We start from the raw sequence: 113,704 nt of genomic DNA, 5'->3' as shown, positions 1-113,704 counted from the left end.
TTCGACGGCAAGCTCAGCCCGACCTCGGCGGATGCGGCGATTTATGAACTGTTTCTGCAGGAAAGCATGAAGCAGATCTTCCTCGATGAACTGGGTCCTGAGTCGAGCCCGGCGTGGAAGGCCTTTGTCGCCAATGGCGATCTGTCCTACGCGGCGCAGGCCGATCATCTCTTGGGGCGTGAGGACAGTCCATTCTGGGATGACCTGCGCACGCCGCAGAAGGAAGAAAAATCCGTGATTCTCGCCCGCAGCCTCGCTGCGGCGATTACAGCGGGCGACAGCCAGTTGGGCGGCGATCATCGCGCCTGGCAGTGGGGCAAACTGCACAGCTATGCGTGGAAAAACAGCAACGGTCAGACTGTACGCGGGCCGCTGGCGGCTGGCGGCGATCACACCACGCTGAACAGCTCGGCGTTTGCCTGGGGCCAGGACTTCGTCACCACGCGCGCGCCGTCGATGCGTTTTATCGTCGACTTCGGCCAGAGCGAGCCACTGATGGCGCAGAACGGTACGGGGCAGTCGGGCAATCCACTGAGTCCGAACTACCTGAACGGGATCGATGCATGGCTGAAAGGTCAGTACATCGGCTTGCCGATGCAGCCGCAGAACTTTGATCGGGTGTATGGCAAGACCCGCTTGACCCTCACCCCCGGGGAATAAAGCAAAGATCAACAGCCCCTCACCCTAGCCCTCTCCCGGAGGGAGAGGGGACTGATTGGGGGATGCTTGGGTCTTGCGCCGACCTGAAAGAGAGATGGTGAATCCAACATTGGATCAGGCTCAAGGCTGTGCCGGATCCATATTCAACTCGGTCCCCCAGGTCGATGTACCTAACCAGACACTTCGGTCGGCCCCCTCTCCCTCTGGGAGAGGGCTGGGGTGAGGGTAGCGCTTCAAAGCCGATCGAACTTCCAGCCTCACGCCCGCCTCATAGCTAACAAGCCCCCCATTCCGGTCACGACATGGATCTTGTTATTGCCCGACCTGAAGGTCTCTACTGCCCCGCCGGAGATTTCTATATCGATCCGTGGCGGCCGGTCGAGCGTTCGGTGATCACCCATGCCCATGGCGATCACGCGCGCACCGGTAATCAGCACTACCTGTCGAGCAGCGCCAGCGCCGGGATTCTGCGCGCGCGCCTGGGTCAGGACATCCAGTTGCAAACCCTTGATTACGGCCAACGCCTGACCCATCACGGCGTGACCCTGAGCTTTCACCCCGCCGGGCATGTCCTCGGTTCGGCGCAGGTGCGCCTGGAATACGGCGGCGAAGTCTGGGTCGCGTCGGGGGATTACAAGGTCGAGCCGGATGGCACGTGCGCCCCATTCGAACCGGTGCGCTGCCACACCTTCATCACCGAATCGACCTTCGGCCTGCCTATCTACCGCTGGCAGCCGCAGGCGCAGATCTTCGCCGAGATCAATCGGTGGTGGGCGGCCAATATCGCCGCCGGCAAGGCCAGCGTGCTGTTCTGCTATTCCTTCGGCAAGGCCCAACGCATCCTCCACGGCATCGACGAAACCCTCGGGCCGATCCTCAGCCACGGCGCGGTCGAACCGTTGAACCGTGTGTACCGCGATGCCGGTGTGTACCTGCCGCCGACGATCTATGCGGGCGACGTGAAAAAAAGCGATCCGATCATGCGCCAGGCTTTGGTCATTGCTCCGCCGTCGGCGGGCGGCAGCACGTGGATGCGCCGTTTTGGCGACTTCAGCGATGCCTTCGCCAGCGGCTGGATGCGCTTGCGCGGGACCCGGCGGCGGCGCGGCGTCGATCGCGGTTTCGTCCTCTCCGATCACGCCGACTGGCCCGGCCTGCTCTGGGCGATCAACCAGACCGGCGCGGAGCGGGTGATGGTCACTCATGGCTCGATCGGCGTGCTCGTACGTCATCTGCGCGAACAGGGTCTTGATGCACAAGGCTTCACCACTGAATACGGCGATGACGAAGACGACAACATCGCCACCGAACCCACCGTTGCCGAGACGTCCCCATGAAAGCGTTCGCCGAGTTATATGCCGAACTCGACGCCACCACGTCGAGCAACGCCAAGCTGGCGGCGATGCAGGTGTACTTCGCGCAGGCCGCGCCGGAAGATGCCGCATGGGCGGTGTATTTCCTCTCCGGTGGTCGGCCTCGTCAACTGGTGCCGGTGCGCATCCTCCGTGAGCTGGCGGTAGAAGTTTCAGGGTTGGAGCCGTGGCTGTTCGAAGAAAGCTATCAGGCCGTCGGCGATCTGGCCGAGACCATTTCTCTGGTGCTGCCGGAAAATTCCCACAGCTCCGAGGCCGGTCTAGCCGAATGGATCGAAGACAAGCTGCTGCCACTTCGCGGTGAAACCCCGGAATATCTGGCGCGCCAACTGCCGATGTTGTGGGCGCAACTGGATCGGCCGAGCCTGATGCTGTGCATCAAGCTGATCACCGGCAGTTTCCGCGTCGGCGTGTCGAAGTTGCTGGTCACCCGCGCCCTGGCGTCGATGGCCGGCCTCGACAGCAAACGCGTCGCTCAGCGTCTGGTCGGTTACACCGATCTGTCGAACCGGCCCAACGCCGCGAGTTACCTGAAACTCATCGCCCCGGAATCCGCCGACGAACATGCCCAGCGCGGCGGCCAGCCCTACCCGTTCTTTCTTGCCCACGCCTTGGCGCAACCGGTCGAGGAATTCGAAGCCCTGCTCGGCCCCGCCAGCGACTGGCAGGTGGAATGGAAGTGGGACGGTATCCGCGCGCAAGTAGTCAAGCGCGACGGCAAGCTGTGGGTGTGGTCGCGCGGCGAGGAATTGGTGACCGAGCGCTTCCCCGAGTTCGATGTGCTGGTCCACGGCTTGCCCGACGGGACGGTGATCGACGGCGAAATCGTCGTGTGGAAGAGCACCCATCCGACTACGGAAGATGCCTTCGATCCGCAATCCGATGAGCCGCCGGCCGTGCAACCGTTCGCCCTGCTGCAACAACGCATCGGTCGCAAGACGCTCGACAAGAAAATTCTCGAAGAAGTGCCGGTGGTAGTGCTGGCCTACGACCTGCTGGAATGGCAGGGCGAGGACTGGCGCAACCAGCCGCAGGTCAAGCGACGGGCGCAACTCGAGGAAGTCATCGCGCGCTGCAACAGCCCGGTACTGCTGCCCTCCCCGGTACTGACCGGCGAGGACTGGTTCGACCTTGGCCTCCAGCGCGAAGCGTCACGCAAACTCGGCGTCGAAGGCATGATGCTCAAGGCCCGCGATTCGCTGTATGGCGTCGGCCGGACCAAGGACATGGGCGTGTGGTGGAAGTGGAAGGTCGACCCGTTCAGCGTCGACGCGGTACTGATTTATGCCCAGCGCGGACACGGTCGTCGCGCCAGTCTGTACAGCGATTACACCTTCGCGGTGTGGGACGGCCCGCCGGAATCCAGTCAACGCTCGCTGGTGCCGTTCGCCAAGGCGTATTCGGGGCTGACCGATGAAGAGATGCGTCAGGTCGACAGCATCGTGCGCAAGACCACCGTGGAGAAATTCGGCCCGGTCAGCAGCGTCAAGCCGAGCCTGGTGTTCGAACTCGGCTTCGAAGGCATCGCCCTGTCGCGCCGGCACAAGAGCGGCATCGCCGTGCGTTTCCCGCGCATGCTGCGCTGGCGCAAGGACAAGACCGTCGAAGAAGCGGACAGCCTCGCTACCCTTCAGGATCTGTTGGCCTAACCCCTTTTCACTGATCGTTCCCACGCTCTGCGTGGGAACGCAGCCCGGGACGCTCTGCGTCCCCCCCAGAGCCGAACGCGGAGCGTCCGTTGATGCATTCCCACGCAGGAGCGTGGGAACGATCAGTCATCGGGGACAATTCCTTTCCACAGTTTTCCCTGCTCTCAGCTACGCGTTTGAACCGAAACAGTGCATGCAAACAGCAATGCCCGTTTCCGTGCATTCAACTACCCTTGCCTCTCTCCGCTCAACCTTTTAAAACACCTGTTCGGCACTCTGGTTCGGAAATTGCTACTTTCTATAGGTCGTAAGCGTTGCAGTAACAATAATTCTGCGCCACAAGCGCTCATATTGGTTCTTAGGGATTGAATAATGAAAAAAGCATTGCTGACCCTTTCTGCACTGGCGTTGTGCATGGCCGCCGGCTCCGCGCTGGCCAAGGAATACAAAGAGCTGCGCTTTGGCGTTGACCCTTCGTACGCACCGTTCGAGTCGAAAGCGGCCGATGGCAGCCTGGTCGGGTTCGATATCGATCTGGGCAACGCGATCTGCGCCGAACTGAAGGTCAAGTGCAAATGGGTCGAAAGCGATTTCGACGGCATGATTCCGGGCCTCAAGGCCAACAAGTTCGACGGTGTGATCTCGTCGATGACCGTGACCCCGGCTCGCGAGAAGGTCATCGACTTCTCCAGCGAACTGTTTTCCGGCCCGACCGCTTACGTGTTCAAGAAAGGCTCCGGCATCACCGCCGACGTCACTTCACTCAAGGGCAAAACCGTCGGTTACGAGCAAGGCACCATTCAGGAAGCCTACGCCAAAGCCGTGCTGGACAAGGCTGGCGTGAAAACCCAGGCCTATCAGAACCAGGATCAGGTGTATTCCGACCTGACCTCCGGTCGTCTCGACGCCGGTATCCAGGACATGCTGCAAGCCGAACTGGGCTTTCTGAAGTCGCCAAAAGGCGCTGATTATGAAATCAGCCAGCCGGTCGACAGCGAATTGCTGCCAGCCAAAACCGCTGTCGGTATCAAGAAAGGTAACACTGAGCTGAAAGCACTTTTGGATAAAGGTATCAAAGCGTTACACGACGACGGCAAATACGCCGAGATTCAAAAGAAACACTTTGGTGACCTGAATCTGTACAGCGGCAAATAATGCCCCGGCGCCCATCTTCGATGGGCGCCTTTTCCATCCGCTCAGGTTGCTGATTTATGTTTGAAACCCTCCTGCAAAATCTGGGGCTGGCCTCGTTCAGTCTGCAGGGCTTCGGCCCGTTGCTGCTGCAAGGCACCTGGATGACCATCAAATTATCGGCGATGTCGCTGCTGGTGGCCGTGTTGCTCGGCCTGCTCGGCGCCAGTGCCAAACTGTCGAAAGTCAAACTGGTGCGCCTGCCCGCGCAGCTCTACACCACGCTGATTCGCGGCGTGCCGGATCTCGTGCTGATGCTGTTGATCTTCTACAGCCTGCAAACCTGGCTGACGTCGCTGACCGACTATATGGAATGGGAATATATTGAAATCGACCCGTTCAGCGCCGGCGTGCTGACGCTGGGCTTCATTTATGGCGCGTATTTCACCGAGACCTTCCGTGGCGCCATCCTCGCGGTGCCGCGTGGTCAGGTCGAAGCCGCCACCGCGTATGGCCTCAAACGTGGCCAGCGTTTTCGCTTCGTGGTGTTTCCGCAAATGATGCGCTTCGCTTTGCCGGGCATCGGCAACAACTGGATGGTCATGCTCAAGGCCACCGCGCTGGTGTCGATCATTGGCCTCGCCGATCTGGTCAAGGCTGCCCAGGACGCCGGTAAAAGCACCTATCAACTGTTCTACTTTCTGGTCCTCGCCGCCTTGATTTATCTGCTGATCACCAGTGCTTCGAACTTCATCCTGCGCTGGCTCGAACGCCGCTACGCCGCCGGTGCCCGGGAGGCCGTACGATGATCGAACTCCTGCAGGAATATTGGCGCGCCTTCCTTTATACCGACGGCCAGAACATCACCGGGCTGGCGATGACGATGTGGCTGCTGACCGCGTCGATCTGCATCGGCTTCGTCGTCTCGATTCCGCTGTCGATTGCCCGCGTCTCGCCGCACTTCTACGTCCGTTGGCCGGTGCAGTTCTACACCTACCTGTTCCGGGGCACGCCGCTGTATATCCAGTTGCTGATCTGCTACACCGGCATCTACAGCCTCGCCGCCGTGCGCGAGCAGCCGATCCTCGACAGTTTCTTTCGCGACGCGATGAACTGCACGATCCTCGCCTTCGCCCTAAACACCTGCGCGTACACCACGGAAATTTTCGCCGGGGCGATTCGCAGCATGAACCATGGCGAAGTCGAAGCGGCCAAGGCTTATGGCCTGACCGGCTGGAAGCTGTATGCCTACGTGATCATACCGTCGGCACTGCGCCGTTCGTTGCCCTACTACAGCAACGAAGTGATCCTGATGCTGCACTCGACCACCGTGGCGTTCACCGCGACCATTCCCGATATCCTGAAAGTCGCGCGGGATGCCAACTCGGCGACCTTCCTGACCTTCCAGTCATTCGGCATCGCCGCGCTGATCTACCTGACCATTACTTTTGCGCTGGTCGGCCTGTTCCGCCTCGCCGAACGCCGCTGGCTGGCCTTCCTCGGGCCGACTCACTAGCACTGGTTTCAAAAATAAAGAGATAACAATGCGCCACCAGATCCATGACTTGCTGGCCCCGCTGCCGGGGACCGCACGGCAGATTCACAGCTTCCACTTCGGCCCACCGCAGGCCAAGGGCAAGGTTTACATCCAGGCGTCGCTGCACGCTGACGAACTGCCGGGCATGCTGGTCGCCTGGCACCTGAAACAGCGTCTGGCCGAGCTGGAAGCTGCCGGCCGCCTGCGCAGCGAAATCGTCCTGGTGCCGGTGGCCAACCCGGTCGGCCTCGAACAAGTGCTGATGGACGTGCCGCTGGGCCGTTACGACCTGGAGAGCGGGCAGAACTTCAATCGCTGGTTCGTCGACCTCAGCGAAGAAATCGGCAACGCCATCGAAGGCCAACTCAACGACGACGCGCAGCACAACCTCGAACTGATCCGCGCCAGCCTGCGCAACGCCCTCGACCGTCAGAAGCCGACCACACAACTGCAATCCCAGCGTCTGACCCTGCAACGCCTGGCCTGCGATGCCGACATGGTGCTGGACTTGCACTGCGACTTCGAATCGGTGGTGCACCTGTACACCACGCCCGAGGCGTGGCCACAGGTCGAGCCCTTGGCGCGCTACATGGAAGCGCAGGCCAGCCTGCTCGCTACCGATTCCGGCGGGCAATCGTTCGACGAGTGCTTCACCCTGCTCTGGTGGCAACTGCGCGAGCGCTTCGGTGAGCAGTTCGAGATTCCGCTGGGCAGCTTCTCGGTGACCGTCGAATTGCGCGGCCAGGGCGACGTCAATCACCCACTGGCCAGCCGCGATTGTCAGGCGCTGATCGACTATCTGATCCAGTTCGATGCCATCGTCGGCGAGACCAAGCCGCAACCGCCACTGCCGTACCCGGCCACGCCGCTGGCCGGGGTCGAACCGGTGACCACACCAGTCGGCGGCCTGCTGGTGTACTGCGCCACGCCCGGCCAATACCTGGAAGCCGGCCAGCAGATCGCCGAAATCATCGACCCGGTCCACGACAAGGTCACCCCCATTCATTGCACCGCCGCCGGCCTGCTGTATGCGCGCTCGCTGCGGCGCATGGCCACTGCCGGCATGGTCATCGCCCACGTCGCGGGCGCCCAGGCCTATCGCAGCGGCTACCTACTTTCGCCTTGAGGATGCTCGTCCATGTACAAACTGACCGTTGAAGGCCTGCACAAAAGCTATGGCGATCATCAGGTGCTCAAAGGCGTTTCGCTCAAGGCCAAAACCGGCGACGTGATCAGCCTGATCGGCGCCAGCGGCTCGGGCAAAAGCACCTTTTTGCGCTGCATCAATTTCCTTGAACAACCCAATGACGGCGCCATGAGCCTTGATGGCCAGGCGATCCGCATGGTCACCGACCGCCACGGCATGCACGTTGCCGACGCCGATGAACTGCAACGCCTGCGCACGCGGCTGGCGATGGTGTTCCAGCATTTCAACCTGTGGAGCCACATGACCGTGCTGGAAAACATCACCATGGCCCCGCGCCGGGTGCTGGGCTGCAGCAAACAGGAAGCCGAGGATCGCGCCCGACGTTATCTGGACAAAGTCGGCTTGCCGGCGCGGGTCGCCGATCAATACCCGGCGTTTCTGTCCGGCGGCCAGCAACAACGCGTGGCGATCGCCCGGGCACTGGCGATGGAGCCGGAAGTGATGCTGTTCGACGAACCGACCTCGGCACTCGACCCGGAACTGGTCGGCGAAGTGCTGAAAGTGATTCAGGGTCTGGCCGAGGAAGGCCGGACGATGATCATGGTCACCCACGAAATGAGTTTTGCGCGCAAGGTGTCGAATCAGGTGCTGTTTCTGCATCAGGGTCTGGTGGAGGAAGAAGGTGCACCTGAAGACGTGCTGGGCAATCCGAAAAGCGAACGGCTGAAGCAATTCCTCAGCGGCAATCTTAAATAAGGTTGGCAACCCACCCCTGTGTGGGAGCGAGCCTGCTCGCGAAAGCGGTTTATCAGTCAACATCAATGTTGAATGTGCAATCGCATTCGCGAGCAGGCGCGCTCCCACAGGGGGAATCCATCGACCGACAAAGTTAAACTTGTCGCCCCGCTTCGCTGTCTCTGAAACAACACCTCCAGAGCGCACGCAGCCGGCATGGCGAAATCCCCCGACTTTGCAAAAACCTGGTTCAGCGCCCGCGACTGGAAGCCGTTCGCCTTTCAGAAACAGGTGTGGGCGGCGGTGAAAAACGGCGAGTCCGGCTTGCTCCACGCCAGCACCGGCGCTGGTAAAACCTACGCGGTGTGGTTTGCCGCACTCAATCGCTTCGCTCGCTTGCAGCCGCCCGTGGCTACACCGCGCAAACGCAAACCGCCGGCCGAACCGCTGACGGTGCTGTGGATCACGCCGATGCGCGCCCTCGCCGCCGATACCGCCCGCGCGTTGCAGATTCCGGTGGATGACTTACAGATTCCGTGGAGTATCGGCCTGCGCACCGGCGATACCAGCAGCAGCGAACGCGCGCGTCAGGGCCGACGTCTGCCAACGACGCTGATCACCACACCGGAAAGCCTGACCCTGTTGCTCGCCCGCGCCGATGCGCGCACGGCGTTGTCGACCCTGCGCATGATCGTCGTGGATGAATGGCACGAATTGCTCGGCAACAAACGCGGCGTGCAACTGCAACTGGCCCTCGCCCGCCTGCGTCATTGGCAGCCGGAACTGATTGTCTGGGGGGTATCCGCCACCCTCGGTAATCAATCCCACGCCGAGCAAGTGCTGATCCCACAGGGCGGCGGCGTCAGTGTCCAAGGCAAAAGCGAAAAAACCCTGCAAGTCGACACCCTGCTGCCACCGGCCATCGAGCGTTTTCCCTGGGCCGGCCACATCGGTCTGAAGATGCTGCCGCAGGTGGTGGCCGAACTTGACGCCTGTGCCAGCAGCCTGGTGTTCACCAACACCCGTGCGCAATCGGAGATCTGGTATCAGGCGCTGCTGGAAGCGCGGCCGGACTGGGCCGGGTTGATCGCGCTGCACCACAGCTCACTGTCACGCGATACCCGCGACTGGGTCGAGCAGGCATTAAAGAATGGCCAGTTGAAAGCGGTGGTGTGCACCTCGAGCCTGGACTTGGGTGTGGATTTCCTCCCGGTCGAACGCGTACTGCAAATCGGCTCGGCGAAAGGCGTTGCGCGGTTGATGCAACGTGCCGGGCGCTCCGGCCACGCACCGGGGCGCACCTCGCGGGTGACGCTGGTGCCGACCCACAGCCTGGAACTGATCGAAGCGGTCGCCGCACGCGATGCCGTCGAGCAACGGCGCATCGAGCCGCGCCTGTCACCGCACAAGCCGCTGGATGTGCTGGTCCAGCATTTGGTCAGCATGGCCCTTGGCGGTGGCTTTATTCCTGAAGACTTGTACGAAGAAGTCCGTGGTGCCTGGGCCTATCGCGACCTGACAGCGGCAGACTGGGCCTGGGCGCTGGCGTTCGTACGCCATGGCGGGATGTCTCTTACAGCGTATCCGGATTACCGCCGGGTCGAGCCGGACGAACACGGCGTCTGGCGTGTGCCGGATGCGCGTCTGGCGCGGCGCCATCGCATGAGCATCGGCACCATCGTCAGCGACGCGAGCATCAACCTGAAATTCTGGAGCAAGGGCGGCGGCGGCAAACAGCTGGGCAGCGTCGAGGAAGGTTTTATCGCCCGGCTGAAACCGGGCGATGGTTTCCTCTTCGCCGGGCGCCTGCTGGAACTGGTGCGGGTGGAAAACATGACCGCCTACGTCAAACGCAGCACCGCGAAAAAGGCTGCCGTGCCGCGCTGGAATGGCGGACGCATGCCGTTATCCAACGAACTGGCCGAAGCGGTGGTCACGCGCTTCAGCGCCGCTGCTCAAGGTCAATTCAAAGGCCCGGAAATGCACGCGTTGCGGCCGCTGCTGGAGACGCAGATACGCTGGTCCGGCTTGCCCACCACGGAAAATCTGCTGGCCGAAGTGCTGAAATCCCGCGAAGGCTGGCATCTTTTTCTCTATCCGTTCGCCGGGCGACAAGTGCATCTGGGACTGGCGAGCCTGTTGGCGTGGCGCGTCAGTCAGCGCCAGCCGGTGACCTTCTCGATTGCCGTGAATGATTACGGCCTGGAACTGCTCAGCGCCACGCCGGTGGATTGGGCCACGCATCTGGACGCGCACCTGTTCAATGCCGATGACCTGTTGCTGGACGTGCTCGCCAGCCTCAATGCCGGTGAACTGGCGTTGCGCCGCTTCCGCGAAATCGCGCGGATCGCCGGGCTGGTGTTCGCCGGGTATCCGGGCGCACCAAAAAGCACCCGCCAGGTGCAGGCGTCGAGTGGCTTGTTCTTCCAGGTGTTCAAACAATATGACGCCGACAACCTGCTGCTGGCCCAGGCTGGGGAAGAAGTCCTACGCGAAGAGCTGGATATTCGCCGTCTGGAACAGACACTGGAGCGCATCAATCAGATGAAACTGGACGTGCATCAGGTTAAACGTCCTACACCGTTGGGCTTTCCGCTGCTGGTGGAGCGGATGCGCGAGAGCATGAGTTCGGAAAAACTGGCTGACAGGATCAGAAGAATGGTTGGTGACCTGGAAAAAACCGCTGATAACGGGAAATCGTCGTGAGTGCGTACCCGGTGCGTTTGGCCGGTGAGGAGTTGTGGCTGCTGCCGGAGAAAGCGCTGTACTGGCCAGCGCAGGAAGCATTGCTGATCGCCGATGTGCATTTCGGTAAGGCGGCGGCCTATCGCAGCCTCGGCCAGCCGGTGCCGCATGGCACGACGGCGAGCAACATCGAGGTAATCGACGCGTTGCTGGCGCGGTTGCCGTGTCGCCAGTTGATCTTCCTCGGGGATTTTCTGCATGGGCCTGGTTCACATGTCCCGACCACGCTGAATGCGCTGGCAGAGTGGCGCGCACGGCACGCTGACCTGCCGATGACACTGATTCGCGGCAACCACGATAAACGCGCGGGCGCCCCACCAGCCTCGCTGAATATCCGCGTGGTGCCAGAGCCGCTATTACTCGGACCGTTCGCCCTGCAGCATGAGCCCGATGCGCATCCGGAACGGCACGTGCTCGCCGGCCACGTGCACCCGGTCTATCGGCTGCATGGCAAAGGTCGGCAGAGCCTGCGCCTGGCTTGTTTCAGACTCGGTGAGCGCATCAGCCTGATGCCGGCATTCGGTGCGTTCACCGGCGGCTATCAGGTCGAGCGCGACGACAGCTGCAAAGTCTTCGTGATCGGCGACAACGAAATATGGCCCGTCAGCTAGATCGCAAATCGATCAGACTGACGGGCCATATTCATGACAGTGGATCAGGCGACAGGCGCCGGAGGCGGCTCGTCCGGCAGCGTTGGTTCGCCTGGTTCGGTCGGTTGTTCGTTGGGAGTATCGGGATCGGGCTGGCCGGGCACGCCGCCGGACAGACTCAAAGACGGATTCGCCAGTAACGACCAGGCCAGAACGCCTATCTGATTGGGCTCAAGCCTTGCCAGTTCAGCGCTGATTCGCGGGTCGATCTTCATAGGGCACTCCTCAGTGAAGGCCCGAATCTGTGTGTAACAAAAACGGGCAGTACACCCCATAGAGTGTCTGCCCGCCAAAGAATTCCCGACATCCGTCGGATGGTCGATCAGGTACGCGGCAAGGTCACGCCACGCTGGCCCTGATATTTGCCGCCACGATCCTTGTAGGAAACTTCACATTCTTCGTCGGATTCGAGGAAGAGCATCTGCGCCACACCTTCGTTGGCGTAGATTTTCGCCGGCAGGTTGGTGGTATTGGAAAATTCCAGGGTCACATGACCTTCCCACTCAGGCTCGAGTGGAGTGACGTTGACGATGATGCCGCAGCGCGCGTAGGTGCTTTTACCCAGGCAGATGGTCAGCACGTTGCGCGGAATGCGGAAGTACTCGACGGTGCTGGCCAGGGCGAAGGAGTTCGGCGGAATGATGCAGACGTCGCTGTGGATGTCGACGAAGCTGCCGGCGTCGAAGTTCTTCGGGTCGACAATGGCCGAGTTGATGTTGGTGAACACCTTGAAGTGGTTGGTGCAACGCACGTCGTAGCCGTAGCTCGACACGCCGTAGGAAATCACCCGGCTGTCGTCGCTGCCGCGCATCTGGCGCTCGACGAACGGTTCGATCATGCCGTGTTCCTGCGCCATGCGGCGAATCCACTTGTCCGATTTGATGCTCATGGCGGGTTTGTCCTGAATAGCGAGGTGGAAAAATTCTGTCCGGCATCTTACCGGGCGCGTCGTCTCGTTCAAAGTGCGCAACGCAATTCTCGGCGAACACCCCGTATTTACGCGATGTGGCGACGAACCGTCGCACCGCCGATCCCTAAAACACAGAATCCTTTGCAAGAAACATTGGCACGTTCCGGAAAAAGGGTTAAGGTGGCGTCACTGTGTTGCTTGTGTCACTGAGAATCTCTACACGATATGTTGAATTTCGATCCAACCATCTACAAGAATTTTTCCTGCTCTTTGCACTCAGTCTCGGCCAGGGTTCTTCCTGAGTCGCAGTTATCTTTGTTCAAGGAGTTACACCATGTCTAATCGCCAAACCGGTACCGTTAAGTGGTTCAACGATGAAAAAGGCTTCGGCTTCATCACTCCACAATCCGGTGACGACCTGTTCGTTCACTTCAAAGCTATCCAATCCGACGGCTTCAAAAGCCTGAAAGAAGGCCAACAGGTTTCTTTCATCGCTACCCGCGGTCAGAAAGGCATGCAAGCTGAAGAAGTACAAGTTATCTAACTTGTAGCTTCTTTAGAAAAGAGCCCCGCCCTTAAAAGCGGGGCTTTTTTGTGGGCGCCTGTTTTGCGCTGGCAAAAAAAATCGCGACCCTTGGGGCCGCGATTTTTTGTTTCTGCCCTTACCAGGCGACGCCAAACCCTGCGGTATAACGGGTCTTGTTCAGATCCGCATCGTTGGTGCCACTGATGATGTCGCGCTCGGCCTTGAGGTTGAGCGAGGCCCAGTCGGTGACCTTGTAGCGCAGGCCCAGCTCGGCATCCAGTGCGTAATCGGCAACACCCGACAGCGGCTTGCCGACTTCGCCATTGGTGAAGAACTCGACCTTCTTGCCGATCAGGTAGCGGTTGTAGTCCCACTTCATCGCGACGGAGTAGAAGTTGTCCTTGCTGCCATCGCGGTATTCATAGTCGGTGCGGTTGAGCAACGAGCCCAGCGAGAACGCACCCAGCTCATCGTCCCAGAACTGGTAACCCGGACCGGTACCGACCACACGCTGACGCGCCAGCTCTTCGATGTGATCACGCTTGTAGTTGATGCGCCCTTGCCAGAACCACTGATCGGTAAGGAAGCGGTCGAGGGAGTATTCGGCGCGCCAGTTGTTGGTGGTGGTTTCCGCATCCTGGACTTCGCGGTTGTACTCGCCCTCGCCGGTATGGCGCCAGCGACCATGGCGAGCCGAAGTCTTGAAGGCGACGTCGTAATCGTCGGTGTCCTTTTCGGCGCGCTGATAGTCCAGCGCCAGATCGACGTTACCCTTCCATACCAGGTCGGTGACGATCGGCTTGGGCTTGAGAATCTGCTGAATGCTCGCCAGCTCGACCGTCTTCGGCGCCTCGCCGTTGGCCAGGGTGACCTTGCCATCGTCGGCCGCGGTGAGCGACTTCGACACTTCGCCGGCATAGGCGTCCTGCTTCACCAACAGATGCTGATCGCTGTCGAGGGTCTTGACCTCTTTCCAGTCAATCGCCACTGCGCCGGCGTATTTGGTCTGGATCAGCAGCTTGCCGCCATCGAATACCGTGATAGTGCCACTCAGCTTGTCGCCGTTTTTCAACCAGACGGTGTCGGCAAGCAGGGGCGTGGACGCGCTGAAAACAGCAAGGCACAACAGGGTTCTGGGGAACATAAGCAGATCGGGGGCTCAGAGTTGGCGAAAAGGGTCGGCATTATCCGTAGGATTTTGCCCATGACAAGGACTGACCGGACTATTTCAATTGAGTTCATTTCTCAACCGCGCCACGAGCGATTACCCTTGTCGCCATCATCACGCCAATGCTCAGGAGCCGCGTACGTGAAAGACCCGCTCGACAGCGTCGAAAACGATGCGCAAATCCGACGCACGGCACTCTACTCGACGCTCGCGCAAGTGCCCGAAGGCAAAGTCGTCAGTTATGGCCAGTTGGCCGAACTTGCGGGGCTGGGCCGCGCCGCGCGCTGGGTCGGGCGGACTTTGAGCCAGTTGCCCGGCGACACCAGGCTGCCTTGGCACCGCGTGCTCGGCGCCGGCGGGCGCATCAGCCTGCCGGTCGGCAGCCCCTCCGGTGATGAACAACGTGCGCGATTGCGCATGGAAGGCATCACCATCCAGAACAATCGTGTGGATATTCGGCGCCATGGCTGGCGTCCGGTAGAGCACAGCGGTTAGAGTGCGCGCTTTGTTTTCGCAATTTTGAGGCAGACTTCAGCCCATGCCCCGTAAAACCTGGCGCGCCGCGCTCGCCGCCTATGCCAGTCCTTCGACGCTCGTGCTGTTGTTGCTCGGTTTTGCCGCCGGCCTGCCGTACATGCTGGTGTTCTCGACGCTCTCCGTATGGCTGCGTGAAGCAGGCGTGGCCCGTGAAACCATTGGCTATGCCAGCCTGATCGGCCTGGCGTACGCGTTCAAATGGGTCTGGTCGCCGCTGCTCGACCAATGGCGCCTGCCCTTGCTGGGCAAACTCGGCCGCCGCCGTTCCTGGCTGGTGCTCTCCCAGGCACTGGTGATTCTCGGGCTGATCGGCATGGGTTTCTGTGATCCGCAGAAGCATTTGTCCTGGCTGATCGCCATTGCTGTCGTGGTTGCCTTCGCCTCGGCCACGCAAGATATCGCGGTCGACGCCTATCGCCTGGAAATCGCCGATGACAGCCGCCAGGCCGCTCTCGCCGCCAGCTACATGTCCGGTTACCGCGTCGCCGCCCTGCTGGCCACCGCCGGCGCGCTGTTCTTCGCCGAAGGTTTCGGCTCCACCGGTTTCAACTATAAGCACGCAGCTTGGACCGGCACCTATGTCCTGTTCGGCGCATTGATGGTGCCCGCGCTGCTGACCACGCTGTTCATGCGTGAACCACCCGTACCGCTGCGCACGCAGTTGCAGGCCGGGCGCTACACGTTCATGCATCAATTGATGTCGGTGTTCGTGCTGATCGTTCTGCTGGTTTCCGTACCGGCGATGTTCACCCAGCTATACAACACCGATTTCGCCGGCGTGCTGTTCGGCGACATGAGCCCACTCGATTTGCTGCTCGAAGACCGCGCCTTCCTGCGTGCCATCCTCTATACGTTGCTGACGGGGATGTGTCTGTCGGCCATGGGCCGGCGCGGACTGGCGCCGGTACTGACGCCGATCAATGACTTCATCCTGCGTTATCGCTGGCAGGCGCTGCTGCTGCTGGGCCTGATCGCCACTTACCGGATGTCCGACACGGTAATGGGCGTCATGGCCAACGTGTTTTATATTGACCAGGGTTTCACCAAGGATCAGATCGCCAGTGTCAGCAAGATTTTCGGCCTGATCATGACCCTCGTCGGCGCCGGCATGGGTGGCCTGTTGATCGTGCGTTTCGGCATTCTGCCGATTCTGTTTATCGGTGGTGTGTCTTCGGCAGCGACCAACCTGCTGTTCGTCATGCTCGCGGACATGGGCCCGAACCTGCAGATGCTGGTGGTGACCATTTCCCTCGACAACTTCAGCTCGGGCCTGGCGACATCGGCGTTCGTTGCCTACCTGTCGAGCCTGACCAACCTGAAGTTTTCCGCTACGCAATATGCCCTGCTCAGCTCGATCATGTTGCTGCTGCCGCGCCTGATGGGCGGCTATTCCGGCGTGCTGGTCGAGAAGTTCGGCTATCACAGCTTCTTCCTCATTACCGCCCTGCTCGGCGTACCGACGCTGCTACTGATCGCGCTCCACTGGTTTCAGGAGCGCCGCCGCGAAGGACAAACACCGACGCCCGAGCCTGCACCGACGCCCGTCACCGAAGAATCGTAGGACGCTTCGCCAATGGCGGGAGGAATCCCGCCGCTGGCGCCTTCCGCCGGCCACACTTCTGTACGTCAGCAAAACTCGCCGGTACACTGCTCCGTCATTTCCAGTCATAGCAACCGACAACGGCCAACCATGCGCACCAGTCAATTTTTGCTCGCCACACAGAAAGAAACGCCTTCCGACGCGGTCGTGATCAGCCACCAGCTGATGCTGCGCGCCGGCATGATCCGCAAGCTTGCCTCGGGCCTGTACACCTGGCTGCCGATGGGCCTGCGGGTCATGCGCAAGGTCGAAGCCATCGTTCGCGAAGAGATGAACGCTGCCGGTTCTCTGGAAGTGTTGATGCCGAGCACCCAACCGGCCGAGCTGTGGCAGGAATCGGGGCGCTGGGAAGAATACGGCCCTGAGCTGCTGCGCATCAAAGACCGCCATGGTCGTGATTTCTGCGCGGGCCCGACTCACGAAGAAGTGATCACCGATCTGATGCGCAACGAGTTGAGCAGCTACAAACAGCTGCCAATCAACCTGTATCAGATCCAGACCAAATTCCGCGACGAAATCCGCCCACGCTTCGGTTTGATGCGCGGCCGCGAATTCATCATGAAGGACGCCTACTCCTTCCACGCTGATCAGGCGTCGCTGCAGGTCACCTACGACCGCATGCATGAAGCCTACTGCAACATCTTCACGCGTCTGGGCCTGAAATTCCGCCCGGTAGAAGCCGACAACGGTTCGATCGGTGGTGCAGGTTCCCACGAATTCCACGTGCTGGCCGAGTCCGGCGAAGACGATATCGTCTTCAGCAACGGCTCCGACTACGCGGCGAACATCGAAAAAGCCGAAGCGGTGCCACGGGAAACCTCGCGCCCTGCGCCAACCGAAGAACTGCGTCTGGTCGACACGCCGGACACCAAAACCATCGCCGCCCTGGTGGAAAAATTCAATCTGCCGATTGAAAAGACCATCAAGACCCTGATCGTCCATGCCGAAGAAGAAGGCAAGCTGATCGCGCTGGTGATTCGTGGCGACCACGAACTGAACGAAATCAAGGCTGCCAATCAGCCTGGCGTGGCCAGCCCGCTGGTCATGGCCTCCGATGCCGAACTGCGTGACGCGATTGGCGCCGGCGCCGGCTCGCTCGGCCCGCTGAACCTGCCGCTGCCGATCATCATCGACCGCTCGGTGGCGATGATGAGCGACTTCGGTATTGGCGCGAACATCGACGACAAGCACTATTTCGGCGTGAACTGGGAGCGTGATCTGCCGGTTCCGACCGTTGCCGACCTGCGCAACGTCGTCGCCGGCGATCCAAGCCCGGACGGCAAAGGCACGCTGGAAATCAAGCGCGGCATCGAAGTCGGGCACATCTTCCAGCTGGGCAACAAGTACAGCAAGGCGATGAAGTGCGAAGTGCTGGGCGAAAACGGCAAGCCGGTGACTCTGGAAATGGGTTGCTACGGCATTGGCGTTTCCCGCGTGGTCGCTGCAGCTATCGAGCAGAACAACGACGCCAACGGCATCATCTGGAGCGACACACTGGCGCCGTTCCAGATCGCGCTGGTACCGCTGCGCTATGAAACCGAGCAGGTGCGCGAAGCCACCGACAAGCTCTATGCCGAACTGACGGCGGCCGGCTTCGAAGTGCTGCTGGACGATCGCGACAAGAAAACCAGCCCGGGCATCAAGTTCGCGGACATGGAGCTGATCGGCATTCCACACCGGATCGTGGTCAGCGACCGCGGCCTCGCCGAAGGCAACCTGGAATACAAGAGTCGTTCCGAAGCAGAGGCGCAAGCACTGCCGGTGGCCGATGTTGTGTCCTTCCTTCAGGCCCGTATCCGCCGCTGAAACCAGATAGAGACGTCATGTTCAAGCGAAACACCTTAGGCCTCGGTGGCGCCGCCCTGTGCGGCGCCCTGCTGGTCAGCGGCTGCGCCAATCACATGTCGCAACGCAGCGAGCACGAAGAGCGGGTCGAGAGAAAGTTGCTCGATCACAGCCTGCAGATCGATGTCGGCGAGCCCAAGGTGCTCGAGCTGCCGCAGCGACGCGTGAAGATCAACGAGCAGAAGACTTTCGAAGTCACCGAGTTCGAGGTCACCCGTCGTTACGACCGCTACACGCCTTACCAACCCTGGCGCGAAGTCTACGAGATTCCGCTGGGCGCGGTGGCCGTGGTCGGTGGTGTCGGTGCCAACGTGGTCAACGTGTTTGCCCTCGGTAACCTGCCGGACAGCGTCACCCGGGATTGGCTGAGCTACGGTTTCGCCGGGCTCAACCCGTTCATGAACGTGCAGTCCAATGGTCGCGCGCAGCAAAACCTCGCGGGCATCGATGAAGTCCAGCGCGACAAGCGCACGGAGTATTCGAGCCTGCCGTGGAGCGAACGACCGGTGCAGGTCAAGGCCGGCAAGCAGACATTCGACATGACCACTGATCGCAACGGTGTGCTGCGCTTGAATCTGCTCGATAGCCCTTTCGCCGAACATGACCTCAACCATGTCGGCCGCTTGCAGATCAGTGTCGAAGACGCCAAGGACGATGTGCATTCCGACTCGACCCTGATGCTCAGCGGCCACCTGCGCGGCAAGTTGATTGAGGCGCACGGGCTGATTTATGACGATCTGGAAGATGACGAGGTGAGCCAGTGGGTACACCGGGTCAAACGCCTGTCGGAGCTGGGCCTGGAAGAAGAAGCCAGCGAACTGGAACAGAGCCTGATCGAACTGACGCGCAACGATCCGGAGTTGCAGGCTGAGTTTCTCAAGTCTTTGGCCAAGGATGCCGGGCGTTTAGTGGCTGATCCGGGACCGAATTAAAGCTTAGAAGCTTCGTCGGAACGCCGCCCGGAGCAGGCTCGCTCCCACAAGGGATTTGTGAACGACGCAGATCCAATGTGGGAGCGAGCCTGCTCGCGAAGAGGCCCTGCCAGGCACCGCGAATCTACCGCTCAAACAACTCCATCTGCTCAAACCCGCCGCGCAAATCCTCCAGCCTCACTCCCACCCCCAACAGCCGCACCGGCTTGCCGCCGCGATTGAACGCCTGCGTCAGCATCAACTGATAACTGCCAAGGTCGCGCCCTGCCCCAGCCTGCTCCAGCGTGGTCTGGGTGAAATCATGAAATTTGACTTTGACGAACGGCTTGCCCGGTCGATAACTGCTGTCGATCCGCGCCATGCGGGTTTTCAGGGTATCGAGCAGCTCGGGCAATTTGTCCAGGCAGCTGCGCAAGTCCGGCAGATCAACGTCGTAGGTGTTTTCCACGCTGATCGACTGACGGCGGCTGTCGTTGTGCACCAGCCGGTCATCGATTCCACGGGCCAGATTCCACAAGCGCTCGCCGAAACTGCCGAATTCGCGCACCAGCGCCAGCCTGCCCCACTCGCGCAGATGCTGGCAGTCAACGATGCCGAGCTTGCCGAGCTTGTCGGCGGTGACCTTGCCGACGCCGTGCAGCTTGCTCACCGGCAGACCACTGACGAACTCCTCGACCTGATCCGGGGTGATCACGAACAAACCGTTGGGTTTTTTCCAGTCGCTGGCGATCTTCGCCAGAAATTTGTTTGGCGCAACGCCTGCGGAAACGGTGATGTGCAATTGGTTGGAGACCCGGCGGCGAATGTCTTGGGCGATGCGCGTGGCGCTGCCGCCGAAATGCGCGCTGTCGGACACATCCAGATAGGCCTCGTCGAGCGACAGCGGCTCGATCAGGTCGGTGTAGTCGGCGAAGATCGTATGAATTTCCTTCGACGCTTCCCGATAAGCGTCCATGCGCGGCTTGACGATGGTCAGGTCCGGACACAGCTTTAATGCATGCCCGGAAGCCATGGCCGAGCGCACACCATAGGCGCGCGCTTCATAGTTGCAGGTGGCGATCACCCCGCGCCGATCCGCCGAACCACCCACCGCCAGTGGCTTGCCGGCCAGACGCGGGTCATCGCGCATCTCGATGGCAGCATAGAAACAGTCACAGTCGACGTGGATGATTTTTCGCTGGGTCATGTCGGAAAAAGACAACGTGGCAAGCCGGAGCGGCAGTATCTCATTGGCACCTGTATATAGCATCAGTGGTTGAATGTTCTTTTCCGACCGTAGGAGATTTCCGATGAATTTATTTTTTCAATCACAGATCAGCGCGCAATAGAGCTGAAAGCCTTGCGCCACTTGCCCTGCGCGCCGGCCGCCCGCCGTGAAAATACGCTAAGCGCTTGAACCTCAACAGATTTATCCGGATCGACGGTTGACACACTCGCGAACCTCTGTAGAATGCCGCCACACAGACGCGGGATGGAGCAGTCTGGTAGCTCGTCGGGCTCATAACCCGAAGGTCGTCGGTTCAAATCCGGCTCCCGCAACCAAACATCAGAAAAGGCTACTCGAAAGAGTGGCCTTTTTTGTGCGCGTCTGTTTTGCAAACGCGCGCCCTGCTCAATCGCCAGCGAAACGGCAATTTGTTGCATTTCCGAAACTTACGCATTACCTGCGACCGTTCGCCGCGATTTCGCAGTTATTTGGCCCATTCCGGGATTAGCGGTTGACACCTCGTCGTTCGCCTGTAGAATGCCGCCACACAGACGCGGGATGGAGCAGTCTGGTAGCTCGTCGGGCTCATAACCCGAAGGTCGTCGGTTCAAATCCGGCTCCCGCAACCAAACATCAAAAAAGGCTACTCGAAAGAGTGGCCTTTTTTGTATCTGTCGAAAAAGTCCTTTCGCAACAATGATCTGTCACTGTGCAGTGAACCGCTGGGGATCATCAGAACCACTGACTTGCGACTATGCTTGAGTCACAGACAGGGTTTCTGCAATCCAGGAACTGCCCTCGCCGATGCCCGACGAGAGGCGTAGTATTTTGTGATTATTTTTTTCTACAGGGATTGGTAACTTGGCTGGATACCTCCATCCTGTCGCGCACAATCCAAGAGGTGATTGATGCGCGCCAACTCGTCTGATCCACAAGACACCGTTACAGCAGAACAACCGATCAAACCCGAGCGTTTGCGCTGGCTGGATCGATTAAGCAAATACCGTCAGCCGATCGGTCTGGCCGTCACGTTGCTGCTGTTTGCCATTGCCCTGATTGCCTGCCGCCATCTGCTCGCCGAGCTCGATCTCGACGCGCTGCATGACTCGATTCTGGACGTGCCCAAACCTGCCCTGCTCGGCGCCATCGGTGCGACCGTGGTCGGGTTCATCATTCTGCTCGGCTATGAATGGTCGGCCAGCCGCTACGCTGGTGTGAAACTGCCGCCGCGCACCCTCGCGCTCGGCGGTTTCACCGCATTTGCGATTGGCAATGCGATCGGCCTGTCGCTGCTGTCCGGCGGCTCGGTTCGTTATCGTTTATATGCGCGATTGGGCGTCGGTGCGTCGGAAGTCGCGCACATGACCTTGTTCGCCAGTCTCTCGCTGGGCTGCGCCCTGCCGCCACTGGCAGCGCTGGCCACCCTGAGCAACCTGCCCGCCGCCTCGCAAGCGCTGGGGCTGTCCGAAGTCTTGCTGGGCTCGGTCGCCGCTGCCGTATTGATCCTCGGTGCAGTGCTGGCGATCGGCATCTATCGTCGTCGCCTGCCGGAACAACCCTACCCCGACAATCTGCTGGTCCGTGTCGGGCGGCGCACCCTGCGTCTGCCGGGTCGGCGCCTGACCTTTCTGCAACTGGTGATCACCGCCCTCGATGTCGCGGCTGCCGCCACCGTTCTCTACTTGTTGCTGCCGGAAGCGCCGCCGTTTGCGCCGTTCCTGCTTGTGTATCTGCTGGCGCTGGCCGCCGGTGTACTCAGTCATGTACCGGGCGGTGTTGGCGTGTTCGAGGCGATTCTGCTCGCCGCGTTTGCCGACAAGCTCGGCGCCGCGCCGCTGGCAGCCGCACTGCTGCTGTATCGCCTGATCTACGTGGTGCTGCCGCTGCTGGTCGCTTGCGTATTGCTGCTGATCAACGAAGGCCAGCGCCTGTTTCAATCCCAGACCATGCGCGCGGCGTCCGGTCTGGCCGCGCCGGTTCTGGCGGTGTTGGTGTTCCTGTCTGGCGTGGTGCTGCTGTTTTCCGGCGCGACCCCGGAAATCGACACGCGCCTGGAGCACATCGGTTTTCTGATCCCGCATCGCCTGGTCGACGCCTCGCACTTCGGCGCCAGCCTGATCGGCGTCCTTTGTCTGTTGCTCGCCCAAGGTCTGCGTCGACGCCTGTCGGCGGCGTGGATGCTGACCACCATTCTGCTGCTGGTTGGCGCCCTGCTCTCGCTGCTCAAAGGCTTCGACTGGGAAGAAGCCACGCTGATGACGTTGACGGCAGCGCTGCTCGGCGTGTTCCGCCGCTCTTTCTACCGTCCGAGCCGTTTGACCGAACTGCCGTTTTCGCCGCTGTATCTGGTCGCCAGCCTGTGCGTACTGGGCGCTTCGGCCTGGTTGCTGCTGTTCGCCTATCAGGACGTACCCTACAGCCATCAGCTGTGGTGGCAGTTCACCCTCGACGCTGACGCGCCGCGTGGCCTGCGCTCGCTGCTCGGTGCGGCGGTGTTGCTGGTGATCATCTCGCTGACCTGGCTGCTGCGCACGGCGCGCCCGGTGATTCATTTGCCGACGCCGGACGAACTGGATCGCGCGGCAAAGATTCTCATGGCCTCGTCGCAACCCGACGGCGGCCTCGCGCTGACCGGTGACAAGGCGTTGCTGTTTCACCCCAACGATGAGGCGTTCCTGATGTACGCCCGTCGTGGCCGCAGTCTGGTGGCGCTGTACGACCCGATCGGGCCGAGCCAGCAACGTGCGGAAATGATCTGGCAGTTCCGCGACCTCTGCGACATCCATCACACCCGCCCCGTGTTCTATCAGGTGCGCGCGGAGAATCTGCCGTACTACATGGACATCGGCCTGACAGCGATCAAGCTCGGCGAAGAAGCCAGGGTCGATCTGCAACGCTTCGACCTGGAAGCCAAGGGCAAGGAGATGAAGGATCTGCGCTACACCTGGAACCGTGGCACTCGCGATGGTCTGTCGCTGGAAATCCATGAGCCGGGCCAGGCGCCGATGGACGAGCTGAAAGTGATTTCCGATGCCTGGCTGACCGGCAAGAACGTGCGCGAGAAAGGCTTCTCCCTCGGCCGTTTCAGCGACGATTACCTGAAGCATTTCCGCATTGCGGTGATTCGCTTCGAAGGCCGCCCGGTGGCGTTCGCCAATCTGCTCGAGACCTACAGCCACGATCTGGCCAGTCTCGACCTGATGCGCGCGCACCCGGAAGCGCCGAAGCTGACCATGGAATTCATGATGGTCGGCCTGATTCAACACTATAAGAGTCACGGATACGCGCGCTTCAGCCTGGGCATGGTGCCGTTGTCGGGGCTGCAACCCCGGCGCGGCGCACCACTGACCCAGCGCCTGGGCTCGATGGTCTTCCGCCGTGGTGAGCAGCTGTACAACTTCCAAGGCTTGCGCCGTTTCAAAGACAAGTTCCAGCCTGACTGGGAACCCCGTTATATGGCCGTGCCCGCCGGACTCGATCCGCTCGTGGCACTGGCCGACACTGCTGCCCTGATCGCGGGCGGCTTGACCGGATTGGTGAAACGCTGATGATTCAACGCTCCCTGAAGTACATCCTGGCCGCCCTGCTGGTGCTGGCCGTGATTGCCGGCGGCGGTTACTGGTACCTCAAACGTCCGGCACCGGAACCGACCGTCGAACAACTGAAACCTGCCGATGGCACCGCCATGACCCGCGTGATCCCCGGCAACAAGCCGAAGGCTCAGGTGCTGGTGGCCGTCACCGACGACCAGAAGCTCTCCGAGAAACAACTGACCACCCTCAGCCGCAGCGCTTCGGCGCAGATCGTTCAGGTGATTCTGCCCAAGGACTGCCTGCTGCAAAGCCGCGCCCTGCAATCAGGCCTGCGCGAACTGAATGGCCCGGCTACCCTGGTCAGCGGCATCGGCCCAGGCGCTGTGCTGGCATGGCGCTGGCTGGCGGAACAGAAAGACGACAAGGCCCAGGCCATCTCCGTCGATCTGGCCCTGGAAAAACCCGGCTGCACTCACCTGCTGCCGAAATCCGCCGCCCACGGCCACTGGCTGGTGGCGTGGAATGACAACCCGGACGACGCCAGCGCAGGTTTCGTACGCGATCAGCCGAACGCAGAAACCAGCATCAGCGACTACGACATCAACCTGTCGCAAGTGCTGAACAACGAACTGCGCAAAATCCTCGTCGGTGGCGACAAGGCCAACGGCGGCCTGGCGATCCCGGTAGTTGAAGTGCCGGCCGGTCAGGCCAACGACACCGTCACCCTGTTCCTCTCCGGCGACGGCGGCTGGCGCGACCTCGACCGCGACGTGGCGGGCGAAATGGCCAAGATCGGCTACCCGGTGGTCGGCATCGACACCCTGCGCTACTACTGGCAGCACAAGAGCCCGGAGCAAAGCGCACTCGACCTCACCGAACTGATGCAGCACTACCGGCAGAAATGGGGCACCAAGCGCTTCATCCTCACCGGCTATTCGTTCGGCGCTGACGTCCTGCCGGCGATCTACAACCGCCTGCCAGAGAACGAACAGCAACGCGTCGACGCGATCATCCTGCTCGCCTTCGCCCGCACCGGCAGCTTCGAAATCGAAGTCGAAGGCTGGCTGGGCAACGCCGGCAAAGAAGCCGCGACCGGCCCGGAAATGGCCAAGCTGCCAGCGGCCAAGGTTGTGTGCATCTATGGCGAAGAAGAGACGGATGAAAGTGGCTGCACCGACAAGACTGCTGTCGGCGAAGCGGTGAAACTGCCCGGCGGGCATCACTTCGATGAGAACTATCCAGCGCTGGCCAAGCGTTTGGTGGACTTGATTCAGAAGCGCCAGAGCAAGGACTCGGTCGCCGAAGAGTGATCTGAAGCGCATCCACAAAAAGCCCCCGCAACTTCACGGTTGCGGGGGCTTTTTACATCCCAACAGCCACCAAAATCCCTGTGGGAGCGAGCCTGCTCGCGAAAGCGGTGGGTCAGTTTACAGATTCGGCGACTGACACTACGCCTTCGCGAGCAGGCTCGCTCCCACAGGGGAATTGCGCTGGATTCAGCGGTTTTGTGGCAAGGCTCGTAAATTTCTTGACTCTTCAGGAAACTAAAATTACCAAATGTCCACATTCCATAAAACGTGGACACCTGCTTAATTGGCATTATCGAATCGTCAACTCCACACTCATTCATCTACCGAACAAATACCCACAAAATCGCCAGCAACGTTTAGTTTCGTTTACTTCCGGTCTCGCAATATCAGATGACGCCCACAGACCTTGTAGGCAAACTCCGAAACTCTTGTTGGGGCGCTTTGCCGCTCTATTGCGCTGTTTTTTGACGGGATACTCTCCGGACGTCGCTGACCCATTCAGCGATCGGGCTTGGTAACCCGGTGGAATAAGGCGCAACAGCGCACCCGACACGACTCAGGCGAAATCCCGTCCGAGCCCCTGTGTTATGGCAGCTGTGTGTGGGACGCTTTCGAGCGTGCCGGTTTCCTTGGTTCCCCGGTTTACCAACCTGCGCACAGCTGCCACCCATTCGCTTGGTATCGGATGCGGCAGCTCTCGAAATCAAGGGAACTGACAATGAGCAATCCATCTGATCTTAAAACCATCGGCTTCACCCCTTTCCTCTACAACTCGGATCAAGCGTTCTTCAATGTCCGCTCCGGCGTCCCGATCATCAATGCCTTGTCCCAATCCTCCGACCTGCTGTCCCTCGCCAAATCCTTCGCAGAAGACGCTGCTTTCAATAGAGACACCGACCGCCATGCCTGGGCTGCGCATTACCTGACGGTGATGGGCAAAGCCTTGGTTGATGACGTGATCCAAGCGCTGATCCCACGACCCGCGCGGACGAAGACTGAATCTGAAGCTGATCTGTCTGAACGCACCTCTTGATTCAACCCAATACCCTGTGGGAGCGAGCCTGCTCGCGAATGCGGTGGTTCAGCCACCACATGCTTCGACTGACACTACGCCTTCGCGAGCAGGCTCGCTCCCACAGGGAATCAGCGGTGGTTTGAGGGATTGGGCACAGGCACAAAAAAGCCCCCGCCAACCACAAGGCTGACGGGGGCTTTTCAGTTGAGGTCAGGCTTACATCTCCACCTGCGTCCCCAACTCAATCACCCGGTTCAACGGCAAATTAAAGAACCGCAAATTGCCATTGGCATTCTTCAACATGAACGCAAACAACGCCTCACGCCAACGCGCCATGCCTTCCAGCTTCGAAGCAATCACCGTCTCGCGGCTGAGGAAGTAGGTGGTACGCATCGGACTGAAGTCCAGATCATCCAGATGACACAGCTTCAGCGCTTGCGGCACGTCTGGCTCGTCGGTGAAACCGAAGTGCAGGATCACCCGGAAGAAGCCTTCGCCGTGCGCTTCAACCTCGAAACGCCGTGATGGCGGTACGCGCGGGATGTCTTCGTAGACCACGGTCAGCAACACCACTTGCTCATGCAACACCTGGTTATGCAGCAGGTTGTGCAACAGGGCATGCGGCACGGCGTCGGAGCGTGCGGTGAGGAACACCGCGGTGCCTTGCACCCGATGCGGCGGTTGCACGCGGATGCTGCTGATGAAGATCGGCAGCGGCAGCGCGCCTTCGTCGAGGCGTTCGACAAGCAGCTGTTTGCCGCGCTTCCAGGTGGTCATCAGCACGAACAGCGCGATACCGGCGATCACCGGGAAAGCGCCGCCCTGGACGATCTTCGGTACGTTGGCAGCGAAATACAGACCATCCACCAACAGGAAGCCGATCAACACCGGCACCGCAAGGATCGGTGGCCATTTCCACAGCAGCAGCATGACCGCCGACACCAGAATGGTGGTCATCAGCATAGTGCCGGTCACTGCGACGCCGTAGGCCGAGGCCAGTGCACCGGAGGATTCGAAGCCCAGCACCAACAGCACCACGCCGACCATCAGCGCCCAGTTCACCGCGCCGATGTAGATCTGGCCTTGTTCGTCGCTGGAGGTGTGCTGGATGTACATGCGCGGGATGTAACCGAGCTGGATCGCCTGACGGGTCAGGGAGAACGCACCGGAAATCACGGCTTGCGAAGCGATCACCGTGGCCAGGGTCGACAGGCCGACCAGCGGAATCAGCGCCCAGCTCGGCGCCAGCAGATAGAACGGGTTGCGCGCGGCTTCCGGGTTTTCCAGCAGCAACGCGCCCTGGCCAAAGTAATTCAGCACCAGCGCCGGCAGCACCAGCAGAAACCAGGCGCGGGCGATCGGCTTGCGACCGAAGTGGCCCATGTCGGCGTACAGCGCTTCCGCGCCGGTCAGCGCCAGCACTACCGCGCCGAGGATCGCTACGCCCATGCCTGGGTGCACGACGAAAAAATTCACCGCCCACATCGGGTTAAGCGCATGCAGCACTTCCGGCGTGTGGCTGATGCCGTACACACCGAGCGCGCCGAGGACGAGGAACCAGGTAACCATGATCGGCCCGAACAGAATACCGATCCGCGCGGTACCGTGGCGCTGAATCAGAAACAAGGCGACCAGCACCACCAGCGACAGCGGCACCACCCAGTGATCAATGCCGTCAAACGCCAGGCCAAGGCCTTCGATCGCCGACAGCACCGAAATGGCCGGGGTGATCATGCTGTCGCCATAGAACAGCGCCGCGCCGATCAGCCCGCACACCACCAACAGCGTGCGCAGGCGCTTGCGCCCCGCCGCTGCGCGCCGTGCCAGTGCGGTCAGCGCCATGATGCCGCCCTCGCCCTGGTTGTCGGCGCGCAGGACGAACATCATGTACTTGATCGAGACCACCCAGATCAGCGACCAGAAGATCAACGACAGAATGCCCAGCACGCCGTCGTGATTGACCGGCACGCCGTAACCGCCGGAAAACACTTCCTTGAGGGTGTACAACGGGCTCGTACCGATGTCGCCATAAACCACCCCGACCGCCGCGACCAGCATGCTCAGCGGTCTGCTTGCCGAACCCTCGGCGCCCGCCGCATGACTACTTGCCTGACCCATCCAACACTCCTGATCTCGATACCGGCTTCTTTGAAGGAAGCACTATGCTTTGAGTTGCAGCATGCGCTGTTTTACCTGTTGTTACAGACCAATGATTGACTGCAAGAAATCGGTAAAGCTCAACGGCGCGAAGCATAGCGCAGCACTCGTCGTATTTCCCCGTATAAAGCTGGTCAAGTGCGTTGCCCGCCGCTAGAATTGCGCACTTTTTGATCAGAGGCGCGCCCTAAGCGCCCATCCGTCGGCTTGCGCATCAAGCAAGCGACGTCACAAAACACCGAGGTTAGACATGTCCACCACTCCTGCGCCGGCCAATCCAAAGGTTGGCTTTGTATCTCTGGGTTGCCCGAAAGCACTGGTCGACTCCGAGCGCATCCTGACCCAGCTGCGCATGGAAGGCTATGACGTGGTGTCCACCTATCAGGACGCCGACGTCGTGGTGGTCAACACCTGCGGTTTCATCGATTCGGCCAAGGCTGAGTCGCTGGAAGTGATCGGCGAAGCGATCAAGGAAAACGGCAAGGTCATCGTCACCGGTTGCATGGGCGTGGAAGAAGGCAACATCCGCGATGTACACCCGAGCGTGCTGGCCGTGACCGGTCCGCAGCAGTACGAGCAAGTGGTCAACGCCGTGCACGAAGTGGTGCCGCCGCGTCAGGATCACAACCCGCTGATCGACCTGGTGCCGCCGCAAGGCATCAAACTGACCCCGCGCCACTACGCGTACCTGAAGATTTCCGAAGGCTGCAACCACAGCTGCTCGTTCTGCATCATCCCGTCGATGCGCGGCAAACTGGTCAGCCGTCCGGTCGGTGATGTGCTCGACGAGGCGCAGCGCCTGGTCAAATCCGGCGTCAAAGAGCTGCTGGTGATCTCGCAAGACACCAGCGCCTACGGCGTCGACGTGAAATACCGCACCGGCTTCTGGAACGGCGCGCCGGTGAAAACCCGCATGACCGAGCTTTGCGAAGCGCTGAGCACGCTGGGCGTCTGGGTCCGCCTGCACTACGTTTACCCGTACCCGCACGTCGACGAGCTGATCCCGCTGATGGCCGCCGGCAAGATCCTGCCGTACCTGGATATCCCGTTCCAGCACGCCAGCCCGAAAGTCCTGAAGTCGATGAAACGCCCGGCGTTCGAAGACAAGACCCTGGCGCGCATCAAGAACTGGCGCGAAATCTGCCCGGACCTGATCATCCGTTCGACCTTCATCGTCGGCTTCCCCGGCGAAACCGAAGAAGACTTCCAGTACCTGCTCAACTGGCTGACCGAAGCCCAACTCGACCGCGTCGGCTGCTTCCAGTACTCGCCGGTGGATGGCGCACCGGCCAACGATCTGGATCTGGAAGTGGTCCCGGACGACGTCAAGCAGGATCGTTGGGAGCGCTTCATGGCGCACCAGCAGGCGATCAGCTCGGCACGTCTGCAGATGCGCATTGGTCGTGAGATTGAAGTGCTGGTGGATGAGGTGGACGAGCAAGGCGCGGTCGGCCGTTGCTTCTTCGACGCCCCGGAAATCGATGGCAACGTGTTTATTGATAACGGCAGCAACCTGAAGCCGGGCGACAAGGTCTGGTGCAAGGTGACTGACGCTGACGAATATGATCTGTGGGCTGAGCAGATCTGATCTGAAGATCAAAAGCCCCTCACCCCAGCCCTCTCCCAGAGGGAGAGGGAGCTGACCGTGTTGTTCTTTCTAGGTACATCGACCTGAGCTATCCGGTCGAACTCAGGTTTGAAAAGCACGAAGTTCAGCTCCCTTCCCCCTCGCCCTCTCTGGGGGAGAAGGGACTGATCGAGGTGCTCTTCAGAATGACGGCGACTTGAAATATCGAGTCGAACTCAGGCTTTGAACAGCACGAAGATCAGCTCCCTTCCCCCTCGCCCCCTCTGGGGGAGAGGGTTGGGGTGAGGGGGAGAGATCTTGCTGGCGACAGAAATAGCCAGCCAGACACCGCAACAAATCCAAAAAGCCCCGCTCTTTTCCGAGATACGGGGCTTTTTTGCGGCTATCGTTTAGCGGGGGACGGACTACCTTGAACCGCACAAGAGGCACACGCACATGCGTCAGCATTCGGTCATCCACACACCGAAAATCAGCGATTACGAAGAACTGACCCGGGTCTGGGAGGCCTCGGTCCGTGCAACTCATCGGTTCCTGCCGGACAGCTATATCGAGCTGCTGCGCAATCTGGTGCTCACCCGCTATCTCGACGCGGTAATGCTGATCTGCACCAAGGACCGCCAGCAGCGCATCACCGGGTTTGCCGGTGTCGCGGCGGGCAAGATTGAAATGCTGTTCATCGATCCTGATCATCGTGGTCAAGGCTTGGGCAAGCAGTTGCTGCGCTATGCGATCGAACGGCTCAACGCCGATGAACTCGACGTCAACGAACAAAATCCGCAAGCCTTGGGTTTTTACGAGAAACAGGGCTTCGAGGTGATCGGCCGCTCCGACGTCGATGGCATGGGCCAGCCGTATCCGCTGCTGCATATGCGCTTGCGGCAGTCCCAACAGCGCGCGAACCATGCCTGACACAACCTGGAACCCTGTGGGAGCTGGCTTGCCAGCGATGCAGACGCCGCGGTGTACGAGAAATACCGAGTTGATACCATCGCAGGCAAGCCAGCTCCCACAGGGAATACCAACACCCTGCAAATGGAACCGGGCTTAACCGCTTCCACACAGGTACAATGCCCACCCCTTTTTTGTTACGGCCCCGTCATGACTGACCCGATCCGCCTCTCCAAACGCCTCATCGAACTGGTCGGTTGCTCCCGCCGGGAGGCCGAGCTGTTCATCGAGGGCGGCTGGGTCACTGTGGACGGCGAAGTCATCGATGAGCCGCAATTCAAGGTCGGCGAGCAAAAGGTCGAGCTCGACAAGGACGCCAAGGCCACTGCGCCCGAGCCGGTGACCATCCTGCTCAACGCGCCCGCCGGCATGGATGTCGACAGCGCCATGCAATCGCTCAGCGCCGAAACCCTCAGCGAAGAGCATCGCTACGGCAAGCGTCCGTTGCGCGGGCATTTCCTGCGCCTGACCGCCAGCGCCGACCTGCAGCCCAAGGCCAGCGGCCTGCTGGTGTTCACCCAGGACTGGAAAATCCTGCGCAAACTCACCGCCGACGCGGCGAAGATCGAGCAGGAATACATCGTCGAAGTCGAAGGTGAGATGGCTGCCCACGGCCTCAACCGCCTGCAACATGGCCTGACGCACAAGGGCAAGGAGCTGCCGCCGGTCAAGGCCAGCTGGCAGAACGAAAACCGCCTGCGCTTCGCCATGAAAAACCCGCAGCCGGGAATCATCGCGCAGTTCTGCGAAGCGGTCGGCCTGAAGGTCATCGGCATCCGCCGTATCCGCATCGGCGGCGTGTCGATCGGCAAGGTCCCGGTTGGCCAATGGCGCTACCTGTCCGGCAAAGAGAAGTTCTAGAACTTCCACTGCCGCCACACATTCCGGCAGCGCCCGCGAGCGCTGCCCACAACGCATCAGGAATACCGACATGGTTCATAACGACGTACTGCGCAGCGTGCGCTACATGCTCGACATCAGCGACAAGAAAGTTGTCGAGATCATCAAACTGGGCGGCATGGACGTCACGCTCGCCGATGTCATCACCTGGCTCGACAAGAAAGAAGAAGACGAAGAAGGCTTCGTACGCTGCCCGGACGAAGTCATCGCGCACTTCCTCGACGGCCTGGTGATCTTCAAACGCGGCAAGGACGAAAGCCGTCCGCCGCAGCCGATCGAAGTGCCGGTGACCAACAACATCATCCTGAAAAAACTGCGTGTGGCCTTCGAACTGAAAGAAGACGACATGCACGCGATCCTCAAGGCCGCCGAGTTTCCGGTATCCAAGCCTGAACTGAGCGCGCTGTTCCGCAAGGTCGGCCACACCAACTATCGGCCGTGTGGCGATCAGTTGCTGCGTAACTTCCTCAAGGGTCTGACCCTGCGCGTTCGCCCGGCCTGATGCCCTTCTGCGGTGGCGACTGATGGTCGCCACCGCAGCGCATGACCGTTCATTCCCTTCGAAAATAGTGGCTCCGTTTTTTGCGGCTGGCGACTAGGGTGTATTGACCCCTAGCCCTCAGGATTCGCCATGCACCCGTACTTTTCCCTGCAAGGCCGCACCGCTCTGGTGACCGGCGGCACCCGTGGTATCGGCAAAATGATCGCCAAGGCCTTTGTCGAGGCTGGCGCCCGAGTGTTCGTCTGCTCCCGCGACGCCGAAGCCTGTCATCAAACGGCGCAAGAACTCAGTGCCTTCGGCACTTGCCACGGCGTGGCGGCGAATCTGGCCACTGAAGAAGGCGTGCAGGAACTGGCCGCGCGCCTGGATGAGCAGATCACTCATCTGGACATTCTGGTGAACAATGCCGGCACCACGTGGGGCGCGCCGCTGGAGAGTTATCCGGTCAAGGGCTGGGAAAAGGTCATGCAGCTCAACGTGACGTCGGTGTTCAGTTGCATCCAGCAGTTTCTGCCGTTGCTGCGCAAGGCTGGTTCGGCGGCGAATCCGGCGCGGATCATCAATATCGGTTCGGTGGCGGGGATTTCTTCGTTTGGCGAGCAGGCATATGCCTATGGGCCGAGCAAGGCCGCCCTGCATCAGTTATCGCGCATTCTGGCGCGAGAACTGGTGAGCCAGCACATCAACGTCAACGTGATTGCGCCGGGACGATTTCCGAGCAAGATGACCCAGCATATTGGTAATGATGAGCAGGCATTGGCTGAGGATACTGCGCTGATTCCGATGAAGCGCTGGGGGCGTGAGGAAGAGATGGCGGCGCTGGCGATCAGCCTGGCGAGTACGGCGGGGGCTTATATGACCGGGAATATCATTCCTCTTGATGGTGGGTTCAGCCTCTGACATCGGCGGTGTGACTATCGCTGGCAAGCCAGCTCCCACAGGGTTCTTGGGTGTTTGAACAATCCGGGTTCACTCAAAAACCTGTGGGAGCTGGCTTGCCAGCGATGGCGTCCGCCCTGTCACCACCAGACTTGAAGCGAGCCGGGTTATCATGCCCGCCCTACCCGCTTCGATCCCAGACCATGACTTACAGCGTCTCCCCCATCGGCTTCGTGCGCTCCTGCTTCAAGGAGAAGTTCGCCATCCCCCGCCAGCCACAACTGGCCCCGGCCGCCCGTGGCGTGCTGGAACTGGTCGCGCCGTTCGACCAGGGTGACGCCGTGCAGGGGCTGGAGCAGGTCAGCCATGTGTGGCTGTTGTTTCTGTTCCACCAAGCCCTGGAAGACAAACCGCGACTGAAAGTGCGCCCGCCACGCCTGGGCGGCAACAAGTCGATGGGCGTGTTCGCCACCCGCGCCACGCACCGGCCGAACGGCATTGGCCAGTCGGTGGTGAAGCTGGACAGGGTCGAAGGTAATCGGCTGTTTATCTCCGGGATCGATCTGCTCGACGGCACGCCGGTGCTGGATATCAAACCGTATGTGCCGTATGCCGACATCATCCCTGGGGCAACCAATGACATCGCCAGCGCGGCGCCGCAGTTGATCGACGTCCAGTGGGTGGAGTCAGCCTTGAAACAAGCGCACACCCACGCTCAGCGGCTTGAAGAGCCATTGGTTGAGTTGATCGAGCAGTGCCTGGCGCAGGATCCGCGTCCGGCGTATCAGACACCGGCGCCGGAACGTGAATATGGTGCGCAGTTCTGGGATCTGGACGTGCGCTGGCATTACCCGACGCCCGAACAGATCCGCGTGCTGGAAGTCATCCCGGCCACAGCCTGAAAACACGCCCAGTGTAGGAGCTGCCGAAGGCTGCGATCTTTTGATCTTGATTTTAAAAAGCAAGATCAAAAGATCGCAGCCTTCGGCAGCTCCTTGGATCGTGGCAGGCATGAAGGAAATGCTTCGGGCATAAAAAAGCCCCCATTGCCTGCCAAGGCAATGGGGGCTTTTTGTGGCGCTTACTTCTCGACGAATGCACGCTCGATCAGGTAATCACCCGGCTCGCGCATCCGCGCCGAGATCTTCAGGCCGAAGCTGTCGAGCACTTCGCTGGTCTCGTCGAGCATGCTCGGGCTGCCGCAGATCATCGCGCGGTCGTCCTGCGGGTTGATCGGTGGCAGGCCGATGTCGCTGAACAGCTTGCCGCTGCGCATCAGGTCGGTCAGGCGGCCCTGATTCTCGAACGGCTCGCGGGTCACGGTCGGGTAGTAGATCAGCTTGTCACGCAGCGCCTCGCCGAAGAACTCGTTCTGCGGCAAATGCTCGGTGATAAATTCGCGGTAGGCGACTTCGTTGACGTAACGCACACCGTGAACCAGGATCACTTTTTCAAAGCGCTCGTAGGTTTCCGGGTCCTGAATGACGCTCATGAACGGCGCCAGACCGGTGCCGGTGCTCAGCAGGTACAGGTGCTTGCCCGGGTTCAGGTCATCAAGAACCAGCGTGCCGGTAGGCTTCTTCGAGATGATGATCTCGTCGCCTTCCTTCAAGTGCTGCAGCTGGGAGGTCAGCGGACCGTCCTGCACTTTGATGCTGAAGAACTCGAGATGCTCTTCCCAGTTCGGGCTGGCGATCGAGTAAGCGCGCATAAGCGGGCGGCCGTTGGGCTGTTGCAGGCCGATCATCACGAACTGACCGTTCTCGAAGCGCAGGCCCGGATCGCGGGTGCACTTGAAGCTGAACAGAGTGTCGTTCCAGTGATGAACACTGAGGACACGCTCGTGGTTCATGTTGCTCATGTACGTTTGACTCCTGGAGATTGGTCTGCGCGGCTCAATGAGGCTCAACGTGCGCAATTGCATCGCATTCTAATAGCGACGACAATATCTGTTAACTGGATTATTAAGATAAGGGTTATCGGTTATATCGATATGCGATTTACTCTCCGTCAACTGCAAGTCTTCGTTGCCGTCGCCCAGCAGGAAAGCGTATCCCGTGCTGCGGGTCTGCTCAACCTCTCGCAATCGGCGGCCAGCACTTCGATCACCGAGCTCGAGCGCCAGTCCAGCTGCCAGCTGTTCGACCGCGCCGGCAAACGCCTGAGCCTCAACGCCCTCGGCAAACAGCTGTTGCCGCAAGCGGTGGCCCTGCTCGACCAGGCCAAGGAAATCGAAGACCTGCTTAATGGCAAATCCGGTTTCGGCTCGTTATCAGTGGGGGCGACGCTGACCATAGGCAACTATCTGGCCACCCTGCTGATCGGCAGCTTCATGCAGCGCCACCCGGAAAGTCAGGTCAAGCTGCACGTGCAGAACACTGCCAATATCGTGCAACAGGTCGCCCACTACGAAATTGATCTGGGTCTAATCGAAGGCGATTGCAGCCACCCGGACATCGAAGTGCAGAGTTGGGTCGAGGATGAGCTGGTGGTGTTTTGTGCGCCGCAACATCCGCTGGCCAAACGCGGCAGTGCGACAATGGAAGAGCTGACCCATGAGGCATGGATTCTGCGGGAACAGGGTTCCGGCACGCGGCTGACCTTCGACCAGGCCATGCGTCACCATCGCAGCGCGCTGAATATTCGTCTCGAGCTGGAACACACCGAAGCGATCAAACGTGCAGTGGAATCTGGCTTGGGGATTGGCTGCATTTCGCGGCTGGCGCTGCGCGATGCCTTCCGGCGCGGCAGTCTGGTGCCGGTGGAGACGCCGGATCTGGACCTGGCCCGGCAGTTCTATTTCATCTGGCACAAACAGAAGTACCAGACTTCAGCGATGCGCGAGTTTCTCGAGCTGTGCCGAGCATTCACCGCCGGGGTGCAGCGCAGCGACGAGATCGTCTTGCCGACCATCGCTTAAAGCAGAATCACCGCCCACACCAGTCCGATCATGCTCAGCGCCACGAACTGCGCGGCGCTGCCCATGTCCTTGGCGTTCTTCGACAGCGGATGCAATTCCAGCGAGATGCGGTCAATGGCCGCTTCCACCGCCGAATTGAGCAGCTCGACAATCAGCGCCAGCAAGCAAACCGCGATCAACACCGCCTGCTCGACCCGGCTGACATTGAGGAAGAATGTCAGCGGAATCAGCACCACGTTGAGCAGCACCAGTTGGCGGAATGCCGCTTCGCCAGTGAAGGCGGCGCGCAGGCCATCGAGCGAATAGCCGGACGCGTTGAGGATGCGTTTCAGGCCGGTCTGGCCCTTGAAAGGTGACATAAGAAAGAAACCAGCCAAAAAGGTGTGGGGAAGCTAGATCAACGAAAGTCAAAAAAGCGTGAAACCGCCAGCCATCACTGGCTCGGAATTGACTCAAGTTGTTGCAGCAGTAAAGCCGCTTGCGTGCGAGTGCGCACGTTCAATTTGCGAAAGATCGCCGTGACGTGGGCCTTGATGGTCGCTTCCGACACGCTCAGCTCATAAGCGATCTGCTTGTTCAGCAGACCTTCGCAGACCATGGTCAGCACGCGGAACTGTTGCGGCGTCAGGCTGGCGAGGCCATCACTGGCAGCTTTCGCCTCATCCGACACGCTGACTGCTTCGAACGCTTGCGGCGGCCAGAACACGTCGCCATCGAGCACCTTGCGCACCGCTTCCTGAATCACGCTCAGATCGCTGGATTTGGGAATGAAGCCACTGGCGCCGAACTCGCGGGATTTGACCATCACCGAAGCTTCTTCCTGGGCCGAGACCATCACCACCGGAATCTGCGGATACTGCCCGCGCAGCAGCACCAGCCCGGAAAAACCGTAGGCGCCGGGCATATTCAGATCCAGCAGGACCAGATCCCAGTCAGCCTTTTCAGTCAGGCGAGCTTCCAGTTCGGCAATGCTCGCCACCTCCACCAGTCGCACGTCCGGGCCAAGGCCCAGCGTCACCGCTTGGTGCAGGGCGCTGCGAAACAGGGGGTGATCATCGGCAATCAGGATGTCGTATGTGGCCATTTTTCAAATGATCCTGTTTTTGATGGCAGACGCGGTAGATTCCGGTCTGGCCAAAGCAACTCGAGACAACGCTTGGAAGCGATATCCACAGGGGCACGTTCGACGCCAATCAACAGCAAACACGGCGTCTCAAACCTTGGCCGCACCCTAATCGGCGCCAAGCATGCCCAGCGCAGCCGGGGTGGTCAAGCAAGATGGCCAGCGCTGTCGACAGTATGGGCCACTATCGGGCCAACGCCGGCTGCGGCTTTCGTATATAGGGCAGCAGCTCGGCATGGGCGGGCGTCGATTCATTCATGTCCAGTTGCTGCTTGGCACCGAGGTAATGCTGGCTGAACACATCGAAATAAGCATCCAGCGCCGAGGCGGCATCGCTGTCACCGGCCAGCTCCAGGCACAACGCAGCGACTTCGGCGGTGCACAGGTGCTCGCTGCGGGTCGAACGGCGCAAGCGATAGCGCGAGAGTTTGTCGGGCAGCAGGCTGAGGATTGGCAAGCGGTCGAAATACGGACTCTTGCGAAAAATCTTGCGCGCCTCCGTCCAGGTCGCATCGAGCAGAATGAACAGCGGGCGCTTGCTGCTATCGACTGCCACCGTGTTGGTCACCCGCGACGGTTCGACATACTCGCCCGGAAACACCAGGTACGGCTGCCATTGCGGATCGTTGAGCAGTGCAAGCATCTGCGGGTCGGGCTCGGTGCGTGACCAGATGAACGCATGGTTGTCGCGCACCACATCGGCAATCAGCCAACCGGTGTTGCTTGGCTTGAACACTTCCTTGCCGGTCATGATCAGGCACACGCCGGAACGGGTGTCGACGCTTGGCCGCCACGCGCACAGGCAATGACTGATGATCACTCGGCAATCGCGGCAACGCTCGGAGCGAAAGCCGCGCGTCTGAATCGGCTTGATGCCTTCGTCCTCGCGCTGATCGCGCAGGCGGGCCACGGCGTTGGGGGCATGGTTCATCGCAGGCAACACCGGCAGACAGGGAAACTCGACACGAACGACACTCGGCAGGGCAATAAAGGCCGGCAGTTTACCAGAGCGACGGCCACAAGCCTGTACCGTCCAGACCGGCTCCCCTATAATTCGCCGCCACTGAACGCACCGCCCCGTGACGGGTCGAACCACCAGTCACCGAATCAGGAGAGTTTCATGCTGCGCCTTATCGTTCCCACCGCTGCCATTCTGCTGGCGTCGTCCTTTACCGCTCAGGCTGCGTCCCTGAGTGAGCAGAATCTGAACCGAGAGCTGCGCAACGTCGCCGCCCAAAGCAGCGTCGGCACGCCACGGGCGATCAATGAAGACATTCTTGATCAAGGCTACACCGTCGAAGGCACGCAGCTGATCAACCATCTGAGCGTGCAAAAGAGCCACGCCGACAAGATGCGCGCCGATCCCAAGGCTGTGTATTTCCAGTTGGGCGCGTCGGTGTGCAACAACCCGTCGTACCGCAAGCTGATGGCCAAGGGCGCGATCATGCGTTACGACTTCACCGAAGTGAAAACCAACAAAGCGATCGGCTCGGCCAGTTACCAGGAATCCGATTGCCCGAAAGCCGCGCCAGCGAAGAAGAAGTAATCAGCGCGAAGCCTTGGCGCGCCGCTGCTCATCCTCGGCGCGCAATTCCGCCACTAGCGCCTGCAGATAGCGCGAGCGACGCTCGCCGCCGGCCAATCGTCGGCAGCACTCTTCTTCGAGACTCAATTGATGCGTCTCGGCCGACTCCTGCAACATTCGATACAGCTGCGTATCGATCTCCAGAACCACTCTGACCATGCATCCCGCCTCCTTGCCACCCACGAATCCTTGAATTGCTTTGCCTTGCGCAAGCGCAAGGTTGTCTTGCGACGTCTGTATTTGAGTAAATCAGAGTGATGGCCCTTTGCGATACGTTCAGACGAGCGGCGGGGCTTTGGCGCAAATCAGTAAGCGGTTGCCAGACAAAACGTTACAGCGCACTGTTCAAGTCAGCGCGAATGCGTGCGAGGGTCTAGATTGAGAGTATTCCCGATCATTCGTTAACGGCAGAAATGGAACTGCCGGCCCTGCGTGTTTTTGCAGTGCGACCCGGACGCTGGTTGTCCGGGCTACCCGCCCTGTACAGAAGGAGACGTTGAATGCCTTATCAACCGAACGACCTCTTGAGCCGTCATTTTCAGGAAAGCGGCGACCTCATCAGCCAGGTCGAAGCCCAACTCAGTCATATTTCCACCAACAGCCCGAACATCCCCATCTACCGTGACATGATCCTGACCGTGCTGCGCATGGCTCAGGAAGACCACAACCGCTGGAACGCCAAGATCACCCTGCAAGCCCTGCGTGAACTGGAGCAAGCATTTCGTGTACTCGAGCAATTCAAGGGGCGGCGCAAAGTTACCGTGTTCGGCTCGGCACGTACGCCAGTGGAGCATCCGCTGTATGCAATGGCCCGCGAACTCGGCGCAGCACTGACACGCGCAGAGATGATGGTCATCACCGGCGCCGGCGGCGGCATCATGGCCGCCGCCCACGAAGGAGCCGGACGTGACCACAGCCTCGGTTTCAATATCACCCTGCCCTTCGAGCAACATGCCAATCCCACCGTCGACGGCACCGACAATCTGTTGCCCTTCCACTTTTTCTTCACCCGAAAACTGTTCTTCGTCAAAGAGGCTGACGCGCTGGTGCTGTGCCCGGGCGGGTTTGGCACCCTTGATGAAGCGCTGGAAGTGCTGACGCTGATTCAGACCGGCAAAAGCCCATTGGTGCCGGTGGTGTTGCTGGATGTTCCGGGCGGGACGTTCTGGCAAGGCGCGCTGGACTTCATCCGCAATCAGCTGGAAGAAAACCGCTACATCCTGCCGACCGATATGAAGCTGATGCGACTGGTCTACAGCGTTGAAGAAGCGGTGGAAGAGATCAATCAGTTCTACAGCAACTTCCACTCCAGCCGCTGGCTCAAGCGGCAATTTGTGATTCGCATGAACCACAAGCTCAGCGACCAGGCACTGGCGCGGATGCAGGAGGAGTTTGCTGATCTGTGCCTGAGCGACCAGTTCCACCAACATGCCTACAGCGGCGAAGAACACGACGATGCGCAGTTCAGCCATCTGGCACGGCTGGCCTTTGCCTTCAATGGCCGTACCCATGGTCGTCTGAGGGAGTTGGTGGACTTTATCAATCTGCCGGAAAACTGGGCCGATTCAAAACCGCCCACTGCACAACGCTCACTCGAGCCTTTCAACGTGATTTGAAGGCAAAAAAAAGGCCCGCTATTTTTTTAAAAAATAGCGGGCCTTTTTTGTTGAATCGGTCTAATCGTCCATCCCTCGACCGCTGAACAAGCGGTTGATCATCTCCATCGAGAACCCCCGATACGCCAGAAACCGGCCTTGCCTGGCCCGTTCTTTCGCATCAATCGGTAAATGTCCGGAGAACTTGCGTTGCCACGTATCCTGAAGCTGCGCCTGCCAATTGATACCACTTTCGCGCAGGGCGATTTCGATATCGGTACGTTGCAAACCCCGCTGGCTGAGCTCCTCGCGAATTCGCAGAGGGCCATAGCCGGAACGGGCGCGGTAGGAGACAAAACTTTCAAGGTAACGGGCTTCGGAAAGCAGACCCTCTTCCGTCAAACGGTCGAGGGCTGTTTCGATCAGCTCCGCCTCGGCGCCGCGCTGACGCAGTTTACGCGTCAACTCGACTCGACCATGCTCGCGACGTGCGAGCAGGTCCATGGCGGTTCGCCGCACCGCGACGAGGGTATCCAGTACGGCGGTGGTCATCGCTGGTATCAGAGATCAGCGTCGGCCAGGTCGTCTTCGGTCTCTTTGACCGCCGAGGCCTTGGAATCCGCGATCACCGCTGGCGACAGCAGCTTGTCACGCAGCTGCTTCTCGAGCTTCGCGGCGATTTCCGGGTTGTCCGCCAGGAACTTGGCCGAGTTGGCCTTGCCCTGACCGATCTTGGTGCCTTCGTAGGCGTACCAGGCGCCGGACTTCTCGACAAAACCGTGCAGCACACCCAGATCGATCATCTCGCCGTTGAGGTAGATGCCTTTGCCGTAAAGAATCTGGAACTCGGCCTGACGGAACGGCGAAGCCACCTTGTTCTTCACAACCTTGACGCGGGTTTCGCTGCCGACCACTTCGTCGCCTTCCTTCACCGCACCGGTACGGCGGATGTCGAGACGAACCGAAGCGTAGAACTTCAACGCGTTACCACCGGTGGTGGTTTCCGGGCTGCCGAACATCACGCCGATTTTCATACGGATCTGGTTGATGAAAATGACCAGGCAGTTGGCGTTCTTGATGTTACCGGTGATTTTACGCAGCGCCTGAGACATCAGACGTGCTTGCAGGCCGACGTGCATGTCGCCCATTTCACCTTCGATTTCAGCCTTCGGTACCAGTGCCGCCACGGAGTCGACGATGATCACGTCAACGGCATTGGAGCGCACCAGCATGTCGGTGATTTCGAGGGCCTGTTCGCCGGTGTCCGGCTGGGAAACCAGCAGGTCGTCAACGTTGACGCCCAGCTTGCCGGCGTACTCTGGATCGAGGGCGTGCTCGGCGTCGACGAATGCGCAGGTCGCGCCGGCTTTTTGCGCCTGGGCGATCACGGACAAGGTCAGTGTGGTTTTACCGGAGGATTCAGGACCGTAGATTTCAACAATACGGCCTTTTGGCAGACCGCCGATGCCGAGTGCGATGTCCAGACCCAGAGAGCCAGTAGAGATGGCCGGGATCGCCTGACGGTCCTGATCGCCCATACGCATTACGGCACCCTTGCCGAATTGACGTTCGATCTGACCCAGGGCCGCAGCCAAGGCTTTCTTCTTGTTGTCGTCCATTAAAGTCCTCACGTAATCAATAAGGCCTGACGGCCAACACCTGTATAAGTAGCCAGTATTATTCCACAGCGTTCGAAGATCGCCTACCCCTGATTTTCGATTTCTCGTGCCGCTAGTCGCACAAGCCCCTCTAGCGCGGCCTTCACCGTTTGTCGGCGGACTTCATCACGACCGCCGGGGAAGTGCTGAACCTCGCTATAAACCTCATCGCCCACACCCCAGGCCAGCCACACCGTGCCCACCGGTTTGTTCGGCGTGCCACCGTCGGGGCCGGCGACACCGCTGACCGCCACGGCAAAATGCGCCAGGCTGTGATGCTGCGCACCACGCACCATGGCCTCGACCACCTCGCGACTGACCGCCCCTACCGTTTCGAACAAATCGGCCGGCACATCCAGCTGCCGGGTTTTCTGCCGATTGGAGTACGTCACGTAACCTGCTTCAAACCAGGCCGAACTGCCCGGAATCCGCGTAATCGCTTCGGCGATACCGCCACCGGTACATGACTCGGCGGTAGTGACATGAGCATTGAGCACTTGCAGACGTCGGCCCAGTTCTGCGGCCAGTTGAGTGGTCTCTTTCACGGCGAGCTCCGAATCGTGTGGAATGCCTTCACCGTACACGAGCCGGCCATGCTTTCAATACACAAGATCATTCAAGATGTTCGGGCGCCAGCGCTCTGACATAGGCCTGACAGGCCTGCAACGCAATCAATCCACGGTCGCCGGTGTCGGTGATGGCGATAATTCGTTGAGCATGCGCCGGGTCAAGTCGGGCGCGTACGGTTGCAGGATCCACGCCGCCGGCGGCGGCTGGCACCGCACAGCCGTGGGCAACGTCGCCGGCATCGAGAAGGACTGACAGCCGCACATCGGCAGTAGCAAGGCGATCGCGCAAGCGATCCTGATCACGTTGGGCATCGCTCAGCGCTCGATAATGGGTTTGCTCACTGGCCGCGAGCCGCTGCTCCAGTGCCAGGCGTCTATCCTGCTCGGCCTGTTGCGCGGTGGCGGCGGTCTGCGTCAGTTGATTGAGGGTTTCGGCGTTTAACCGCGCCTGCTCGGCCAATTGCCGCCCGTAGCGCCAGTCCTGAAACTGCCATGCCGCTGCAAACGCCCCGGCCACCAGCAGCAACAGACCCATCACGCGCCAGGAGCCGGACATAGCACCGCCCTCGCCCGCGCCCAGATTTGCAGACGATCCTGCAAGCCGTTCAACCCGCCGTTGATCCGCCGGGTGATGGTGTTGAACTGGTCCGCGTCGGCCAGTTCATTCAGGCCCTTCTGCCCCCAGAACCACGCCGCCGATTCGGCGGCCCATTGCGGTTGCTCGAGCAATTCGGGCAACGACAAAAGACGCTCATCGCCAAACAAGCCGAGGCTGCATTGGCGATAGTTGGCGCGACCGGTGATTTGTATGAGCCCGCGCCCTCTGTATTTTTGCCCGTCGCCATCCGCCTCGGGCGTGTTGCCCAGACGCAGCGCCAGCGTACCGGTATCGTATTTGCTCAGGTACTGGTTGTTGCCCAGTTCGCGCACGTAGCGCAATTGGCCGGACTCGTGACCGACCTGTGCGAGGAACGCCGCGATACGTTTTGGCGTATCGATGCGATGCCTGGCCATCGCGGTGTTGAGTGGCGAAACAAAAACGCCCGCTTGGGAGCGGGCGTTGGGCATGATGTCGATAAGGTGTTTTTCAGTTAATTGCATGATGCTTGATCCTCCCTGGATGTTGCCCCGATTGAATCACGGCTGGCGGCTGATGCTTGCCAGCCATTTATTTGCCAGAGTTTTCAGGGGACTGTTCAGGGCTGTTCCAAACGAATCGTTTGCCGGCATTACCTCGCCGCCAGATAAAAGCCAGTCTTGATAATCAAGCCAGTCGCGATTGGTTGGATCTTGCGGGATATAAGCTGCATCGCTCAGCCTCAGTACGCCACATGTAGTCAATTGATAACTCATTGTTTACTCCTAGAGCTCGGCATCCGCAGTCCATTCAATCTGCAGTATCTGTCCCGGAATACTGTCGACCGGTGTCATTGTGCCAAACGCAAAACTTCGCTCGGTCACACTTTGCACGAATGATCCGTTACATGCCTTCACAAGTGAAAAATTCCAGATTTCACCGCTGGCCTCGCCGGGACAATACATCTTGATCGTAGGCTGAACGCGCTTCTGAACCAGCATGGTTACTGCCATCCCGGATTGGGGTGACTTCGCCGCGGCGGCTTGGGTGAATGTGGCGATACAGGTACTTGGGCCGTTGTTTGCCCGGATAGGCAAGCGGTCTGCGAAAGACTTTTCAAAATAGCGCTGACACAGCATCAGTTCTTCCGCAGCTGGTCGATTTTCGAACGGGGTGGAAACTGGTCCTTCTTCCAATTGAATTCTCGCCAGGTCAACCGTTTGCACTAAGTTCAGCGGAAGATCAAAAGCCAGCCTCAGACAATCATTGGCACCGAGCATTTTCCCGGCGATCACAGGTACCTGAAAGGTGGCCGTGTACCTGGTCCAAGCCGTGGTCAACTGAAAGACCTCGACCGCTTTCATCACCGGCTCCGAGCCACCCGTTCCGAAGTACTGGGTGATGAATACCTTCAGCGGCCGCGCAGCATCGGAGCGCGCCCAAAAGGTCACGGTGGCGGTTTTACCGGCCAGGGTTCTGACCGACTCGATATATTGGGAAATTTTGTGCTCAGTGGAACCGACACCGGCTGTTGTCTGCTGCCAACGCAAAAAACAAGCGGGCTCGCCCGACACTTCGGATTGGCCTGGCGCGAAATCCTGGCGAGAGATATTCACCGCAGCATTGCCGTTCCAGTCGCAACGGAAACGATCAGCGACGTAGCCGCCGACATTCGGTGCCTGATTGGTCGTACCGCGTTGCCAGATATCGAATCCGCCGTTGATCAGCAGATTCCTGCGGTAAACCTGCACCGGAAACTGTTGCATTGGATCTGGTTTGGACAATTGCCGGATCGCTTGAGCTAACTGATCAGTTTGCTGTTCGTCCGGGCTCAGCCCCGCTGCGGTAATCGCGCTGAGTATTTCCTGCGTGACACTGTTGCCCCAACTCGCTGGAATCAGCGAGCCGGGTGTACCGGCGATCGCGTCCTCGTCAACGAACTTGCCGTTGACCAGGCCAGCGCCGGGAATGCTTTTTGGGTAATCCACTTTCAGCTCCTTTGAGGTCGCATAAAACGCCAACGCCCGCATAGGCGGGCGTTGGCAAAAATTGCTGTAACACTCTGTTTAACTCGCGTCATCAAGCCACAGCGAGCATTCGCATCAGCCAGTCCGGCGGTAAGGGTCGACTCCCGTTTGCGGGAAAACCCGTGCTCGACGGCCAGTCCCGCAGCTCTTGGCGATAGTCCAGAAGCTCCTGATGGTCCTCAATGCTCAGGCTCATCGGTCTGCCCGCGGTCTCCTCATCCCGATCACGATCAACCAGCCATTGGCTGGCCAACAGCTGCCCGTCGCGCCACTTGCGCGCCAGCATCGAAAGTTCGGCATCCGACAGCGGCGCGGCATCGATCAACACCGGCAAACCATCGGCATCATGGCTGCGGATTTTGCCGGGCGCAGGGTTGCCGATCACAGCGATGAAACGCTCCTCAGTGATCGGTACTGCATCGCTCGGCATGCTTGGATTGATGCCGGACAGGTACACACAGCCTGTGGACTGACTATAAAAACGGTTCATGGTTACTCCTCAGCGTCCGAACGCGATTGCACAAAAGCCGCAAGGCAACAGTTCCGAGTACAACGTGAAACCGTTCTGATTTTTCGCACCCAGCGAAACACTGCCCGGAGCCGATCCATTCAAAGTGGATGGAAATACCGCAAGACAAACGTTGGGAAACGCCAAGGTAAAACTCGAATATGCCCCTTGAATTCCTAAGGTCGAAAGCCCGATCCACTGAATGATGAAACCACCCAGCCAGGAAGGAAAAACAATGTAGCCGTTGGTGGTCAGACTGGCAGAAAAGCCAAAGCGGAGCGTTTTCGGCGTCACGATCGTGGTGGTATCCGCGCCACTGTCGGTCTGCACCTGAGTAGCTATCTTCGCCACTCCGGCAATGCTTTCGCTCGCCTGCACCACGCGCTTGGCGATGGCTTGAAAAACCCGCAACGGAGTCATGCGTTTAACGTTGTCGGTTCCCTGCTCCGCGTCTTGGACACTGGCCACAGGCAACACACTCTGGGTGATTTTCTGCTCGATGGCAGACTTCAATTGAGCGTTGTCCTGCTCATCCGCTGCGAGGCCAGCCGACTGAATCACATTCAGCACTTCCTCAGTGACAGCATTGCCCCACTGCGCAGGAATCAAAGACCCAATGGCGCCGGTCAACGGGTTTTCGTCGACAAACTTGCCGTTGACCAGGCCGGCGCCGGGCAAACTTTTTGGATAATCCATTTCACTTCTCCTTGTGCAAAAAAAACAGCCGTTCACCGGGGCGCCGGAATCAGCGATCCCACTGTCCCGATCATCGGGTTTTCATCAACAAGTTCCCTTTCACCATTCCGGCGCTGGGCACACTGCTTGGATAGTCCATGCGGGGGTCTCCCGTGGTTTTGGGTGACTGTTCACGAAGCAGTTTGTGATGGTTTCACGTCAGAAAGGGCGTCAAACCGGCAACACAGGCCAGTCCACGTTTTGCGGATAACCGGGCTGCCTGTCGATCTTGTTTAGCGCCAGTTTGTAGGTAGCAAAAGCCTTGAACCGCTGCATGTCATCGGCTTCCAACAACCCTGCGATGTAGGCGTCGGCCATACCGACGGTTTGCTGATCAGCTTCGGCCAACAACTCGTCACGCCGCGCCAGCGCCGATGCTCGCTGTTCGCTTTCAACCAACTGCGATGCGTTCGGCAATGCATGTTTGGTGACCTTGCCGTCGGTCCACTTCCAGATGCCGTCGCGCTCCTCGATCGTGCGCAGGAACAGCTCATCGGAGATCTCTACGGCAGTGGCAGGCATCTGCGTGTGAATCGCCGAGTCATAGCGCCCAAGCAGTTCGCCCTGGGCATCAAAGTCAATGTATTTCATTTCATTCACCGTTGATTTCAAAAGCCGATGGCGAACCAGTTCCAGCCGCCAGGGTCAGCATTGGAGAAGCGCTGAAACTGGCTTTGCGAGAGTCGGTAAAGGGAAAAACGCAGGTCGGAGAATGCCGGTGAAAGATCGCCGCCCGAGAGAAAGAGCACGCTTTTGGGAAAGGCAATCGGATAGGTTACGGTTTCGCTGAGTGCGCCGCCCGTGGCCAGTCCCCATTGCAGAATCAGGCCACTGGGCAACCGCTGATAGCCGCCTGCAGTGTTCAAGGAAGCGGTAAACGCTGGCGAGTACTTGAGCGCACCGTCACCAGAATCCAGGCCCCAGCCACCACCGAGCAGAAGCCGGCGAAAAGTAACGTAGCTGCCACCGACAAATGACAATGTGTTATCCGGTGCAGCAGCGCTGGCGGTGCCCAGACTCTCGCCACTCCTGACTTTCACGTTCAAAGCACCGGAACCTGCCACCAGCGACACCAAGCCTCCCGCAGGCACAGTTGACCATTGCGGCAGTGTCACCGTGCCTGGGCTAGTGAAGATCGAAAGTTTGCCGACGTCCGCGACCGTCAACGAAACATCGCCGACGTAGTTGGTTTGCCCGGCCAGACTACCGAGTGCGCGCTGGACGAATTCAGTCGTCGCGACTTTCTGGCTGACATCGAACTGGACCGGGGTCTCAAACAGGTTTTTTCCGCGAATCGCTTCCAGCAACTGCGTGTTCAAGCCTTCGGTCGGTTCGATCCCGGCAGCTTTGATAACCGCCAACACCTCTTCGGTGAGCGCATTGCCCCACTCAGCTGGAATCAACGATCCGGGTGTTCCGGTGACGGGATTTTCATCGACGAAACGACTGTTGACCAAACCGACACCGGGCATGCTTTTCGGATAATCCATCCCTCATCCCTCCCTAGTCATAATTGATGTGCACCTTGGTATGCGCCGGCGCGCTGCGGTGGATCAGGCATTCCAGCGCCGAGCCCGGGTTGACGCCGAAGCGCTCGCCCCAGTAGCTCGCGCCGTAACGGCGGCCGAGCAGCAGGCGGCCGCCGGTGTTGAGCGTCCACATGAACTGCGCTTCCCAGGTGCCCCAATGCGCCGAACCAAACCGGGCGCGGCCCATGCGTGGGGCTTCGTGTTCGGTGATGCTGGCGTTGGGGTAACCCTGGCTTTTGGCGATGTCGAGGTAGTAGCCGACAGCCTGGCTGCCGACCGCGAGCAAGCGGCGGCGTACGGCGAGGCGGCGGTCGTCGAACAGTGGCGTGGCGCCCAGGCACGGGTCGGGCAGGTTCATCACCCGCTCCCAGTCCGGCACCAGTTCGCTGACGCCGGCCGGGTCCATTTCGTTGAGCAGATCGGCGGCGCGCGCATCCAGACGGGCCAGTTCGACGGCGACGCCTTGCAGCACTTCCTCAAGCTCGGGCACCCGCTCCGGATCCCATGCCGGGCCACTGGGCAGCAAGGCGCGCAACTGCGCCTGGTATTGCGCGGCGGTTCTTATGCCCCCCATACGCAACCTCCGAAGGTGAGCAGTTCGCTCTGCCCGGCCGGCACGTCAGCGGCCGGAGCAGTGAGCGTGTGATCGTATTCGCCGCCGGCGCTGCTGATGGCTTCGCGGATATGGCTGATCAGCAGCGGCACACCGAGATCGGCCTCGCGGTTGTGCAGATCGCGCAACTGCGCTTCAACGGCGGCGCGCACGGCGGTGGTGTCCGGATTGACGCTCTTGAAGCGATACACCACCGGCACCTGAACCGGTCGCTGCACGTGCACTTCCGCGGTCACCGGACGCAGCGGTTCGATGTACTCCTGAACCTCCGCCAACTGCTCATCGTTCGGCACCGGTTGCGGGTCTTCATCACGCATGATGAACACCGTCACCGTGCCCGGCCCGAGCAGGCCGCCCCGGCACCACGCCCGCGTCACACCCGGCACTTCCAGCGCCCAGGTTTCGTAGTCGCTGGCCGCGCCACCATGGGGAATCACGCGGTAGGAACGGATGACCCGCGAGCGCAGCGATTCGAGGCTTTCCCGCGCCACACCGCCGCTGAGGCCCGGCGCCAGCACCACGAAGCTGTTGCCGACAATCCCGGCAATCGGCTGCACCTGGGTCAGCGTCAGACCCGCATCAGCGTTGCCCAGACTGCCGGCCTCCAGCGCCGCAATCGTGGTGCTGTTGCTGCCATTGACCGTGGTGCGCGCCGTGGTGACTTTGTAGGTGCGGCCATCGTTCGCTTGCAGCAGAGTGTCGACGTCGAGCACGGCGCCGGGAGTGGCGGTAAAACTGACGCTGCCGGTAGCCACTTGCGCGGCTTTGCGCGGCTGATTCAGGCGCAGCGCGGCGATGCGTTCCAGGGTTGACTCATCGGCTTTGTCGGGCAGGATCTGCTCGGCAATCCAGTCGAGATAACCGTACAAGCCATAAGCGGCGCCGCCGAGGGTGCGGGCGAGCACTTGCGCATCGGACTGGCGCAGCGAATCGCCAGCCAGGTCGCTTTGGGTGCGCTTGATCAGCACCGGCAGCGAAGGGGTTTCAAACGGCATAGATCACCTGCCAACTGTTATCGGGGTTGATGTCCAGACGTTCGCCGTCGGCCAGCGTGAGGACCGTGCGCAGGTTCAGGCGCTGGGCATCGAGGCGTTCGCTGATGATGTCGATGGCGCTGCAGTGGCCGTCGTCGAGCAGCCATTGCAGGGCTTCGCGGGCATAGAACTCGGCGTCCATCTGCGTCTGCCGGGTCAGCTTGACCCGGCGCAGCAGCCACAGCCGCGAGCCGATGCGATCGTCGGCAACCGTGGGAAAACTGTCGCCCCACCAGCCGAAGCGTTCTTCGTCATCGAGGGTGTCGTCATCAGCGGCGCGACGCCAGGTGAACAGACTGATGAGCACGGCGCGGGTCAGTGCGGCGTGGAGGTTCTGGCTGATGAACATCACTGGCCTCCTGCCGGCGCGCCGGTCTGACCGTTGCCGGCCTGCACGCCTACATGCACGTGTTTGATCTGGCTGATGCCGCCAGCCAGTTGATCACCGGTGGAAACGATCTTGCCGGTCTGGTTTATCACCGGCGTGTCGAAGTTCACCGCGCTGCTGGCGCGGATGTTCAGCGTGGCGGTTTCGATGTCGATGATCCGCCCGCGCTTGAAATGAATTTTGTCGCCCTCGTCGGTGTAGATCGCCACTTCACCGGCAGCGAGCGCTTGCAGGCGATAGCGACGGTCGGCGATGACCAGGGCGATGGCGTGGGAACGGTCGCCGCCGATGAAGGTGACGACCCCTTCAGCGCCAGCCAGCGGATGGCTGGTGAAACCGTAGGGTTCGAAGTGTTCGAGGTCGTCGTTGACTTCACCGGCGGTGAGGCGCATTTGCAGCGATTGCAGCTTGGTTGCCGAATTGGCGAGCACGACAGTGCCGCGCGCCAGCAGGCGTGTCAGTAGGCTCATGGGTTTCCTTAGACTTTGTCGACACAAACCCTGTGGGAGCGGGCTTGCCCGCGATGGCGGTGTGTCAGGGAAAAAATGTATTTGTTGTCACGACCGCTATCGCGGGCAAGCCCGCTCCCACAGGGGCCATTGTCGCCAGCAGGATCCTGCGTCAGGCATGGGATTGCTTCGGGGGCGTCGGATCAGGATCAAACGTATGCGGCGGCGCCACTTGCAGCGTGGTCACCGAACCCTGCGCCGACAACGAATAAGTGACCTTGGAAATCAGCATGTCGCCATCGAAATCCAGCACCGGGTCCTTGACCTTGACCAGCGTGTTATGGCGCCACAAATCGCCATTGCTCTGCCGCCAGCCCTGCACCTGATAGGTGGTGGTCTGCGCGCGACCCATGCGAGTCGCGCTTTCCCATTGGGCACGCTGCTGCGCCAACTCAAAGGTCAGTTGCGTGCCTTCGTTGATCACCGTGGTGCGCCGCCGTTTGAAACTCAGGTCGGCCGCCGTCGACTCGACTTCGCTGACCGCCGCGCCGCTTTTCGCATCCGAGCCTTTCTGCTGGCCGATCACCCGATACTCGGAGAACACCTGGCTGAAATCCATTGGCGCACTGGCCGACAAGATATTCTTGCCCAGCTCCAGCGCATCGCTGGCGCGGCCGCCGCTGCCGGGTTTGGCCAACACCAACTGGCCCAGCTCGTTGTCGGTGGAAAACACCCGCAGCAGCGAGAGCAATCGGTCGATCGACTGGAATGCCGTTTCACCCGGCACGATGGTGTGTTTGGTCAGGCGTGTGGTGTCGCTGATTTCATTGACGACCCACAGTCCATATTCGCTCGCCAGATCGCGGACGATAGTCAGCAAGGGTTGTTGCTGCCATTGGCTGGGCAGGTTACGGGCGGCGCAATCGACCAGATCCTGGGTTTTCGAACTGCCTTCGATGGTCAGGCTGATCTGCCGCCCGTCATAGCGGATCGGTGCCTTGAACACGTAACCGGTGAGCACCAGATCCTTGCCGATTTTCACCTCGCAGGGGTCGCCGGGTTTAATCGGTTTGCTCACCGCCTGCCCCGGCCATTGCCAGGTAATGTCGAGCTTGAAGGTGCGGAACTGACGCTCGAGATCGGCGGTGATTTCGACGCTTTTCCAGCCGCCGTATTCCATGCCGTTAACCGTCAGTGTGACGTGGTTATCCAACTCGTCCATGGTTCACTCCCTGGAGACTTTCACATCGCTTTGCGGGAGGTACAACGGATTGGTCACGCCGTTGCGCTGCACGACTTCGGTGACTCGCGTGGCGTCGCCAAACTGTTTGTACGCTATGACCAGTGCTGGAAGGCTTTCCTGAAAGGATTTGCTGACCAGTCGCACGCCCGAGGATGCCACGGCCTTGAGGTGCGCAACCAAGGCATCCTGCACGTCACTGATGGCTTGATAGTGATCAGGATCGGCCTTGTTTTTCGCCCCTTGCAGCGCCTCCACCAAATCCTTTTGCAGCGCCTGCAAATCATCCGTGGCCGGGACTTCCGGGCGGGTGACTTGCTGATGGGCCTGCTGAGCAACGGTGGGCGTCGACGGCAGTTGCAGCGCTCGGGTGGCCACTGGCATCGATGCGACCCACTGCGCCACTTTGACGATCAGCGTGTCCTGCACCAGATCGGCCATCGCCTGCGCTGCGGCATTGGTGTCCTTGCCGGTGGTGATCTTCGGCGCATCAGCCTTGCGAATCGCTTCGAGTTGCTGCGACACGTCGGCGATCACGCCACGGTAGCCTTCCTTGGCGAACGCTTTCAGTTCCTGGATATCGCCGAGCAAACCGTTGAATTCCGCCGCCACTTCCTTGGGCAGCTCTTTCACGGCTTTGACCAGTTCAGTGATCTGGCGGTACTGCTCGATCAAAGGTTTCAATTGCTCCTTGATCACGTCATAGACGCCGGTAAGGCTGTTGCGCAGGTTGGTGATGCCGATCCGCGCAGCCTTGATCAAAGTCATCGCCTGTTCGAAACGCGCCACCGCTGAACCCAGCAGACCGTCGGCCTTGGCCAGGAGCACTTTCTGCGTGCTGACCGTGGCTGTCGGAAACGGCTGGGGTTGGTCGGGATAGAACTTCAATGCGAACGTCACCAGCCCACCGTCCTGGCGGGTGTGGGTCATGTCGCATTCGCCGACCTTGACTTGCAGGCGTCCAAGCCACGGATGCACCAGCTCGCCACGCCCCTGCTCCAGCGCCTTGAGCAGCTTGTCGCGCTGCTCAAGGCAATCGGGGCCGATGATGAACGCGGTCAGATCGTGAGTCTTGGCCTGCTGGCCGAGGTCCTCGAAAAACGGCAGGTCGCGTTGCGGGTATTCATGCAACTGCCCTTTGCGACCGACCGGGGTTTTCGCCTGGTCGATCCAGAAACCGACACCGCGAAAGGATGCCGGCAATAAACGGTCACGCCAGTTCATTGGGAACCTCCCATCGACAGCGAGCGATAGCCGATGCGTGAAGACACGGCCAGGCCCGGTTGATTGGTTTGCGGTTGTTCGGTACGCAGGCCTGCCGGTGCATTTTCGAAGCGCACGGTCAGGCCGCCTTCAAGTTGCGTACGGTTGTTGGCGGCGCTTTGCTGGATCAGCGCGCTGGAGGTGTGTGGCAACGAACCGCTTTGCAGCGTGCCGTTGCCGGCAGTCGCTGCGCTCGCGCCGAAGAACGCCGGTGCGAGCTCACCCTTGCCTTCGGCATTGGTCTCGCGTTGCGCTTGGGTCAGCGTTTCAACCTTGCCGGTGACCTTGGCGATCAGTCCGGCGAAGCCACCGTCGAACAACTCCTTGATCGGCGCAATGACGGTTTGCAGCTTTTGCCACAACTCGCCGAACCACTCGGTGATCGGCCCCCAACTCTCGATGATCTGATCCAGCGGTTTCCATTCGAACAGGCTGTGCAGAAAATCCACGACCGGCGCGGAAAGCGCCAACACGACGCCCCAGATCGCCGAAAAGACCTCACCGATCGGCTGCCAATACTGAGTAATCTGCTCCAGCGGCGACCACTCGAACAGGCTGGTGAAAAAGCCTCTGACCCGCTGCACAGACGTTTGCAGCGCCATCCAGATCGGTTCGAAGAACCCGACAATCCCACCCCAGGCGCTGGTGAGCATTTGCATCGGGAAAAAATCGAACAGTGCCCGCAAAGTATCCCGGGTGCTTTGCACAGCCGATTGCAGCGTCGTCAATATCGGCTGGAAATACGCAACAATGCCTCCCCAGGCGCTGGTGATCATCTGCATTGGCGAGAAGTCGAACAGCGACACGAGGAGTTCTTTAGCCGGTAGCGCGACTTCTCGCAGGCCGCTGAACATCGGTTCGAAGAACGCGACAACACCACCCCACGCATCGGTAAGCATCTGCATCGGCGAGAAATCGAACAGGTTTCTAAGAAATGCCATCACCGGCACACTCAAGGCCTTGAGCAATTCCCAGATCGCCGAGAACAGGCCGGTCAGCGGCCCCCAGTTTTCAATGATCATCCCCGCAGGCGACCACGAGAAAACCGACTTGAAGAAGTCGATCACTGGCGCCGTCACGACCGTGACCTTGTCCCAGATAGCCGAGAAATATCCCGTGACCGGTTCCCACAACGCCGCCAGTGCCGCCAAAGGTCGCCAGTCGAGTACCGAGCGCAACGTCGCCATCGCACTCGCCCCGATGTTTTTCACGCCCTCCCACATCCCTGTGAAGAACGCGCTGATCGGCGTCCAGTTGGCCACGATCAAACCGGCCGCCACGGCAATGCCCAGGGCGATCAGCATGATCGGGTTGGTCTTGAGCACCATGCTCATGACGTCCATCACCTGCGTCATACCGGTGACCGCGGTTTGCATAGCGGAGAAGGCAATTGCCCCCGCCGCCAGGCCTTCAACCAGTTTCGGATTGTCGGCGAGCAGGCTGCCGACCTGCGTCAGCATCGGTTCCAGCCCGACCACCAAGGCCCCCACCGCCGGCACCAGCGCGGCGTCCACCGCCGCCGAAACCTTCTGCATCGACGCACTGAACACGTTCATGTTCTGCGTCGCTGCTGTCGGCGCGGCGGGCAGATCGACGGTTTTCGCCGTGTCGCTGACTTCGCTCAATTTGCCCTGGAACGCTGCGGCCGATTTGATGCCGTCTACAAACGGCGTGATCACGCTGCCGCCGTTGAACAGACCACTGATGTCCAGTTTGCCGAGGCCGGTCTGCTCGAGATTATTTTTAAAACTCTCAACCTTCATGCGCAGGGCGCCCAGTTTGGGCGAGAGTTCATCGATGCCGGTGATCAGCACCGGTTTCGGGGTTTTCTTCTCTTCGTCTGCCATCACTGCACCTGCTGCATCGCATTGATCCGTTGCGCGTGCTCCAGCGATTCGCGAAGCACATCCAGTGGCCTGGCCATCATCTGTTCGGGGTCAACCTTCCAGAACCAGGCCAGGTCATAGGCGACGGCGATCAGGTCGGTGATGGCGCCGACGCCGCACTCATGAAAAAACTCGCAACAGCCCAGCTCAGCGCATTGAGGTCAGCCAGATCCAACTGGTTGACCGACGACGGCGGAATGCCGGCGCACACGGCGATGTATTTGGCCGCCACGTCCATGTCGAGGCTGACTTCTTCGCTCTTGTCGATCTTGTACGGCAGCGCCTTGATCGCTCGCACTTCCTGCACCGTCGGGCGGCGCAGGGTGAGTTCGGTCAGAGGCTCGCCGTGGGCTTCGATCGCTACCTGAAGCTTCACGGCGCCGCTCATTGCCAGGTCCCCTTAATGCCTTCGAATTTCAGTTCGATGGTGGCGTCGTCGCCCTTGGAGACTGGCTCCTCGACCAGATAGGCGCCGGCCAGCACGTAGACTTTGCCGTTGCTGAATTCGCAGGTGACGGTGATATCGGTGCCTTCGATCAGCTTCTTCAGCGGGAAGTCGGCGGTGTGCAGCGCGGTCACTTTGAACGACGGCGCGATGTCGGTTTCCTTGTAGAAACCGGGCACGACGGTTTCACGTTTGACGGCCATCAGCGGGGCTTCGCAGCCGCCATTGATGGTCAGTTGTGCGCCGTCGACCTTGACGTAGCAGGTGCCTGCAATCAGTTGACCCATGGTGTTTCTCCCTTCAAATAAAAAGCCCACGCGAGGTGGGCTGAATGCTTAGCGCCGACTGCGCGGATCAGGCCGCGTCGTCGTACTGCAGACGGAACTGGTTGAGCAGTGCGAACACGCGCAGGCCGTTGATGTAATCCGGCGGGAACAGCACGTTCACGCGGCTCGGGTCCTGCACGTCGCGCTCGACAATCAGGTGCTCGGCGAACAGCTCGGCGTTCTCCACGTGGCCTTCGAGTTCGAGTTTGGCGTACTGCGCGATCAGCTCGCCGCGAATGGTCGCCGGGGTGACGATCGGCTGGCCGGCACCGAAACGGGTGCCGTCGGAGGCCAGTTTGTGGCGGCCGTATTTGCTGGTGATCACGCTTTGCAGACGACGCACGATGAACGCCGACTGGTGCATGGTTTCGCTGTCCAGATAGGAGTTGTCGGCCTGGCCGTAGGCGTTCTTCTGGTAGGTGGTGATCGAGCGCTGGATGCGCACGTAACCGCCTTCGTAGTACGCGGTGGCGATGCCGTAGTTGAGCAGCGACTGACGCTCGGTCAGGGTGAAACGCTCGCTCGCCGGCGCCGGGTCGACGCCCGGCAGGCTGCCGCTTTGGGTCGGACGGCTGGCATCGGCGGAGATGAACACCGCCGTGCGTGCAGCCAGCGCGGCGGCCTGTACCCAAAACGGTTGCGGTACGCCCGGTTCCAGCGCCTGGATGGTCATGTGCTGATCGTTGCGCGCCTGGCCTGCGGCAACCAGCGTACCGACGGTGCCGCGCTTGGCGCTGTAGACGTGACCAAACAATTGCTTGGCCCACGACCAGCGCCCGGTGCTGTCGTCCATGACCGCTTGCCAGGTGTTGAGGGTGGCCAGGTCGGACCACGGCAAGGCGATGAATTCGAATGGCTCATCGCCTAGAGCCGCGACGGCGGCGATCTGATCCGGCACACCGGCGCCGCCGGTCATGGCGGTGATTGCGCTGGTCAGACCGGCCGGAGTTTCTTCGCCGTTGCTCTTGCCCAGGCGATTGAATTGCAGGCTGATGTCATTGCCGCTGTCGCCGGTCCATTTGGCGGTCAGGGTGACCACGCCTTCGGCAGCCGCCGCGCTGACCGGCAGGTCGGCAGTGGCGTTGATTTTCTGCGCCAGGGCAGTGGCCGCTTGAGCGGCGGTGGCGCCGTTGACCACGGTGGCCTGCACGCGCACGCCGCCGACGTACAGATTGAGCATGCCCGCTTGAGTCGCGGTACCGGTCAGGGTCAACACACCCTTGGCGATGGCGCCTTCGGTGTTGTGCAGCGGCAGGCACCAGATCTCGCCGATCGGGTCGGCCTTGCGGAAAGTCTCGTACATCGAGGCGAGCATCGAGCCCTGGCCGCCGATGCTTTTCGCCAGCGCCACGCTGGAAACCAGCACCAGTTTGCCGACCTCAGTCGGGGCAATATTGTCGTTGACCTGCGCGACGATCAAACGGCGCATGGCCGAGGTCGCGCTGTTGGCGGCCGAGTTGTCCATTTCGGCATAGAACAGCGGAACACGAATGTCCGCCGGGATGTTGCTGAATCCGATCGCCATTATTTGGCTCCCTGTGGTTTAGCCGCTTTTGCGGTTTTGAGTGTGATATCGCCGTCGGCCAGACGCCGGCGCCACCAGGCGCTGTCCAGCACTTCACGGCCTGCGGCCGGCAGCAAGTCGCCGGCCTCCGGGTCAGGTACGACACGGCCAGCGGCCGGCACTACGGTGATGCGGTTGCTCATGGGGTTACGTCTCCAGAGAAAGTCATTTCCACCCGGCCATCCGGACCCGGGCGTTGCAGATTGGGGTCGGCCGGATCGATCGCATCGACCCGCACCGTCATCCCGGTAAAGGACGACAAAGCGTCCAGTTCGCGCTCGTGCCAACTCTCCGCAGGCTGACTTGGCAGATTGCGGCCGAGCTGGAACTCGGCATAAAAGCGCAGCCGATAGAAGGCACGGCTGCTGTTGATCGAGACCAGCTCGCCGCCGTCGTAAACGATGGCGCTGTAGTCGGAATCGGGCTTGAACCCCACCAGCGCGCGCCACAGTTCGGCGCGCAGGTCGTGCAACCCATCCAGCGCTTTTGTCGCGTCGGTAGCATCAAGCACCAGAACGATTTCGAAGCGCTCGCGGATCGGTTGGGTGGTGAGGTTTTGTGCGCTGCCAGGACTGGCCAGATCGGCCAGCGGCAGTACGTGAGCTGAGGGTGTCGGTAGATCGGGGTTGCCTTGCAGCAACGCCAGATCGACACCCACCGAAATATGATTGGCAAGCCCAGGGCATTGCCCACGCAGTTGCGTGAGGATCGGGGTGATCTTCATGGGGGTGTTCCGGAATAAGAGGAATTACAGAGGACGCCGCAGTCCTGTGGGAGTGAGCCTGCTCGCGAAAGCGGTCGATCAGTCACATCGATGCTGAAGCTGACGTCCCTTTCGCGAGCAGGCTCGCTCCCACAGGAATATGCACTCGGTTCAGGATTACTGTTCCGCCTTGGGATCCAGGCACGACGCATCAATCAGGCAGCGATAGCTGTTCTCGCGACTGCCGCTGGCGGTGACCTTGTCGATCGACCAGCGTCCGCGCATGAAGTCCGGCCAGCTCTCATCGAGCAATACCAGCCCTTCGGCCGCGAGCCGTGGATCCCCCGGGCAGGTGATTTGCACCTTGTACTTCTGCCGCAGCATCTTGCGCACTTCGCCCTCGCCTACTGCGATGGCATCAGCTTCGCTGGGCTGCTTCTGGCGCAGCGTCTTGAACGGCGCAACACCGGTTTCAACCCAGCGCAGCACCCCGGCCGCCGCATCCCAGAAACAGGTCTTGCAGCCCTTGGCCTGCTCGCGGGCAGATTCTTCCAGCGTGGCGCTGATGAAGGCGTGATCGCCGGGGCGATTGTTGTGGGTAACCGACAGCGTCACGTCCGGCAGAATCTGCCCCGACAACGACTTGGTCTGCCCGGGCCGCGCCAGCACATAAACATCGCCGTAAGGCTTGGCGACGACGTTGTATTTTTTCGCCAGACGCGTGACAAACCCCATGTCGGTCTCGTTGGACTGGTCGATGTGCTCGATGCGGATCAACGAAATCTCCGGCGCGACCCGTGGCGAAAAGCCGTGCAGCTCCACCAGCTTGCGAAATAATCCACCCAGCGTCGTTGGCCCATGACTGGCGGTGCGGCGCTGCTTGAAGCCGGTTTCATCATCCTTGCTGAATGGCGCCGCAGTGGCCACCAGGGTGAGGCGAAACGGAAACAGTGTTGGCGTCAGACGCGTCACTTTGAACAGGCCTTTATCGACCATCGCGGTTTCTCGATAGCCGACTTGCATGCCAATCTTGCCGCCCAGATTCGGCAACCCCTCAAGCCCCTCCAGATCGATAGTCAACGTCAGCTGATCGGACTCGAAACCGGCGGCATCGATGTGCTCCCAACTGATCAGGCGTTGATTGAGCAAGGCCGCGTTGGCCCCGTAGATATTCACTGCCGGCGTAAATCCCAGTGCCATTCAACCTCCTTAATCCCACGCCGTCGCTGCTTTGACCACGGCGGGTTTCACATCCAGTTCCGGTAGCACGATCCAGACGCCGGCGGGCAGAATCGGCCCGTGTTCGGCCAGGGTCGGGTTGAGCTTCCACAGCGCTTCTTCGGCAGCGTCATCACTGCGCCCGGTTTCGCGGTAGAGCAGCAGATTCACCGAATCACCGGCCACGCTTCGTGCTTTACGCATTGTTGAACTCCGCTAGTTCGATGACCCAATCGACTACCATCGCCGTACCGTCATCGATGATCTGGGTCTGGGTTTCCTGAACGCTGCTGATCCGCCACAGGCCCCAGTTTCGACCAATCCCGTCGATCAACGGCAGCGGGATACGCAGCGCCTGCAAAGCTCGCAATTCATCGAGCCGATCCATGGCTACGGCGTACATCGACTTGCCGGTAATGGTCAGGGTTTCCGGTTTCTGTCCGGTCTGGCTGGACTTGGGTTTGCTGGTGAGGATCTGTATCTCGGTCCAGCCGCCGTCAGACTTGCGCAGCAACTGGTGGTACGCAAAGTTGCGCGACAGGCCGAAGATGAAACTGCCCAATGCCATTTGCTGTTTCATCAGGCGACTCCATCGGTCAGGGCCGCGTCGCGGCGGGTGGCAAGGGGGTTGTTGGTGAGCAGCGGGGTCATTTGCATGAACTGGTTTTGCAGATGCTGCGCGACCAACATACCGATCTTGTCCGAGCTGCCGGGGTCGCTGCAGTAGACCTGGACCGAAGGTGCGTAGGTCACGTGCTGGTCAGACGCATGGGCGCTCGCCAGATCCTTGCTCACTTGGGCGGGCGCAGAAAGCGTGTCAGGCGCGGTGATAGCAAGTCTTTCACTCAAAGCAGTTTGCGCGTTTCTGCTCGATGCCGGAATCGCCTGCGAAATAGCCTCCAGAGAAACCGTCGATGGCCCGAGGTGCGGCGTATCGACCAATGATGCTCGTTCGCCAATTGCCATTTCCGCACCGGCCGCAGGAGCCAGACTGGCAATCCCTGTCACCGGCTTGTCCGCTGCGAGCCTCGATGCAGAATCTGCTGTTGACGAAAGATCGGGGGGATTCGCCAGGGCGCTACCAGGTATCCGTTTGCGCAACCGGTCTTTCGCCTCATCGACACCGGCGTCCAACACAAGATCGAATAGCTTTTTCAGGGCTGAACCCAAAACAATGACCCCCGCCGTGATCGTCGGATGGTCCTCAGCGAATTCACTCATCCTGTCGATGCCGGCACCGGCAACGCTCAGCACTTCAGGAGAGGGCGCCACCGCCTGGGCGCTGGCGATAGCCAAGCGCTCGTTTCGAGCAGTCTGAGCATTCCACTGTCCTTGCGGGGAATTGGAGCGTGCCAGTGCAGACTGGCGCACCGAACTCCGCTCACCGATCACCGAAGTCGCGTACTGACTTTTGTCCTTTACTTGCGAAAAGGCCTCGTTGACATCGCCCGGATTCTGCGCCAACAACTGCACCGCATTGGCGCTGTCAGCAAACAGGCTTCGCGCCAGCGTGGCGCGTTGTTCGACAGGTTTTGCGTGCAGCGCGGCAAGCACCGAGAGCAGCGCACCCTGGGCATTCTGCTTGTCGGGGTCATGCATTGCAGCGGTCACGGCAGCAGGATCAAGTCCCAACTGCTTCCAGGCGCCACGTTCTGCGGCGGAGACGCTGTCACCTTTGCCCAAGGCAGCTGAAAGGCTTTTCAACGCCTGCCCGGCATCGTCTTTGCCCGTTCCGCTGCGGAGCAAGGCTGCCGACAGCGCTGCGGCCTGCTGGGGCTGCAAGCCTGCTGTGAGCGCCGCCTCGCCTGATTGCTTGAGTACGGCGCCGATGTCGGCGGACTTGACGCCACCCGGCATTTTGCCGAGCAGGTGTGTCGCATCCGCGAGGTCAAACGCCTGATCGCGAGTGAGCTTCATCGAGGTGCGCCACACCGTCATCATCTCGGCGACTTCCATCGCTGGGATTTTGAGTGCCGACGCTACGACCGCAGCGTCGCTGGCGAAGTTGAGCAGCTCAAAAGACTTGTCCGACGCGTTGGTCAGCTCATTGCCAATTCCTGAGTCGGCGGCCAGCGTTGCAACCTTGATCAGTTCGATACCGCTGGTGCCTCCCGCCGCCACCATCGGCTTACTGGCCATGATCAAGCTCGACAGTGCGATTTCGTTGGCCTGCACTGGCGTCAATTGTGCCGCGCTACCCAGATCGGCCGCCGCCGAATAAAAGTCAATCGCCGGCCTCACACTTTCTGGTGCCTTGGTCCGCTCGGCGGCCTCATCCGGCGCTGCCGACGCGCTGGTGGCTTCACCGTTCGCGGTGGAACTCAACGAGAGCATCCGCAAGTTGGACAATGCCAATCGCAATGAATCGATCGCTGTCGTCAACGCATCGATCCTGATACTTGCGGTGACGAGCGCCTGACTCAGCTGGGGATATTGATCGCCGATGATCGGTCCGGGGCCGGGGTTTGCCGCAGCCATGTTCAAGCGGATATCACCGGTTGCTGCGCCCCCCCGCTCATCGGCATTCATTGGCGCAAATTTGCTTTCTGCCATGCCGCTCTACTCCTGTTTCACGCCAAGGCGAGTGATCGCTATGTCGTAGCGGCGCAACGCCTTTTCGGCGTCCCATTCCAGAATCTCCGCTTCACTTACCGGGTAAATGAGCGGGACGATATCGAGGATTACTTCGATGTCGCGTTCCGAAAGTAGGCCGCCGGCTGGTTTAAAAAATCGTCGATGCGCACCTGCAATTGCGTCCAGTCGGGGACGGTCAGGTGGGCCAGATCGGGGATCATCAGGCCGGTGCAGTGGGCGGTGATGAATTCGGCGCGTTCCTTGGCCGTCTTCAGTTTCTTCATCACTTTGGTGGCGCGCAGCACGGGCATTTCCAGGCTCAGCGAGTCGACGGTGCGGCCGGTGACGGCGAGCGGTTGCAGCAATTGCACCTGGTCGGGATCGTCGGATTTCTCCGCGTCATCGATCTGGTCAAGAAAGTACGCACTCGGCCGGGTCGACATCTCATGGACGTACTGGGCGATGCTCACGTAGTCCGGACGTTTGAGTTGATCGAGCTCTTTCACCGACAGGCCGGTGGCGAGCAGCGCCAGCTCGAAGAACTGATCGTCTTCGTCATCGCCGGCGCGTTCCAGCGCATCTTTTTGTGCGGCGTAGAACAGCGGTTTGAGCTGGATCGTTGCGATCTGCGAGCCATCGTCACCGGTGATCGGCGACAGCAGTTCGTGTTGGGGTGGCATCCACGGCATGTATGAATTCCTTGGTGATTCGTTTAGATCCACTGTGGGAGCGAGCCTGCTCGCGAAGGCTTTGGCACATTCGAAATTGATGTAACTGAACGACCGCTTTCGCGAGCAGGCTCGCTCCCACAAGGTTTTGTGATTTACCGGTAAACCGGTGTTTACGGCATCAACACCGCACGCCGTGCATCACCGAGGATGTCGACGCCGTTGAGCACGAACTTCTGCGTGCGCACGTCGATGTCGATCACCGGCACGCCGTTTTCAAGGCGGTTGTAGGTGCGGCAGGACAGTTCCAGATTGGTCTTGGGCTTCTCGCCCATTTTCACTGCGGTTTCCTCAAGGGATTTCAACTGGCCGCCGACGGTGTGGTAGGTGAACCAGGTATTGCCGTCCTGATCCTGACCAGCTTCACGCACGTTCAGCAGGATGTCGTCGCCGAGCTTCACGCCCAGCGCCAGCAGCACCTCGGCGCCGAGGCCTTGAAGGGTCAGCTTGGCGCCGAGCGCTTTGCCGCCCTTGGCCATTTCTTCGACGATGAAGCGTCCGCCGCGCATCTCTTCCATGTCGAATTCGATTTTCGGCGGGGTGAATTCCTCAACGGTCGCCGACAACGGCAGGCCTTGCAGGGTGGCCGCGATGGCCTGTCTTACGCGGTTGGTAAACATTAGAGAACGTCCTCCAGGAACTGCTCGATGATTTCATCGCGGGCGTTGAGTTGATAAACCATGTGTTCGTTCGGCGCGTAGCGGCCGTAGTCGATGACCACGTACCAGGTGCCGTTCTTGTACTTCTCGACGCTGTTGAGTTCCGGGTGCAGATACACGCTGCCGCCGGGAATGGTTTCATCGGCAACCAGGGTCTGCAGCCAGTCGTTGATGCGCTTGACCTCCTGATCCATGAAGGATTTGGTGAGGTTCTTGGCCATGGCTTTCTGGCCGGCCTTGACCAGCTTGCGGCTGATCGCATCTTCGAGGCCGACGTAGCTGATGAACTTGCCGGTGATCGAGCGGTTACCCAGCAGCGAGAAGCCGCCAAGCACGGTGCGGGCGTAGTAGCTGACGCCGTAACGGTTGAGCAGATCGCCTTCGGTGGACGTATCGAGGATGTTGTACTCGACGACCCGCGAAACGTCTTCGGCGAAGGTCACCTGGTTGCCCGGGCTCTCCCATTGCTTGACCTTGGCCAGCGCGGCAATCGCCAGACTGGACGGCGACAGGAAGACGTTTTTCTTCGCCGCTTTCGAATACACGGCGGGCATGTTGTGCACCACCAGGCAACGGTCGAAACCGAGTTCGGCGCCGCCGAGTTCCTGGCTGTACAGCACCTGATCGGCCACCGACACATCCTTGCCGTCCAGCACCACACGGGCCTTGATGCGCTTGCCGAACGCGGCGAACTCACCGGCCACCGCTTTGCTGCCGGTAAAGCCCGGCGCGCCGATGATGGTCAGGTCTTCCGGGACACTGCCCAGCGCCGCCAGACCGAGCTTGCGACCAGTCGCCGGCTCGACACCGCCGATCACATTGTTGACCGTGTCGGCCGGCGTCGCGCCTGCTTCGACGATGACTACGTACACCGGCACCTTGACCACTTTGAGGATCTGGTAGACCGCGTGATACAGCGTGCCCTCTTCCGAACCGGTCGGATCGAGCAACGCGTGGGTGGTGAAGCTGTTGATGCGGAACGGCGCGTTACGCGGAATCAGCGGATCGGCTTTCGGCGCAGTGCCGACCAGACCGATGACGTTGTCACCCAGGCCACCCATGGCCTCGGGGGATTCAGTGGCATTGACGGTAATGCCGTTGTGCTCGAAGTTCAGAACCTCAGCCATGTTCAGTCAGCCTTCTTGGCAGCGGCCTTTTTGGCCTGGGTGATAGAGGTTTTCGGCTCAAGTCGACCGGCAAAGTGCAAGGCACTGGCCTCGACATCGAGCAGATCGAGTTCTTGACCAACGCTCGACCAATGCCCACCGCCGGTGGGGAATGGGACGAGCACGGTGTAGGTTTGGCGGGTTGCCATTTTTCGTTTCTCCATAAACGGGAAAGCCCCTCGGGAGGGAGGGGCTTTGGCGGGTGTTTTGGTGTTAGTGAGAAAATGCAATTGAGCGCGATTATTATTTCAGCGCTTTCCTCTAACTCAGGTTTGGGCAGGAGCACGCATCCCTCTCAGCACCTCCTGACCCAGTGAGATCTGCGCGTCGTGGTAAGCCATGAAACGAGGATCCTCCCACTCGATTTCTGCTTGATTTGGATATAAACCAGGATCTTGCGCACATCCAAATACCGCGACGATCTTTCTCATGCTGTCATCTTCAAATTGGACAAACATTGATCACCTCTTAAAAATCATATGATGTGGCGGAAACGATAAACGTGGGCGAACCTTGAAGAGTTGAGGTTGCCCAGCGGATCGTTTGAGGAGTTTTCATGTGCAAGCGTTCGAAAGGCACTGTTTGTTGCCCTCCGGCTGGCACAGTACCGTTGTTTGTTTTCTGACCTACCGAAGCATCCGAAGCAAAGAGACTCAATGAAATAGATCCGGCAGTTGTGGATGTTACGGTCGATGAGCCGCCAATCATTCGCGCATTTTTGGGAAGGGCCGGCACTACCTGGGTTGTAGGGCCTGATAAAACAGTCGTGTTCAGTACCGAAATGCCACTCACATCGACATGCCGACCGTCTTGCTGGCAGGCAGCGAAGAGCCCTGCGGATTGCGTCGGCAAAATAGACACTAGCGCCGACGCAGTAAAACCGGCTGGGATATTTATCCCGCTATAAACATTCGGCAAAACGGAATTAACGGCATTGACTGCCATTAACGCACTTACCCCTGAAGCCGGATTGTAAATAGCGTAGAGACCGACATAACCGTTTGACGGAGCCACCCCAGCATCCATTCCTCCAACGCCCACAACTGACAGGTTGACTAGTTTGTTGAAGTTGTTGAGTCGATATGACCCAGCAAAATCTTCGACGATGACCTCATCCGCCGTAAACGTTGCGGTAAGGGAGGCAGTATTAACGATCAGGGCCGCATTTCTGCTGGCTCCAGCTAGTGGACCGTTTAGCCGAAGCCTTTGCGTCTCCAGCAACAATGCACCTATATCAATGTTTCCCTGATTGATCGGCGCGTTCCAGGCCTTGATGCACCACATCACAGCCAGGTTGCGCGGGCGCGTTTCAGCGCCTACGTTTCCCGTTATCGGGATATCCGAGTTGGCGCCAGTTCCTGCACCGCTGATTACAACGGCCAGGCCGGAACCGGCTCCTGCCGCCGTAGTGACTGTATGCCGGAGAGCATGCAAGTGGGACTGGAACTGGTGGTTCTGCCAACTGCCAACGGTTCGATCAGCATCCACGCCCCGCCCATGATCCCAGCCACGCAGAAACTCGCCGCGAGATTCCGGCAAGCGGAAATTGCCCGCGCCCTCGTCACCCTTGTTGTAAGTTGTGCCGAGAAAAGCGGCTAGATCAGGATAGGTCGCGATGCTCTGCGCACTGCCATCCAGTTCCAGATAACCGGGAGCGACGATACCCGTCGGGAATGCCAGAACAGCACCCACCGGAACGGCGGATTTCAGCCGTTCGACCTCCTTCGCCAGCGCGGCTACATCGATGGCTCCCTGATTGACCGGGGCATTCCACGCTTTGATGCACCACATGACGGCAATGTTGCGAGGACGGGTTTCTGTTGAGGTGCGCGCAACTCTCGAAGCATCGAAGAGCATATTGATGACGCCGGTAGCGGCTCCGCCTCCGGGGATTTGCGTCCCACCGGTCGCCGCCGAGCCAAAAGCGCCGCCGACCTGGCCCACAGCTGCCAGTTGAACCCCATTATTCGCGGCATACTGTCCCGTGATGTTCTGGAGCGAGTCGAGCTGCGCACTGCCGACTCCCCGGCTAGCATCCACACCCCGCCCATGATCCCAACCCCGCAAAAACTCCCCGCGCGCCTCTGGCAAACGGAAGTTCCCACCCCCCTCGTCCCCCTTGTTGAACTTGCCGCCCAGATAAGCGCTCAGGTCCGGATACGTCGCACTGCTCTTGACGCTGTTATCCAGCTCCAGAAAACCCGGCGGTGGCGCATCAACCGGGAATGCCACAATCGATCCCACCGGCAACGCCGAAGCCTTGGCAATCAGCGCTTCAACTTCAGCTTTGGTGTACGAATCCTTGATACCAAATCCGGCCAGCGTCTCCGGGTTTGCACCCGCAGTCGCGCGACCATATTCGTCAACGGTTAGACTTTTATAAGTCCCAGCAGCAATCCCGGTACGACCGGCGAGCATTTTGAACGTCAACGTTGTAGTGCCGAGAGTGATCGGCGCATTGGTGCTCAGATGCCACAGCGAATCACCGTTCGCCGTGCCCTCCTCCACCATGACCGTCAGACCCGGGGTGACCTTGGCGCTGGTGTTGGCATCGGTGGCCCGCACCCAGTCGCCATTGGCAACGATCCACAAGCCGTTGTCCTTGGCCAGCGTCTGGCTCGGCAGCAGCACACGATCGCCGGCAATTACGGCAACACCATCAATCTGCTGTGCGCTGTTCATCACGACATTGCCAGTCGCCGCAACGCGCACCGACTGCTTGCCATCGAGCTTGCCGAGTTCTTCGGCGAGGTAACTCATGACCCAGGCACGCGTAGCTTTAACCACGGTGTCATCGATCAACAACGTCACCAACGACGCATTGCTGGTCTCGAAAATCGAGCGGATATAAAACTCTTTACCTGAACCCGACGTCGCCAGCACCGGTTTGAACGACTCCGGGTATTTGACGATAGCGTAGAGAATGCCGGTGTCGGTCCACAGCCCGGCTTCACGCACATACCAGCCGCCGACGTCCGGCGGGATAGTGACTTCGGCAAGCAGCCAGCTCGGGTTTTTCTCATCCTGGAACAGTGCGTTGAGCGGTCCGCGCCAGACTTCGCGTTTCAGAGCGGTCGCGGTGGCAGCCGGGTTGTAGACCGCGCCGCCGCCGTCGCCGACCGAAATCTGCGTCAACTTGATCGGCACACCCGCAGCCTTGCACGCCGTTTCGTAGGCAATCCCTGCGTTGGTGAGCAGGGTGTAATAGTCAGCCATTCAGGCCCCCTGAGGATAAATAGTGGATGTTTCGACGGTGTACAACGCCGCGACCATGAACGCCTCGCCAGAGGTTTCAAGCCCTTCGATGAACACCGGATAAACCGTGGTCAGTTCGCCGCAAAACGTCGCAGCACCAATGACGTGATTGCCGAATGCGCTCAAACCCACCGACACGGAGAGAACGTCCCTCTCGCTTTTCGCATCGGCCAGACGGCGGTCGAGACGGGCGTCGATTTCTTCGCTGTATGGTTGGTCGCTGAAGGCACGCACGGAAAAGCTGTACGGCGCGCCGGGCGGTGTCTGTTCGTACCAGGCGCGGATCTCGGGTCTTAATTGCAAACCCTTGGCGGCGTTTTCCAGCGCCTTGCGAGTGCCGGCCTGACGCGCGGTGGGCCAGGCCAGTTCGACGGTCAGGCGTTTTTCCGCCTCCGGTGCGGCGCTGCTCCATTCGGCAACACCGCGATCCGCCGCCAGATACGGCAGAAAGGCAACCGGGGTTTCTGCGGGGTTCATCAGTTCCGGGAACGGCGGCGCGATGCGATCGAGCAAGGCGTCGAAGCCCAGATCCAGTCCGCGTTCGAGGGCCGAGCTGTTGGCCGGCAGTAAGGTTGGCCGCTGAGTTTTTTCAGTCATAGCGTCAGCACCTCGACTTCGACCGCGGTGCAATAAGGCGCCTGAAAAGCGGTGGTGACGATGGGCGCCAGCGGTTCGAGAATCTGCAGTTGTACGGCGCCGGCGCTGTGCAACGTGTAGTCGATCCAGCTCGGATCGACCCGGCCTTCGAGGCGATGGCAACTGTCGGCATACGCTTGCAATTGTGCTTGCGCCGCGACCTTGGTCAGGCCCGAGTCGGGGCCGGAATTGATCTTGGCGACAACGCGGATTTTGTAGCGCTGGATCTCGGCAGCCTTGACGGTAACGAGGTCAGTTTCCGGGCGCACGTCTGGACGAGCAAAGTGCTGACGGACGCCCTCGAGCAATGCTTCGGAAGGCGTGCCATCGCCGCCTCGAGAAAGCACGGTGACTTGCACTTCGCCCGGCGCAGTGCGGCGCCCGTTGCCATCCTTGACCTGCGCGGCGAGGCCGTCCGGGTTGAAGGTGTAAGTGACATTCACTACGCCGGAATCAGTGGACTCAACCTGTACCGTGGGCCGCTCGCCGAGGGTGAACACCTCGCGGCGATACTGCATCCGCGAACCCGCCGCCGGCGCATGAGGTGCCAGGTAATAACGCAACCGAGCGTCGTCATCACTTTCATAAATCGCCGGCACTGGCGGAAATGCCGCCGGGTCGCCGGGATCGAGCAGTTGCCGCTCAAGCCCCATGTCGGCCAGCCGCGCATCGAGATTGCTGCCGGTCGCCCACCACGCCAGCATTTGTTTGATGCGTGCGTTGTATTTGCGCTCATGGGTTTGCAGACGCACGCAGAACGCTTCTAGCGCGAGGGTGAGCAATTCGCTTTCGTTTTCCAGGCTCACCTTGAGTTTCGCGGCGCTGGTCGGCGAACGAGCACCCACGTATTCGACGACGAAGGCTTTGAACTCGTTGAGTAAATCTTCGAACGCTTCAACCGTGATCAGCGCGGGTTCGGCCAGTTGATTCTGGCCGGGGATCAGCATGCTCATGTCACCACCTCGAAGGTTTGTTGGCGGTTTTTCCAGGTGCCGGCAAAACGCAGCAGCAGGCCGTCACCGTGGCGACTGGCAACAATCACTTGCGGCTGAAAATCATCGATACCGTTATGCGGGTTGTAGAACGCTTGCGCGGCGTGGCTCTGTGCCAGAAGCAGAATGTCGTCACCGAGGTTCTGCCCGAGGAGAGTGGGAATCAGCGAACCGTACAAAGGTCGTTTCTGCCGAGTGCCCAGCGGTGTGGTCAGGGCCCGGGTCGCGCGCTGCACGAATTGCAGCCAGTCGTCGACCGTGGCCCCGCTGTCTCTATCGATTCCGATCATAGGAGGCTCTTGAATCAGGGGCTGATGACGCGGCCCTGGTGATCGACCAAGGGGCCGCTGAAGTGCACGCCCGAGGCGTCGATACTCAGGCCGACGGCGCCCAGTTGCAGGGTGATCAGTTGTGGCGTCATGGCCAGACGTGCAGGGCCGATGCTCAGTTCGAGCGACTCGCGAGACCCGTGGAATTGCGTTGGTCCGTTGAGCCAGTGCAAGGCGTGGCTGGCGTCGTCGTAACTGCTTTCGCTGCCGTCCTGATGTACCCGACGGGTCAGCGTCGGCACAGTCGAGGCCGGGGGAAAACGGTCGCTGTTCAAGCCGAACAACGCGACACTCTGCGCGCCGCTTTCGCCGCTGCCATAGTTGAACAGCAGGCACTGCTCGCCCACCGTCGGGATGCGCGATTCACTTTGCGCACCAGCGCTGGGGTTGAAGAACTTGATCGCTGGGGTGAGCAATCCACCATGGCTGACTTGGCAGGTATTGCTCGCCGCATCAACTGACTGGCAGATGCCAATGCGACAGAAACTCTCGGCGCGGCGGTGCAAGTCTTCGATTTCCGCTTCCATTTCCGCCAGACGCTCAATGATCGGGCCGAGTTGCATGCGCAGTAATGCATCGAACATCGGTCAGCCCTCCAGCGCGGTGTACTGGTCCGGGTCGTCGATGTTGCTGACTTCCCAGGTGCGAGCGAATTTCGGCATGCCCAGCGGATCGTCGAGCAAGGTCGGGCCGAGGTAGAGTGTCTGGTTGAACGTCAGGGTCCAGGTTTTGTATTGCTGATCGCCACGGATGAGCAATGACGGCAAGCCATCGATATTCATCGGCAGATCGCATTGATCGCCGGATATGTTCCAGCGGTTGTCAGTCATCAGGTTTTTCAGCACGGCAATCAGATCGCACGCTGCAAATGCACTGGCGGCAAGGGCCGGGATGACTTGCAGAGAGACCGTCATGACATGAGCAATTCGCCCGTCAGCGGCGCGCACCCCGGGTCCATTGCGGTCGAAGTCGATCAGCACCCAGGCCTGATCGCCCGGTGCAGTGAAATCATCATGGTTGCCGACGGTGAGGTTGAGGCCGGCGGTGTTGCGCAGTGACGTCGCGATGGCTGTAAACAGTTGCGACGGCTGCTGGATCGGTGTGGGCATACATGACCTCCTTTTCAATCGTCCACGCGCAGCCCTGCCGCCAACATGGCGGCAGGGAAAAATATTCAGGGTTAAGGGTGGTCGCGCGGCGGCACTTCGCAGACGCCGATACGCTTGGCCGCCCAGCGTTCGTAAAGGCCTATAGCGACATCAGCGCCGGCCATCGCCGTCAGGCAGCCAAACGCGCCAGCGGCCCAGATCGACATGCCGGCGGCATACAGCAGCATGATCGCTGACACGCCGCAGATCATGCAGGCGCCGGAACGCAGAGCCAGACGCCGCACAAGTGACCAGCCGCGGGCGCCCTCCTTGTCGGCGCGCCACATTTCGCCGGACACCCCGCCGACGACAGCGAGGAGGATGACCAGCCAGATCGGCATGTCCGCCAACGCTTGTTGCTCGTTTGTCATGTCACGCCTCCGTGGGTGATTGATGAGTGATGGGTTGGATTCAAACGGTTTCTCTTGAGGCAGGCATTCCAAAAAGCCCGGCGCTTGCACACCGGGCTTTTCAGTAATGCGCTCCTTCGCCTTCCTTCAAATCCTGTGTTCGAGAAGGAAGCTGACTTTTCGGCGCTACTGGCGCGGTACGAGTCCATTCAGATTGTTTTTCCGACCGCGGTCCCTGCCCGCCGGATAACTGCTTCTGGTGCTTTACGCTGCACACCCGGGTCAGTTGCCAACCCTCTGAACCGTTGAGGCCGGTTCATCGCTGCCTGTTCTTGTGGAACTAAAGAGCTTGTCTTGCCAGCCGCTTTGTCGAGCGGCTTGGTGGCAAGAATATGCATGGATGCATATACAGTCAATGCGTAAATGCATTTATTTATGCATTAAATTTGCGCATATGCATGAAACCCAAGCGGGCCAAGGGGTGGGGAGATTTCTGCAGGCGTAAAAAAACCTGCCGAGGGGCAGGTTTCAGTTGAATCGAAAGGGGCTAGCGGGCGTACATGCCCCACCAGAAGACGTGACCAAGGATAACGATCTGCTCTTCCTGGATTTCCTGGAAGCTGTAGTCCTCGTCCGGATGCTCGTCGCGATTGAAGCTGCGCAGACGGATACCGGTGGGCAAACGATAGAGTTGCTTCACGCGCAGCTGGCCATTGTGATTGATCGCATACAGGTCGCCATCAATGATGTCGCCGATGCCGCACTTGCCGGCATTGACGCCGACGGTGGCGCCATCGCGCAGAACCGGCAACATGCTGTTGCCGCGTACTGTCACACACTTGGCCTGGTCGAACTGCACACCATTGTGGCGCAGGCTGCGCTTGCCGAAGCGTAGGCTTGAGCGCTCGCTCTCTTCGATGACGAATCTTCCTGATCCAGCAGCCAATTCAACCTCACGTAGAAAGGGCACCGACACCTCGTCGTCATCGACAGGGGTGTCGTCGTCCCACAGGCTTATATCCTTGAGTTCCGCATGCACGTCAGCGCGCGTGCCGGCCGCCGTTGGCGCGACATCCGCGCGCCCGCGCAACTGATCGGTGCTGACGTTGAAATATTCAGCGATCTTCGAGATGTGTTTATCCGAAGGATCGACAATCTTCCCGCTGAGAATCCGCGAGAGCGTTGATTGAGGCACGCCGGTGCGACGGTGGAGCTCCGTGGGGGAGATCCCGTGCTGGTCGAGCAGTGCTCTTAAGACGGAGGAAACGTTGCGTTTTTGCATAACGCGCATATTGCTTGAAGTTTTTCGCGAAGACAAATGCTGATTTGCATAGATCGTGCATAGATCAACTTTTCCCTGTCAATAAATGCTCACCCGACCGCAGCGCCTGCGTCGGGCAGACTGGCCATGGTAACCTTGCGCCCATCGCGGAAAAGCCCGGCCACTGCCCGCGCTTTGCCCTACATCTTTTAACGAGTTGCCCGACAATCCGATGAATAAAGCCGTCTCCGACCTGTCCTCCCACACTCCGATGATGCAGCAATACTGGCGCCTGAAGAATCAGCACCCAGACCAGCTGATGTTCTATCGCATGGGCGATTTCTACGAAATCTTCTACGAAGATGCGAAGAAAGCCGCCAAGTTGCTGGACATCACCCTGACCGCGCGCGGGCAGTCGGCGGGTCAGGCGATTCCGATGTGTGGGATTCCTTACCACGCGGCGGAAGGGTACCTGGCGAAACTGGTCAAGCTCGGCGAGTCGGTGGTGATATGTGAGCAGGTCGGTGACCCGGCCACCAGCAAAGGCCCGGTGGAGCGCCAGGTCGTACGGATCATCACGCCGGGGACAGTCAGTGACGAGGCGCTGCTGGATGAACGCCGCGATAACCTGATCGCAGCGGTATTGGGCGACGAGCGTCTATTCGGTCTGGCGGTGCTGGACATCACCAGCGGCAACTTCACCGTGCTCGAGATCAAAGGCTGGGAAAACCTGCTGGCGGAACTGGAGCGGGTCAACCCGGTGGAATTGCTGATTCCGGATGACTGGCCAAAAGACCTGCCGGCGGAAAAACGCCGTGGCGTACGCCGTCGCGCGCCGTGGGATTTCGAGCGTGATTCGGCGCTGAAAAGTCTCTGCCAGCAGTTTTCCACCCAAGACCTGAAAGGCTTCGGCTGCGAAAACCTGACCCTGGCCATCGGCGCTGCCGGCTGCCTGCTGGCCTACGCCAAGGAAACCCAGCGCACCGCCCTGCCCCACTTGCGCAGCCTGCGTCACGAACGTCTCGATGACACCGTGGTGCTCGACGGCGCCAGCCGGCGCAATCTGGAACTCGACACCAATCTGGCCGGTGGCCGCGACAACACGCTGCAATCGGTGGTCGATCGCTGCCAGACCGCCATGGGCAGTCGCTTGCTCACTCGTTGGTTGAACCGACCGTTGCGCGATCTCACCGTGTTGCTGGCGCGTCAGACCTCGATCCGCTGCCTGCTCGACGGCTACCGCTTCGAAAAGCTGCAACCCCAGCTCAAGGAAATCGGCGATATCGAACGGATTCTGGCGCGTATCGGTCTGCGCAATGCGCGGCCGCGTGACCTTGCGCGTCTGCGTGATGCTCTCGGCGCACTGCCCGAACTGCAAGTGGCGATGACCGATCTGGAAGCGCCGCACCTGCAGCATCTGGCGGCCACCACCAGCACCTATCCGGAACTGGCCGCATTGCTGGAAAAAGCCATCATCGACAATCCGCCAGCGGTGATCCGTGACGGCGGCGTGCTGAAAACCGGTTACGACAGCGAACTCGACGAACTGCAATCACTGAGCGAAAACGCCGGCCAGTTCCTCATCGATCTCGAAGCCCGGGAGAAAGCCCGTACTGGTCTGGCCAACCTCAAAGTCGGCTACAACCGTATCCACGGCTACTTCATCGAACTGCCGAGCAAGCAGGCCGAATCGGCGCCGGCCGACTATATCCGCCGGCAGACGCTCAAAGGCGCCGAGCGCTTCATCACGCCCGAGCTGAAAGAATTCGAAGACAAGGCACTGTCGGCCAAGAGTCGCGCGCTGGCCCGGGAAAAAATGCTTTACGAAGCGCTGCTCGAAGACTTGATCAGCCAGTTACCACCATTGCAGGACACCGCCGGCGCCTTGGCCGAGCTGGATGTGCTGAGCAACCTTGCCGAGCGTGCGCTGAATCTCGACCTCAATTGCCCGCGTTTCGTCAGCGAGCCGTGCATGCGCATCACCCAGGGTCGTCACCCTGTGGTCGAGCAAGTGCTGACCACGCCGTTCGTGGCCAACGATCTGAGCCTGGACGACAATACGCGCATGCTGGTCATCACCGGCCCGAACATGGGCGGTAAATCCACTTACATGCGGCAAACCGCGTTGATCGTGTTGCTAGCGCATATTGGCAGTTTCGTGCCGGCCGCCAGTTGCGAGCTGTCGCTGGTCGACCGCATCTTCACCCGTATCGGCTCAAGCGATGATCTGGCCGGCGGTCGCTCGACCTTCATGGTCGAGATGAGCGAAACCGCCAACATCCTGCATAACGCGACCGAGCGCAGTCTGGTGCTGATGGACGAAGTCGGGCGCGGTACCAGCACCTTTGACGGTCTGTCGCTGGCGTGGGCGGCGGCCGAGCGCTTGGCCCATTTGCGCGCCTACACCCTGTTTGCTACGCACTATTTTGAGCTGACCGTGCTGCCGGAAGCCGAACCTCTTGTCGCTAACGTGCATCTCAATGCCACCGAGCACAACGAACGGATCGTGTTCCTGCACCATGTTCTGCCTGGGCCTGCCAGTCAGAGCTATGGCTTGGCAGTCGCACAACTGGCCGGCGTGCCGAGCGAGGTGATTCTGCGAGCGCGCGAGCATCTGAGTCGCCTGGAAGACACTGCCCTGCCCCACGAGGCGCCGAAACCGGCGGCCAAGGGCAAGCCGTCGACACCGCAGCAAAGCGACATGTTCGCCTCACTGCCACATCCGGTGCTGGACGAATTGGCGAAAGTGGATCTGGACGACATGACGCCACGTCGAGCGCTGGAAATGCTCTATGCACTGAAGAACCGGATATAAGCACTGAAGAAGCGGATATAACGCAATTCGCTTCAAGCTGTTAGAATCTCGCGCGGTTCGGGATGCTGCTGGCTCATAGCCTGGTCAGCAGGTATCGCTCCCGAACCTGGCGACCCCAACCGTGAAGGGGCAACGCTGCCGCCGCCTGAGGAGAAAATTAGAAATGACCTTCGTCGTCACCGACAACTGCATCAAGTGCAAGTACACCGACTGCGTAGAAGTCTGTCCGGTGGACTGCTTTTACGAAGGCCCGAACTTCCTGGTGATTCACCCGGACGAGTGCATCGACTGCGCGCTGTGTGAACCAGAATGCCCGGCTGTGGCGATCTTCTCGGAAGACGAGATCCCAAGCGGCATGGAAAACTTCATCGAGCTCAATGCCGAGCTGGCGGATATCTGGCCGAACATCACCGAGAAAAAAGAATCGCTGCCGGATGCCGAAGAGTGGGATGGCCAGCCGAACAAGATCAAACACCTCGAACGCTGATCTACCCCGCGCTCGACTGAAAGGCCCCTTGCGGGCCTTTTTGCTTTTGCAGATTCTGCTTTTCTGCAGACGAAAAAAGGGGCGGTATGACCCGCCCACATTTTTTCCCTATTCCCTGTATTCCTTTTCATCGTCCTGATGAATCGCCTCCTGCGATGTCCGTTCCCCTCTTCCGTGAAGGGCGTGTCTGTCCGTCGACACAGTTGAGATATTAGAGAGTTTCTGGAGACGAGCAATTGGCCCTCGGCGTACGCGCGCTCTGTCACAAGGACATAACATTTACGAAATAATTAACAAAATCAAAAGGTTGCTCACTGTAAGTGAGCGCGATCGCCTTCCACCGAAGTGTAAAAATAACGAACACTTACGACACAGTAAGCAAAGGCTTACAGCGCGAGACTACAAATTCAGAAATTGACGACCGCTTGTCTGGTGGCTGCCGAAAGCCCGATTTGCTGCACGCGAAAAACAAAAAAGCCCCGACTGATTGAATCAGCCGGGGCTTTTTGCGGGCGGACGATCAGGCGCTTATTGAAACAGCGACTCGCTCGACAGGCCGTTCTTTTCAAGGATCTCGCGAAGGCGCTTGAGCCCTTCCACCTGAATCTGCCGTACCCGCTCGCGGGTCAGGCCGATCTCCAGGCCGACATCTTCCAGCGTGCTGCTTTCGTGACCACGCAGGCCGAAGCGGCGAATCACCACCTCGCGCTGCTTGTCGGTCAGCTCCGACAGCCATTGATCGATGCTCTGCGACAGGTCATCGTCCTGCAGCAGTTCGCACGGATCGGTCGGACGATCGTCAGTGAGTGTGTCCAGCAGGGTTTTATCCGAATCCGGACCCAGCGAGACGTCGACCGAAGAAACCCTTTCGTTGAGGCCCAGCATGCGCTTGACCTCCCCCACCGGTTTCTCCAGCAGGTTGGCGATTTCTTCGGGTGAAGGTTCGTGGTCGAGTTTTTGCGTCAGCTCCCGTGCGGCCCGCAGGTACACGTTGAGCTCCTTGACCACGTGAATCGGCAGCCGGATGGTCCGGGTCTGATTCATGATCGCGCGCTCGATGGTCTGACGGATCCACCAGGTTGCGTAGGTCGAGAAGCGGAAGCCGCGCTCGGGATCGAACTTTTCCACCGCGCGGATCAGGCCGAGGTTGCCCTCTTCGATCAGATCCAGCAGCGACAGCCCCCGATTGACGTAACGCCGGGCGATCTTGACGACCAGCCGCAGGTTACTTTCGATCATGCGCTTGCGCCCGGCAGGATCGCCACTTTGCGACAAGCGCGCAAAATGAACTTCTTCTTCCGGGGAGAGCAGAGGGGAAAAGCCGATTTCGTTGAGATACAGCTGCGTGGCATCAAGTGCCCGAGTGTAGTCGATGTATTTATGTTGTTTGAGTGTGGCGGAGTGTCTGGATTTGGAACGAACGGAAGGTGGAGCAGCCCCTTCATCATTCAACATCGAATCCGAATCGATGCCGGTCTCCATAAGGAGAACCTCATCGTCGATGTCAAACTCCGGCACTTCTTTACTGAGAGCCATTGTTATAGTCCTTTGGTGAGTTCGACCCCAAGCTCAAGCGACGCCTTTATCCTTGGCAACGCTGGAGCCTGTCCCCTCTACGCGACGGAACAGGCTGGCCTACAAATCAACGTCTTGGCAGGAACTGCAGCGGATCCACAGGTTTACCTTGGCGGCGAATCTCAAAATGCAGTTTCACCCGGTCTGTACCCGTTGACCCCATTTCGGCAATTGTCTGTCCGACCTTGACCTGCTGCCCCTCCCGAACCAACAGCCTGCGGTTATGTCCGTAAGCACTGACGTAGGTTTCGCTGTGTTTGATGATGACCAATTCGCCGTAGCCCCTTAAGCCACTCCCGGCGTATACGACCGTCCCATCAGACGCAGCTAAAACAGGCTGTCCCAAATCTCCGGCGATATCAATTCCTTTATTCAAACTACCGTTTGAAGAGAATTTTCCAATCAGAACGCCATTAGATGGCCATCCCCAGCCGGTCGGGGCCGGGCCTGCCGGAGGCAGTGGAGCGGGTGCAGGTTTGCTCGCGACGGACGGTACAACCCCTTTGGAACCGGTGGTTGTAGTGGTTGTGGTGCCATTCGCCTGGCGCCGGATTACTGTGGTTTTACTCGACGAAGAAGGTGAGGAACTGGAGTTGCTCACCACCGCTGTCGGCGTTGAACCGCTGCGCCCGTCGAAGCGAATTGTCTGACCCGGATGGATCGTATACGGCGTAGGAATATTGTTCCGGGCGGCGAGGGTTTTGTAGTCCCAGCCGTAACGAAAGGCGATCGAAAACAAGGTATCGCCGGGACGGACTACATACTGCCCGGTGGTAACGGTAGGACGTTGCGCGACCGAATTATTGCGATCGACAACCCGTACGTTGCTCGATTTGGTGCTGGAGCAACCGACCAGCAAGGTGCTCAAGACAAGGCCAGTCACCAGGCGCTGAAAGCTCGTGTTACCCATACGCTGCGCAATGACTGTGAGACTCACCCGCCGCTCCCTTTGTGGTGGCTGAAAAATTCTGAATGCCGCATTGCGGCATGAGGTGTCGCAAGTATAACGGGCCGAACCGGCTTTACCTTTAATGAAGCGAAATCACCGGACGCACACGTTTGCCAGGGGCAAGTACGCTGCGTTTAAACTCTGGCTGCCGGTGTAAGACCGGCGCCGTTGAAAGGAATTCAGCCCTGTTTGCAAATGCTCAGGCCAGTGGCCCGTTGAGCAACGGCACGAAACGCACAGCGCCCAGAACGTGTCGGGAAAAGCCATGTTCCTCGCGCACGATCAGCATCAGTTGTTGCACTTCACCCGAGCCAACCGGAATTACCATGCGCCCACCGGGGGCCAGTTGATCCAGCAAAGCCTGCGGTACATCGGTGGCAACGGCGGTGACGATGATGCCGTTGTATGGTGCCAGCGCCGGCCAGCCTTCCCAGCCATCGCCCCAGCGAAACACCACGTTGCGCAGGTTCAGCTCGACCAGGCGCTCCTTGGCGCGGTCCTGCAGCACCTTGATGCGTTCGACCGAAAACACCCGTTCGACCAGTTGCGACAACACCGCCGTCTGGTAGCCGGAACCGGTGCCGATCTCCAACACTTTATCCAGCGGGCCGGCCTCCAGCAGCAGCTCGCTCATGCGCGCCACCATATAAGGCTGGGAAATGGTCTGGTTGTTGCCGATCGGCAGCGCGGTGTCTTCATAAGCGCGATGCGCCAGCGCCTCGTCGACAAACAGATGACGCGGCGTGCGGCGGATCACTTCCAGCACCTTGGCGTTCGACACGCCTTCTTCATATAGACGCTGGATCAGGCGCTCGCGCGTACGTTGGGAGGTCATGCCTATGCCGCTGCGCAGGCGGTCGTCGTGTTCGCGCATCAGCTCAGCCCTCCCAGCCAGCCATCCAGACTTCTGAAGGCATCATTGAAAGTGCGATCGAGCTGCAACGGCGTGATGGACACATAGCCCTGCATCACGGCATGAAAATCGGTGCCCGGGCCGCCGTCTTCAGCGTCGCCGGCAGCGGCAATCCAGTAACCGGCCTTGCCGCGCGGATCGACCACTTTCATCGGCGCCGCCGCGCGGGCGCGATGACCGAGGCGGGTCAACTGAATGCCACGGATGTGATCGATGGGCAGATTGGGGATGTTCACGTTGAGCACCGTGCGCGGTGGCAGATCCAGCCCGGCGTGGGCCTCGACCAGTTTGCGCGCAAAGTAGGCCGCAGTCGGCAGATTGTCCACCTGACGCGAGACCAGTGAGAAGGCAAACGATGGGCGCTCGAGAAATCGTCCTTCCAGCGCTGCCGCCACGGTTCCGGAATACAGCACGTCGTCACCAAGATTGGCGCCCAGATTAATGCCGGATACCACCATGTCCGCTTCGCGCTCAAGCAAGCCGTTAAGGCCCAGGTGAATGCAATCGGTCGGTGTGCCGTTGAGGCTGATAAAGCCGTTCGCCAGGTATTGCGGGTGCAGCGGACGGTCGAGCGTCAGCGAACTGCTGGCGCCGCTTTTGTCCTGCTCCGGGGCGATAACCACGCATTCGGTGTAATCCGCCAGCGCAGCATAAAGCGCGGCGAGACCGGGCGCGGTTACCCCATCGTCGTTAGAAATCAGAATACGCATGGGCTGTCCGTCTGCCCCACCGGCACCAGATCAACGAGCTCGCGCACCAATACGGTGGCAAAGCATCCGGCCGGGAGGACGAATTCCAGTTGCAGAATGTCAGGTTGGGGATAATGCCACGTCAACCCGCCAATGGGCAGCCGCAGGATGCGACGTTCATGGCTCATGCCGGCGTGGATCAACCAGTCGCGCAGATCCGCTTCGCGGGCGGCGATCGCCTGCTCCAGTTCATGGACTGCGCCAGCGGTGGGCGAGTCACCTTCGCCCCACTGCGGACCGGTCGGGTGCAGGTCGAGAATCGCCAGACGCGGGTCGCTGCATTCGGCTTCGCCGGCCGGGAAAAAGCTGCGGCTGTCAGTAAAGGCCAGCAGATCGCCGATCAGTGCGGTGTTCCAGGTGCCATCGGCGACACGCGCCGCGAGCACCTGGTTGAACAGAAAGCTGCGCGCCGTCGACAGCAAACGCGAACGCACATTGCGCTGTTCCGGCAAAGCCTTGCGCGCCGCCCACGCCCGCGCATCGACAACGTTGCCGCCGTCATGGCCGAAGCGCTGGGCGCCGAAATAATTGGGGACGCCTTGTCTGGCGATCAGTTGCAGCCGCTGTTCAATCGCATCTTTGTCGCCATTGAATTGCGTCAGGCGCAGGGTGAAGCCATTGGCCGAATGCGCACCGCGTTGCAGCTTGCGCTTGTGGCGCGTGGTCTTGAGGATCTTCAGCGTGTCGTTTTCCGCCGCCGACAGATCCGGATCGGCCTTGCCCGGCAACTGCACGCTGAACCACTGTCGGGTCAGGGCCTGACGGTCCTTCAGCCCGGCATAGCTGACGGTACGCAACGGCACGCCGGCTTCCTTGGCGATACGCCGCGCCGCTTCTTCGGTATTGAGGCCGCGCTTTTCCACCCAGATCCACAGGTGTTCGCCGTCACCGCTGAACGGAATATCCAGCACTTCATCGACCTGGAAATCTTCGGCGATGGCTTTCAGTACCGCTGTGCCGAGGGGTTCGCCATAGGCCCGTGGGCCGAGTAATTGCAATTCATTCATGCGCGCAGCAACAAGGCAACGGAGTGCACAGCAATGCCTTCTTCGCGACCGACAAAGCCAAGCTTTTCGGTGGTGGTAGCTTTGACGTTCACTTGATCCAACTCAACTTGAAGATCCGCCGCGATCAGCGCGCGCATCGATTCGATATGCGGCGCCATTTTTGGCGCCTGGGCAACGATGGTGTTGTCGACGTTGCCGACTTTCCAGCCCTTGGCGTGGATCAGACTGACCACATGACGCAACAGCACACGGCTGTCGGCGCCCTTGAATTGCGGATCGGTGTCCGGGAAGTGTTTGCCGATATCACCCAGCGCCGCCGCGCCGAGCAAGGCATCGCTCAAGGCGTGCAGCAGGACGTCACCGTCGGAATGAGCGAGCAGCCCGAAGCTGTGTGCAATTTGCACGCCGCCCAGAGTAATGAAATCGCCTTCAGCGAAACGGTGCACATCGTAGCCGTGGCCAATACGCATAAAAAAACGCCCCGATTTTTGTCAGGGCGTGATTCTACCTGCATTAACCGCGCAGAGCGCGTGCGTGATGCTGCAAGTGGTCGTCAATGAAGCTTGAGATGAAGAAATAGCTGTGGTCGTAGCCCGGTTGCAGGCGCAGCTCCAGCGGATGCCCCGCTTGTTTTGCGGCGTGTTGCAGGGCTTCGGGTTTCAGCTGGGTGGCGAGGAAATCGTCACGATCACCTTGATCGACCAACAACGGCAACTTCTCCGTCGCCTCTGCGATCAGCACACAGGCGTCCCACTCCTTCCACTTCGAACGGTCTTCGCCCAAATAGTTGGAAAAGGCCTTCTGACCCCACGGGCAATCGATTGGATGGGTAATCGGCGAGAACGCCGACACTGACTGATAACGCCCGGGATTGCGCAGCGCGCAGACCAATGCGCCGTGGCCGCCCATGGAGTGACCGCTGATACTGCGTTTGTCGGAAGCGGGGAAATGCGCTTCGACCAGAGCAGGCAGTTCCTGCACGACATAGTCATGCATCTGATAGTGCCGCGCCCACGGTTCCTGCGTGGCGTTCAGATAAAACCCGGCGCCGAGACCGAAATCCCAAGCTTTGTCGGCATCATCCGGGACATCCGCGCCACGCGGACTGGTATCCGGGGCGACGATGATCAACCCGAGCTCGGCAGCCATGCGCATCGCACCGGCCTTCTGCATGAAGTTCTCATCGGTGCAGGTCAGGCCTGACAACCAGTACAACACCGGCAGCTTGCCGCCCTGCTCCGCTTGTGGCGGCAGGTACACGGCAAAGACCATGTCGCAATCAAGCACTTCGGAGCGATGGCGATAACGCTTGTGCCAGCCACCAAAACTCTTCTGACAGGAAATGTTTTCCAGATTCATAGCACTTCAGCCGCAAGATGCGAGCTTCAAGCTGCAAGAGGGAATTGCGCCTGCTTGCAGCTTGTGGCTTGTAGCTTGCCGCTGCTCCTTAGAAATGAATGACTGTGCGGATGCTCTTGCCTTCGTGCATCAGGTCGAACGCCTTGTTGATATCTTCCAGGCCCATGGTGTGGGTGATGAAGGTATCCAGCGGGATTTCGCCGCTCTGGGCCATGTCGACGTAGCTTGGCAATTCAGTACGGCCACGCACGCCGCCGAACGCCGAACCGCGCCAGACGCGACCGGTGACCAACTGGAACGGACGGGTAGCGATTTCCTGGCCGGCACCGGCGACACCGATGATGACCGACTCGCCCCAGCCTTTGTGGCAGCACTCAAGCGCAGCGCGCATCAGTTGCACATTGCCGATGCACTCGAAGGAGAAGTCGACGCCGCCATCGGTCATGTCGACGATCACTTCCTGAATCGGACGATCGTAGTCTTTCGGGTTCACGCAGTCGGTTGCACCCAGTTGTTTGGCGATTTCGAACTTGGCTGGATTGATGTCGATGGCGATGATCCGCGCAGCCTTGGCTTTCACCGCGCCGATCACGGCCGACAAGCCGATACCGCCGAGACCGAAGATGGCCACGGTGTCACCCGGTTTGACCTTGGCGGTGTTGAGCACGGCGCCGATACCGGTGGTTACGCCGCAACCGAGCAGGCAAACCTTCTCCAGCGGCGCGTCTTTGGAGATCTTCGCTACGGAAATTTCCGGCAGTACGGTGTACTCCGAAAACGTCGAAGTGCCCATGTAGTGGAAAATTGTTTCGCCCTTGTAGGAAAAGCGCGAAGTGCCATCCGGCATCAGGCCCTTGCCTTGGGTGGCGCGAATCGCCTGGCAGAGGTTGGTCTTGCCCGACTTGCAGAATTTGCACTGGCCGCATTCCGGGGTGTACAGCGGAATAACGTGATCGCCGACGGCGACCGAAGTCACGCCTTCGCCGATCGCTTCAACGATGGCGCCACCTTCATGGCCGAGGATCGACGGGAAGATGCCTTCCGGGTCTGCGCCGGACAAGGTGTAGGCATCGGTGTGGCAAACCCCGGAAGCGACGACGCGCAGCAATACTTCACCGGCCTTGGGCATGGCGACATCGACTTCTACGATTTCCAGCGGCTTCTTGGCCTCGAAGGCAACGGCGGCGCGCGACTTGATCATGCTGACTCTCCAATGAATCCAGTAAATAAAAAAGCAGACAGACAGTGTAGTTCAGCGCGTCCTGAGGAATAATCCGGACCAAAGCAAAACATTATTGCCATACAGGGATAATCCAAGTGTCGGAGAACCGCTGGGAAGGCATCGACGAGTTCGTTGCCGTCGCCGAATGCAATCAATTCACCGCCGCTGCCGAGCGTCTTGGGGTTTCTTCCTCGCACATCAGTCGACAAATCGTACGGCTCGAAGAGCGTTTGCAGACGCGCCTGCTCTACCGCAGCACACGGCGAGTTACGTTGACCGAAGCCGGGCAGACTTTTCTGCAGCATTGCCAGCGCCTGCAGGACGGTCGCGAAGAAGCCTTGCGCGCGGTAGGCGATCTGACCAGCGAACCGAAAGGCATGCTGCGCATGACCTGCGCGGTGGCCTACGGCGAACGTTTTATCGTGCCGCTGGTGACTCGCTTCATGGGGCTGTACCCGCAGTTGCGCATCGATATAGAGCTGAGCAATCGCCAACTGGATCTGGTGCATGAAGGGCTGGACCTGGCGATCCGTCTGGGTCGGTTACAGGATTCGCGCTTGGTCGCCACACGTCTGGCACCACGGAGAATGTACCTGTGCGGATCGCCGTCCTACCTGGAACGGTACGGGCGCCCACACAGCTTGTCGGAATTGAGTCGGCACAATTGCCTGATCGGCAGTTCGGATATCTGGCAACTGGAACAGAACGGGCGGGAATTTTCCCAACGGGTGCAGGGCAACTGGCGTTGCAACAGTGGGCAGGCGGTGCTGGACGCGGCGCTTCAGGGTGTCGGGTTGTGTCAGTTGCCGGACTATTACGTGCTCGAGCATCTGCACAGCGGCGCGCTGATTTCCTTGCTGGAGGCGCATCAGCCGCCGAATACGGCGGTGTGGGCGCTGTATCCGCAGCAGCGGCATCTGTCGCCGAAGGTGCGCAAGTTGGTGGATTATTTGAAGGTGGGACTGGCTGAAAGGCCGGAGTACAAACTTTGAGTTATTGGTTGCCTGTGCGACCGTTTTCGCGAGCAGGCTCGCTCCCACAATTGACCGAGTTCGACAGCTGAATGCATTCCCTCTGTGGGAGCGAGCCTGCTCGCGAAGGCAATGCCACAGCGACCCCAAATCTCAGCGGCGATTCGCCCAACGCTGGCGCAACCACTCCAGATCTTCCGGCCGGGTCACCTTGAGGTTATCCGCCCGCCCTTCGATCAGACGCGGTGCCAGACCGGCCCATTCCATCGCAGAAGCTTCATCGGTAATCACGGCATCCGCAACCAGGCTGTCGGCCAACGCCCGATGCAACGCGCCGAGGCGAAACATCTGCGGCGTATACGCCTGCCAGATCACGCTGCGGTCCACCGTTTCAACCACACGACCGTTTTTATCAATGCGTTTGAGCGTGTCGCGAGCGGGCACCGCCAACAGACCACCGACCGGGTCATCCGCCAGTTCGGCAAGCAACTTGTCGAGATCATCGCGACTCAGATTCGGCCGGGCCGCATCGTGCACCAGCACCCAATCGTCATCGTCGGCACCTTGCGCATGCAGATGCAGCAAGGCGTTTAGCACCGAAGCAGAACGCTCCGCCCCGCCGTCGACCCGCTGAATGCGTGGATCGTTGACGCATGCCAGATTCGGCCAATAGGGATCGTCAACAGCAAGACTGACCACAAGGCCCTTGAGGCTCGGGTGATCGAGGAAACAGCCGAGGCTGTGTTCGAGAATTGTGCGCCCGCCCAGTTGCAGATATTGCTTGGGACGGTCCGCGGCCATTCGGGCACCGACGCCCGCGGCAGGAATCACGGCCCAGAAGGCCGGCAGGGAATCGATCATTGGGCCAACTGGTAAAGGGTTTCGCCGTCCTTGACCATGCCCAGTTCGTGACGAGCCCGCTCTTCGACGGTCTCCATGCCTTTTTTCAGTTCGCTGACTTCAGCGTCCATCACTCGGTTGCGCTCCAGCAGGCCTTCGTTCTCGGCATGTTGCTCGGCGATCTGCTGTTTCAGCTCGGCGACCTGCGCCAGACTGCCATTGCCCACCCACAGGCGGTACTGCAGACCGGCCAGCAGCAAGAGCAAAACGAGAAACAACCAGTAAGGACTGCGCATCGAATATCAGGTATCCAGTGAAAAAAGACAGCCACGCATAATGTTGCAGCATCTGATAGCACGAAGCCTGGAAAGATCCAGGCTTGTGCTTAAGGCATCAGATTAGTGGCAAATCCATCGCTGTCACGACTTTTCCGACACAATCCGGTGTCCTTTGATCAGGTTGCGCTTAACCGCGGAACTCGGCACGGCCGTTGTACTTGGCCTTGCCGTTCAACTGCTCTTCGATACGCAGCAGTTGGTTGTACTTGGAAACGCGGTCGGAGCGGCACAGCGAACCGGTCTTGATCTGGCCAGCCGAGGTGCCCACAGCCAGGTCGGCAATGGTCGAATCTTCGGTTTCGCCAGAGCGGTGCGAGATCACGGCGGTGTAGCCGGCAGCCTTGGCCATCTGGATGGCTTCCAGGGTTTCGGTCAGGGTGCCGATCTGGTTGAACTTGATCAGGATCGAGTTGGCGATCTTTTTATCGATGCCTTCTTTCAGGATCTTGGTATTGGTCACGAACAGGTCGTCGCCCACCAGTTGGGTCTTCTCGCCGATCTTGTCGGTGAGGATTTTCCAGCCGGCCCAGTCGGACTCGTCCAGACCGTCTTCGATGGAGATGATCGGGTAACGCTCGGTCAGACCTTTGAGGTAGTCGGCGAAACCTTCAGCAGTGAACACCTGGCCTTCGCCGGACAGGTTGTACTTGCCGTCTTCGTAGAACTCGCTCGCGGCGCAGTCCAGCGCCAGGGTCACGTCGGTGCCCAGCTTGTAACCGGCGTTGGCCACGGCTTCGGAGATCACTTTCAGCGCGTCTTCGTTGGACGCCAGGTTCGGTGCGAAACCGCCTTCGTCACCAACGGCGGTGCTCAGGCCACGGGCCTTCAGCACAGCTTTCAAGTGATGGAAAATCTCGGTGCCCATGCGCAGACCTTCCGAGAACGACTTGGCGCCGACCGGCTGCACCATGAATTCCTGGATGTCGACGTTGTTATCGGCGTGCTCGCCACCGTTGATGATGTTCATCATCGGGACCGGCATCGAGTACACACCCGGGGTGCCGTTGAGGTTGGCGATGTGTGCGTACAGCGGCAGATCCTGATCCTGCGCAGCCGCCTTGGCCGCAGCCAGGGACACGGCGAGGATGGCGTTGGCGCCCAGGGTCGCCTTGTTTTCGGTACCGTCGAGCTTGATCATCGCTTGGTCGAGGGCTTTCTGGTCGCTCGGGTCGGTGCCCAGCAGCAGATCGCGGATCGGACCGTTGATGTTGGCTACCGCCTTGAGCACGCCCTTGCCCAGGTAACGGCTCTTGTCGCCATCACGCAGCTCGAGCGCTTCACGCGAGCCAGTGGATGCACCGGACGGCGCGCAGGCGCTGCCGATGATGCCGTTGTCGAGAAGCACGTCCGCTTCCACGGTGGGATTGCCACGGGAGTCGAGAACTTCACGACCTTTGATGTCGACGATTTTTGCCATTGTTGTAAACACTCCAAAGTTGACGAAAACGACGCAGCTAGAGGAAATCTTTATCGTCGGCAAGCGAAGTACAGCGGGCAGACTTGCAGACGACAACGCTCACGCCCGAGGGCATGAGCGACAAATCGTGCGGTACTTTACCGGAGAATCGAGCGTTACGCGGTTTCTACCGTCGGAAAACTCTTCACCAGTTCGTCCAGAGCCTTGAGCTGGGCCAGGAATGGCTCCAGTTTGTCCAGACGCAAGGCGCAAGGGCCGTCGCATTTGGCGTTGTCCGGATCCGGATGCGCTTCGAGGAACAGACCCGCCAGCGACTGGCTCATGCCGGCCTTGGCCAGATCGGTGACCTGCGCGCGGCGACCGCCGGCGGAGTCGGAACGACCGCCAGGCATTTGCAACGAGTGGGTCACGTCGAAGAACACCGGGTATTCGAACTGCTTCATGATGCCGAAGCCGAGCATGTCGACCACGAGGTTGTTGTAGCCGAAGCTCGAACCACGCTCGCAGAGGATCAACTGATCGTTACCCGCTTCCACGCACTTGTTCAGGATGTGTTTCATTTCCTGAGGCGCGAGGAACTGGGCTTTCTTGATGTTGATCACGGCATTGGTCTTGGCCATCGCGACAACCAGATCGGTCTGGCGCGACAGGAAGGCCGGCAGCTGAATGATGTCGCAGACCTCAGCGACGACCGCGGCCTGATCCGGCTCGTGGACGTCGGTGATGATCGGCACGCCGAACGCTTGCTTGATGTCCTGGAAGATGCGCATGCCCTCTTCCAGGCCAGGACCGCGATACGAAGTCACAGAAGACCGGTTGGCCTTGTCGAAGCTGGCCTTGAACACGTAAGGGATACCGAGTTTTTCGGTGACCTTCACGTACTCTTCGCAAACCTGCATGGCCATGTCACGGCTTTCCAGCACGTTCATGCCGCCGAACAGCACCATGGGTTTGTCGTTGGCAATCTCGATGTCGCCGACGCGGATGATCTTCTGTGCCATCGGGTTACGCCTTCTTCTGGTGTTGAGCCAACGCGGCTTTGACAAAACCGCTGAACAGCGGATGGCCGTCGCGTGGGGTCGAGGTGAACTCAGGGTGGAACTGGCAGGCGACGAACCATGGATGATCCGGCGCTTCAACCACTTCGACCAGCGCAGCATCGGCGGAGCGACCGGAAATCTTCAGGCCGGCTTCGATGATCTGCGGCAGCAGGTTGTTGTTCACTTCGTACCGGTGACGGTGACGCTCGACAATCACGTCCTTGCCGTAGCAATCGTGCACTTTGGAGCCCGGCTCGAGCAGGCATTCCTGCGCGCCGAGACGCATGGTGCCGCCCAGATCGGACGCTTCGGTACGTACTTCGACAGCGCCGGTGGCGTCTTCCCACTCGGTGATCAGACCGACAACCGGATGGCCGCTGGCACGATCGAACTCGGTGGAGTTGGCGTCTTTCCAGCCCAGTACGTTACGGGCGAATTCGATGACCGCCACTTGCATGCCCAGGCAGATGCCGAGGTACGGAACCTTGTTTTCGCGAGCGTACTGAACAGCGGTGATCTTGCCTTCAACGCCACGCAGACCGAAGCCGCCCGGCACCAGAATCGCGTCAACACCTTCGAGCAGCGCAGTGCCCTGGTTCTCGATGTCTTCGGAATCGATGTAGCGCAGGTTGACCTTGGTGCGGTTGCTGATGCCGGCATGGCTCATGGCTTCGATCAGCGACTTGTACGCGTCTAGCAGTTCCATGTACTTGCCGACCATGGCGATGGTCACTTCGTGTTCCGGGTTCAGCTTGGCATCGACCACTGCGTCCCACTCGGACAGGTCGGCGCTGCCGCATTGCAGACCGAAACGCTCGACGACGAAATCGTCCAGGCCCTGCGAGTGCAGGATGCCCGGGATCTTGTAGATGGTATCGGCGTCTTCCAGCGCGATTACCGCGCGCTCTTCAACGTTGGTGAACTGCGCGATCTTGCGACGCGAGGACACATCGATCGGGTGATCGGAGCGGCACACCAGCACGTCTGGCTGCAGACCGATCGAGCGCAGTTCCTTGACGGAGTGCTGGGTCGGTTTGGTCTTGGTTTCGCCAGCGGTGGCGATGTACGGCACCAGCGTCAGGTGCATCAGCATCGCGCGCTTGGCGCCGACTTCGAAACGCAACTGGCGGATGGCTTCGAGGAATGGTTGCGACTCGATGTCACCGACGGTGCCACCGATTTCAACCATCGCCACGTCAGCGTCACCGGCACCTTTGATGATGCGACGTTTGATTTCGTCGGTGATGTGCGGGATCACCTGGATGGTTGCACCCAGGTAGTCGCCACGGCGCTCTTTGCGCAGCACGTGCTCGTAGACACGGCCGGTGGTGAAGTTGTTGTTCTGGGTCATGGTCGTGCGGATGAACCGCTCGTAGTGCCCCAGATCCAGATCGGTCTCGGCGCCGTCGTGGGTGACGAACACTTCACCGTGCTGGAACGGACTCATGGTGCCTGGATCGACGTTGATGTACGGATCCAGCTTCAGCATGGTGACCTTAAGCCCCCGCGCCTCCAGGATAGCCGCCAATGAAGCCGAGGCAATGCCTTTCCCCAATGAAGAAACAACACCGCCCGTGACGAATATGTAGCGCGTCATGAAAAACCCTAGAAGTCTGCGTTAAAGCGGAACGAGCCGCCGGGGAAAGCGAAGGAAGGCCGAAGCCCCCGATCACCTGCATTAATCACAGTGCACCTTTCGAAAAAACCGCCGCGTTGTGACAGACCGGTAGATGAAACACCGGTACGTTGCTCGCTACACATTTTTTGGAATCGCCCAGCAAAGACTGCTTGGTAATCGGCAACTCCTGCAATTCAGGCGAATCCACAGAAGTTGTATCAAGAAGGGAGCGTAGTCTACCGGAATGCTCCTTTCAGCTCAAACCTTGATCTTCGTCTGTTGGCTGCCAGTGCAATGTCCAGCCTTCGTCCATCTGACCAGCAAGACCCGGCAGGTTCGCCACGGCGAGCAATTCTTCGCCACGAAACAGCAGCGGCAATCTGCCACGCACGAAGGCCGGGACCGCGCGCTCGTTGAGCAGACGCTTGAGATCACGACTGCCGCGCTCGGCCAGTTGCATGACCTCACCGCCTTGCCGATAGGCAATACGCAAAGGCCCGGATGGAGCTTGCCCGTGGAGCATGACGCGTCCGTTATCCGGCAAGCGTAGCGCTGAAGTCGGGGTCTGCCAGTCGGCGCCGATCACTGGCGCGCCCAACCAATTGCCGCTCAGCCACCAGACGCGACAGCCGCTGCGGTGCAGCTCTCCGTCGGCCAGACGCCAGATCGGAGAAGCGTCGGCGCCGGCATTGCACAGTGTTGTCCAACCCGACCAATGGTCAGCATCTGGCAGCCGGGTCAATGGTTCGAGCCAGTGGCTGAGGGCATTTCGCTGGCGCGCGTCAGACAACGCCGTCAATGGTGTCAACTCCAGAGATGGCACACCCAGCCAAGCGAATTCATGGGGCGTTTCGGCTTGTGCGAGATCAATCTGCGCCAGCTCATCGAGCAAGCCCTGCGCCTCACGCAGATGCGCAGCCGTGCGCGCCATGCTCGCCTGCGCTTGCGGCCAGCGCTCGGTGAGAACCGGCATGACTTGATGGCGCAAATAGTTGCGCGAAAACTGCCGGTCCTGGTTCGACGGGTCTTCGATCCAGCGCAACTGATGCGCCTGTGCATAACCTTCCAGCTCAGCACGGCTGACATCCAGCAACGGTCGAACCAGCATGCCCTGCCCCACTGGGCGCTGCTGCGGCATCGCCCCGAGCCCGCGTACACCGGCACCGCGCAACAGCCGAAACAGCAGCGTTTCCGCTTGGTCATCGCGGTGCTGGCCAGTCAGCAACACGTCATTGCTCTGCGTCAGCGAACTGAACGCGGCATAACGCGCATCCCGCGCCGCCCGCTCCAGGCTCGCCCCGCCCTTTACGGTCACCCGCTTCACTTGCAACGGCACGCCCAGCGCATTACAGACGGCCTGGCAATGTTGCGGCCATGCATCGGCCGCAGCCTGAAGGCCGTGGTGGATATGAATGGCGCTGAGCGCAGGGAGGGATTCGGTGTTCGCCAGAGTGGCGAGCAGATGCAGGAGGACGGTGGAATCGAGGCCACCGGAGAAGGCGATGCGCCAGTGAGCGGCGTGGCGCCAAGGCTCAAGGTTCAGCAATAGCCGGGATGGCAAATCAATTGAGGACTGGCCCATATCTGCACCTTTGCCTAACCCTCTGTGGGAGCGAGCCTGCTCGCGAAAGCGATTTAACATTCAACAATTTAGTCGACTGTCATACCGGCTTCGCGAGCTGGCTCGCTCCCACAGGGATAGTACGCGTCTGATTAGAGACCGTAGCTCATCAGGCGATCGTAACGGCGCTTGAGCAGCGCTTCGTTATCGAACTGCTTGAGCATCGCCAGTTGCGAGCTCAGCTCGGCGCGGATCGAAGCGGCGGCAGCAGCCGGGTCACGGTGGGCGCCGCCCAGTGGCTCGCTGATCACTTTGTCGACGATACCCAGGCCTTTCAAACGCTCAGCAGTGATGCCCATTGCTTCAGCGGCATCCGGTGCTTTCTCGGCGGTCTTCCACAGGATCGATGCGCAACCTTCCGGCGAGATCACCGCGTAGGTCGAATATTGCAGCATGTTCAATTGATCGCAGACGCCGATGGCCAGTGCGCCGCCGGAACCACCTTCACCAATTACAGTGGCGATGATCGGAGTCTTCAGACGCGCCATCACACGCAGGTTCCAGGCAATCGCTTCGCTCTGGTTGCGCTCTTCAGCGTCGATGCCAGGATAAGCACCCGGGGTATCGATGAAGGTCAGGATAGGCATCTTGAAGCGCTCGGCCATCTCCATCAGACGGCAGGCCTTGCGGTAGCCTTCCGGACGCGGCATACCGAAGTTGCGGCGAACTTTCTCACGCACTTCACGGCCCTTCTGGTGGCCGATGATCATCACCGGCTGGTCTTCCAGACGGGCGATACCGCCAACGATGGCAGCGTCGTCGGAGAAGTGACGGTCGCCGTGCAGTTCGTCGAACTCGGTGAAGATGTGCTCGATGTAATCGAGGGTGTACGGGCGTTTCGGGTGACGCGCCAGGCGTGCGATCTGCCAGCTGGTCAGCTTGCCGAAGATGTCTTCGGTCAGCGTCTTGCTCTTGTCCTGCAGGCGGGAGATCTCATCGCCGATATTCAGCGAATTGTCATTACCGACCAAGCGCAACTCTTCGATCTTGGCTTGCAGGTCGGCGATCGGCTGTTCGAAATCTAGAAAATTCGGGTTCATAGGCGTCCGTCTTGGGTCGTGTCCCAAGTGAGCTTGGGCCGGCCGGTTGTCTATTCGCGCCCTACCTTAAGGGAGAGGCGCGCTGAGGTCGAGATTAAAAATTCAGGTTGTGGGCAAGCGCAATGATGGCACTTGCCGGTCAACGGTATTGGAGGAAGACGTTGTCTCGCCCGAACTGGTCACGCAGGGCTTGAATCAAGGTATCCGCCGGGTCGATCCGCCAGGTCTCGCCGAACTGCAGCAAGGTCTTCGCATCCGGGCTGGTGTACTCCATGGTCACCGGGCACGCGCCGCGATGACGCTTGAGCAGTTCGCCCAACCAGCGTAGCTGATCGCCTTTCAGATCCTGGGTGTGCAGCTTCAGGCGCAGGCTCTCGGCCAGATTGGTGCGCGCATCTTCCATGCTCATCACGCGCTTGACCCGCAGGCGCAGGCCGCCGGAGAAGTCGTCATTGCTGACCTCGCCTTCGACCACCACCATCGCGTCGGTCTGCAGCAGCGACTGCGCCGAATGGAACGCATCGGCAAACAGCGACGCTTCGATCCGTCCGGAGCGGTCGTCGAGGGTGATGAAGCCCATCTTGTCGCCCTTCTTGTTCTTCATCACCCGCAGGGCAATGATCATCCCCGCCACCGTCTGCGTATCGCGCGCCGGTTTCAGGTCGATGATGCGCTGACGGGCGAAGCGGCGGATTTCGCCTTCGTATTCGTCGATCGGGTGACCGGTCAGGTACAGGCCCAGGGTGTCTTTTTCACCCTTGAGGCGTTCCTTGAGGGTCAGTTCCTTGGCTTTGCGATGAGACGCGTAAACGTCGGCGTCTTCTTCGACGAACAAGCCGCCAAACAGGTCGGCGTGGCCACTGTCGTGGGTTCGCGCGGTCTGCTCGGCCGCCTTGATCGCCTCTTCCATCGCCGCCAGCAATACCGCGCGGTTACGGTCGATGTTGGCCTGATAGGCCTTTTGTTCGTCGTGGAAATACGGGCCGAGGCGATCCAGCGCACCGCTGCGGATCAGTCCATCGAGGGTGCGCTTGTTGATGCGCTTGAGGTCGACCCGCGCGCAGAAATCGAACAGATCCTTGAACGGACCGGCCTGTCGCGCTTCGGTGATCGCTTCCACCGGACCTTCACCGACACCCTTGATCGCGCCGAGGCCATAAACGATACGGCCGTCGTCGTTCACCGTGAACTTGAACTCCGAAGTGTTCACGTCCGGCGCGTCGAGACGCAGCTTCATCGTCCGCACTTCCTCGATCAAGGTCACGACCTTGTCGGTGTTGTGCATATCCGCCGAAAGTACCGCGGCCATGAACGGCGCCGGGTAGTGAGCTTTCAGCCAAGCGGTCTGGTATGACACCAGGCCGTAAGCGGCGGAGTGGGACTTGTTGAAGCCGTAACCGGCGAATTTTTCCACCAGGTCGAAAATGTTACCGGCAAGATCCGCGTCGATCCCGTTGGTCGCGCAGCCCTCGATGAAGCCGCCGCGCTGCTTGGCCATTTCTTCGGGCTTTTTCTTACCCATCGCCCGACGCAGCATGTCCGCACCGCCGAGGGTGTAACCGGCCATGACCTGGGCAATCTGCATCACCTGTTCCTGATACAGGATGATGCCGTAAGTCGGCGCCAGTACCGGCTTGAGCCCGTCGTACTGGTAGTCCGAGTGCGGATAGGCCAGTTCGGCGCGACCGTGCTTACGGTTGATGAAGTCGTCCACCATGCCCGATTGCAGCGGACCGGGACGGAACAGTGCAACGAGTGCGATCAAGTCTTCCAGGCAGTCGGGCTTGAGCTTTTTGATCAGCTCTTTCATGCCCCGGGATTCAAGCTGGAACACCGCCGTGGTTTCGGCTTTTTGCAGCAACTGATAGGTCGGCTTGTCGTCGAGCGGGATAAAGGCGATATCCAGCGGCGGCTCGTTGACCTTGGCGCGGTCGCGGTTGATGGTTTTCAGCGCCCAGTCGATGATCGTCAGGGTACGCAGGCCGAGGAAGTCGAACTTCACCAGACCGGCGGCCTCAACGTCGTCCTTGTCGAACTGGGTCACCAGACCGTCACCGGCCTCGTCGCAATAGATCGGCGAGAAGTCGGTGAGTTTGGTCGGTGCGATCACCACACCACCGGCGTGCTTGCCGACGTTACGCACCACGCCCTCAAGCTTGCGCGCCATCTCCCAGATTTCCGCTGCTTCTTCATCGACCTTGATGAAGTCGCGCAGGATTTCTTCCTGTTCGTAGGCTTTTTCCAGGGTCATGCCGACTTCGAACGGAATCATCTTCGACAGACGATCCGCCAGGCCATAGGACTTGCCCTGCACCCGCGCCACGTCACGGACCACAGCCTTGGCGGCCATGGAACCGAAGGTGATGATCTGGCTCACCGCGTTGCGGCCGTACTTTTCGGCCACGTAATCGATCACCCGGTCACGACCGTCCATGCAGAAGTCGACGTCGAAGTCGGGCATGGAAACCCGTTCCGGGTTGAGGAAACGTTCGAACAGCAGGTCATATTCCAGCGGGTCGAGGTCGGTGATCTTCTGTACGTAAGCCACCAGCGATCCGGCACCCGACCCACGGCCAGGACCTACCGGAACGCCGTTGTTCTTGGCCCACTGGATAAAGTCCATCACGATCAGGAAGTAACCGGGGAAGCCCATCTGGATGATGATATCCAGCTCGAAATTCAAGCGGTCGACGTAGACCTGACGCTTGGCTTCGTAGTCTTCAGTAGTGTCTTTGGGCAGCAGCACAGCCAAGCGTTCTTCGAGACCTTCGAAGGAGACCTTGCGGAAATATTCGTCGATGGTCATGCCATCGGGAATCGGGAAGTTGGGCAGGAAGTGTGTGCCCAGCTTCACTTCGATGTTGCAGCGCTTGGCGATCTCGACGGTGTTTTCGATGGCGTCGGGAATATCGCTGAACAGCTCGAGCATTTCCTCGGCGCTTTTCAGGTATTGCTGATCGCTGTAATTCTTCGAACGACGCGGGTCATCGAGGGCGCGGCCCTCACCGATGCACACACGAGTTTCGTGGGCGGCGAAGTCTTCCTGCTTGATGAAACGCACATCGTTGGTCGCCACCAGCGGTGCGCCAAGCTTGTCGGCCAGTGCCACGGCGCCGTGCAGCTGTTCTTCATCGTTGGGGCGGTTGGTGCGCTGGATTTCCAGATAGAAGCGATCCGGGAACACCGCCATCCACTCGCGCGCCAGCGCTTCGGCTTCCGCCGGATTGCCGCCGATCATGGCCATGCCGATCTCGCCTTCTTTGGCGGCGGACAGCATGATCAAACCTTCGTTGGCCTCGGCCACCCACTCGCGCTCGACGATGACCATGCCGTTGCGCTGGCCTTCGATGAAGCCACGCGAGATCAATTCGGTGAGATTGCGATAACCCTGAGCGTTCATCACCAGCAGGCTGAGGCGGCTCAGCGGTGCATCCGGGTCCTTGTTCGCCAGCCACAGGTCGGCGCCGCAGATCGGCTTGATGCCGGCGCCCATGGCGTTTTTATAGAACTTGACCAGGGAACACATGTTGTTCTGGTCGGTGACCGCGACCGCCGGCATGTTCATGGCGGTCAGCGCCTTGACCAGCGGCTTGATCCGCACCAGCCCGTCGACCAGGGAGTATTCAGTGTGCAGGCGTAGATGAACGAATGAAGCCGGCATAGTGATCCTGTCCAGTTACATAGAGACAACGAGGCCCGGATTGTACCGGGCCTCGAATAAAACATCAGCCTTGCGCCTAAACCTGCGTCAGGCTTTCCCGCGCCTCGTAAGCCAGGCGTACCGGGGCGAACGAGCGGCGGTGAATCGGCGTCGGGCCGAGCCGCGCCAGTGCTTCCAGATGAACGGGCGTCGGGTAGCCTTTATGGCCGCCGATGCCGTAGCCCGGGTAGATCAATTCGAACGCCGCCATTTCGCGGTCACGACTGACCTTGGCCAGAATCGACGCCGCCGCGATCGCCGGCACCTTGCCGTCGCCCTGAATCACCGCCTCGGCACGCATCGGCAGATGCGGGCAGCGGTTACCGTCGATCATCGCCAGTTTCGGCTGAATGTGCAGACCGGCAACCGCGCGCTGCATGGCCAGCATGGTCGCGTGGAGGATATTCAGATCGTCGATTTCTTCGACTTCGGCGCGAGCGATGCACCAGCTCAGCGCCTTTTCGCAGATCTCGTCATAGAGCTTTTCGCGCTTGGCTTCGGTGAGTTTTTTCGAATCGTCGAGGCCGAGGATCGGCCGGTTCGGATCGAGAATCACTGCCGCCGTCACCACCGCACCGCACAACGGACCACGACCGACTTCATCAACACCGGCGACCAGTTCTTCGACTTCGGCGACCAGGGTGAAATCCAGGCCCATTTGCATGCTTGTCTTGCTCATTGTGGTTTGCCGATCAGGTCAAGGACGGCTTGCGCCGCCTGATTGGAAGCATCGCGCCGCAGCGTGCGGTGGATCTCGTCGAAACCGCGGGTCTGTTCATCACCGCCATCGATCAATGGCGACAGTGTCTGCGCCAAGGCTTCGACAGTCGCATCATCCTGCAACAACTCCGGCACCAGCAAGCGCTGGGCGAGCAAGTTGGGCAGCGACACGTACGGACTCTTGACCATGCGTTTGAGAATCCAGTACGTCAGCGGCGCCAACCGATAGGCCACCACCATCGGCCGCTTATACAGCAGCGCTTCAAGGGTAGCAGTGCCGGAGGCGATCAACACGGCGTTGCACGCGGCGAGGGCCAAGTGGGATTTACCGTCGAGCAAGGTTACCGGCAAATCCCGGCCAGCAAGCAAGGCCTCGAGTTGCACCCGGCGTTCCGCGTTTGCACAAGGAATGACAAAGCGCACGCCCGGACGCATGCCGCGCAGACGTTCGGCGGTGTCGAGGAACAGCGCACCGAGGCGACTGACTTCCCCGCCACGGCTGCCCGGCATCAGCGCTACCAGCGGGCCGTCGGCCAATCCCAGTTCGGTGCGTGCAGCGGCGCGGTCGGCTTGCAGCGGAATGGTATCGGCCAAGGTGTGACCGACGAAACGCACCGGCACGCCTTTCTCTTCGTAGAATTTCGCCTCGAACGGCAACAGGGTCAGCATCAGATCGCAACCTTCGCGGATCTTCAGCACCCGCTTCTGCCGCCACGCCCATACCGACGGGCTGACGTAATGCACGGTCTTGATCCCGGCCTGACGCAGCTTGAGTTCGATATTGAGGTTGAAATCCGGCGCATCGATGCCGATGAACACGTCCGGCTTCGCGGCGATCAGTGTGGCAATCAGCTCTTTGCGGCGCTTGAGCAATTCACGCAGCCGACCGAGGACCTCTACCAGCCCCATGACCGACAAGCGCTCCATGGGAAAGTACGAGGTCAGGCCTTCGGCCTGCATCAGCGGACCGCCGACGCCGATGAACTCGACTGCCGGGTGCTGTGCCTTGAGCGCGCGCATGAGGCCGGCGCCGAGAATGTCACCGGAAGCCTCACCCGCCACCAGCGCAATACGCAGACTGGCCATGATCAGCGGGTGATGCCGCGAGTCGACGCCTGGATCGAATCGCGGAACACGGCGACTTCAGGGAACTGCGCAGACGGTTCTGCCAGCTCTGCCAGCGCCTGCTCGACCGTCAGGCCTTGGCGGTAGACAGTCTTGTAGGCGCGGCGCAGCGCATGAATCGCGTCTTCGCTGAAACCGCGACGGCGCATGCCTTCGAAGTTCATGCTGCGCGCTTCGGCGGGGTTGCCGAATACGGTGACGAACGCCGGAACGTCCTTGCCGATCGCTGTGCCCATGCCGGAAAAGCTGTGGGCGCCGATGTGGCAGTACTGATGCACCAGGGTAAAACCGGAGAGGATCGCCCAGTCGTCAACGTGTACATGCCCGGCCAACGCAGTGTTGTTGACCAGAATGCAGTGATTGCCGATGACGCTGTCATGGCCGATGTGGGCATAGGCCATGATCAGGTTGTGATCACCCAGCGTGGTTTCCGAACGGTCCTGCACGGTGCCACGGTGAATGGTCACGCCTTCACGAATAACGTTGTGGTCGCCGATCACCAGGCGGGTTTCCTCGCCTTTGTACTTCAGATCCGGGGTGTCTTCGCCTACCGAAGAAAACTGGTAGATGCGATTGTGTTTACCAATGCGGGTCGGCCCCTTGAGGATCACATGCGGCCCGATCACGGTACCCTCGCCGATTTCCACACCTGCGCCGATGATCGACCACGGGCCGACCTCGACGCCGTCAGCCAGAACGGCGGACGGATCGATGATTGCGCGAGGGTCAATCAAACTCATACTTTCTGTTCCGCGCAGATGATTTCTGCCGAGCAGACCGGCTTGCCGTCCACCGAAGCCTGGCATTCGAACTTCCAGATCTTGCGCTTGCAGCTGATGAAAGTCGCTTCAAGGATCAACTGATCGCCCGGCTTGACTGGCTGGCGGAAGCGCAGCTTGTCGGAACCGACGAAGTAATACAGGGTGCCGTCGGCCGGTTTGACGTCGAGCATCTTGAAACCGAGGATCCCGGCAGCCTGAGCCATCGCCTCGATGATCAGCACGCCCGGCATGATTGGATGCGCAGGGAAGTGACCATTGAAGAACGGTTCATTGATGCTGACATTCTTGTAGGCGCGAATTCGCTTGCCTTCAGTGTCCAGTTCCACCACCCGGTCCACCAGCAGGAACGGGTAACGGTGAGGCAGGTATTCGCGAATCTCGTTGATGTCCATCATTTCAGGGGAAAGCCTATGTAAAGATTGGGAGCGCGACTGACGCGCACTCCTCTAGCAAATCAAGGAGGCAGTCCAGAGGCTGTGCACACTTGATATGGAAATGGTATCAGCCATCAGATGAAGCATTACCGTCAGGGGTCACTTCCCCAACGCGCTTTTCCAGCTGTTTCAACCGTCGCGCGATGTCATCGAGCTGACGGATTCGGGCCGCGCTTTTGCGCCATTCGGCCGCCGGTTGCATGGCTGTGCCGGAAGAATAGGCGCCCGGCTCGGTAATCGAGTGAGTCACCATGGTCATCCCGGTCAGGAAAACGTTGTCGCAAATATCAATGTGGCCGACCAGACCAACACCGCCGGCGAGCATGCAGTGCTTGCCGATCTTGGTGCTGCCGGAAATGCCAACGCATGCAGCCATGGCGGTGTGATCACCGACCTGGACGTTGTGCGCGATCTGAATCTGGTTGTCGAGCTTCACACCGTTGCCGATCACAGTATCGGCCAGAGCGCCGCGGTCGATGGCGGTGTTCACGCCAATCTCGACATCGTCGCCGATGGTCACGCCACCGATCTGGGCGATTTTCTGCCAGACACCTTTCTCGTTGGCGAAGCCGAAGCCCTCACCGCCGATCACTGCGCCGGACTGAATAACCACACGCTTGCCGATGCGCACATCGTGATAGAGCGTGACGCGCGGAGCCAGCCAGCCGCCTTCACCGATTTCGCTGCGGGCGCCGACTACGCAATGCGCGCCCAGCGTGACCTGAGCAGCGATGCGTGCACCGGCTTCGATCACCACGAACGGACCGATGCTGGCACTTGGATCAACCACTGCGTCCGCCGCGATCACCGCTGTCGGATGAATCCCGCCAGCCGCTTTTGGCTTTGGATCGAACAGATGCGAGATGCGTGCATAGGCCAGGTAAGGGTCCGGCACCACCAGGGCATTACCGGCAAAACCCTCAGCGTCGGCTTCCTTGAGCAGCAGTGCAGCTGCTTGAGAACCGGCCAGGTATTTGCGGTATTGGGGATTTGCCAGAAAGCTCAACTGAGCTGGGCCAGCCTCTTGCAAAGTGGCTAGCCCAGTAATTTGCGTCTCGGGGTCGCCACGCAGGGTGGCGCCGAGGTGCTCGGCCAACTGGCCGAGCCTGATAGTCACGGTCATGGGTTACTTCAGCTGATTCATGCGCTCGATAACCTGGCGCGTGATGTCGTACTGAGGTTTGACATCGATGACTGCGCCACGCTCGAACACCAGGTCAAAACCACCTTTTTTGATGACTTCTTCCACGGCACTGTCCAGTTTCGGCTTCAGTTGCTTGAGCATTTCACGGTCGGCAACGGCTTTGGCTTCATTCAGTTCCTTGGACTGGAACTGGAAGTCGCGGGCCTTTTGCTTGAATTCCAGCTCCAGGCGCTCACGCTCGCCCTGCTGCATTTTGTCGCCACCGGCCATCAGACGGTCCTGAATGCCTTTGGCGCTGCTTTCCAGGGTTTTCAGCTTGGTCAGTTGCGGACCGAACTTCTTCTCTGCATCCACCGCGTACTTCTTCGCCGCGTCGGATTCCAGCAGAGCCATCTGATAGTTCAGCACGGCAATTTTCATGTCGGCGAACGCCGGGCCTGCCACCAGTACGGAGGCCAGGAGAACCAATTGAGTCAACTTACGCACGATGCACTCCTACAAAATCCATTGTCGTTATCTTGGGTCAGACGCTTAGAACGTCTGGCCGAGGGAGAATTGGAACACTTGAGTTTCAGCGTCATCCGGTTTCTTGATCGGCATCGCCAGGGCGAAGCTCAACGGCCCCAGTGCGGTGACCCAGGTCACGCCGACACCGACGGAACTGGCCATGTTGCTCAGACTGATGTCGTTGCACTTGGTGTTGGACGACGAACCATTGGCGTTCGTAGTGTCCTTGCACTGCGAGTCAAACACGTTACCGACATCCCAGAAGACCGAAGTCCGCAGGGAACGCTGATCCTTGACGAATGGCAGCGGGAACAGGACTTCCACGCCACCCTGGATCAGGACGTTACCACCGAACGGCAGCGGATCCTGGTCCGGGTCTGCAATAGTGCCCGGGTTGTTACCACGGCTCGGCGTACTACGCGGGCCGAGGGTGCTGTCCTTGAAGCCACGAACCGAGTTGAAACCACCGGCATAGTAGTTTTCATAGAACGGCAGACCATCGGTCGAACCGTAACCATCGCCATAACCGAGTTCGGAGTGCAGGCGCAGTGTGTAGTTTTCGGTGATCGGCTGGAACAGCTGACCACGGTAGTCAAGTTTGAAGAACGACAGGTCGCTGCCAGGAATGGTGGTTTCCAGGGTCAGGCTCTGGGAACGACCACGGGTCGGCAACACGCCTTTGTTCAGGGTCGACTCGGACCAACCGGCCGAGGCCTTGAAGTTCAGGTAGTTGTCGCCTTCCTTCTCGACGAAATCGAAAATCTCGTCAACGGTATAGCGACCGGTGTTGATCTTGTCCTGCTGGGCAGACAGACCGAACGTCAGACGCGAAGTCTCACTGATCGGGTAGCCAACGTTCACGCCCGCACCGAGGCTGTCTACCGCATAGCTGGAAATATCGGCATCGAGTTCATCGTAGTCGGTGGTGCGATAGAACGCGTTGTAACCCAGGCTCACGCCGTCGGCGGTCCAGTAGGGGTCAACGTAGCCGAAGTTGTAGCGGCTCTGGTATTCGCTGCGGGTCAGGCCGATGCTGACGCGGTTACCGGTACCCAAGAAGTTGTTCTGGGTGATCGAACCACCGAGGATCAGACCGGCGCTCTGGGCGAAACCAACGCTGGCGGTGATCGAACCGGAAGCCTGTTCTTCAACGGCGTAGTTCACATCAACCTGGTCGTCGACACCTGGCACGGCCGGGGTTTCAACGTTGACTTCCTTGAAGAAGCCCAGACGCTCAAGACGGGTCTTGGACTGGTCGATCAGGTAGGTCGAAGCCCAGCCACCTTCCATCTGACGCATTTCACGACGCAGCACTTCGTCCTCGGACTTGGTGTTGCCACGGAAATTGATGCGGTTTACGTAGGCACGCTTGCCCGGATCGACAGCGAAGAGGATGTCCACAGTGTGGTCATCATCGTGCGGCTGAGGCACGCCGTTGACGTTGGCGAAGGTGTAGCCCTCGTTACCCAGACGACGGGTGATCAGCTCGGAGGTGGTGGTCATCAGCTTACGCGAGAACACCTGGCCCTTCTGCACGAGCAACAGCGACTTGATCTGGTCTTCAGGGACTTTCAGGTCACCGCTGAGCTTGACGTCACGAACGGTGTACTTCTCGCCTTCGGTGACGTTGACAGTAATGTAGACGTGCTTCTTGTCCGGGGTAATCGATACCTGGGTCGAAGCGATGTCCATGTTGATATAGCCGCGGTCCAGATAGTAGGAACGCAGACGCTCCAGGTCACCGGAAAGTTTTTCACGGGCATATTTGTCATCGTTCTTGAAGAACGACAGCCAGTTGGTGGTTTTCAGTTCGAACAGGTCGGTCAGGTCTTCCTCAGGGAAAACCGTATTGCCTACCACGTTGATGTGCTGAATGGCGGCAACGGTACCTTCGTTGATCTTCACCTTCAGACCCACGCGGTTACGCGGCTGCGAAACCACTTCGGTGTCAACGGTTGCCGAGTAGCGACCCTGAGCGACGTACTGACGTTGCAGTTCGTTACGCACACCCTCCAGGGTGGCGCGCTGGAAGATTTCGCCTTCGGCCAGACCGGATTGCTTGAGGCCTTTCATCAGGTCTTCAGTAGAGATCGCCTTGTTCCCTTCGATCTCGATACTGGCGACCGATGGACGCTCAACCACGGTGATGACCAGAACGTTGCCTTCGCGGCCCAGCTGGATATCTTGAAAGAAACCGGTTTTGAACAACGCACGAGTGGATTCCACCAGGCGACGATCATCCGCCTGCTCGCCGACGTTCAACGGCAAGGCACCAAAGACGCTACCCGCGGAGACCCGCTGGAGGCCATTGACGCGAATATCAGAGATAGTGAAGGACTCGGCGTGAACTTCGGCGATCATCAATACGGTGAGAACCGCAGTTAGCAGCAGACGTTTCATGAAGTCCTTTCTTATTCCAACTGGCAATAAACAAACTTCCGCAAAATGCGGCAGATTCGCAATTCAGCGAAGCGTTACAGTCGACCCAGATCGTTGACCAGAGCAAGCAACATCACCCCGACCACCAAACTGATACCGATCTGTATCCCCCAACCTTGCACCCGATCCGACAAGGGGCGACCACGCACCCACTCGATCAGATAAAACAACAAATGCCCCCCATCCAGTACAGGAATGGGCAGCAAATTCAGAACGCCCAGGCTAATACTCAGATAAGCAAGGAAATTCAGGAAATCAGCGACGCCCGACTGGGCAGAAGCGCCCGCCACTTTAGCAATGGTTATCGGTCCACTCAAGTTTTTTACCGAGAGCTCGCCGAACAGCATTTTCTTCAGTGAATCCAGCGTCAGAATGCTCATGGTCCAAGTGCGACGGGCACCCTCGCCAATCGCGGCCAGCGGGCCATAGCTGACCTCGCGGATCATTTCCGGTGGCCAGTCGATGGCTTTGACGCCAGCGCCCAGATAACCGCTTGGCGATTTGCTTTCACCGCGCGCCGCCAGGGTCACGGGGACGTCGATTTGAGCATTGTCGCGCTCGATGCGCAGCATGATTTTGGTATCAGGACGCGTACGAACGGTATCAACCACCTGCTGCCAGTCACTCAGCGGCTGACCATCAAGAGCCAGCAAGCGATCGCCGGTTTTCAGCCCGGCGGCCTGGGCCGGACCTTTCGGGTCCAGCTCGGCAAGCACCGGCGGCAAGGCCGGACGCCAAGGACGAATGCCCAGCGAGCGGATCGGATCCGGCTCGTCGGCACCTTTTAGCCAGTTATCCAGTGCCAGCGTGCGGGGCGACTCGGCAGTAGAACCCTGCTCGCGCACCAGCAATTGAATGGCACCGCTTTCACCGAGACGACGCACCAGTTGCAGATTGACCGCAGCCCAACCGGACGTTGGCTCGCCATCGATCGAGACGATCTCCTGACCCGCGTTCAGACCAGCCTTGGCGGCAATGCTGCCAGACTCGACCGCGCCGATGACCGGACGCACCTGCTCGCTGCCGAGCATTGCCAGCACCCAGAAGAACACCAACGCCAGCAGGAAATTGGCAATCGGGCCGGCGGCAACAATAGCAATGCGCTGACGTACCGATTTGCGATTGAACGACTGATCGAGCTGATCGACCGGCACTTCGCCTTCGCGCTCGTCGAGCATCTTGACGTAGCCGCCCAGCGGAATCGCGGCGACCACGAACTCGGTGCCTTGCTTGTCATGCCAGCGCAGCAACGGCATGCCAAAGCCCACGGAGAAACGCAGAACCTTGACGCCACAGCGACGCGCGACCCAGAAGTGGCCGAATTCGTGGAAGGTGACCAGCACACCCAAGGCGATCAGGGTGCCGGCAATCATATAGAGCGCGCTCATCTACTTTCTCCGCAATCCTGTTCAGTGTCGCGTGTCGCCGTTGTGTTGCAAAAACTATCGGCCGTGCCGACTCAACCATTGCTCGGCCAGCAATCGCGCTTTCGCGTCCGCCGTAAATACGGCATCCAGATCGTTCAGCGCCACCACCGGCTCCAGATTCAAGACTTCCTCGATGATACTCGCGATTTCCAGGTAGCGAACCCGTCCGTCGAGAAACGCTGCAACTGCCACTTCATTGGCCGCGTTAAGCATCGCCGGCGCGCTGTCGCCGGCTTCGGCCGCCTGACGGGCCAAACGCAGACAGGGGAAACGGCTTTCATCGGGCGCTTCGAAATCCAGTCGTGCAATGGCGAACAGATCCAGTGGCGCTACGCCGGAATCGATACGCTCCGGCCAGGCCAGGGCATTGGCGATCGGGGTGCGCATGTCGGGGTTGCCCAATTGCGCCAGCACCGAGCCATCGACGTAATCCACCAGAGAATGGATCACGCTCTGCGGATGGATCACTACTTCGACCTGAGCCGGCTTGGCGTCGAACAACCAGCAGGCTTCGATCAGTTCCAGGCCCTTGTTCATCATGCTCGCTGAATCCACGGAAATCTTGCGCCCCATGGACCAGTTCGGATGTGCACACGCCTGCTCAGGCGAAACATTCGCCAGCTCGGACATCGGTGTCTGCCGGAAAGGCCCGCCAGAGGCTGTCAGCAAAATCCGCCGCACACCCACCGAGCTCAAGCCGCGGGCGAAATCCGCTGGCATGCATTGAAAAATCGCATTGTGTTCGCTGTCGATCGGCAGCAGTACCGAACCGCTTTTGCGCACGGCCTGCATGAACAGAGCGCCGGACATCACCAGCGCTTCTTTATTGGCCAGCAGAATTTTCTTGCCCGCCTCGACCGCCGCCAGTGTCGGACGCAGCCCGGCCGCACCGACGATGGCCGCCATTACTGCATCGACTTCGGGCGCGGAGGCAACCTGACACAGACCCTCCTCGCCTACCAGGACGCGAGTCGGCAAACCGGCTGCACGCAAGTCATCCTGCAAACCGCGCGCTGCGGCCACTTCAGGCACCACGGCAAACTGCGGCACATGACGCACGCACAAGGCGAACAACTCACTGAGGCGTGTGAAACCACTCAATGCAAAAACCTGATAACGCTCAGGATGACGCGCAATCACATCCAGGGTGCTCAGACCGATCGAACCGGTCGCACCCAACACCGTAATCTGCTGGGGACGACTCACGGTGCGGCCATCCAGAGCAATACGGCGAACACCGGAATGGCTGCGGTCAGGCTGTCGATGCGATCCAGCACGCCACCATGCCCGGGCAGCAGATTACTGCTGTCCTTGATGCCGGATTGGCGCTTGAACATGCTTTCGGTAAGGTCACCGACCACGGAAATAAAGACGATCACTGCAGCGCCGATCAGGCCTTTGAGCAGCTCGGCCACGGTCCAGTCGCGCACCAGCCCGACGATCGCAGTGATCACCAGACTCAGCGCCAGACCACCGTACACGCCTTCCCAGCTCTTGCCCGGGCTGACCTGCGGCGCGAGCTTGCGCTTGCCGAACTTGCGCCCGGAAAAGTAAGCGCCGATGTCCGCGCCCCAGACCAACACCATCACCGCCATGATCAACCAGTTACCCAGCGGGTACTGCTTGATCTGCACCAGACCCTGCCACGCAGGCAGCAGGATCAGCAGACCAATCAGCAGTTTGGTCGCCGCTGTGGACCAGTGCGCGCTGGAACGTGGATACGTCAGCACCAGATAAGTCGCAATCGCCCACCAGATCACCGATGCACCGAGCACCCAAGGCGCAAGGCCCGGCAGCACGTACATGACGAACAGCATCAAGGCGACCACGGCGGCAAAGCCGACGCGGAACGACTGTGCGGTGAAGCCGGCCAGACGCGCCCATTCCCACGCACCGAGACTGACTACCAGACCGATGAACAGCGCGAAGCCGGCACCTTTGAGCAGGAAAAACCCGCACAAGGCGATCGGCAGCAGGATCAGTGCAGTGATGATTCGTTGTTTAAGCATTAAACCCGGGCTCCAGCTTCGACCTGTTCGCTCGTTTTACCGAAGCGACGCTGGCGTGAAGCGAAATCGGCCAGCGCGGTGCGCATGGCGTCGTGTTTGAAGTCCGGCCAGAACAGGTCGGAGAAGTACAGCTCGGCGTAGGCCAGCTGCCACAGCAGGAAGTTGCTGATGCGATGCTCGCCACCGGTGCGGATGCACAGGTCAGGCAACGGCAGATCGCCGGTGGCCAGACAGGTCTGCAGCAGATCCGGGGTAATGTCCTCCGGGCGCAAGTGCCCGGCCTGGACTTCACGCGCCAGACGCTGCGCGGCCTGAGCGATATCCCACTGACCGCCATAGTTGGCGGCGATCTGCAGGACAAAGCGGTTGGCACCGACCGTCATGGCCTCGGCCTCGCGCATCGCCGCCTGAAGCTCAGGGTGGAAGCGCGAGCGATCGCCAATGATGCGCAGGCTGATGTTGTTGTCGTTGAGACGCTTGGCCTCACGACGCAGAGCCTTGAAGAATAGATCCATCAAGGCACTGACTTCATCGGCCGGGCGCTGCCAGTTTTCACTGGAGAAGGCGAACAGGGTCAGGACTTCGACCTTGGCCTCAGCGCACACCTCGATCACCGCCCGCACAGCATCCACGCCCGCTTTATGCCCGGCGACACCCGGCATAAAGCGTTTTTTCGCCCAGCGATTATTGCCATCCATGATGATCGCGACATGGCGCGGCACCGCGGACGGCGCAGTCTGCTTGGTCTTGTCCATTTAAAGCTCGAACCTTATACGGCCATCAGATCCGCTTCTTTTTGCTTGGTAGCCGCGTCGATATCAGCTTCAGCCTTGTCGGTGATTTTCTGAATATCGGCAGCAGCACGACGCTCTTCGTCTTCGCTGATTTCCTTGTCCTTGACCAATTTCTTCAGCTCACCCAAGGCATCACGACGGATGTTGCGCACGGCAACACGCGCGTCTTCAGCGGCACTGCGCGCCTGCTTGGTGAAGCCCTTGCGGGTTTCTTCAGTCAGGGCAGGCATGGAGATCAGCAACAATTCGCCCAGATTGGTCGGATTGAGGTTCAGGCCAGCGCTCTGGATCGCCTTGTCGACGGCAGCGAGCATGTTGCGCTCGAAGGCCACGACCTGCAGGGTGCGCGAATCTTTCACGGTGACGTTGGCAACGCCGCTCAGCGGAGTGTCAGTGCCGTAGTAAGGCACCATGACGCTGCCGAGGATGCTCGGGTGAGCCTTGCCGGTACGAATCTGGCCGAACGCGTGGTTCAGAGATTCCAGGGATTTCTGCATACGCGCTTGGGCGTCTTTCTTGATTTCGTTGATCATTGTTGGCCTTCCTCGATCAAAGTCCCTTCAGCGCCGCCGTGCACGATGTTCAGCAGGGCGCCGGGCTTGTTCATGTTGAATACGCGCAGCGGCATCTTGTGATCGCGGCACAGGCAGATGGCAGTCAGATCCATTACGCCCAGCTTGCGATCCAGTACTTCATCATAAGTCAGATGATCGAACTTCTCGGCATGCGGGTCTTTGAACGGGTCTGCGGTGTACACGCCATCAACCTTGGTGGCCTTGAGCACAACGTCGGCGTCGATTTCGATTGCACGCAGGCAGGCTGCCGAATCCGTGGTGAAGAACGGATTGCCGGTACCGGCCGCGAAGATCACGACGTCTTTGGAGTTCAGGTGGCGCATGGCTTTGCGGCGATCGTAATGATCGGTCACACCGACCATGGAGATGGCGGACATGACGATGGCCGAGATATTGGCACGTTCCAGCGCATCGCGCATGGCCAAGGCGTTCATCACAGTGGCCAGCATGCCCATGTGGTCGCCCGTGACCCGATCCATCCCGGCCTTGCTCAGGGCTTCGCCACGGAACAGGTTGCCACCGCCGATGACCAGACCGACCTGGACGCCGATGCCGACCAGCTGGCCGACTTCCAGCGCCATGCGATCCAGTACCTTCGGATCGATCCCGAACTCTTCCGAGCCCATCAGGGCCTCGCCGCTAAGCTTGAGTAGAATGCGTTTATAGCGAGCCTGATAACCACTGCCCTGCTGAGCCATTGCGAATCTCTCCTGCGGCGTATTTAAAATTCTTTGCGAGCTGTTTACAGCTGGCGTTCACTCTAGCTTGGCGCTGCTGCAGCGCCATCGGAACATGGCTTTGTAAGTCAGTTCCGGGTGGAAACCAAATAAAAAATTGGTACCCCATCTGAAAAGAGGCTGCGCGCGTTAGCGGGCAGCCTCTTTCGGGCGACAGTTGAAAAACCGTCTTATTGCTTGGCGGCAGCCAGCTGGGCAGCAACTTCTTCAGCGAAGTTGTCGACCGGCTTCTCGATGCCTTCGCCTACTTTGAAGTAAGTGAAGGAAACGATTTCAGCGCCGGCTTTCTTGGCCAGCTCGCCAACCTTGACTTCAGGGTTCTTGACGAACGCCTGCTCGACCAGGCTCGCTTCTGCCAGGAACTTGCTGATACGGCCTTTGACCATGTTCTCAACAATGTTTTCTGGCTTGCCTTTGATCTTTTCTTCGTTCAGCTGCAGGAACACAGCTTTCTCACGCTCGATCGCTTCGTCGGAGACTTGCGAAGGCAGCAGGAACTCAGGGTTGCTTGCAGCAACGTGCATAGCGATGTCTTTGGCCAGCTCGACGTCACCGCCTTTCAGGACAACAGCAACACCGATCTTGTTACCGTGCAGGTAGGTGCCGACAACGTCACCTTCTACGCGTACCAGACGACGGATGTTGACGTTCTCGCCGACTTTGGCAACCAGCGCTTCACGAGCCGTTTCCTGAGCGGCGATCAGCGGAGCTGCGTCGGTCAGTTTTTCGTCGAAAGCTTTTTCTACGCTGGCAGCAACGAAGTTCTTGAAATCGTCTTGCAGGGCCAGGAAGTCGGTCTGCGAGTTGACTTCCAGCAGCACGGCTGCCTTGTCATTCGATTTGATGGCGATTGCGCCTTCAGCGGCAACGTTGCCAGCTTTTTTCGCAGCCTTGATGGCGCCCGAAGCACGCATGTCATCAATGGCTTTTTCGATGTCGCCGTCAGCCTTTTCCAGGGCTTTCTTGCAATCCATCATGCCTTCGCCGGTACGCTCGCGCAGTTCTTTGACCAACGCTGCAGTAATTGCTGCCATTTTCAAATTCCTCTTGGATAGGTTTTCAACCATTCCACCCGATCGAACGGGCGTTCAATTCTTCCCGAACCACCCATGTTGGCTGCCGCACATGACAAATACAGACGTGGGCGCCGACAAATGGTTTTCGAGGTGGCAAAAAGGGGGCCAAGCCCCCTTTTTGCTTACTGAGTCAACGCCAGGGGCGTCGATTACTCAGCTGCAGCCTGAGTTTCTTCAGCTGCGAATTCAACAGTACCGCCAGCAACGTTGTTGCGACCGCGGATAACTGCGTCAGCCATCGAACCCATGTACAGCTGGATAGCGCGGATGGCGTCATCGTTGCCTGGGATGATGTAGTCAACGCCTTCCGGGCTGCTGTTGGTATCGACAACACCGATGACCGGGATGCCCAGCTTGTTGGCTTCGGTGATCGCGATGCGCTCGTGGTCAACGTCGATCACGAACAGTGCGTCTGGCAGACCGCCCATGTCCTTGATGCCGCCCAGCGAACGATCCAGCTTCTCAAGATCACGGGAGCGCATCAGCGCTTCTTTCTTGGTCAGCTTGGCGAAAGTACCGTCTTCGGCTTGAACTTCAAGGTCACGCAGACGCTTGATGGAAGCACGAATGGTCTTGAAGTTGGTCAGCATGCCGCCCAGCCAGCGGTGATCGACGTACGGCGAACCGCAACGTGCTGCTTCTTCAGCAACGATCTTGCCAGCGGAACGCTTGGTGCCGACGAACAGAATCTTGTTTTTGCCCTGGGCCAGACGCTCTACGAAAGTCAGAGCTTCGTTGAACATTGGCAGGGTTTTTTCAAGGTTGATGATGTGAATCTTGTTACGCGCGCCGAAAATGTACTTACCCATTTTCGGATTCCAGTAACGGGTTTGGTGACCGAAGTGCACACCGGCCTTCAGCATATCGCGCATGTTGACTTGGGACATGATAGTTCCTTGATAAGTCGGGTTTGGCCTCCACGTATCCCAATGACCAACCAGAGGCATAAAGCCCAAGGCACCCAGGTCATCGTGTCGACACGTGTGTGGATTTAAGCTTTTCGGGGCATCCCCGGAAAGCGGCGCATTTTATACCACAGGGTGCGCAGAAACGGAACCCGGAATCTGTATTCGCACCAGTGACATGGGCGCAGCCCCCTTGGAATCGGCTCGATGGGCACCATTGTATAGACACAAGCCAGACATGCAGGCGCGGATTTGCGCCTCCCGTCTGGTAGAATCGCGTTTTTCAGGGTCGCAAAATGTACGCTTGCCACCCAATTCGTATCCGTAAGCGCCGCCGAGCGCAGAGAGAGCCTGTATGACCGTCAACCTCAAAACCCCCGAGGACATCGCTGGCATGCGTGTCGCCGGCAAACTGGCCGCCGATGTGCTGGAAATGATTGCCGAACATGTCAAACCGGGCGTGACCACTGATCAGCTCAACCAGATCTGCCATGACTACATCGTCAACGTGCAGCAGGCCATCCCTGCCCCGCTCAACTACAAGGGCTACCCGAAGTCGATCTGCACTTCGATCAACCATGTGGTCTGCCACGGCATCCCGAACGACAAACCGCTGAAAAACGGCGACACCCTGAACATCGACGTCACGGTGATCAAGGACGGCTACCACGGCGATACCAGCCGCATGTTCCACGTCGGCGAGGTACCGGTCTGGGCCGAGCGCCTGTCGCAGGTCACTCAGGAATGCATGTACAAGGCCATCGAGATCGTCAAACCTGGCTGCCGCCTCGGCGACATCGGTGAAGTGATCCAGAAGCACGCGGAAAAGAACGGTTTCTCGGTGGTGCGCGAGTTCTGCGGCCACGGCATCGGCAAGGTCTTCCACGAAGAGCCGCAGATCCTGCACTACGGTCGCGCCGGCACTGGCATGGAACTGAAGGCAGGCATGACCTTCACCATCGAGCCGATGATCAACCAGGGCAAGGCCGACACCAAGGTTCTCGGCGACGGCTGGACCGCGATTACCAAGGACCGCAAGCTCTCGGCACAGTGGGAACACACCCTGCTGGTCACCGACACCGGCTACGAGATTTTCACTTTGCGCAGCGATGACACCATCGCGCGCATCTCGGCCTGACACCCAGAACGCTCCCAGCCTATAGAAGGAAAGCCAATCGATGCCGCAGGTGGATCCCGAACTCTTCGACCGCGGCCAGTTCCAGGCTGAACTGGCCCTCAAAGCGAGTCCCATCGCGGCGTTCAAGAAGGCGATCCGCCAGGCTCGCGAGGTCCTTGACACGCGTTTTCGCAATGGCCGCGACATCCGCCGGCTGATCGAAGACCGCGCCTGGTTTGTCGACAACATCCTGCAAAAGGCCTGGGAGCAGTTCAACTGGAGCGAAGACGCCGACATCGCTCTGGTGGCAGTGGGCGGCTACGGCCGCGGCGAGCTGCATCCCTATTCCGACATTGATCTGCTGATCCTGCTCGACAGCGCTGACCACGAAGTTTTCCGCGACTCCATCGAGCGTTTTCTTACGCTTCTGTGGGACATCGGCCTGGAAGTCGGCCAGAGCGTGCGCTCCGTCGACGAGTGCGCCGAAGAAGCCCGCGCCGACCTGACCGTGGTCACCAATCTGATGGAAAGCCGCACCATCTGCGGCCCCGAGCGTTTGCGCCAGCGCATGCTCGACGTCACCAGCACCGCGCACATGTGGCCGGCCAAGGAGTTCTTCCTGGCCAAGCGAGCCGAGCAGAAGGCTCGTCATCACAAATACAACGACACCGAATACAACCTCGAACCGAACGTCAAAGGCTCGCCCGGCGGCCTGCGCGATATTCAGACAATCCTCTGGGTCGCCCGCAGACAGTACGGCACCCTGAACCTGCGCGCCCTCGCCGGCGAAGGTTTTCTGGTCGAAAGCGAAAATGCCCTGCTCGCCTCGTCCCAGGAATTTCTGTGGAAAGTGCGCTATGCCTTGCACATGCTCGCCGGCCGCTCCGAAGACCGCTTGCTGTTCGATCATCAACGCACCATTGCCGGCCTGCTCGGCTTTGAAGGAGACGACGCCAAACAGGCAGTCGAAAACTTCATGCAGCAGTATTTCCGCACCGTGATGAGCATCGCCCAACTGAGCGATCTGATCATCCAGCACTTCGAGGAAGTCATCCTCGCCCCGGAAGACGAAGCGCCGCCGCAACCGATCAATTCGCGCTTCCAGTTGCATGACGGTTACATCGAAGCGCGCAATGACAACGTGTTCCGCCGCACGCCGTTCGCCATGCTGGAGATTTTCGTGCTGATGGCCCAGCAGCCGGAAATCAAAGGCGTGCGCGCCGACACCATTCGTCTGCTGCGCGAACATCGTCATCTGATCGATGACAACTTCCGTAACGATATCCGCAACACCAGCCTGTTCATCGAGCTGTTCAAGTGCAAGATCGGCATCCATCGCAATCTGCGGCGAATGAACCGCTACGGCATTCTCGGCCGTTATCTGCCAGAGTTCGGCTTTATCGTCGGGCAGATGCAGCACGACCTGTTCCACATCTATACGGTCGATGCGCACACGCTGAACCTGATCAAGCACCTGCGCAAACTGCAGTACACCCAGGTCTCGGAGAAATTTCCGCTGGCCGCCAAGCTCATGGCCAAGTTGCCCAAACCTGAGCTGATCTACATGGCCGGCCTGTACCACGACATCGGCAAGGGCCGGCATGGCGATCACTCGGAGATTGGCGCGGTCGATGCCGAGGCGTTCTGCCAGCGCCATCAGTTGCCGGTGTGGGACAGCCGCCTGATCGTCTGGCTGGTGCAGAACCACCTGGTGATGTCCACCACTGCGCAGCGCAAGGATCTGTCCGACCCGCAGGTGATCCACGATTTCGCCCAGGCGGTCGGCGACGAAACGCGCCTCGACTACCTCTACGTGCTGACCGTGGCCGATATCAACGCGACCAACCCGACGCTGTGGAACTCATGGCGCGCCAGTCTGCTGCGCCAGCTCTATACGGAGACCAAACGAGCCCTGCGCCGGGGTCTGGAAAATCCGGTGGATCGCGAAGAGCAGATCCGCCAGACGCAGAGCGCCGCGCTGGACATTCTGGTGCGCGGCGGCACCGACCCGGACG

The 113,704-nt window shown here is 59.8% G+C and carries 112 protein-coding genes, 2 tRNA genes and 2 pseudogenes (2 of these 116 only partly in view); 34 read left to right on the top strand and 82 right to left on the bottom strand.

Features of this window, described 5'->3' with window-relative positions; translation table 11 throughout:
• The 10 genes from NF676_RS06565 to pdeM all read left to right on the top strand — a co-directional run.
• A protein-coding gene (locus NF676_RS06565; protein ID WP_252887412.1) for a penicillin acylase family protein crosses the window boundary here: on the top strand, positions 1–660 show its final stretch. The gene continues 1,791 nt to the left of window position 1, outside the view; the window shows 660 of its 2,451 coding nt (coding positions 1,792–2,451); the start codon falls outside the window, past its left edge; the stop codon is at positions 658–660.
• Positions 661–962: 302 nt separating this feature from the next.
• Positions 963–1,997: a ligase-associated DNA damage response exonuclease gene (locus NF676_RS06560; protein ID WP_236168029.1), complete on the top strand. Its 1,035-nt coding sequence runs from the start codon at positions 963–965 to the stop codon at positions 1,995–1,997.
• On the top strand, positions 1,994–3,682 hold the full coding sequence (locus NF676_RS06555) for an ATP-dependent DNA ligase (protein ID WP_252887411.1): 1,689 nt from the start codon (positions 1,994–1,996) through the stop codon (positions 3,680–3,682). The genes NF676_RS06560 and NF676_RS06555 overlap by 4 nt, the downstream gene beginning before the upstream one ends.
• Before the next feature lie 372 nt (positions 3,683–4,054).
• A complete protein-coding gene (locus tag NF676_RS06550; protein WP_041478063.1) occupies positions 4,055–4,837 on the top strand; it encodes a transporter substrate-binding domain-containing protein in 783 nt (260 codons plus the stop codon).
• Positions 4,838–4,893: 56 nt separating this feature from the next.
• Positions 4,894–5,622, top strand: a complete 729-nt coding sequence (locus tag NF676_RS06545) for an ABC transporter permease (protein ID WP_016771383.1) — start codon at positions 4,894–4,896, stop codon at positions 5,620–5,622.
• The gene (locus NF676_RS06540) at positions 5,619–6,329 is read left to right on the top strand and encodes an ABC transporter permease (protein WP_252887410.1); all 711 of its coding nucleotides are present in this window, start codon (positions 5,619–5,621) and stop codon (positions 6,327–6,329) included. The genes NF676_RS06545 and NF676_RS06540 overlap by 4 nt, the downstream gene beginning before the upstream one ends.
• 28 nt (positions 6,330–6,357) lie before the next feature.
• Positions 6,358–7,476 carry a succinylglutamate desuccinylase/aspartoacylase family protein gene (locus tag NF676_RS06535; protein WP_041478065.1) on the top strand — a complete coding sequence of 373 codons (1,119 nt, stop codon included), beginning with the start codon at positions 6,358–6,360 and terminating at the stop codon, positions 7,474–7,476.
• A gap of 12 nt (positions 7,477–7,488) precedes the next feature.
• Entirely contained in the window at positions 7,489–8,253 is a 765-nt protein-coding gene (locus tag NF676_RS06530; protein WP_041478066.1) for an ABC transporter ATP-binding protein, read from the top strand.
• A gap of 195 nt (positions 8,254–8,448) precedes the next feature.
• Positions 8,449–10,938 carry a ligase-associated DNA damage response DEXH box helicase gene (locus NF676_RS06525; protein ID WP_252887409.1) on the top strand — a complete coding sequence of 830 codons (2,490 nt, stop codon included), beginning with the start codon at positions 8,449–8,451 and terminating at the stop codon, positions 10,936–10,938.
• Positions 10,935–11,588, top strand: coding sequence for a ligase-associated DNA damage response endonuclease PdeM (gene pdeM, locus NF676_RS06520; protein WP_431078352.1), 654 nt, complete (start codon positions 10,935–10,937; stop codon positions 11,586–11,588). Before NF676_RS06525 ends, pdeM begins: the two co-directional genes overlap by 4 nt.
• 44 nt (positions 11,589–11,632) lie before the next feature.
• Here the strand turns inward: pdeM and NF676_RS06515 are convergent, their stop codons facing one another.
• Together NF676_RS06515 and dcd are read right to left on the bottom strand one after the other, a co-directional pair.
• The gene (locus NF676_RS06515; RefSeq protein WP_016771389.1) at positions 11,633–11,842 is read right to left on the bottom strand and encodes a hypothetical protein; all 210 of its coding nucleotides are present in this window, start codon (positions 11,840–11,842) and stop codon (positions 11,633–11,635) included.
• A gap of 107 nt (positions 11,843–11,949) precedes the next feature.
• The gene (gene dcd, locus NF676_RS06510; protein WP_007940589.1) at positions 11,950–12,516 is read right to left on the bottom strand and encodes a dCTP deaminase; all 567 of its coding nucleotides are present in this window, start codon (positions 12,514–12,516) and stop codon (positions 11,950–11,952) included.
• Between the two features lie 355 nt (positions 12,517–12,871).
• On the opposite strand from dcd, the gene NF676_RS06505 reads away from it, so the two are divergent.
• On the top strand, positions 12,872–13,081 hold the full coding sequence (locus tag NF676_RS06505; RefSeq protein WP_002554837.1) for a cold-shock protein: 210 nt from the start codon (positions 12,872–12,874) through the stop codon (positions 13,079–13,081).
• A 118-nt stretch (positions 13,082–13,199) separates the two neighbouring features.
• Here the strand turns inward: NF676_RS06505 and NF676_RS06500 are convergent, their stop codons facing one another.
• A complete protein-coding gene (locus NF676_RS06500; protein WP_024011896.1) occupies positions 13,200–14,207 on the bottom strand; it encodes a DUF481 domain-containing protein in 1,008 nt (335 codons plus the stop codon).
• Between the two features lie 165 nt (positions 14,208–14,372).
• Here NF676_RS06500 and NF676_RS06495 point away from each other — a divergent pair, with 165 nt between their 5' ends.
• From NF676_RS06495 to NF676_RS06480, 4 genes are all read left to right on the top strand, one after another.
• The gene (locus NF676_RS06495; RefSeq protein WP_083352143.1) at positions 14,373–14,726 is read left to right on the top strand and encodes an MGMT family protein; all 354 of its coding nucleotides are present in this window, start codon (positions 14,373–14,375) and stop codon (positions 14,724–14,726) included.
• A 43-nt stretch (positions 14,727–14,769) separates the two neighbouring features.
• The gene (locus NF676_RS06490; protein WP_041478070.1) at positions 14,770–16,329 is read left to right on the top strand and encodes an AmpG family muropeptide MFS transporter; all 1,560 of its coding nucleotides are present in this window, start codon (positions 14,770–14,772) and stop codon (positions 16,327–16,329) included.
• A gap of 129 nt (positions 16,330–16,458) precedes the next feature.
• Positions 16,459–18,174, top strand: coding sequence for a proline--tRNA ligase (locus NF676_RS06485; RefSeq protein ID WP_041478071.1), 1,716 nt, complete (start codon positions 16,459–16,461; stop codon positions 18,172–18,174).
• A gap of 17 nt (positions 18,175–18,191) precedes the next feature.
• Positions 18,192–19,145, top strand: a complete 954-nt coding sequence (locus NF676_RS06480; RefSeq protein ID WP_056783330.1) for a hypothetical protein — start codon at positions 18,192–18,194, stop codon at positions 19,143–19,145.
• Between the two features lie 124 nt (positions 19,146–19,269).
• Here NF676_RS06480 and dinB read toward each other — a convergent pair whose 3' ends face one another.
• A complete protein-coding gene (gene dinB / locus NF676_RS06475) occupies positions 19,270–20,331 on the bottom strand; it encodes a DNA polymerase IV (protein ID WP_252877596.1) in 1,062 nt (353 codons plus the stop codon).
• A 279-nt stretch (positions 20,332–20,610) separates the two neighbouring features.
• On the opposite strand from dinB, the gene NF676_RS06470 reads away from it, so the two are divergent.
• From NF676_RS06470 to NF676_RS06450, 5 genes are all read left to right on the top strand, one after another.
• Positions 20,611–20,687: transfer RNA gene (locus NF676_RS06470), tRNA-Met, on the top strand.
• 217 nt (positions 20,688–20,904) lie between these two features.
• Positions 20,905–20,981: transfer RNA gene (locus NF676_RS06465), tRNA-Met, on the top strand.
• Positions 20,982–21,260: 279 nt separating this feature from the next.
• Positions 21,261–23,900 carry a bifunctional lysylphosphatidylglycerol flippase/synthetase MprF gene (gene mprF, locus NF676_RS06460; RefSeq protein ID WP_252887408.1) on the top strand — a complete coding sequence of 880 codons (2,640 nt, stop codon included), beginning with the start codon at positions 21,261–21,263 and terminating at the stop codon, positions 23,898–23,900.
• Positions 23,900–25,195, top strand: a complete 1,296-nt coding sequence (locus tag NF676_RS06455) for a virulence factor family protein (protein WP_252887407.1) — start codon at positions 23,900–23,902, stop codon at positions 25,193–25,195. Before mprF ends, NF676_RS06455 begins: the two co-directional genes overlap by 1 nt.
• 718 nt (positions 25,196–25,913) lie before the next feature.
• Entirely contained in the window at positions 25,914–26,228 is a 315-nt protein-coding gene (locus tag NF676_RS06450; RefSeq protein ID WP_252887406.1) for a DUF3077 domain-containing protein, read from the top strand.
• Between the two features lie 198 nt (positions 26,229–26,426).
• Here the strand turns inward: NF676_RS06450 and NF676_RS06445 are convergent, their stop codons facing one another.
• Positions 26,427–28,268, bottom strand: a complete 1,842-nt coding sequence (locus NF676_RS06445) for a potassium transporter Kup (RefSeq protein WP_370695135.1) — start codon at positions 28,266–28,268, stop codon at positions 26,427–26,429.
• 349 nt (positions 28,269–28,617) lie between these two features.
• On the opposite strand from NF676_RS06445, the gene rimO reads away from it, so the two are divergent.
• The 6 genes from rimO (at position 28,618) to tsaA (ending at position 34,086) form a co-directional block, all read left to right on the top strand.
• Positions 28,618–29,955 (top strand): 30S ribosomal protein S12 methylthiotransferase RimO, encoded by a 1,338-nt coding sequence (gene rimO, locus NF676_RS06440; protein WP_024011887.1) that lies wholly within the window; start codon positions 28,618–28,620, stop codon positions 29,953–29,955.
• Positions 29,956–30,390: 435 nt separating this feature from the next.
• A complete protein-coding gene (locus tag NF676_RS06435) occupies positions 30,391–30,864 on the top strand; it encodes a GNAT family N-acetyltransferase (protein ID WP_150636366.1) in 474 nt (157 codons plus the stop codon).
• A gap of 189 nt (positions 30,865–31,053) precedes the next feature.
• On the top strand, positions 31,054–31,764 hold the full coding sequence (locus tag NF676_RS06430; RefSeq protein WP_056783317.1) for an rRNA pseudouridine synthase: 711 nt from the start codon (positions 31,054–31,056) through the stop codon (positions 31,762–31,764).
• 70 nt (positions 31,765–31,834) lie between these two features.
• A complete protein-coding gene (locus NF676_RS06425; RefSeq protein WP_056783315.1) occupies positions 31,835–32,305 on the top strand; it encodes a YehS family protein in 471 nt (156 codons plus the stop codon).
• Positions 32,306–32,434: 129 nt separating this feature from the next.
• Positions 32,435–33,205 carry an SDR family oxidoreductase gene (locus NF676_RS06420; protein ID WP_252887405.1) on the top strand — a complete coding sequence of 257 codons (771 nt, stop codon included), beginning with the start codon at positions 32,435–32,437 and terminating at the stop codon, positions 33,203–33,205.
• A 182-nt stretch (positions 33,206–33,387) separates the two neighbouring features.
• Positions 33,388–34,086, top strand: coding sequence for a tRNA (N6-threonylcarbamoyladenosine(37)-N6)-methyltransferase TrmO (gene tsaA, locus NF676_RS06415; RefSeq protein WP_095180522.1), 699 nt, complete (start codon positions 33,388–33,390; stop codon positions 34,084–34,086).
• A 179-nt stretch (positions 34,087–34,265) separates the two neighbouring features.
• Here the strand turns inward: tsaA and fpr are convergent, their stop codons facing one another.
• Positions 34,266–35,045 (bottom strand): ferredoxin-NADP reductase, encoded by a 780-nt coding sequence (gene fpr / locus NF676_RS06410; RefSeq protein WP_007908723.1) that lies wholly within the window; start codon positions 35,043–35,045, stop codon positions 34,266–34,268.
• A gap of 132 nt (positions 35,046–35,177) precedes the next feature.
• Between fpr and NF676_RS06405 the strand changes: the two genes are divergently transcribed.
• Positions 35,178–36,104, top strand: a complete 927-nt coding sequence (locus NF676_RS06405) for a LysR family transcriptional regulator (protein WP_024011881.1) — start codon at positions 35,178–35,180, stop codon at positions 36,102–36,104.
• On the opposite strand, the gene NF676_RS06400 is transcribed toward NF676_RS06405, so the two are convergent.
• The 3 genes from NF676_RS06400 to NF676_RS06390 form a co-directional block, all read right to left on the bottom strand.
• Positions 36,101–36,463 (bottom strand): diacylglycerol kinase, encoded by a 363-nt coding sequence (locus tag NF676_RS06400; RefSeq protein WP_016771411.1) that lies wholly within the window; start codon positions 36,461–36,463, stop codon positions 36,101–36,103. The genes NF676_RS06405 and NF676_RS06400 overlap by 4 nt on opposite strands.
• Before the next feature lie 74 nt (positions 36,464–36,537).
• Positions 36,538–37,188, bottom strand: a complete 651-nt coding sequence (erdR, locus tag NF676_RS06395; protein WP_016771412.1) for a response regulator transcription factor ErdR — start codon at positions 37,186–37,188, stop codon at positions 36,538–36,540.
• A 223-nt stretch (positions 37,189–37,411) separates the two neighbouring features.
• Entirely contained in the window at positions 37,412–38,158 is a 747-nt protein-coding gene (locus NF676_RS06390) for a tRNA-uridine aminocarboxypropyltransferase (protein ID WP_252887404.1), read from the bottom strand.
• Between the two features lie 189 nt (positions 38,159–38,347).
• Here NF676_RS06390 and NF676_RS06385 point away from each other — a divergent pair, with 189 nt between their 5' ends.
• Entirely contained in the window at positions 38,348–38,773 is a 426-nt protein-coding gene (locus NF676_RS06385) for a PA3611 family quorum-sensing-regulated virulence factor (protein ID WP_007908738.1), read from the top strand.
• Here NF676_RS06385 and NF676_RS06380 read toward each other — a convergent pair whose 3' ends face one another.
• A complete protein-coding gene (locus NF676_RS06380; protein ID WP_016770569.1) occupies positions 38,774–38,971 on the bottom strand; it encodes a hypothetical protein in 198 nt (65 codons plus the stop codon).
• Positions 38,972–39,312: 341 nt separating this feature from the next.
• Here NF676_RS06380 and NF676_RS06375 point away from each other — a divergent pair, with 341 nt between their 5' ends.
• The gene (locus tag NF676_RS06375; RefSeq protein ID WP_041478084.1) at positions 39,313–40,428 is read left to right on the top strand and encodes an LOG family protein; all 1,116 of its coding nucleotides are present in this window, start codon (positions 39,313–39,315) and stop codon (positions 40,426–40,428) included.
• 60 nt (positions 40,429–40,488) lie between these two features.
• Here NF676_RS06375 and recX read toward each other — a convergent pair whose 3' ends face one another.
• The 41 genes and pseudogenes from recX to NF676_RS06175 all read right to left on the bottom strand — a co-directional run bounded on the left by recX (position 40,489) and on the right by NF676_RS06175 (position 72,267).
• Positions 40,489–40,959, bottom strand: a complete 471-nt coding sequence (gene recX, locus NF676_RS06370) for a recombination regulator RecX (protein WP_041478085.1) — start codon at positions 40,957–40,959, stop codon at positions 40,489–40,491.
• Positions 40,960–40,967: 8 nt separating this feature from the next.
• Positions 40,968–42,026 carry a recombinase RecA gene (gene recA, locus NF676_RS06365; protein ID WP_024011876.1) on the bottom strand — a complete coding sequence of 353 codons (1,059 nt, stop codon included), beginning with the start codon at positions 42,024–42,026 and terminating at the stop codon, positions 40,968–40,970.
• An 83-nt stretch (positions 42,027–42,109) separates the two neighbouring features.
• Positions 42,110–42,610, bottom strand: coding sequence for a CinA family protein (locus tag NF676_RS06360; protein WP_252887403.1), 501 nt, complete (start codon positions 42,608–42,610; stop codon positions 42,110–42,112).
• A gap of 67 nt (positions 42,611–42,677) precedes the next feature.
• The gene (locus tag NF676_RS06355) at positions 42,678–43,190 is read right to left on the bottom strand and encodes a lysis system spanin subunit (protein WP_252887402.1); all 513 of its coding nucleotides are present in this window, start codon (positions 43,188–43,190) and stop codon (positions 42,678–42,680) included.
• The gene (locus tag NF676_RS06350) at positions 43,169–43,735 is read right to left on the bottom strand and encodes a glycoside hydrolase family 19 protein (protein ID WP_252887401.1); all 567 of its coding nucleotides are present in this window, start codon (positions 43,733–43,735) and stop codon (positions 43,169–43,171) included. The genes NF676_RS06355 and NF676_RS06350 overlap by 22 nt, the downstream gene beginning before the upstream one ends.
• Before the next feature lie 36 nt (positions 43,736–43,771).
• Entirely contained in the window at positions 43,772–43,987 is a 216-nt protein-coding gene (locus NF676_RS06345; RefSeq protein WP_081932444.1) for a hypothetical protein, read from the bottom strand.
• 9 nt (positions 43,988–43,996) lie between these two features.
• Positions 43,997–45,199 (bottom strand): carbohydrate binding domain-containing protein, encoded by a 1,203-nt coding sequence (locus tag NF676_RS06340; protein ID WP_041478217.1) that lies wholly within the window; start codon positions 45,197–45,199, stop codon positions 43,997–43,999.
• A 91-nt stretch (positions 45,200–45,290) separates the two neighbouring features.
• The gene (locus tag NF676_RS06335; protein ID WP_041478088.1) at positions 45,291–45,728 is read right to left on the bottom strand and encodes a phage tail assembly chaperone; all 438 of its coding nucleotides are present in this window, start codon (positions 45,726–45,728) and stop codon (positions 45,291–45,293) included.
• Between the two features lie 9 nt (positions 45,729–45,737).
• Positions 45,738–46,166 carry a gp53-like domain-containing protein gene (locus tag NF676_RS27725; RefSeq protein WP_420480644.1) on the bottom strand — a complete coding sequence of 143 codons (429 nt, stop codon included), beginning with the start codon at positions 46,164–46,166 and terminating at the stop codon, positions 45,738–45,740.
• 75 nt (positions 46,167–46,241) lie between these two features.
• Positions 46,242–46,442, bottom strand: a pseudogene (locus NF676_RS06330) (hypothetical protein); the annotation flags it as partial.
• 210 nt (positions 46,443–46,652) lie between these two features.
• A complete protein-coding gene (locus NF676_RS06325) occupies positions 46,653–47,072 on the bottom strand; it encodes a tail fiber assembly protein (protein WP_252887400.1) in 420 nt (139 codons plus the stop codon).
• A 17-nt stretch (positions 47,073–47,089) separates the two neighbouring features.
• On the bottom strand, positions 47,090–47,971 hold the full coding sequence (locus tag NF676_RS06320) for a gp53-like domain-containing protein (RefSeq protein ID WP_052392154.1): 882 nt from the start codon (positions 47,969–47,971) through the stop codon (positions 47,090–47,092).
• Positions 47,972–47,984: 13 nt separating this feature from the next.
• A complete protein-coding gene (locus tag NF676_RS06315) occupies positions 47,985–48,584 on the bottom strand; it encodes a YmfQ family protein (RefSeq protein WP_041478090.1) in 600 nt (199 codons plus the stop codon).
• Positions 48,572–49,618, bottom strand: coding sequence for a baseplate J/gp47 family protein (locus NF676_RS06310; RefSeq protein ID WP_056783281.1), 1,047 nt, complete (start codon positions 49,616–49,618; stop codon positions 48,572–48,574). Before NF676_RS06310 ends, NF676_RS06315 begins: the two co-directional genes overlap by 13 nt.
• Positions 49,608–50,006: a phage GP46 family protein gene (locus NF676_RS06305; protein WP_056783279.1), complete on the bottom strand. Its 399-nt coding sequence runs from the start codon at positions 50,004–50,006 to the stop codon at positions 49,608–49,610. Before NF676_RS06305 ends, NF676_RS06310 begins: the two co-directional genes overlap by 11 nt.
• Positions 50,006–50,515: a phage baseplate assembly protein V gene (locus NF676_RS06300; protein ID WP_056783277.1), complete on the bottom strand. Its 510-nt coding sequence runs from the start codon at positions 50,513–50,515 to the stop codon at positions 50,006–50,008. Before NF676_RS06300 ends, NF676_RS06305 begins: the two co-directional genes overlap by 1 nt.
• 151 nt (positions 50,516–50,666) lie before the next feature.
• A complete protein-coding gene (locus tag NF676_RS06295; protein ID WP_252887399.1) occupies positions 50,667–51,716 on the bottom strand; it encodes a phage baseplate assembly protein in 1,050 nt (349 codons plus the stop codon).
• A gap of 3 nt (positions 51,717–51,719) precedes the next feature.
• Positions 51,720–52,958, bottom strand: coding sequence for a DNA circularization protein (locus NF676_RS06290; protein WP_252887398.1), 1,239 nt, complete (start codon positions 52,956–52,958; stop codon positions 51,720–51,722).
• Positions 52,945–54,844: pseudogene (locus NF676_RS06285) on the bottom strand (phage tail tape measure protein). Before NF676_RS06285 ends, NF676_RS06290 begins: the two are co-directional and overlap by 14 nt.
• Before the next feature lie 130 nt (positions 54,845–54,974).
• On the bottom strand, positions 54,975–55,271 hold the full coding sequence (locus NF676_RS06280) for a phage tail assembly protein (RefSeq protein ID WP_150743329.1): 297 nt from the start codon (positions 55,269–55,271) through the stop codon (positions 54,975–54,977).
• Positions 55,268–55,615 (bottom strand): phage tail tube protein, encoded by a 348-nt coding sequence (locus tag NF676_RS06275; RefSeq protein ID WP_007908779.1) that lies wholly within the window; start codon positions 55,613–55,615, stop codon positions 55,268–55,270. Before NF676_RS06275 ends, NF676_RS06280 begins: the two co-directional genes overlap by 4 nt.
• Before the next feature lie 67 nt (positions 55,616–55,682).
• A complete protein-coding gene (locus NF676_RS06270; RefSeq protein ID WP_071174557.1) occupies positions 55,683–57,179 on the bottom strand; it encodes a phage tail sheath subtilisin-like domain-containing protein in 1,497 nt (498 codons plus the stop codon).
• A complete protein-coding gene (locus NF676_RS06265; protein WP_024011856.1) occupies positions 57,179–57,361 on the bottom strand; it encodes a DUF2635 domain-containing protein in 183 nt (60 codons plus the stop codon). Before NF676_RS06265 ends, NF676_RS06270 begins: the two co-directional genes overlap by 1 nt.
• Positions 57,358–57,942 (bottom strand): phage tail terminator protein, encoded by a 585-nt coding sequence (locus NF676_RS06260; protein ID WP_252868882.1) that lies wholly within the window; start codon positions 57,940–57,942, stop codon positions 57,358–57,360. Before NF676_RS06260 ends, NF676_RS06265 begins: the two co-directional genes overlap by 4 nt.
• Before the next feature lie 156 nt (positions 57,943–58,098).
• On the bottom strand, positions 58,099–59,121 hold the full coding sequence (locus NF676_RS06255) for a phage tail protein (protein WP_095180505.1): 1,023 nt from the start codon (positions 59,119–59,121) through the stop codon (positions 58,099–58,101).
• A 9-nt stretch (positions 59,122–59,130) separates the two neighbouring features.
• Complete coding sequence (locus NF676_RS06250) at positions 59,131–59,343, bottom strand: tail protein X (RefSeq protein ID WP_095180504.1); 213 nt, start codon at positions 59,341–59,343, stop codon at positions 59,131–59,133.
• On the bottom strand, positions 59,336–59,719 hold the full coding sequence (locus tag NF676_RS06245; protein WP_041478101.1) for a phage tail protein: 384 nt from the start codon (positions 59,717–59,719) through the stop codon (positions 59,336–59,338). Before NF676_RS06245 ends, NF676_RS06250 begins: the two co-directional genes overlap by 8 nt.
• On the bottom strand, positions 59,719–61,692 hold the full coding sequence (locus NF676_RS06240; protein ID WP_095180503.1) for a phage tail tape measure protein: 1,974 nt from the start codon (positions 61,690–61,692) through the stop codon (positions 59,719–59,721). Before NF676_RS06240 ends, NF676_RS06245 begins: the two co-directional genes overlap by 1 nt.
• Positions 61,693–61,820: 128 nt before the next feature.
• Complete coding sequence (locus NF676_RS06235; protein ID WP_095180502.1) at positions 61,821–62,402, bottom strand: phage tail assembly protein; 582 nt, start codon at positions 62,400–62,402, stop codon at positions 61,821–61,823.
• Positions 62,403–62,554: 152 nt separating this feature from the next.
• Positions 62,555–63,061, bottom strand: coding sequence for a phage major tail tube protein (locus tag NF676_RS06230; protein ID WP_039762530.1), 507 nt, complete (start codon positions 63,059–63,061; stop codon positions 62,555–62,557).
• Positions 63,061–64,227, bottom strand: a complete 1,167-nt coding sequence (locus tag NF676_RS06225) for a phage tail sheath protein (protein ID WP_110645911.1) — start codon at positions 64,225–64,227, stop codon at positions 63,061–63,063. Before NF676_RS06225 ends, NF676_RS06230 begins: the two co-directional genes overlap by 1 nt.
• Before the next feature lie 2 nt (positions 64,228–64,229).
• Positions 64,230–64,415: a hypothetical protein gene (locus NF676_RS06220; RefSeq protein ID WP_252877579.1), complete on the bottom strand. Its 186-nt coding sequence runs from the start codon at positions 64,413–64,415 to the stop codon at positions 64,230–64,232.
• Between the two features lie 117 nt (positions 64,416–64,532).
• Positions 64,533–64,724: a hypothetical protein gene (locus NF676_RS06215; RefSeq protein WP_095180500.1), complete on the bottom strand. Its 192-nt coding sequence runs from the start codon at positions 64,722–64,724 to the stop codon at positions 64,533–64,535.
• A gap of 10 nt (positions 64,725–64,734) precedes the next feature.
• Positions 64,735–67,482, bottom strand: coding sequence for a phage tail-collar fiber domain-containing protein (locus NF676_RS06210; protein ID WP_252887396.1), 2,748 nt, complete (start codon positions 67,480–67,482; stop codon positions 64,735–64,737).
• Positions 67,483–68,118: a phage tail protein I gene (locus tag NF676_RS06205; RefSeq protein ID WP_252887395.1), complete on the bottom strand. Its 636-nt coding sequence runs from the start codon at positions 68,116–68,118 to the stop codon at positions 67,483–67,485. It lies immediately after the preceding gene.
• Positions 68,115–69,110, bottom strand: coding sequence for a baseplate J/gp47 family protein (locus tag NF676_RS06200; protein WP_056783247.1), 996 nt, complete (start codon positions 69,108–69,110; stop codon positions 68,115–68,117). The genes NF676_RS06205 and NF676_RS06200 overlap by 4 nt, the downstream gene beginning before the upstream one ends.
• Positions 69,107–69,439, bottom strand: coding sequence for a hypothetical protein (locus NF676_RS06195; protein WP_056783245.1), 333 nt, complete (start codon positions 69,437–69,439; stop codon positions 69,107–69,109). The genes NF676_RS06200 and NF676_RS06195 overlap by 4 nt, the downstream gene beginning before the upstream one ends.
• A gap of 14 nt (positions 69,440–69,453) precedes the next feature.
• Positions 69,454–70,062 (bottom strand): phage baseplate assembly protein V, encoded by a 609-nt coding sequence (locus NF676_RS06190; RefSeq protein WP_252868876.1) that lies wholly within the window; start codon positions 70,060–70,062, stop codon positions 69,454–69,456.
• Positions 70,063–70,065: 3 nt separating this feature from the next.
• Positions 70,066–70,587 (bottom strand): hypothetical protein, encoded by a 522-nt coding sequence (locus NF676_RS06185; protein ID WP_056783242.1) that lies wholly within the window; start codon positions 70,585–70,587, stop codon positions 70,066–70,068.
• A gap of 71 nt (positions 70,588–70,658) precedes the next feature.
• Entirely contained in the window at positions 70,659–70,997 is a 339-nt protein-coding gene (locus NF676_RS06180) for a phage holin family protein (RefSeq protein WP_056783240.1), read from the bottom strand.
• Between the two features lie 526 nt (positions 70,998–71,523).
• Positions 71,524–72,267 (bottom strand): LexA family transcriptional regulator, encoded by a 744-nt coding sequence (locus NF676_RS06175; RefSeq protein ID WP_056783238.1) that lies wholly within the window; start codon positions 72,265–72,267, stop codon positions 71,524–71,526.
• A 202-nt stretch (positions 72,268–72,469) separates the two neighbouring features.
• On the opposite strand from NF676_RS06175, the gene mutS reads away from it, so the two are divergent.
• On the top strand, positions 72,470–75,052 hold the full coding sequence (gene mutS, locus NF676_RS06170) for a DNA mismatch repair protein MutS (RefSeq protein ID WP_056783236.1): 2,583 nt from the start codon (positions 72,470–72,472) through the stop codon (positions 75,050–75,052).
• Positions 75,053–75,215: 163 nt separating this feature from the next.
• Positions 75,216–75,539 carry a ferredoxin FdxA gene (fdxA, locus tag NF676_RS06165; RefSeq protein ID WP_056783233.1) on the top strand — a complete coding sequence of 108 codons (324 nt, stop codon included), beginning with the start codon at positions 75,216–75,218 and terminating at the stop codon, positions 75,537–75,539.
• 528 nt (positions 75,540–76,067) lie between these two features.
• On the opposite strand, the gene rpoS is transcribed toward fdxA, so the two are convergent.
• From rpoS to NF676_RS06125, 8 genes are all read right to left on the bottom strand, one after another.
• On the bottom strand, positions 76,068–77,075 hold the full coding sequence (gene rpoS / locus NF676_RS06160) for an RNA polymerase sigma factor RpoS (RefSeq protein ID WP_016771451.1): 1,008 nt from the start codon (positions 77,073–77,075) through the stop codon (positions 76,068–76,070).
• A 106-nt stretch (positions 77,076–77,181) separates the two neighbouring features.
• Positions 77,182–78,051, bottom strand: coding sequence for a peptidoglycan DD-metalloendopeptidase family protein (locus tag NF676_RS06155; protein ID WP_016771452.1), 870 nt, complete (start codon positions 78,049–78,051; stop codon positions 77,182–77,184).
• A 211-nt stretch (positions 78,052–78,262) separates the two neighbouring features.
• Entirely contained in the window at positions 78,263–78,898 is a 636-nt protein-coding gene (locus tag NF676_RS06150; RefSeq protein WP_160768345.1) for a protein-L-isoaspartate(D-aspartate) O-methyltransferase, read from the bottom strand.
• A gap of 38 nt (positions 78,899–78,936) precedes the next feature.
• Positions 78,937–79,686 (bottom strand): 5'/3'-nucleotidase SurE, encoded by a 750-nt coding sequence (surE, locus tag NF676_RS06145; RefSeq protein WP_024011837.1) that lies wholly within the window; start codon positions 79,684–79,686, stop codon positions 78,937–78,939.
• Positions 79,674–80,732 (bottom strand): tRNA pseudouridine(13) synthase TruD, encoded by a 1,059-nt coding sequence (gene truD, locus NF676_RS06140; protein WP_252887394.1) that lies wholly within the window; start codon positions 80,730–80,732, stop codon positions 79,674–79,676. Before truD ends, surE begins: the two co-directional genes overlap by 13 nt.
• Positions 80,729–81,202, bottom strand: a complete 474-nt coding sequence (gene ispF / locus NF676_RS06135; protein ID WP_016771456.1) for a 2-C-methyl-D-erythritol 2,4-cyclodiphosphate synthase — start codon at positions 81,200–81,202, stop codon at positions 80,729–80,731. Before ispF ends, truD begins: the two co-directional genes overlap by 4 nt.
• 43 nt (positions 81,203–81,245) lie before the next feature.
• Positions 81,246–82,091: an S-formylglutathione hydrolase gene (gene fghA, locus NF676_RS06130; protein WP_056783229.1), complete on the bottom strand. Its 846-nt coding sequence runs from the start codon at positions 82,089–82,091 to the stop codon at positions 81,246–81,248.
• 88 nt (positions 82,092–82,179) lie between these two features.
• Positions 82,180–83,292 (bottom strand): S-(hydroxymethyl)glutathione dehydrogenase/class III alcohol dehydrogenase, encoded by a 1,113-nt coding sequence (locus tag NF676_RS06125; protein ID WP_110600129.1) that lies wholly within the window; start codon positions 83,290–83,292, stop codon positions 82,180–82,182.
• 116 nt (positions 83,293–83,408) lie between these two features.
• Between NF676_RS06125 and NF676_RS06120 the strand changes: the two genes are divergently transcribed.
• Positions 83,409–84,305: a LysR family transcriptional regulator gene (locus NF676_RS06120; RefSeq protein WP_095180492.1), complete on the top strand. Its 897-nt coding sequence runs from the start codon at positions 83,409–83,411 to the stop codon at positions 84,303–84,305.
• A 132-nt stretch (positions 84,306–84,437) separates the two neighbouring features.
• Here the strand turns inward: NF676_RS06120 and ispD are convergent, their stop codons facing one another.
• The 23 genes from ispD to rpsB all read right to left on the bottom strand — a co-directional run bounded on the left by ispD (position 84,438) and on the right by rpsB (position 110,554).
• Positions 84,438–85,145, bottom strand: coding sequence for a 2-C-methyl-D-erythritol 4-phosphate cytidylyltransferase (gene ispD / locus NF676_RS06115; RefSeq protein WP_056783224.1), 708 nt, complete (start codon positions 85,143–85,145; stop codon positions 84,438–84,440).
• Complete coding sequence (gene ftsB, locus NF676_RS06110) at positions 85,142–85,420, bottom strand: cell division protein FtsB (RefSeq protein ID WP_016771460.1); 279 nt, start codon at positions 85,418–85,420, stop codon at positions 85,142–85,144. The genes ispD and ftsB overlap by 4 nt, the downstream gene beginning before the upstream one ends.
• A gap of 169 nt (positions 85,421–85,589) precedes the next feature.
• On the bottom strand, positions 85,590–86,879 hold the full coding sequence (gene eno, locus NF676_RS06105) for a phosphopyruvate hydratase (protein ID WP_041478121.1): 1,290 nt from the start codon (positions 86,877–86,879) through the stop codon (positions 85,590–85,592).
• 155 nt (positions 86,880–87,034) lie between these two features.
• Entirely contained in the window at positions 87,035–87,880 is an 846-nt protein-coding gene (gene kdsA, locus NF676_RS06100) for a 3-deoxy-8-phosphooctulonate synthase (protein ID WP_007954807.1), read from the bottom strand.
• A 4-nt stretch (positions 87,881–87,884) separates the two neighbouring features.
• Positions 87,885–89,516, bottom strand: a complete 1,632-nt coding sequence (gene pyrG / locus NF676_RS06095) for a CTP synthase (protein WP_076566135.1) — start codon at positions 89,514–89,516, stop codon at positions 87,885–87,887.
• Between the two features lie 274 nt (positions 89,517–89,790).
• Positions 89,791–91,119 carry a tRNA lysidine(34) synthetase TilS gene (tilS, locus tag NF676_RS06090; RefSeq protein ID WP_252887393.1) on the bottom strand — a complete coding sequence of 443 codons (1,329 nt, stop codon included), beginning with the start codon at positions 91,117–91,119 and terminating at the stop codon, positions 89,791–89,793.
• Between the two features lie 131 nt (positions 91,120–91,250).
• Entirely contained in the window at positions 91,251–92,198 is a 948-nt protein-coding gene (locus tag NF676_RS06085) for an acetyl-CoA carboxylase carboxyltransferase subunit alpha (RefSeq protein WP_016771465.1), read from the bottom strand.
• Between the two features lie 139 nt (positions 92,199–92,337).
• Positions 92,338–95,859 carry a DNA polymerase III subunit alpha gene (gene dnaE / locus NF676_RS06080; RefSeq protein WP_122747625.1) on the bottom strand — a complete coding sequence of 1,174 codons (3,522 nt, stop codon included), beginning with the start codon at positions 95,857–95,859 and terminating at the stop codon, positions 92,338–92,340.
• A 76-nt stretch (positions 95,860–95,935) separates the two neighbouring features.
• Positions 95,936–96,562: a ribonuclease HII gene (rnhB, locus tag NF676_RS06075; protein ID WP_016771466.1), complete on the bottom strand. Its 627-nt coding sequence runs from the start codon at positions 96,560–96,562 to the stop codon at positions 95,936–95,938.
• A gap of 11 nt (positions 96,563–96,573) precedes the next feature.
• On the bottom strand, positions 96,574–97,704 hold the full coding sequence (lpxB, locus tag NF676_RS06070) for a lipid-A-disaccharide synthase (protein ID WP_431078345.1): 1,131 nt from the start codon (positions 97,702–97,704) through the stop codon (positions 96,574–96,576).
• Between the two features lie 2 nt (positions 97,705–97,706).
• Positions 97,707–98,483 carry an acyl-ACP--UDP-N-acetylglucosamine O-acyltransferase gene (lpxA, locus tag NF676_RS06065; protein ID WP_016771468.1) on the bottom strand — a complete coding sequence of 259 codons (777 nt, stop codon included), beginning with the start codon at positions 98,481–98,483 and terminating at the stop codon, positions 97,707–97,709.
• Positions 98,480–98,920: a 3-hydroxyacyl-ACP dehydratase FabZ gene (gene fabZ / locus NF676_RS06060; protein WP_016771469.1), complete on the bottom strand. Its 441-nt coding sequence runs from the start codon at positions 98,918–98,920 to the stop codon at positions 98,480–98,482. The genes lpxA and fabZ overlap by 4 nt, the downstream gene beginning before the upstream one ends.
• Positions 98,921–99,026: 106 nt before the next feature.
• Positions 99,027–100,082, bottom strand: coding sequence for a UDP-3-O-(3-hydroxymyristoyl)glucosamine N-acyltransferase (gene lpxD, locus NF676_RS06055; protein ID WP_056783213.1), 1,056 nt, complete (start codon positions 100,080–100,082; stop codon positions 99,027–99,029).
• A 3-nt stretch (positions 100,083–100,085) separates the two neighbouring features.
• Complete coding sequence (locus NF676_RS06050; RefSeq protein ID WP_003222140.1) at positions 100,086–100,589, bottom strand: OmpH/Skp family outer membrane protein; 504 nt, start codon at positions 100,587–100,589, stop codon at positions 100,086–100,088.
• A 45-nt stretch (positions 100,590–100,634) separates the two neighbouring features.
• Positions 100,635–103,010 (bottom strand): outer membrane protein assembly factor BamA, encoded by a 2,376-nt coding sequence (gene bamA / locus NF676_RS06045; protein ID WP_041478127.1) that lies wholly within the window; start codon positions 103,008–103,010, stop codon positions 100,635–100,637.
• 74 nt (positions 103,011–103,084) lie between these two features.
• Positions 103,085–104,437 (bottom strand): sigma E protease regulator RseP, encoded by a 1,353-nt coding sequence (rseP, locus tag NF676_RS06040; protein ID WP_056783211.1) that lies wholly within the window; start codon positions 104,435–104,437, stop codon positions 103,085–103,087.
• Between the two features lie 54 nt (positions 104,438–104,491).
• On the bottom strand, positions 104,492–105,682 hold the full coding sequence (gene ispC / locus NF676_RS06035) for a 1-deoxy-D-xylulose-5-phosphate reductoisomerase (protein ID WP_252877523.1): 1,191 nt from the start codon (positions 105,680–105,682) through the stop codon (positions 104,492–104,494).
• Positions 105,679–106,485: a phosphatidate cytidylyltransferase gene (locus NF676_RS06030; RefSeq protein ID WP_016771474.1), complete on the bottom strand. Its 807-nt coding sequence runs from the start codon at positions 106,483–106,485 to the stop codon at positions 105,679–105,681. The genes ispC and NF676_RS06030 overlap by 4 nt, the downstream gene beginning before the upstream one ends.
• Positions 106,485–107,240 carry a polyprenyl diphosphate synthase gene (gene uppS / locus NF676_RS06025; protein WP_016771475.1) on the bottom strand — a complete coding sequence of 252 codons (756 nt, stop codon included), beginning with the start codon at positions 107,238–107,240 and terminating at the stop codon, positions 106,485–106,487. Before uppS ends, NF676_RS06030 begins: the two co-directional genes overlap by 1 nt.
• A gap of 14 nt (positions 107,241–107,254) precedes the next feature.
• Entirely contained in the window at positions 107,255–107,812 is a 558-nt protein-coding gene (gene frr, locus NF676_RS06020) for a ribosome recycling factor (RefSeq protein ID WP_252877522.1), read from the bottom strand.
• Positions 107,809–108,552: a UMP kinase gene (gene pyrH, locus NF676_RS06015; protein ID WP_003222124.1), complete on the bottom strand. Its 744-nt coding sequence runs from the start codon at positions 108,550–108,552 to the stop codon at positions 107,809–107,811. Before pyrH ends, frr begins: the two co-directional genes overlap by 4 nt.
• A gap of 209 nt (positions 108,553–108,761) precedes the next feature.
• Entirely contained in the window at positions 108,762–109,625 is an 864-nt protein-coding gene (gene tsf, locus NF676_RS06010) for a translation elongation factor Ts (RefSeq protein WP_095180487.1), read from the bottom strand.
• Positions 109,626–109,816: 191 nt separating this feature from the next.
• Entirely contained in the window at positions 109,817–110,554 is a 738-nt protein-coding gene (gene rpsB / locus NF676_RS06005) for a 30S ribosomal protein S2 (RefSeq protein ID WP_003222119.1), read from the bottom strand.
• A gap of 373 nt (positions 110,555–110,927) precedes the next feature.
• Here rpsB and map point away from each other — a divergent pair, with 373 nt between their 5' ends.
• Both map and NF676_RS05995 read left to right on the top strand, forming a co-directional pair.
• Positions 110,928–111,710 carry a type I methionyl aminopeptidase gene (gene map / locus NF676_RS06000; RefSeq protein WP_056783207.1) on the top strand — a complete coding sequence of 261 codons (783 nt, stop codon included), beginning with the start codon at positions 110,928–110,930 and terminating at the stop codon, positions 111,708–111,710.
• A gap of 40 nt (positions 111,711–111,750) precedes the next feature.
• On the top strand, positions 111,751–113,704 hold the 5' portion of the coding sequence (locus NF676_RS05995; protein ID WP_016771478.1) for a [protein-PII] uridylyltransferase. 749 nt of this gene lie beyond the right edge of the window; the window shows 1,954 of its 2,703 coding nt (coding positions 1–1,954); its start codon is at positions 111,751–111,753; the stop codon falls past the right edge of the window.

Source organism: Pseudomonas siliginis (assembly GCF_024072275.1).
Taxonomy (GTDB): Bacteria; Pseudomonadota; Gammaproteobacteria; order Pseudomonadales; family Pseudomonadaceae; genus Aquipseudomonas; species Aquipseudomonas siliginis.
This window is presented reverse-complemented; position numbering and strand designations above follow the sequence as displayed.

What these genes read in the sequence shown, in the direction of transcription:
- NF676_RS06560 (WP_236168029.1), top strand. Translation starts at nt 963, where the DNA reads ATGGATCTTGTTATTGCCCGACCTGAAGGTCTCTACTGCCCCGCCGGA.
- NF676_RS06555 (WP_252887411.1), top strand. Translation starts at nt 1,994, where the DNA reads ATGAAAGCGTTCGCCGAGTTATATGCCGAACTCGACGCCACCACGTCG.
- NF676_RS06550 (WP_041478063.1), top strand. Translation starts at nt 4,055, where the DNA reads ATGAAAAAAGCATTGCTGACCCTTTCTGCACTGGCGTTGTGCATGGCC.
- NF676_RS06545 (WP_016771383.1), top strand. Translation starts at nt 4,894, where the DNA reads ATGTTTGAAACCCTCCTGCAAAATCTGGGGCTGGCCTCGTTCAGTCTG.
- NF676_RS06540 (WP_252887410.1), top strand. Translation starts at nt 5,619, where the DNA reads ATGATCGAACTCCTGCAGGAATATTGGCGCGCCTTCCTTTATACCGAC.
- NF676_RS06535 (WP_041478065.1), top strand. Translation starts at nt 6,358, where the DNA reads ATGCGCCACCAGATCCATGACTTGCTGGCCCCGCTGCCGGGGACCGCA.
- NF676_RS06530 (WP_041478066.1), top strand. Translation starts at nt 7,489, where the DNA reads ATGTACAAACTGACCGTTGAAGGCCTGCACAAAAGCTATGGCGATCAT.
- NF676_RS06525 (WP_252887409.1), top strand. Translation starts at nt 8,449, where the DNA reads ATGGCGAAATCCCCCGACTTTGCAAAAACCTGGTTCAGCGCCCGCGAC.
- NF676_RS06515 (WP_016771389.1), bottom strand. Translation starts at nt 11,842, where the DNA reads ATGAAGATCGACCCGCGAATCAGCGCTGAACTGGCAAGGCTTGAGCCC.
- dcd (WP_007940589.1), bottom strand. Translation starts at nt 12,516, where the DNA reads ATGAGCATCAAATCGGACAAGTGGATTCGCCGCATGGCGCAGGAACAC.
- NF676_RS06505 (WP_002554837.1), top strand. Translation starts at nt 12,872, where the DNA reads ATGTCTAATCGCCAAACCGGTACCGTTAAGTGGTTCAACGATGAAAAA.
- NF676_RS06500 (WP_024011896.1), bottom strand. Translation starts at nt 14,207, where the DNA reads ATGTTCCCCAGAACCCTGTTGTGCCTTGCTGTTTTCAGCGCGTCCACG.
- NF676_RS06490 (WP_041478070.1), top strand. Translation starts at nt 14,770, where the DNA reads ATGCCCCGTAAAACCTGGCGCGCCGCGCTCGCCGCCTATGCCAGTCCT.
- NF676_RS06485 (WP_041478071.1), top strand. Translation starts at nt 16,459, where the DNA reads ATGCGCACCAGTCAATTTTTGCTCGCCACACAGAAAGAAACGCCTTCC.
- NF676_RS06480 (WP_056783330.1), top strand. Translation starts at nt 18,192, where the DNA reads ATGTTCAAGCGAAACACCTTAGGCCTCGGTGGCGCCGCCCTGTGCGGC.
- dinB (WP_252877596.1), bottom strand. Translation starts at nt 20,331, where the DNA reads ATGACCCAGCGAAAAATCATCCACGTCGACTGTGACTGTTTCTATGCT.
- mprF (WP_252887408.1), top strand. Translation starts at nt 21,261, where the DNA reads ATGCGCGCCAACTCGTCTGATCCACAAGACACCGTTACAGCAGAACAA.
- NF676_RS06455 (WP_252887407.1), top strand. Translation starts at nt 23,900, where the DNA reads ATGATTCAACGCTCCCTGAAGTACATCCTGGCCGCCCTGCTGGTGCTG.
- NF676_RS06450 (WP_252887406.1), top strand. Translation starts at nt 25,914, where the DNA reads ATGAGCAATCCATCTGATCTTAAAACCATCGGCTTCACCCCTTTCCTC.
- NF676_RS06445 (WP_370695135.1), bottom strand. Translation starts at nt 28,268, where the DNA reads ATGCTGGTCGCGGCGGTCGGGGTGGTTTATGGCGACATCGGTACGAGC.
- rimO (WP_024011887.1), top strand. Translation starts at nt 28,618, where the DNA reads ATGTCCACCACTCCTGCGCCGGCCAATCCAAAGGTTGGCTTTGTATCT.
- NF676_RS06435 (WP_150636366.1), top strand. Translation starts at nt 30,391, where the DNA reads ATGCGTCAGCATTCGGTCATCCACACACCGAAAATCAGCGATTACGAA.
- NF676_RS06430 (WP_056783317.1), top strand. Translation starts at nt 31,054, where the DNA reads ATGACTGACCCGATCCGCCTCTCCAAACGCCTCATCGAACTGGTCGGT.
- NF676_RS06425 (WP_056783315.1), top strand. Translation starts at nt 31,835, where the DNA reads ATGGTTCATAACGACGTACTGCGCAGCGTGCGCTACATGCTCGACATC.
- NF676_RS06420 (WP_252887405.1), top strand. Translation starts at nt 32,435, where the DNA reads ATGCACCCGTACTTTTCCCTGCAAGGCCGCACCGCTCTGGTGACCGGC.
- tsaA (WP_095180522.1), top strand. Translation starts at nt 33,388, where the DNA reads ATGACTTACAGCGTCTCCCCCATCGGCTTCGTGCGCTCCTGCTTCAAG.
- fpr (WP_007908723.1), bottom strand. Translation starts at nt 35,045, where the DNA reads ATGAGCAACATGAACCACGAGCGTGTCCTCAGTGTTCATCACTGGAAC.
- NF676_RS06405 (WP_024011881.1), top strand. Translation starts at nt 35,178, where the DNA reads ATGCGATTTACTCTCCGTCAACTGCAAGTCTTCGTTGCCGTCGCCCAG.
- NF676_RS06400 (WP_016771411.1), bottom strand. Translation starts at nt 36,463, where the DNA reads ATGTCACCTTTCAAGGGCCAGACCGGCCTGAAACGCATCCTCAACGCG.
- erdR (WP_016771412.1), bottom strand. Translation starts at nt 37,188, where the DNA reads ATGGCCACATACGACATCCTGATTGCCGATGATCACCCCCTGTTTCGC.
- NF676_RS06390 (WP_252887404.1), bottom strand. Translation starts at nt 38,158, where the DNA reads ATGAACCATGCCCCCAACGCCGTGGCCCGCCTGCGCGATCAGCGCGAG.
- NF676_RS06385 (WP_007908738.1), top strand. Translation starts at nt 38,348, where the DNA reads ATGCTGCGCCTTATCGTTCCCACCGCTGCCATTCTGCTGGCGTCGTCC.
- NF676_RS06380 (WP_016770569.1), bottom strand. Translation starts at nt 38,971, where the DNA reads ATGGTCAGAGTGGTTCTGGAGATCGATACGCAGCTGTATCGAATGTTG.
- NF676_RS06375 (WP_041478084.1), top strand. Translation starts at nt 39,313, where the DNA reads ATGCCTTATCAACCGAACGACCTCTTGAGCCGTCATTTTCAGGAAAGC.
- recX (WP_041478085.1), bottom strand. Translation starts at nt 40,959, where the DNA reads ATGACCACCGCCGTACTGGATACCCTCGTCGCGGTGCGGCGAACCGCC.
- recA (WP_024011876.1), bottom strand. Translation starts at nt 42,026, where the DNA reads ATGGACGACAACAAGAAGAAAGCCTTGGCTGCGGCCCTGGGTCAGATC.
- NF676_RS06355 (WP_252887402.1), bottom strand. Translation starts at nt 43,190, where the DNA reads ATGTCCGGCTCCTGGCGCGTGATGGGTCTGTTGCTGCTGGTGGCCGGG.
- NF676_RS06350 (WP_252887401.1), bottom strand. Translation starts at nt 43,735, where the DNA reads ATGCAATTAACTGAAAAACACCTTATCGACATCATGCCCAACGCCCGC.
- NF676_RS06345 (WP_081932444.1), bottom strand. Translation starts at nt 43,987, where the DNA reads ATGAGTTATCAATTGACTACATGTGGCGTACTGAGGCTGAGCGATGCA.
- NF676_RS06335 (WP_041478088.1), bottom strand. Translation starts at nt 45,728, where the DNA reads ATGAACCGTTTTTATAGTCAGTCCACAGGCTGTGTGTACCTGTCCGGC.
- NF676_RS27725 (WP_420480644.1), bottom strand. Translation starts at nt 46,166, where the DNA reads ATGACTCCGTTGCGGGTTTTTCAAGCCATCGCCAAGCGCGTGGTGCAG.
- NF676_RS06325 (WP_252887400.1), bottom strand. Translation starts at nt 47,072, where the DNA reads ATGAAATACATTGACTTTGATGCCCAGGGCGAACTGCTTGGGCGCTAT.
- NF676_RS06320 (WP_052392154.1), bottom strand. Translation starts at nt 47,971, where the DNA reads ATGGATTATCCGAAAAGCATGCCCGGTGTCGGTTTGGTCAACAGTCGT.
- NF676_RS06315 (WP_041478090.1), bottom strand. Translation starts at nt 48,584, where the DNA reads ATGGGGGGCATAAGAACCGCCGCGCAATACCAGGCGCAGTTGCGCGCC.
- NF676_RS06310 (WP_056783281.1), bottom strand. Translation starts at nt 49,618, where the DNA reads ATGCCGTTTGAAACCCCTTCGCTGCCGGTGCTGATCAAGCGCACCCAA.
- NF676_RS06305 (WP_056783279.1), bottom strand. Translation starts at nt 50,006, where the DNA reads ATGTTCATCAGCCAGAACCTCCACGCCGCACTGACCCGCGCCGTGCTC.
- NF676_RS06300 (WP_056783277.1), bottom strand. Translation starts at nt 50,515, where the DNA reads ATGAGCCTACTGACACGCCTGCTGGCGCGCGGCACTGTCGTGCTCGCC.
- NF676_RS06295 (WP_252887399.1), bottom strand. Translation starts at nt 51,716, where the DNA reads ATGGACGAGTTGGATAACCACGTCACACTGACGGTTAACGGCATGGAA.
- NF676_RS06290 (WP_252887398.1), bottom strand. Translation starts at nt 52,958, where the DNA reads ATGAACTGGCGTGACCGTTTATTGCCGGCATCCTTTCGCGGTGTCGGT.
- NF676_RS06280 (WP_150743329.1), bottom strand. Translation starts at nt 55,271, where the DNA reads ATGAGCGGCGCCGTGAAGCTTCAGGTAGCGATCGAAGCCCACGGCGAG.
- NF676_RS06275 (WP_007908779.1), bottom strand. Translation starts at nt 55,615, where the DNA reads ATGGGTCAACTGATTGCAGGCACCTGCTACGTCAAGGTCGACGGCGCA.
- NF676_RS06270 (WP_071174557.1), bottom strand. Translation starts at nt 57,179, where the DNA reads ATGGCGATCGGATTCAGCAACATCCCGGCGGACATTCGTGTTCCGCTG.
- NF676_RS06265 (WP_024011856.1), bottom strand. Translation starts at nt 57,361, where the DNA reads ATGAGCAACCGCATCACCGTAGTGCCGGCCGCTGGCCGTGTCGTACCT.
- NF676_RS06260 (WP_252868882.1), bottom strand. Translation starts at nt 57,942, where the DNA reads ATGAAGATCACCCCGATCCTCACGCAACTGCGTGGGCAATGCCCTGGG.
- NF676_RS06255 (WP_095180505.1), bottom strand. Translation starts at nt 59,121, where the DNA reads ATGGCACTGGGATTTACGCCGGCAGTGAATATCTACGGGGCCAACGCG.
- NF676_RS06250 (WP_095180504.1), bottom strand. Translation starts at nt 59,343, where the DNA reads ATGCGTAAAGCACGAAGCGTGGCCGGTGATTCGGTGAATCTGCTGCTC.
- NF676_RS06245 (WP_041478101.1), bottom strand. Translation starts at nt 59,719, where the DNA reads ATGAAACAGCAAATGGCATTGGGCAGTTTCATCTTCGGCCTGTCGCGC.
- NF676_RS06240 (WP_095180503.1), bottom strand. Translation starts at nt 61,692, where the DNA reads ATGGCAGAAAGCAAATTTGCGCCAATGAATGCCGATGAGCGGGGGGGC.
- NF676_RS06235 (WP_095180502.1), bottom strand. Translation starts at nt 62,402, where the DNA reads ATGCCGTGGATGCCACCCCAACACGAACTGCTGTCGCCGATCACCGGT.
- NF676_RS06230 (WP_039762530.1), bottom strand. Translation starts at nt 63,061, where the DNA reads ATGTTTACCAACCGCGTAAGACAGGCCATCGCGGCCACCCTGCAAGGC.
- NF676_RS06225 (WP_110645911.1), bottom strand. Translation starts at nt 64,227, where the DNA reads ATGGCTGAGGTTCTGAACTTCGAGCACAACGGCATTACCGTCAATGCC.
- NF676_RS06220 (WP_252877579.1), bottom strand. Translation starts at nt 64,415, where the DNA reads ATGGCAACCCGCCAAACCTACACCGTGCTCGTCCCATTCCCCACCGGC.
- NF676_RS06215 (WP_095180500.1), bottom strand. Translation starts at nt 64,724, where the DNA reads ATGTTTGTCCAATTTGAAGATGACAGCATGAGAAAGATCGTCGCGGTA.
- NF676_RS06210 (WP_252887396.1), bottom strand. Translation starts at nt 67,482, where the DNA reads ATGGCTGACTATTACACCCTGCTCACCAACGCAGGGATTGCCTACGAA.
- NF676_RS06205 (WP_252887395.1), bottom strand. Translation starts at nt 68,118, where the DNA reads ATGACTGAAAAAACTCAGCGGCCAACCTTACTGCCGGCCAACAGCTCG.
- NF676_RS06200 (WP_056783247.1), bottom strand. Translation starts at nt 69,110, where the DNA reads ATGAGCATGCTGATCCCCGGCCAGAATCAACTGGCCGAACCCGCGCTG.
- NF676_RS06195 (WP_056783245.1), bottom strand. Translation starts at nt 69,439, where the DNA reads ATGATCGGAATCGATAGAGACAGCGGGGCCACGGTCGACGACTGGCTG.
- NF676_RS06190 (WP_252868876.1), bottom strand. Translation starts at nt 70,062, where the DNA reads ATGTTCGATGCATTACTGCGCATGCAACTCGGCCCGATCATTGAGCGT.
- NF676_RS06185 (WP_056783242.1), bottom strand. Translation starts at nt 70,587, where the DNA reads ATGCCCACACCGATCCAGCAGCCGTCGCAACTGTTTACAGCCATCGCG.
- NF676_RS06180 (WP_056783240.1), bottom strand. Translation starts at nt 70,997, where the DNA reads ATGACAAACGAGCAACAAGCGTTGGCGGACATGCCGATCTGGCTGGTC.
- NF676_RS06175 (WP_056783238.1), bottom strand. Translation starts at nt 72,267, where the DNA reads ATGCGCGTTATGCAAAAACGCAACGTTTCCTCCGTCTTAAGAGCACTG.
- mutS (WP_056783236.1), top strand. Translation starts at nt 72,470, where the DNA reads ATGAATAAAGCCGTCTCCGACCTGTCCTCCCACACTCCGATGATGCAG.
- fdxA (WP_056783233.1), top strand. Translation starts at nt 75,216, where the DNA reads ATGACCTTCGTCGTCACCGACAACTGCATCAAGTGCAAGTACACCGAC.
- rpoS (WP_016771451.1), bottom strand. Translation starts at nt 77,075, where the DNA reads ATGGCTCTCAGTAAAGAAGTGCCGGAGTTTGACATCGACGATGAGGTT.
- NF676_RS06150 (WP_160768345.1), bottom strand. Translation starts at nt 78,898, where the DNA reads ATGACCTCCCAACGTACGCGCGAGCGCCTGATCCAGCGTCTATATGAA.
- surE (WP_024011837.1), bottom strand. Translation starts at nt 79,686, where the DNA reads ATGCGTATTCTGATTTCTAACGACGATGGGGTAACCGCGCCCGGTCTC.
- truD (WP_252887394.1), bottom strand. Translation starts at nt 80,732, where the DNA reads ATGAATGAATTGCAATTACTCGGCCCACGGGCCTATGGCGAACCCCTC.
- ispF (WP_016771456.1), bottom strand. Translation starts at nt 81,202, where the DNA reads ATGCGTATTGGCCACGGCTACGATGTGCACCGTTTCGCTGAAGGCGAT.
- fghA (WP_056783229.1), bottom strand. Translation starts at nt 82,091, where the DNA reads ATGAATCTGGAAAACATTTCCTGTCAGAAGAGTTTTGGTGGCTGGCAC.
- NF676_RS06125 (WP_110600129.1), bottom strand. Translation starts at nt 83,292, where the DNA reads ATGATCAAGTCGCGCGCCGCCGTTGCCTTCGAGGCCAAGAAGCCGCTG.
- ispD (WP_056783224.1), bottom strand. Translation starts at nt 85,145, where the DNA reads ATGATCGATTCCCTGCCGGCCTTCTGGGCCGTGATTCCTGCCGCGGGC.
- ftsB (WP_016771460.1), bottom strand. Translation starts at nt 85,420, where the DNA reads ATGCGCAGTCCTTACTGGTTGTTTCTCGTTTTGCTCTTGCTGCTGGCC.
- eno (WP_041478121.1), bottom strand. Translation starts at nt 86,879, where the DNA reads ATGGCAAAAATCGTCGACATCAAAGGTCGTGAAGTTCTCGACTCCCGT.
- kdsA (WP_007954807.1), bottom strand. Translation starts at nt 87,880, where the DNA reads ATGGCACAGAAGATCATCCGCGTCGGCGACATCGAGATTGCCAACGAC.
- pyrG (WP_076566135.1), bottom strand. Translation starts at nt 89,516, where the DNA reads ATGACGCGCTACATATTCGTCACGGGCGGTGTTGTTTCTTCATTGGGG.
- tilS (WP_252887393.1), bottom strand. Translation starts at nt 91,119, where the DNA reads ATGGGCCAGTCCTCAATTGATTTGCCATCCCGGCTATTGCTGAACCTT.
- NF676_RS06085 (WP_016771465.1), bottom strand. Translation starts at nt 92,198, where the DNA reads ATGAACCCGAATTTTCTAGATTTCGAACAGCCGATCGCCGACCTGCAA.
- dnaE (WP_122747625.1), bottom strand. Translation starts at nt 95,859, where the DNA reads ATGCCGGCTTCATTCGTTCATCTACGCCTGCACACTGAATACTCCCTG.
- rnhB (WP_016771466.1), bottom strand. Translation starts at nt 96,562, where the DNA reads ATGCAAATGGGCCTGGATTTCACCCTGGTCGCCGAAGTCGAAGAACTG.
- lpxB (WP_431078345.1), bottom strand. Translation starts at nt 97,704, where the DNA reads ATGGCCAGTCTGCGTATTGCGCTGGTGGCGGGTGAGGCTTCCGGTGAC.
- lpxA (WP_016771468.1), bottom strand. Translation starts at nt 98,483, where the DNA reads ATGAGTTTGATTGACCCTCGCGCAATCATCGATCCGTCCGCCGTTCTG.
- fabZ (WP_016771469.1), bottom strand. Translation starts at nt 98,920, where the DNA reads ATGATGGACATCAACGAGATTCGCGAATACCTGCCTCACCGTTACCCG.
- lpxD (WP_056783213.1), bottom strand. Translation starts at nt 100,082, where the DNA reads ATGACCGTGACTATCAGGCTCGGCCAGTTGGCCGAGCACCTCGGCGCC.
- bamA (WP_041478127.1), bottom strand. Translation starts at nt 103,010, where the DNA reads ATGAAACGTCTGCTGCTAACTGCGGTTCTCACCGTATTGATGATCGCC.
- rseP (WP_056783211.1), bottom strand. Translation starts at nt 104,437, where the DNA reads ATGAGCGCGCTCTATATGATTGCCGGCACCCTGATCGCCTTGGGTGTG.
- NF676_RS06030 (WP_016771474.1), bottom strand. Translation starts at nt 106,485, where the DNA reads ATGCTTAAACAACGAATCATCACTGCACTGATCCTGCTGCCGATCGCC.
- uppS (WP_016771475.1), bottom strand. Translation starts at nt 107,240, where the DNA reads ATGGACAAGACCAAGCAGACTGCGCCGTCCGCGGTGCCGCGCCATGTC.
- frr (WP_252877522.1), bottom strand. Translation starts at nt 107,812, where the DNA reads ATGATCAACGAAATCAAGAAAGACGCCCAAGCGCGTATGCAGAAATCC.
- pyrH (WP_003222124.1), bottom strand. Translation starts at nt 108,552, where the DNA reads ATGGCTCAGCAGGGCAGTGGTTATCAGGCTCGCTATAAACGCATTCTA.
- tsf (WP_095180487.1), bottom strand. Translation starts at nt 109,625, where the DNA reads ATGGCAGCAATTACTGCAGCGTTGGTCAAAGAACTGCGCGAGCGTACC.
- rpsB (WP_003222119.1), bottom strand. Translation starts at nt 110,554, where the DNA reads ATGTCCCAAGTCAACATGCGCGATATGCTGAAGGCCGGTGTGCACTTC.
- map (WP_056783207.1), top strand. Translation starts at nt 110,928, where the DNA reads ATGACCGTCAACCTCAAAACCCCCGAGGACATCGCTGGCATGCGTGTC.